We start from the raw sequence: 112,596 nt of genomic DNA on the forward strand, positions 1-112,596 counted from the left end.
GGGCGGGGCGGGCCCCCCCCCCGTGTGCGCCCCCGCCGCGCGGGGGGGGGGGGGGGGCCCGCGGGGGGGGGGGGGGGGCCCCCCCCCCCCCCCCCCCGCGGCGGCTCGGTGCGGTCGCCTCGGCGGTCAGCCGTGCCAGGACCGCCACAGCGCCGCGTACGCCCCGTCCGCCTCGACGAGTTCCGTGTGGCTGCCCAGCTCGCTGATCCGCCCCGACTCGACCACCGCGATCAGGTCGGCGTCATGCGCGGTGTGCAGCCGGTGCGCGATGGCCACGACCGTGCGCCCGTCCAGGACCCGGCCGAGCGAGCGCTCCAGGTGCCGGGCCGCGCGCGGGTCGAGCAGCGAGGTCGCCTCGTCGAGGACCAGGGTGTGCGGGTCCGCGAGCACCAGCCGGGCCAGCGCGATCTGCTGGGCCTGCGCCGGAGTGAGCGTCCGGCCGCCCGAGCCGACCTCGGTGTCCAGGCCCTCGTCGAGACCCCGGGCCCAGACCTCCGCGTCCACCGCCGTGAGCGCCGCCCACAGCTCCGTATCGGAGGCACCGGTCCGCGCCAGGAGCAGGTTGTCCCGGAGGGTGCCCACGAAGACGTGATGCTCCTGGTTGACCAGGGCCACGTGCTCACGGACCCGCTCGGCGGGCATCCGCGCCAGCTCGGCCGCGCCGAGGGTGACCGAACCGGTCCGGGGGGCGTACACGCCCGCCAGCAGCCGGCCGAGGGTGGACTTGCCCGCACCGGAAGGGCCCACGAGCGCGAGCCGGGTGCCGGGCGCCACCTTCAGGGTCACCTCGTGCAGCACGTCGACGCCCTCGCGGTAGCCGAACCTGACCTCGTCCGCACGGACGTCCCGGCCCTCCGGCCGTACCTCCGCGTCGCCCGCGTCCGGCTCGATGTCCCGGACGCCGACGAGCCGCGCCAGCGACACCTGGGCGACCTGGAGCTCGTCGTACCAGCGGAGCACGATCCCGATCGGGTCCACCAGCATCTGCGCGAGCAACGCGCCCGTCGTCAGCTGCCCCACGTCGATCCAGCCCTGGAGCACGAACACCCCGCCGAACAGCAGCACGGAACAGAGCACCGTCATATGGGTGATGTTGACGACGGGAAAGAGCACCGAGCGCAGGAAGAGCGTGTACCGCTCCCACGCCACCCACTCGGTGATGCGCCGGTCCGACAGGGCGATCCGGCGGGCGCCGAGGCGGTGCGCCTCGACCGTACGGCCCGCGTCGACCGTCTCCGCGAGGGCGGCGGCCACCGCCGCGTACCCCGCGGACTCCGAGCGGTACGCCGACGGCGCCCGCTTGAAGTACCAGCGGCAGCCCACGATCAGCAGCGGCGCCGCGAGCAGCGCGACGAGCGCGAGCGGCGGCGACGTCACCGCGAGGCCGCCGAGCAGCAGCGCCACCCACACGACACCGATGGCCAGCTGCGGCACGGCCTCGCGCATCGCGTTGGACAGCCGGTCGACGTCCGTGGTGATCCGGGAGAGGAGATCGCCGGTGCCGGCCCGTTCCAGCACGCCGGGCGGTAGACCGACCGCGCGGACGAGGAAGTCCTCCCGCAGATCCGCCAGCATCTCCTCGCCGAGCATCGCCCCGCGCAGCCGGACGAGCCGCACGAAGAACGTCTGCACGAGCAGGGCGACCGCGAACAGCGCGACCGTACGCTCCAGATGCAGCTCGCGCGCCCCCGAGGCCAGTTCGTCCACCACCGAACCGAGCAGGTACGGGCCGGTCATCGAGGCGATCACGGCGACCGTGTTCACCCCGATGAGCACGGCGAACGCCCGGCGGTGGCGGTGCAGCAGCTCGCGGACGTAGGCGTGGACGGTCGCGGTGGCGGCGACGGGCAGTGTCGTCGCCGTCGTCGGGGCCGCCGGGTCGTACGCGGGCGGCGCCAGGCCGATCATGCCGATTCCCCTTCCAGTGCTTCGATCTCGCCGAGGCGGGGGCCCGCCGTGTCGAGTTCCTCGTCGGTCTCGCGGGTCACGACCGCGCGGTAGCGGGGCTCCCGTGCGAGCAGCTCGCGATGGGTGCCGACGGCGACCGCCTGGCCCTCGTCGACCAGGACGACCCGGTCGGCGCGGTCCAGGAGCAGCGGTGAGGAGGCCAGGACCACGGTGGTCCGTGCCTCGCGCAGCTCGCTGATGCCGGCGGCGACCCGGGCCTCGGTGTGCGCGTCGACCGCCGAGGTGGGCTCGTCGAGGACGAGCACCTCCGGGTCGGCCATCAGGGACCGGGCGAGCGCGAGCCGCTGCCGCTGGCCGCCGGAGAGCGACCGGCCCCGCTCGGTGATGCGGGTACGCATCGGATCGCCGTCGCTGTCCACGGAGGCCTGCGCCAGCGCGTCGAGGACGTCCTCGCACCGGGCGGCGGCCAGGGCCTGCGCCGGAAGGACCTCGCCGGAGCGGGGCACATCGAGCAGTTCGTGGAGGGTGCCCGAGAGCAGGACGGGATCCTTGTCCTGGACGAGGACGGCCGTACGGGCGGCCCCGAGCGGCAGTTCGTCGAGCGGGACCCCGCCGAGCAGGACCGAGGTGTGGTCGGCGCCCGGCTCCGCCGGGTGGCCGCCGAGCCGGTCCGCGAGCCGCCCTGCCACGTCCGGGTCGCCGCAGACGACCGCGGTGAAGCGGCCGGCGGGCGCGAGCAGCCCGGTCAGCGGGTCGTACAGGTCCCCGTGCGCCGTGCGGTCCTCGCCCCCGGCGTCGGTCGCGTCGGTGGTGGTGGACGTACGGGTCAGGGCGAGCACCCGGGCGGCCCGCTTCGCGGACGGCCGGGAGAAGGAGAAGGCCATGGCGATCTCCTCGAAGTTCCGCAACGGGTAGAGGGTCAGGGCCACGGTGCTGTAGACGGTGACCAGCTCACCGACCGTGATCCGCCCGTCGAGCGCGAGCCGCGCCCCGTACGCCACCACGACGATGAGCAGGATGCCGGGCAGCACGACCTGGGTCGCGGAGATCAGCGCCCACATGCGCGCGCTGCGCACGGCCGCCCTGCGGACCTCCTGGGAGGCGGCGCGGTAGCGGCCGAGGAACAGCTCCTCGCCGCCGATGCCGCGCAGGACGCGGAGGCCGGCGACGGTGTCGGAGGCCAGCTCGGTGGCCTTGCCGGCCTTCTCGCGCTGGACGTCCGCCCGGCGGGTCGCGCGGGGGAGGAGCGGCAGCACGGACAGGGCGAGGAAGGGGATGCCGACGGCGACGACGACGCCGAGGGACGGCTCGTAGACGAAGAGGCCGACGCAGATGATCACAAGCACGACGGCGCCCGCGACGAACCGGGAGAGGGCCTCGACGAACCAGCCGATCTTCTCGACGTCGCCGGTGGAGACGGCGACGACCTCGCCCGCGGCGACCCGCCGGGTCAGGAGCGCGCCCAGCTCGGCGGTCTTGCGCGAGAGCAGCTGCTGGACCCGGGCGGACGCCGTGATCCAGTTGGTGACGGCCGTACGGTGCAGCATCACGTCACCGACGGCGATCGCGGCGCCCATGACCACGAGCAGCACTCCGGCGACCGCGAGCCGCCCCCCGTCGCGGTCCACGACGGCCTGCACGGCGATGCCGGTGCCGAGCGGCAGTCCGGCGATGCCCAGGTGGTGCAGGAGTCCCCAGAGCATGGACTTCACCTGCCCGGCGAGCTGTTGACGGCCGAGCCAGATCAGGAACCGGGTGCCCGAGCGGACATCGGGGACCCCTGGGTCGGCGTAGGGAAGATCTCGAATCTGCATGGCGTCCCAGGGTCTCCGGGTCTTGTCCGGTGATACGCGCGCCGGGGGTGTGCGACGGCGATGTGCGGATGGCGGTGTGCAGCATGGCGGTGTGCGGGATGGCGGGATGGAAACCGTGCAAGGTTCGCTTTTTCCCCGCCCGGCGGCAATCGATTTTCCCCATGACGGAACAGATCGCGCCATGTCCGCTCATCGCCCTCTGGACCGCACGACGCCGACCACGCTTCACTTCCGCCCCATGAGATCACTCAAGATCATGAGCATGCTCAGCGGTCTGGCCCTCGCCGCGAGCGCGCTCCTCACCGCCCACCCGGCCGCCGCCGACGGTCCGAACGGCCCGACGCCCCCGGCCGAGTTCACCAGCGACTGGCACGACCCGGTCACCGCCGGGCCGCCCGTCGACACCCCCGGCACCCGCAGCTGCGAGGTGACCCTCGCCGTCGCCCAGTTCCGTGACTTCACCCCCTACCAGGGGAGTTACGCCCCGCCGAAGGAGTGCGGCACCCGCTGGAACAAGGTCGTCCTGCGCCTCGAAGGCAGCGTGAAGGGCCGTCAGTACGACCGCCTCGGCCACCTCACCGTCGGCGGCGTGGAGATCTTCCGCACCTCCACACCCCAGCCCTCGCCCGACGGCATCACCTGGTCCGTCGAGAAGGACGTCACCCGCTACCGCGACACCCTCAGCCGCCCGCAGCCCGTCGAGATGCTCATCGGCAATGTCGTGAACGAGACGTACACCGGCGTCCTCGACGTCCGCGTCACCCTCACCTTCCACACCGCCGAGGGCCGCGTGAAGCCCGCAGCCGGTACGCCCGACCGGGTGATCCCGCTCACCGGCGCCACCCTCACCACCCCGCGCAACACCGAACGCGTCCTCGCCGAGGTGTACGCCACCGGCTCCGGCGGCGGCTGCGAGGAGTACTGGTACCTCTCCGTGCCCGACGCCGCCCCCTACTCCTGCCGCGCCGCCGAAGGCCCGCACCGGGAGGTCCGCGTCTCCGTCGACGGCCGCCTCGCCGGCATCGCCGCGCCCTTCCCCACGGTCTGGACCGGCGGCTGGTCCAACCCCTTCCTCTGGTACGTCACCCCCGGGCCGCGCGCCTTCGACGTCCAGCCGATCGTCTACGACCTGACGCCCTTCGCCGCCCTCCTCAACGACGGCCGCGCCCACCGCGTCGACGTCGCCGTCGCCGGAGTCCCCGCCGGTCAGGCGGGCTGGTCCACCCCCACCAACGTGCTGCTCTGGCAGGACGAGGGCAGCCGGGTCGTCACCGGTGGCCTCGACCGCCACGAGGAGACCACCCCGCACAACTCCTCCCGCTACACGGCGGGCTCGCCGCACCGTCTGGACACGGACGCGGACCACCGGCTCACCGTCGCCGGGCATCTGAACACCTCGCACGGCCGGATCGTCACCACCGTCGACCGGACCGTCGCCCACACCTCCGTCCACCGCTGGGGCGAGGGCGAGAACCCGGACGCGTTCACCGCGCGCTGGACCGACCGGGAGACCGTCACCGCCGGCCGGACCGTCACCCGCACCGACCGGACGTACACCATGGACGGAGAGACGACGATCGGCGCGGGCGACCGGCTCCGGACGGTTCTCACCCTCGGGGACCGCGCCGCCACGAGCGTCGTGCGCGACGGACGGCGACTCTCCTGGTCGTGGCTCGACGACACGTACACCGGGGACGCCACGTACACCACCGGCGTCCCGCGCGACCAGCGGCACGCGGTCGGCACCACGAACGAGCGGTACCGGCTGTACGGCTCCGACGGCTGCCACGACCGGAGCGTCACGACCGTCCAGGGCACCGTCACGCAGGACCTGCGGCGCTGCTGAGAACGGCGGTGCCCGGGCCCCGTACGCGGGACCGGGCACCGTACGCCAGAGCCCTGGCCCGTACGCCGGGCCGGGTAACCGCCCCCCTCAGGCAGGTTTCGCCGAGTCCAGGCCCGCGCGGGTCCTGGCCCACTCGCCGCGCGTGAAGTCGGGGATCTCCTGCGGGGCGCCCTTGGCCTTGATCGAGGCGTCGCTCAGCGGCAGCGGCGCCGTCCAGGTGGCGGCGTCGTACACGTCGAAGTCCGGCGTGAGCCCGAGCCGCATGCACTGCATCAGCCGGAACACCATCAGGTAGTCCATGCCGCCGTGGGCGCCCGGCGGGTTCGCGTGGTCCTTCCAGAGCCAGTGGTCGAACTCGGCCGCGTACGCCGAGAAGTCGCCCCACTCGTCGTCCTTGTGGTCCGGCTCGATGTACACCCGGGCGGGGAAGTCCTCGAAGACGCCCCGCGTACCGCCCAGGCTGTTGACCCGGCTGTACGGGTGCGGGGTGGACACGTCGTGCTCGAGGCGGATCACCCGCCCCTTGGCCGTCTGGACCAGGCTGATCGTCCGGTCGCTGCCGGTGTACGACTCCTTCCAGCTCGGGTCACCGGCCGGCATGTTCTCCTCGCGGTACTCGGCGAGGCTCAGCGCCGGCGTGCCGAAGCTGCTGATGCTCACCGCCCGGTCGCCCCGGTTGACGTCCATGTAGGCGGCGACGGGACCGAAGCCGTGGGTGGGGTACAGGTCGCCCCGCATCCGCGTGTGCCACAGCCGGCGCCAGGGACCCTCGTAGTACGTCGGGGAGAACAGCAGCGCACGCAGGTCGTGGTTGTACGCCCCCGCGCCGTGCAGGAGCCGGCCGAACTTGCCGGCGTGCGCCATCCGCAGCACCCGCAGCTCGTTCCGGCCGTAGCAGCAGTTCTCCAGCTGCATGCAGTGGCGGCGGGTCTGCTCCGACAGGTCGACCAGCTCCCACAGCTCGTCGAGCCGCATCGCGACCGGGCACTCCACGCCGGCGTGCTTGCCGTTCAGCATCGCCGCACGGGCGATCGCGAAGTGACTCTCCCAGGGGGTGGCCACGTACACGAGGTCGACGTCCGAGCGGGCGCAGAGCTTCTCGTAGTCGCTCTCGCCGTTCGTGTACAGGGCGGGGGCCGGGTGTCCGGCGGCCGTGACCTTGGCGGCCGCTCGTTGCGCCTTGTCGCGTACGGGGTCGCAGACGGCGGTCACACGGACCCCGGGGAGCGAGAGGAAGTGGCCGATCATGGCGGCGCTGCGGTTGCCGTACCCGACGATGCCGACCCGGACCGTGGAGCGCTTCTCGAAGGGGACTCCGGCCATGGTGGCCCCGCGGCGCTTCGGCGCGGCCACGACCCCTGAGGCCTCGGCGGCCCGGGCGGACGGGCCGCCGAAGGCGCCGGCACCGAGCCCCGCACCGGCCGCCGCGGCGGTCCCGAGGACCTGGCGGCGGCTCGGAGCCCCCGGCGTCTGCTCGTTCATGGAACCTCCCGGACCGAGTGCACGGCCGTCCCGTCGGATGGTCGGACTGTACGGTGCCGGACATCGCGCCGAGCGGTACGGATCACCCGGCGTCACCCGAATGTACGAAGGCCCCTCACCAGGTCGGGGTGAGGGGCCGTCAGGGACGCCGCCCGGGCTGAGGGCCGTCGATCAGCCGGCCCGGCGGGCCGTCAGGGGCGCGTCGCACGCTCCAGGGCGAGGAGCACCGACCCGTAGGTGTGGCCCGTCGCCCGGTCCATCCCGATCTCGCACATCCGGTTGGCCGAGAGATACGCGTCGAAGGACCGCGCCGTCACCTCGGCCGCCTCACGGGCGGTCGCCGAGGCCGTCAGCTCCGGACGCAGCATCCCCCGGTCGCCCGCGAAGGCGCAGCAGCCCGCGTCGGCGGGGACGACGACCTCCTCCGCGCAGGCCTCCGCGAGCACCGTCAGCTGCTCCTCGTCGCCCAGGTGCCGCATCGAACACGTCGGATGCACCACGGCGGAGGCGACACGGCGGCGGACGTCGAGCCGGGGGAGCAGCTCGTCCGCCGCCCACACCAGCGAGTCCACCACCGTCATCTCCGCGTGCAGCGCCCGGTTGTCCTCCGTCAGGTACGGCACCACCTCGTGCGCGATGCCGAGCGTGCACGAGGAGGCGTCCACCACCAGCGGGAGTGTCCCGCCCGCCGTCCACCCCCAGGCCGCCTCGACGACCCGGTTCGCCATCACCTCGTTGCCGCGCCGGTACCCCTTGGAGTGCCAGATGGTCGCGCAGCACGTACCGGCCACGTCGTCCGGGATCCACACCGGCTTCCCCGCCCGCGCCGACACCGCGACCACCGCCTCGGGGAGCGAGGGCCCCCGGTCGCCGTCCGGACCTCCGAAGATCCGGTTCACACAGGCCGGGTAGTAGACGGCGACCGCCGCCGGGCGGTGGGTGCGGGGCAGTCGCCGCGCCGCCGCGCCCGGGATCTGCGGCAGCCACTCGGGTACGAGGTCGCTGCTGACCGCCCGGCGGGCCAGGCCCGTCACCGACTCCAGGACCCGGTCCCCGATCCGGTCGGCCGCCGCGAGCGCGAGCCGCGCGGAGGCCTCCACGGCCCGGAAGTTCCTCGCCGCGAGGGCGGCGATCCGCTCCTCGCGCGGCGAGTGCCGCTCGTGCCGGAACTCCTTCATCAGGGCGCCCGTGTCGATCCCCACGGGGCAGGCCAGCTTGCAGGTCGAGTCACCGGCGCAGGTGTCGACGGCGTCGTAGCCGTACGCCTCCAGGAGCCGGGTCTCGACGGGCGAGCCGACGCGCTGCCGCATCATCTCCCGGCGCAGCACGATCCGCTGGCGCGGAGTGGTCGTCAGGTCCTTGCTGGGGCAGGTCGGCTCGCAGAAGCCGCACTCGATGCAGGGATCGGCGATCCGCTCCACGGACGGGATCGTCTTCAGACCGCGCAGATGGGCGTGCGGGTCGCGGTCCAGGACGATCCGCGGCGCCAGCACCCCGTCGGGGTCGACGGCCTCCTTGATGCGCCACATCAGGTCGGTCGCCTGCGTCCCCCACTCCAGTTCGAGGAAGGGCGTGATGTTGCGGCCGGTGGCGTGCTCCGCCTTCAGCGAGCCGTCGAAGCGCTCCACGGTCAGCTTGCAGAACTCGTCCATGAAGCGCGCGTACCGCTCGACGTCGGTGGGGTCGGCCGCGTCGAAGGCGAGGAGGAAGTGGAGGTTGCCGTGCGCGGCGTGACCGGCCACGGCCGCGTCGAAGCCGTGCCGGGACTGGAGGTCGAGCAGGGCCGCGCAGGCCTCAGCGAGCCGGGCCGGCGGCACGGCGAAGTCCTCGGTGATCAGGGTCGTACCGGAGGGGCGGGCGCCGCCGACCGCCGCCACGAAGGCCTTGCGGGCCTTCCAGTACCCGGCGATCCTCTGCGGGTCGCGGGTGAACGCGTTCTCCACGGAGGCCACCGGGGCCACCAGGTGGAGCCCGGCGAGGATCTCGTCCGCCGCCCGTTCGTACGCCTCGCGCGCCGCCGCGTCCGGCGCCCGGAACTCCACCAGGAGCGCCGCCGTCTCCCTCGGCAGCTCCGCCCAGTCCGCGGGCACGCCCGCCACGCTCACCGATGCCCGCAGCGTGTTGCCGTCCATCAGCTCGACGGCCAGCGCCCCGGCCTCGGTGAAGAGAGGCACGGCGGCCGCCGCCGCCGGCAGCGAGGGGAAGAAGAGCAGCGCCGTGGACACCTCGCGGTCCAGCGGCAGCGTGTCGAAGACGACCTCCGAGATGAAACCGAAGGTGCCCTCGGAGCCGACCATGAGACCGCGCAGGATCCGCACCGGCGTGTCGCCGTCGAGGAAGGCGTCGAGCCGGTAGCCGTTGGTGTTCTTGATGGCGTACTTGGCGCGGATCCGGGCGGTGAGCTCGGCGTCCGCCTCGATCTCCGCCTTGATCGCCGTCAGTTCCGCGCACAGCCTCGGCTCGGCGCGCGCCAGCTCCTCGTCGGCGGCCGGGTCGGCCGTGTCGACGACGGTCCCGCTCGGCAGGACGAAGGTGAGCGAGGAGACGGTCCGGTACGAGTTGCGCGTCGTCCCGGCCGTCATGCCCGAGGCGTTGTTGGCGACGACCCCGCCGATCGTGCAGGCGACGGCACTCGCCGGGTCGGGGCCCAGGACCCGCCCGTGCGGGGCGAGCGCGGCGTTGGCCCGTACGACGGTGGTGCCGGGGCGGATCCGGGCGCGCGCGCCGCCGTCCAGGACCTCGACGCCCACCCAGTGGCGGCGCACGTCGACCAGGATGTCCTCGCCCTGCGCCTGCCCGTTGAGGCTGGTCCCCGCGGCCCGGAAGACCACCGCGCGGCCCTTGCCGTGCGCGTACGACAGGATCGTGGAGATGTCGTCGATGTCCTCGGCGACCACGACGACCTGCGGCACGAAGCGGTACGGGCTGGCGTCCGAGGCGTACCGGACCAGGTCGGAGATCCCCGACAGGACCTTGTCCTCGCCGAGGAGTTCGGTCAGCTCCTCGCGCATCCGCCGTGGCGTGCCCCGGGCCTGGAGCTCCGGGACGCGGTCCGGGGCCGGACTCCGCTTCCTACCGGGGCGAAGGGCCTGCGGGTTCGGCTCGAACAGCGGCATGTCAACGGCTCCCCTTCGGCGCGTCCCCGCACCCGGGGGGTCAGCAGCAGCCCTCCGGGCCGGGGTCGACCAGGGCGGACAGCAGACCTCCGAGTACCTCGCGCTGTGCGGCGGTCAATGGAGCAAGGATGTCCTCTGCGGCCGCCCGGCGCGCGCTTCGCAGCTCCCGCAGCGTGGCGCGGCCCGCGTCGGTGAGCTCGATCCGCACGACCCGCCGGTTGCTCGGGTCGGGCACCCTGCGCACCCGGTCGACGGCCTCCAGGCCGTCGACGAGACTGGTCACCGCGCGCGGGACGACCTCGAGGCGGGCCGCGAGGTCGGCCATCCGGGGCGGCTCCCCGAAGTGCGCGACCGTCCGCAGCAGCCTGGACTGGGCGGGGGTGATGCCGACCGGCTCCAGGTGGCGCTTCTGGATGCGGTGCAGCCGCCGGGTGAGGCGGAGGAGCTGCTCGGCGAGGAGCCCGTCGGCGTCGGTCCTGGTCAGCGGGGCGGAGGTCGGCCGGTCGGAGGCGTCCAGCGGGTCGGAGGCGGTCATGCGGGAACAATATCAGGATGTAGTTCATTGTGAGTATAGGTAACAATGAGCTATGGTCTTCGTCGGCCCCGCGCCCGCGGCGGTCGACCCGAACCCCTCGAAGGAGCCCATGCGCCCCCACGACCAGCCCGACTGGACGCCCCCGCCCCGCGACTCCGCACGGCCGAAGGAGCCCGCGCAGCTGCGGCGCATCCTGGGACTCTTCCGCCCCTACCGCGCCCGCCTGGTCGTCGTCGGTCTCCTGGTCGGCGCCGCCTCGCTCGTCACGGTCGCCTCACCCTTCCTGCTCAAGGAGATCCTGGACACCGCGATCCCCCAGGGCCGCACCGGGCTGCTCAGCCTGCTCGCCCTCGGCATGATCGCCACCGCCGTCCTGACCAGCGTCTTCGGCGTGCTCCAGACCCTGATCTCCACCACCGTCGGCCAGCGGGTCATGCACGACCTGCGCACCGGGGTCTACGAGCAGCTCCAGCGGATGCCGCTCGCCTTCTTCACCCGCACCCGCACGGGCGAGGTCCAGTCCCGCATCGCCAACGACATCGGCGGCATGCAGGCGACCGTGACCTCGACGGCCACCTCCCTCGTCTCCAACCTCACCGCCGTCATCGCGACCGTCGTCGCCATGCTCGCCCTCGACTGGCGCCTCACGCTCGTCTCGCTCGCTCTGCTGCCGGCCTTCGTCTGGATCAGCCGCCGCGTCGGCCGTGAGCGCAAGCGGATCACCACCCAGCGCCAGAAGCAGATGGCCGCCATGGCCGCGACCGTCACCGAGTCCCTCTCCGTCAGCGGCATCCTGCTCGGCCGCACCATGGGCCGCGCCGACTCGCTGACGCAGTCCTTCGCCGCGGAGTCCGAGCGCCTGGTCGACCTCGAGGTGCGCTCCTCCATGGCCGGACGCTGGCGGATGTCCACCATCGGCATCGTCATGGCCGCCATGCCCGCCCTGATCTACTGGGCCGCCGGCATCGCGGTGAGTTCGGGCGGGACCCAGATCTCGCTGGGCACGCTCGTCGCCTTCGTCTCGCTCCAGCAGGGCCTCTTCCGGCCCGCCGTCAGCCTGCTCTCCACCGGCGTGCAGATGCAGACGTCCCTCGCGCTCTTCCAGCGCATCTTCGAGTACCTCGACCTGCCCGTCGACATCACCGAACCCGCCGAGCCGGTCCGGCTCGCCGAGGTCCGCGGCGAGGTCGCCTTCGAGAACGTCACGTTCCGCTACGACCCCGAGGGCGAGGGCCGCCCGACCCTCGACTCCCTCGACCTGACCGTCCCCGCCGGGGGCAGCCTGGCTGTCGTAGGCTCCACCGGCTCCGGCAAGTCGACCCTCAGCTATCTCGTGCCCCGCCTGTACGACGTCACCGGCGGCCGGGTCACCCTCGATGGCGTCGACGTGCGCGACCTGGACTTCGACACCCTCGCCCGCGCGGTCGGCGTCGTCTCCCAGGAGACGTACCTCTTCCACGCCTCCGTCGCCGACAACCTCCGCTTCGCCAAGCCGGACGCCACCGACGAGGAGATCGAGGCCGCCGCCCGCGCCGCCCAGATCCACGAGCACATCGCCTCGCTCCCCGAGGGGTACGACACCCTGGTCGGCGAGCGCGGCTACCGCTTCTCGGGCGGTGAGAAGCAGCGCCTGGCCATCGCCCGCACCATCCTGCGCGACCCGCCGGTGCTGATCCTCGACGAGGCGACCAGCGCGCTCGACACCCGTACGGAGCACGCGGTGCAGCAGGCCATCGACGCCCTCTCCGCGGGCCGCACCACGATCACCATCGCCCACCGGCTCTCCACCGTCCGGGACGCCGACCAGATCGTCGTCCTGGAGGCGGGGCGGATCGCGGAGCGCGGCACCCACGACGAACTGCTCGCGCGGGACGGGCGGTACGCGGCCCTGGTGCGCCGGGACGCGCGCGGCGCCTTGGCCGCCACGGGAGTGACGACCGAGGCCGAACAAACGAACGTGGGAGCGGTTGTTCCCCAGAACGTGTGATCGTTCCAGGAATCGTTGCCCCACTCCCGTACGGCGTCGGAAGATTGCGGTGCGCGATCGACGGGCTGCAGACCGTGACCGCGCAGTCCCGCTGAACGCAGCAGTCCCACTGCTGTACCTGTACGAGGAGAAGCACCACCATGAACGTCATCACCGATCTGCTCGCCGGCGTCCTCCACTTCCTGGGATGGCTCGTCTGACGCTCGCAGTGCCCGGCGCCGTCGGTTCCCCGTCCCAGGGGGCCGGCGGCGCCGCCGCGTGCGCGGGTTCCCCGGATTCCGGTACGGACCGGGTTAGCGTGCGGCCATGACGTACCGGCCGCCGTCACCGTACGCACCCTCGCGTCGCCGCCCTCGACTGACCAGGCGCGGCAAGGCAGCGCTCCTCGTCGGAGCGGCTCTCGCCGTGGCCGCCGCGGTCACCGTCCCGCTGCTCCTGACCCGTGACGATCCCGCCGTCGAGCAGCCCCGGGCGCTGCTCGTCCCCGAGGGCTGGCGGGCCGGCCAGGTGTACACGGCCGTCGACCGGGCGCTCGGCCTGCCCGAGGGGACCTCGCGGAAGACCGCGACCGCGCCGGGGACGGCCCTTCCGCTGCCCGCGGCCGCCGGCGGCAACCCCGAGGGCTATCTCTTCCCCGCCACCTATCCGGTGCTCAAGGCCACCACCCCGGAGGGCCTGCTGCGCTTCATGGTGGACACGGCGGGCAAGCGTTTCGGTGCCGCGCGGGTCGTCGAGGGGGCCAAGGCGCGGCGACTGAGCGTGTACGAGACGGTCGTCGCGGCCAGCATCGTGCAGGCCGAGGCGGACAACCCGGAGGACATGGCGAAGGTCGCCCGGGTCGTCCACAACCGGCTCGCCCGTGGCATGGCGCTCCAGATGGACTCGACCCTCAACTACGCGCTGGGCCGCAGCACTCTGGACACGACGCACGAGGACACGCGGACCGAGAGCCCGTACAACACCTACGAGCGGAAGGGCCTGCCGCCGACGCCCATCGGCAACCCGGGGGACATGGCCCTGGACGCGGTGATCCGGCCGGCGGACGGCGACTGGCTCTACTTCGTCACGGTGGCACCCGGAGACACCCGCTTCACGGCCGACTATGCGGCCCACCAGGCCAACGTGGCCGAGTTCAACGCGATCCGGGGCGCCACGAAGGGCTGAGCCCGGCCGTACGACCGGGCCGGTGCCATCGGTTCACCCGGCCGGGGCGGTGGCGGTGGCGGCGGCGGTGACCGGAGCGGTGGCCGTGGTGACGGCCGCCGAGGCCGTCACGGGGGCGCCGCGGAGGAGGCGGCGGATGTCGGAGACGGCCGCGCGGCCGGCCCGGTTGGCGCCGATCGTCGAGGCCGAGGGTCCGTAGCCGACGAGGTGGACGCGCTCGTCCCGTACCGCACGCGTCCCCTCGACCCGGATGCCGCCGCCCGGTTCGCGCAGCCGCAGCGGGGTCAGATGGTCGATCGCCGCCCGGAAACCGGTCGCCCAGAGGATCACGTCCACGTCGATGCTTCGGCCGTCGTCCCAGGCCGCGCCGGTCGGGGTGATCCGGTCGAACATCGGGAGACGGTCCAGGATCCCGCGCGCGCGTGCCGAGCGGATCGCGTCGTTGAGCGGGAGCCCGGTGACCGAGACGACGCTCTGCGGAGGCAGCCCGCGCCGCACCCGCTCCTCGACGAGCGCGACGGCCGCCCGGCCCTCCGCCTCCCCGAAGGGGCCCTCGCGGAAGACGGGTTCGCGCCGGGTCACCCAGAACGTCTCGGCGGCGACGTCCGCGATCTCCATGAGGTGCTGGGTGCCGGAGGCGCCACCGCCGACGACGAGGACCCGCTTGCCGGCGAACCCCGCCGGGCCCGGGTATCCGGCGGTGTGCGTCTGGAGCCCCCGGAAGGTCTCCTGGCCGGGGTAGCGCGGCCAGAAGGGACGGTCCCAGGTGCCGGTGGCGTTGATCAGGGCCCGGGTGGCGTACGCGCCCTCGGAGGTCTCGACGAGGAGCCGTCCGCCGTCCCCCTCGCGGACGGCCGTCACGTCGACGGGACGGTGGATCCGCAGGTCGAAGGTGCGCTCGTAGGTGTCGAAGTAGGCGCCGATCACCTCCGACGAGGGGCGCGCGGGATCGGCGCCGGTCAGCTCCATGCCGGGCAGCGCGTGCATCCCGTGGACCTTGCCGTACGTGAGGGAGGGCCAGCGGAACTGCCAGGCGCCGCCCGGCCGCGGGGCGTGGTCGAGGACGACGAAGTCCCGGTCCGGTTCGAGCCCGGCGCGGCGCAGATGGAAGGCGGCCGAGAGGCCCGCCTGTCCGGCCCCGATGACGGCGACGTCCACCGGCGCGGGCTGCCGCCGCGCGACCGCCCGGGCGGCTGCCTCTTCGACCACGAAATCGTTCACGGTTCTACCAACAGGGGTAGGGGTGCGGTTCTTCCCCGAGGTTCCGCCGTGACTGCGCGAAGGCGGTCGCGAGCTTGGCCGGATTCGGTCTTGCGGGCGGCCTCGCGGACCCCCCTTCCGGTGATCGGTAAGGTTAGGCTAACCTCTGCGACGTGCAAGCAGCTGAACAGACCGCCGCGACCCCGCGTCCCCACGGTCACGAACTCTCGGCCACGGGTGTCACCGTGGCGTACGAAGGCGTCGACGTCGTCCACGACGCCGCCATGACGCTGCGCCCCGGCGAAGTGACCGTCCTCGTCGGGCCGAACGGCAGCGGCAAGTCGACGCTGCTCCGCACGATCGCACGGCTCCAGCAGCCGCGGACCGCCACGCTCGTCCTCGACGGAGCCACCGACTGCCTCGCGATGAGCCCCCGTCAGTTCTCGCGCCATGTCGCCCTGCTCACCCAAGGGCGCCCCACACCCAGCGGACTGACCGTACGGGACCTGGTCGAATTCGGCCGCTACCCCTACCGCGGACGCTGGGGCAAGGCCGACCCGGACGGCCGGGCCGCGGTGGACCGCGCCCTCGCCATGACCGGCGTCGCCGAACTCGCCGGACGCGGAGCCGAACACCTCTCCGGCGGCCAGCTCCAGCGCGTCTGGCTCGCCGGCTGCCTCGCCCAGGAGACGGGCGTCCTGCTGCTCGACGAACCGACCACCTATCTCGACCTCCGCTACCAGGTCGAACTCCTCGACCTCATGCGTGACCTGGCGGACGACCACGGCATCGCCGTCGGCGCCGTCCTCCACGACCTCGACCAGGCCGCCGCCGTCGCCGACCGGATCGTCCTGCTCGACGCGGGACGGGTCGTCGCCGACGGCAGCCCCGTGGACGTCCTGACGCCGGAGCGCCTGACCGGCACGTACGGCATCCGCATCGAGGTCGACACCGATCCCCTCACCGGCCGGCTCCGCACCCGTGCGCTGGGCCGCCACCACTCGCGAAGCGAAAGGCTCAGCACCACCTCATGAGACGCCTCCTCCTCACCGCGGCGGCCGCCACCACCGCGGCCCTCACCCTGACCGCCTGCGGCACCACCGAGCCCGCCGCCGACGACGCGAAGAAGACCACCGAACGCATCACCCTCACCGACTCCACGGGCGCGAAGGTGGAGCTCGACGGCCCCGCCAAGAAGGTCGTCGGCACCGAGTGGAACGTCGTCGAGCACCTGATCACGCTGGGCGTCGACCCGGTGGGCGTCGCCGACGTCAAGGGCTACAAGACCTGGGACACCGCCGTCCCGCTCAAGAACGAGCCCAATGACATCGGCACCCGCGGCGAGCCGAGCGTGGAGACCGTCGCGGCCCTGAAGCCCGACCTCATCGTCGCCACCACGGACCTGCCGCCGGCCGCCGTGAAGCAGCTGCGCAAGGTCGCCCCGGTCCTCACCCTCAAGGCCGCCGACGCCGCCGACCCGATCGGCCGGATGACCGCGGACCTCGACGCCATCGCCGAGGCCACCGGCACCACGCAGAAGGCCGACGAGCTCAAGAAGCAGTTCCAGGCGAAGCTCGACGAAGGAAAGAAGAAGCTCGCCGACGCCGGCCTCGCCGGGAGCGCGTACGCCTTCGCCGACGGCTACGTCATGTCCAACCAGGTCTCGATCCGCCCCTACACCAGCGGTTCGCTGATCGGCGCCGTCAGCGAGAAGCTCGGTCTGAAGAACGCCTGGACCGTCAAGGGCGACCCGGCCTACGGCCTCGCCGCCACCGACGTCGAAGGCCTCACCAAGCTCGGTGACGTGCAGTTCGCGTACGTCGGCAACGACGGCGACGCCGCCAGCACGCCGTTCACCGGTGTCCTGGCCAAGGACAAGGTGTGGACGTCCCTGCCGTTCGTCAAGAAGGGCAACGTGCACCGGCTGCCCGACGGCATCTGGATGTTCGGCGGCCCCCGGTCGATGAGCACGTACGTCGACTCCGTCGTCGCCGCCCTGACGAAGTAACACCATGGCCGTCACCGCAACCACCCCCGCCACCCGTCCGCCGGCGGCCCCGTCCCGCACGGGCACGGCCCCGGTGACGGCCGCCCTGGTCCTTCTCGTCACCGCGCTCGCGCTCGTGGACATCACCCAGGGCACGGCCGCCGTCGGCGCCCCCGAGGTGTGGAAGGCGTTCACGGGCCAGGCCGATCCGGCCGACGCCTCCGTCGTCGTCGCCTCCCGTCTGCCGAGGATGACCGCCGGCCTGCTGGTCGGCGCCGTCCTCGGCATCGCGGGCGCCGCCCTCCAGGCCGTCAGCCGCAACGTCCTCGCCTCGCCCGACACCCTCGCCGTCAACGCCGGCTCCTACTTCGCGCTCGGCCTCACCGCCGCCTTCGGCCTCTCGCTCCCGCTGTTCGCGTCCTCGGCCTTCGCGTTCGCCGGCGGTCTCGCGGCGGCGGCCGTCGTCCTCGCCCTCTCGGGCCTCGGCGCCGGAACGGTCCGGCTCGTCCTCGCGGGCAGCGCCCTCACCCTCGGCCTCACCGCCGTCACCGAGGGCCTGCTCCTCCTGTTCCCCCGGCAGACCGAGGGGCTGTACGAGTGGAACCAGGGCAGCATCTCCCAGAACGGCTTCGGCGGCGTCCTGCAGATGGCCCCGATCGCCCTCGTCGGCCTCGTCGGACTGCTGCTCATCGCCCGCCGGGTCGACGCCCTCGCCCTCGGTGACGACGCCGCCCGGGGGCTCGGCGTCCCCGTCCGCGCCACCCGGGTCACGGCCGTCGTCCTCGCCGCCCTGCTCTCCACGGCCGCCGTCACCCTCGCCGGACCCGTCGGCTACGTCGGTCTGTGCGCCCCCGCGCTCGTCCGGCCCCTCGCCCGCAGGTTCCGCGGCTTCACCCGCTCCCGGGGCTTCCTGCCCGCCGCCGGTCTCGCCGGCGCCGCCCTCGTCCTCGGCTCCGACGTCCTGCTGCGGGCCGTCGTACCGGCGGACGTGGCGGTCGCCGTCCCCACCGGCGTCGTCACCAGCCTCGTCGGCGCCGTCTTCCTGATCGTCATGGCCACCCGCGTCCGGGACACGGCCGGAGCCACCGCCACCGAGCGGCTCCGCATCAGGAGCCGCGCCCGTTTCCTCACCGTCACCGCGGCCCTGGTGGCCGTCCTGGTCGGCATCGTCATCGCGGGCGTGCTCCTCGGTGACAGCAAGCTGCTCCTCGGCGACGTCGTCAACTGGGCCCAGGGGCAGGCCGGCCGGACCGTCACCTTCGTCCTCGACACCCGGGTGCCCCGCGTCCTCGCCGCCCTCCTGGCGGGCGCCGCGCTCGCCCTGGCCGGCACCCTCGTCCAGGCCGTCACCCGTAACGCGCTCGCCGAACCCGGCATCCTGGGCGTCTCAGGCGGCGCCGCGCTGGGGGCCGTACTCCTCGTGACGACCGTGCCCCTGGCCAGTTCGTGGGGCGTCGCGGCCGCCGCCTTCGCGGGCGCCGCCGCCAGCTCCGTGCTCGTCTTCGGACTGGCCGCACGGGGCGGCTTCCAGCAGAACAGGCTCGTCCTCGTCGGCTTCGGCGTCGCCATCGGCGCCGCCGCCCTGATCAGCCTCCTGATCATCCTCACCGACCCGTTCAACGCGACGAAGGCCCTCACCTGGCTCTCGGGCTCCACCTACGGGCGCTCCCTGCCCGACGTGGTGCCCCTCGCCGCGGTCCTCGCCGTCGGCGTGGCCGTCGCGGCCGCCCGGCGTACCGAACTCGACCTGGTGTCGCTCGACGAGGACACCCCACGGCTGCTCGGCCTGCGCCTCGGACGCGGCCGCCTAGGCTTCCTCGTCCTCGCCGTCCTGCTCACCGCCACCGCCGTCGCCGCCGCCGGCACGATCGGCTTCGTGGGGCTCGTCGCCCCGCACGCGGCCCGCGCCCTGGTGGGCCGCCGGCACGCCCGCGTGGTGCCCGTCGCGGTCCTCCTCGGCGCGGTCCTCGTCTGCACCGCCGACCTGGTGGGGCGGACCGTGATCGCACCGGCCCAGCTCGGGGCGGGCCTGATGACCGCCGCCATCGGCACCCCGTACTTCCTCTGTCTGCTGCTACGCAGCAGGGGTGGACGTGGCTGACCGCGCACACGGGTCCGTCCCGGCCTGCACAATACGAGGCGTGACCGATGACGATCCGTACCTGTGGCTGGAAGACATCTCGGGCGAGCCCGCCCTCGCGTGGGTGGCCGAGCGGAACGCCGAGACGGCGCGCACGGTGGCCGGGGACGCCGGGTTCGGCGCGTTGAAGACGCGCCTGCGGGAGGTGCTCGACGCCTCCGACCGGATCCCCTACACCGTGCGGCGCGGGGCGTACCTCTACAACTTCTGGCGCGACGCCGAGCATGTGCGCGGGGTCTGGCGGCGCACGACCCTGGAGCGGTACCGGGAGGAGGTGCCCGAGTGGGAGATCCTGCTCGACGTCGACGCGCTGGCCGCCGCCGAGGGCGAGAAGTGGGTGTGGGACGGGGCGCGGGTCCGGCGGCCGGAGTACGACCGGGCTCTCGTACGGCTCTCGCGGGACGGCGGCGACGCCGTCGTGGTCCGTGAATTCGACCTCGGGACCCGTGAGTTCGTCGACGGCGGCTTCCGGCTTCCGGAGGCCAAGACGCGCATCGGCTGGGTCGACGCCGACACAGTCCTCGTCGGTACGGACCTCGGGCCCGGCTCCCTGACCGACTCCGGCTATCCGCGCACCGTCCGCCGATGGCGGCGCGGTACCCCGGTGGAGGCCGCCGAACTCGTCTTCGAGGGCGAGCGGGGGGACGTGGCCGCCTGGGGCTACCGGGACACCACACCCGGGTTCGAGCGGGAGTTCGTCGGGCGTTCCCTCGACTTCTTCCGCAGCGAGACGTACCTCCTGCGGCCCGACGGCACGCGCCTCCGGATCGACGTGCCCGACGACGCCGTCGCCTACGCCCACCGGCGCCATCTGATCGTCACCCTCAAGTCCGCGTGGCTCGGGCAGCCGACCGGCTCGCTCCTCGCGTTCGACTTCGACGCCTTCCTGGCGGGCGACCGCACGCCCCAGGTGCTCTTCACGCCAGACCGGCGGACCGCGCTCGCCGGGCACAGCTGGACCCGTAACCACCTGATCCTGGAGACGATGCGGGACGTCAGCACCCGCATCGAGGTCCTCACCCCCGGCGCCGACGGGAGCTGGACGCGCGAGCCGCTCGTCGGGGTTCCGGAGCTGTCCGCCGTCAGCGTCGTCGACACCGACCCCGACGTGTCCGACGAGTACGTCCTCGACGTGTCCGGGTTCCTCCAGCCCTCCACCCTCCACCTGGGCCGGATCGGAGCCGGCTCGGAGGTGCTCAAGCAGGCCCCGCACCGCTTCGACTCCGCCGGGCTCACGGTCGCCCAGCACTTCGCGACCTCCCGCGACGGCACGCGCGTGCCGTACTTCGTCATCGGCCCCGACCGCGCCGCCACCGGCCCCGGCCCCACCCTGCTCTACGGCTACGGCGGCTTCGAGGTCTCCCTCACGCCGTACTACGGCGCCGTGACGGGCCGGGCGTGGCTGGAGCGCGGCGGCACCCACGTGATCGCGAACATCCGGGGCGGCGGCGAGTACGGCCCCGACTGGCACCAGGCCGCACTCGGCGCCGAACGGCCCCGGGCCTTCGAGGACTTCGCCGCCGTCGCCGAGGACCTCGTCGCGCGGGGCATCACCACCCCGGCCATGCTGGGCGCGTCGGGCGGCAGCAACGGCGGGCTTCTCATGGGCGCGATGCTCACCCGCCACCCCGAGCTGTTCGGCGCGATCGTCGCCCAGGTGCCGCTCCTCGACATGACCCGCTTCCACAAGCTCCTCGCGGGCGCGTCCTGGATCGCCGAGTACGGCGACCCCGACGACGAGGCCGACCGCCCCCACCTGCGCGCGATCTCCCCGTACCACCGGCTCGCCGCCGACCGCGACTACCCGCCGGTCCTCCTGATGACCTCGACCCGCGACGACCGCGTCCATCCCGGCCACGCCCGCAAGACCGCGGCGCGACTGAGGGAACTCGGCCACCGCGTCCTGTTCCACGAGAACACCGGCGGCGGCCACGCGGGCGCCGGCGACAACGAACAGGCCGCCCACAACAGCGCGCTCGTCTACACCTACCTGTGGCAGCAGCTCACCGGCGCGGGACAGCCGGCCACGGAGGCCCCGGTCGTCCCGGAGATCCCGGCCCCCGCCGTCCCGGAGGCCCCCGCCCCGGCCGCCCCCGTCGAGGCGGCGACCGTCACAGCCACCCCGAGCGCTGCGCCTGCAACGCCATCTGGAACCGGCTCGTAGCACCGAGCCGCGCCATCAGGACCTGCACCCGGCGGAAGAGGGTGCGGCGGCTGACCCCGATCTCCCGGGCGATGACGTCGTCGGCCGCCCCGGCCGCGAGCAGCCGGAGCAGCCGCCGGTCCGCCGGCGGCAGACCGGCGGGACGCGGCGAACGGCCGTGGAAGGGCAGCGCGTTCTGCCAGGCCTGCTCGAACAGCGCCACGAGCGCCGAGAGGAGCCCGCACGGCTGCACGACCAGCATCGTGTTGTACACGTCCGTCTCCCTGATCGACAGGGAGACGAGCGCGTACGCGTCGTCGATGATCACGAGCTTCACCGGCACCGACGGCAGGACCCTCGCCTGCTCGCCCGCCTCGATACAGGGCTCGATGGAGTTCTCCAGCTGCCCCGGATGCTCAAGGGACTCCCGTGAGTACACGACCCGCTGGGTCACCCCGCGGGCGAGGGTGGCGAGCGCGTCCTCGGTGGCGCCTTCCAGCGGGAAGTACGGCGGCGAGTCGAACTGCCGGATCTCCTCCCGGGCACTGGCCCAGGCCTGCCGCATCCGGAGACCGATCGCGTCCCCGGTGACGACCTCCACGAGCCGGTCGTCGTACGCGGCGAGCCGCTGCCGCCGGAACGACTCGAACGCGCCCCCGACGGTGATGCGGGACTCGTCGATCTCGGCCGCCCGGTGCCGGCCGAGGATCTCCAGACCGGCGGCCGGCGGAACCGGCGCCACCAGGTCCGCGTCGTCCTCGGCGGCGCTCGCCAGACCCGAGTCGATCAGTTCGCCGTACGCCGCCGAGAACGCCGCGCCCTCGAGACCCGCCCCGGAGCTGATCGCGCTCAGCGGCGCGGGGCCCCGTTCGATGAGCTCCAGATAGACCCGTACGGCCTCCTCACCGATCCCCAGAACCCGCAGGGCCTCGCTGAGCTTGTGGTTCGCCATGCCCCGCATTATCGCCCCGCCGCCCCAGGGCGGTGTCCGATCCGTGCCAGTGGCCGATCCGGGCACCCGGGGCGTGCCGGGCGGAGTACCTTCCGGGAACCGCCGGACCGCCGGCGGACGAGCAACTCACCGAACTCACCGGGAAGAAGGTTCAGGACGTGGCGAAGGGTCGCAAGAACGGCCTCTACGGAGGCGGCGTCAGCGAGGAACTCTCCGCGCTGATGAGGACGGGGTGGGCGGACACCGAGCGGCACGGACTCGAACCCGACGAGCAGGCCCCGTACGCGGCCCGCCGCCGCGCCGCGCTCTCCGCACGCTTCCCCGGCGAGCGTCTCGTGGTCCCCTCCGGCAACCTCAAGACCCGCTCCAACGACGACACCTACCCGTTCCGCCCGTACTCGGGCTACGTCCACATGACCGGGGACCAGGCACGCGACGGCGCCCTCGTCCTCGAACCCCGCGCCGACGGCGGCCACGACGCCTACTGCTACCAGCTGCCCCGCGACAGCCGGAACGACGACGAGTTCTGGACCGGCAACACGGCGGAGCTGTGGATGGGCAGGCGCCGGTCCCTCGCGGAGGCGGAGCGCGTCCTCGGACTGCCCTGCCGGGACGTCCGTACCGCCGCCGAGGACCTCGCCGCCGGGTCCGGTGTCCCGACCCGGATCGTCCGTGGCCACGACCCGGCCCTCGAAGCGGCCGTCACCACCGACGAGGGGCGCGACGACGAGCTGGAGGAGGCGCTCAGCGAACTCCGGCTCGTCAAGGACGCCTGGGAGCTCGGCGAGATGCGCAAGGCGGTCGACTCCACCGTGCGCGGCTTCACCGACTGCGTCGGCGAACTGTCCCGGGCGATCGCCTCCTCCGAGCGGTGGATCGAGGGCACCTTCTTCCGCCGGGCACGCCTGGAGGGCAACGCCGTCGGCTACGGCACCATCTGCGCCGCCGGCGAGCACGCCACGATCATGCACTGGACGGACAACGACGGCCCGGTCAGGCCCGGTGAACTGCTCCTGCTCGACGCCGGCGTGGAGACCCACTCCCTCTACACCGCCGATGTCACCCGCACCCTCCCCGTCAGCGGCACCTTCACCCCGGTCCAGCGCCAGGTGTACGACGCGGTGTACGAGGCCCAGGAGGCCGGCATGGCCGCGGTCAAGCCGGGCGCCCCGTTCCGCGACTTCCACGAGGCGTCCCAGCGTCATCTGACGGCGCGGCTCGTCGAGTGGGGCTTCGTCGAGGGCCCCGTCGACCGCGCGTACGAGCTCGGCCTCCAGCGCCGCTTCACCATGGCCGGCACCGGGCACATGCTCGGCCTGGACGTCCACGACTGCGCCCACGCGCGCACGGGGGAGCACGTCGACGGCGTCCTCGAAGCGGGCATGGTGCTCACCGTCGAGCCGGGTCTCTACTTCCAGCCCGACGACCTGACCGTGCCCGAGGAGTGGCGTGGCATCGGTGTCCGGATCGAGGACGACCTCGTCGTCACCGACGACGGCCACGAGAACCTGTCGGCGGGCCTGCCCCGTTCCTCGGCCGAGGTCGAGGCGTGGATGGCGCGCTTCGCGGGCTGATCCCGGAGCGCCGACGAAGCCCCCGGGGACCCCGCACGCGGCCCGCGTCTCACGCGTCGGCGCCGAGGTCCCCGTACAGGGCGAAGAGGCGGGGAAGCGGCGACCCGGACTCCGGTTCGGGGCGCCGCGCGAGCGCGGCCCAGGCGGTGGCGGTGAGTTCGCGCGCGCGTGCGCCGGGCCAGGGCCGGGGGAGCAGCTCGGGGGGCAGCAGGGGGTCGGGCCGCATGGCGTACGTGAACGCGGCGGCGAGCTGGACGGCGAGCGTCAGCCGCTCGGCGTCCGCCAGGGCCTCCGGGCGGGCGAGCCGGTCCAGGCAGGAGCGGGCGAAAGCCGCCAGCTCCTCGTGCCGGCCGGCGATCTCGTCCAGGGGCCAGAGCGCGGCGGCAAGCTCCCGTGGCGCGGCGGGCTCCCCGACCCGCAGGTCGGTGCTGGTGAGGTAGGTGACCTGGGCGGCGACGCCCAGGTGCTGGGCGTGGGCCTCGACGAGCGGTTCGATCGGGTTCGCGGCCACGTACAGGCCGCCCTGGACGGGGGCGGCGCCGAGCCCGACGAGGGTGTCGCGGAGCGCGTCGCGGGCGGCCCGCGCGGACTCCGGGACGGCGAAGGCGAAGAGGTGCCAGACGCCGTCCCAGGGGGCGAGCCCGTGGTCCTGGCGGTAGGCGTAGCGGACGTGGGCGGCGTCGGGGGCGAGGGCGCCGCTGGGATCGGCGACCGCGCGGAGGACGGCCTTGCGGCCCCTGCCCTCGTGGGTGAAACGCCCTTCGGCCATGAGCCGCTTGACGCAGAGCCGGACCTGCTGGTCGGTCATCGCGAGCAGCCCGGCGACGGCGTAGAGCTCCCCGGCGTCGACGGTGCCGTCCTCGCGGACGAGGGCGTGTACGAGGGTACGGGTGGGGATCGGGTTCCAGGGGGTCGCGGGCTTCACCGGCCCTCCCCACCGAGGCCGTCGCCGTCGTGGCGGGAGCCGAGGCCGGCGCCGGTCCGGGGGTCGGAGTCGGGCCGGGGGTCGGAGTCGGGCCGGGGGTCGGCGCCGGCGGCGGGCCGGGGGCCGGAGTCGGCCGCGGTGACGGGCCTGTGCATCGTCGTGACGGCGCCGAAGCCCATCAGGCCGCGCAGATAAGGGGTGTTCTCGGTGCGCACGGCGGTGAAGCCGTGCCGCTCGTACAGCGCGCCGGCCCGCGGGTTGACGTCGATGACGTCGAGCCGGATGCGATGGCAGCCGGCCTCGGCCGCGACGGCCGCGATCTCGCTCAGGAGCCGGGCGCCGATGCCCGCGCCCCGGTGCTCGGGGGCTACGGCGATGCCGTCCATCACGAGTTCGTGGGCCGCCGGGCGCCGCTCCAAAAGGGTGAGGAGGGCAAGCCGTGGCAGCCCGCGCAGCACCCCGTACGCCGCGAGGACGTCTCCCGCCCCGCCGCCGGTGAGCCCGCGGCCGTCGAGCTGGTAGCCCGCCACCCCCGCCACCTCGCCGTCGACGAGTGCGGTGACGCCCCGGTCGTGGTGGAGGTGGGCCGCGAGGAAGGCCCGGGCCTTGTCGGGCGGGTTCAGGGCGGCACCGAGCTTCCGTCCGAACGCCTCCCAGTACAGCGCGGCGACCCGCGCCTCGCTCCCTGCGGGTACGCCCCTGCGCACCACCGGCCGCGTGTCCATCGGCGCTCCTTCTCGTGGTCGGCCCGGCCGCCTGGCCGGGAATGACGCTTGCGCTATCGATGGTAGTACGTTCATTCTCGAAACGAGCGTTCCGTCCGCGATAGTTTTTGGGGGAAGATCATGAAGCAGTTGCCCACTCGGACCAAGGGGCAGGTCACCGAACCACGGGCGAGCCCGGAACGCCTGGCGCACGTCGACGCCCTGCGCGGGTTCGCCCTCCTGGGCATCCTCGTCGTCAACATCGGCTACATGGCGTCGACTTACCACGGCACGGGGCTTGAGGACCCCCGCTTCGCCTCGCCTCTCGACGACGCCGTCCGCTGGGTGGTCGCGGTGTTCTTCGAGGCCAAGTTCTTCCTGCTGTTCTCGTTCCTCTTCGGCTACAGCTTCACCCTCCAGCTCGCCTCCGCCGAGCGGAGCGGCGCCCGCTTCGTCCCGCGCTTCCTGCGGCGCCTGGCGGGCCTGTTCGTCCTCGGTGCCCTGCACGCGACCCTGCTGTTCACCGGCGACATCCTCACCGCGTACGCCGTCCTCGGCCTGGTCCTGCTCGCCGCCCGCCGGATCCGTCCCCGCACCGCCGTCCGTACGGCCGTGGTCCTCTTCGTCGTGACCGCCGCCGTGTACGTGCTCCTCGCGGCGGGCGTGCATCTGACGGGCGGTGAGGCGGGAGTGGCTCCCGGGGTGGCGGCCGAGGCCGAGCGGGTCGCGGCGGAGCTGCGCGGCGGCCCCGGCTCCGTGATCCGGGCGAACCTGGGGCAGCTGCCCGAGATGGCTTTCCTGCTCGCCTTCTTCCAGGCCCCGGCCGCCCTTGCCGCCTTCTTCCTGGGCTTCGCCGCCGGGCGGGTCCGGGCGCTCGCGGATCTCGCCCGCCACCGGGCACTGCTGGTCCGCCTGCAGTGGGCGGGCTTCACGGTCGGGCTCCTCGGCGCCGTCGTGTACGCCCACGCGAGCCTGGTGTGTCCGGGAGGCGCGTACCAGATCCTCGCGATGGGGATCGATGTCGTCACCGCGCCGCTGCTCGCCGCCGCGTACGCCGCCACCGTGCTCCGGCTCACCCAGGGGCGGCTCGGGAGGCGGACGGTGGCTGTGCTCGGCCCCGTGGGCAGCATGACCCTGACCGGCTACCTCACCCAGTCCCTCGTCTGCGCCCTGCTGTTCACCGGGTACGGGGCGGCTCTCGTGGGCCGGGTGTCGCCGCAGGTGGTCCTGGCCGTCGCCCTCGCGCTGTTCGCCGCGCAGGTGGTGATCGGCCGGTGGTGGCTCAGGCGTCACCGGTACGGGCCGGTCGAGTGGCTGCTGCGGGCGTGGACCACGCTGAGCCGGCCGCCCCTCCGGCGGGCCCCTCTGGCGACGCCCGAGGGCTGATCGGCGGCGGGCGCGGCCCGTCACTGGACGGGACGCGAGCGATGCGGTTAGCTGCCTCTGCACCTATTCAACAAGTTGCATATGGAGGCGTCTGATGCATCCGTTCCGCAAGGCCGTGGAGGCCCAGGACCACGCCGCCGTCGAGGCACTGCTCGCCGAGGACGTCGTCTTCACCAGCCCGGTCGCCTTCCGCCCGTACCCCGGCAAGGCCATCACCGCCGCGATCCTGCGCGGAGTCATGCGCGTCTTCACCGACTTCCGGTACGTCCGCGAGATCGCGAGCGCGGACGGCCGGGACCATGCCCTCGTCTTCGTCGCGAAGGTCGGCGACAAGGAGATCAACGGTTGCGACTTCCTCCACTTCGACGAGGAGGGCAGGATCGACGACTTCACCGTCATGGTCCGGCCCCTCTCGGCCGCACAGGCGCTCTCCGCCGCCATGGGTGCCCAGTTCGACCGCATCACGGCGGAGGCCTTGGCGGCGACGCCTGGGGGAGCCGACCAGTCGCACACGGCGGGCTAGCGGACTGGCGGGCAGACGGTCAGCGGTTCGGACTTCGACGGCGTCGTCAGGGAAGTGGGGCGTACGGGCGCCCCGCTCGTCCTCCTGTGTGGATCTCGGCCGTACGGACGGGACCTGGCGGCCCGCACATTCACCGATTCAGGTGACAGCTGCCGAGGCGAAACGTCCCTCCCCGGCGAGGGGCGGCCACGCTCGAAGCTACACATGGAGCCACCCTGTGGAGCGTCCGATGCAGCTGATCCCCCGTCATGACCCGTACCTCGTCGTCCACTCGACCGGCGATCTCACCGTCGCCGCCCTCCGGGGCGAGCTCGACCTCGTCCTCGTACGGCACCTGCGGCCCGAGCTCGACGCCCTCGTCCGGGAGTCCGACGCCCTGACCCTCGACATCCGGCGCCTCACCTTCTGCGACGCCACCGGGCTCGGCCTCCTCGCCCACTGCGCCGGGCGCACACGACAGCGCGGCGCGCGCTGGAGACTCGTCTGCGACCAGCCCCGGATCCTCCGGCTCATCCGCCTCACCGCGCTCGACGACCTCCTGCGCCCGGAGGCGCCGCTGCCGGACGACCTGCCCGACCCCTGGCCGGACGGGCCGTCGGACGACCTGCCGGATGCCCTGCCGGGCGGGCTTCCGGGCGTGCTGCCGGACGGCCCGTCGTTCGGCCTGGTCGCTCAGTCGGAGCCGGCCGGGCTCCGGCTGTCCGGGCCCGGCGTGACGAGACCCGTCTCGTAGGCGGCGATCACGGCCTGGGCCCGGTCGCGCAGCCGGAGCTTCGACAGGATGCGGGCGACATGCGTCTTCACCGTCGCCTCGCTCACCCGGAACCGCGCGGCCAGCTCGGCGTTGCTGAGGCCGCGCGCCAAAGCTTCGAGGACCTCCAGCTCGCGCGGCGTGAAGGCGGCCAGTTCACGGTGCGGGGCGCCCGGACGCCCACCGGAGACGGCGAAGCGCTCCACCAGTCTGCGGGTGATCGCCGGGGCGAGCAGCGCGTCACCGGAGCGGACGAGACGGACCGCCGCCGTCAGGTGCTCCGGCGCCACGTCCTTGAGCAGGAAGCCGCTCGCGCCCGCGTCGAGCGCCGCGTACACGTACCGGTCGAGGTCGTAGGTGGTGAGGACGACGATCCTGGGCGGTGCCGGCTCGTCCGCGACGATGCGGCGGGTGGCCTCCAGACCGTCGGTGCCCGGCATCCGGATGTCCATCAGGACGACGTCCGGCCGGGTCCGTCGCACGGCCCCCACCGCCGCCTCGCCGTCGGCGGCGAGGATCATCCTGAAACCGGTGCGGACCAGCGCCTGTTCGTCGACGATCACCACACGCGGAGCGTCGCTCACGGAGCCTCCCACGGAATCACCGCCCGGACCCGGAACCCGCCGTCCGGGTGCTCCACGGTGACCGAAACGCGTGCGCCCGCCGCGTGCTTCACCACGTTCACCGGCCTGGTGGCGGGCGCGCTCGGGGTGCCGCTCGGCGTGGCGCTCCACCACTGGGTGATGCCGGCGATGGGCCGCGCGGTCGGCGCCGGCCGACATCGACGTGTACACCACGCCCCTGCTCGCGCTCCTCGCGACCGCCGGCGTGGTGATCGCGACGGCCGGCGCCCTGCTGCCGGCCGGCTGGGCGGCCCGCACCGCCACGGCACGGGCCCTCCGGGCGGAGTAGGCGCGCCCACTCCGGGGCTCTCGGACTTCACGCGGAGCCCCTCATACACTGACAGGCATGGCATGCCGCATCAGTGAACTGGTCATCGACTGCGCCGACCCCGAACGGCTCGCCGCATTCTGGAGCGAGGTCCTCGGTTACGTCGAACTCGGCCGGGAGGACGACGGAAGCATCGAGATCGGGCCGCCCGACGCCGGTTTCGGCGGTCCGCAGCCCACGCTCATCCTCAGCCCCAGTGGCGACCCGCGGACCGGGAAGCTCCCCCTCCACATCGACGTCAACCCCACCGACCGCGACCAGGAAGCCGAGCTGGAGCGGCTGCTGGCGCTGGGCGCAAGGCCCGCCGACGTCGGTCAGGACGGCACCGAGAACTGGCACGTCCTGGCCGACCCGGAGGGCAACGAGTTCTGCCTCCTGCGCAAGCGGCTCCCGCCGCTCTGACGCGCCCCTCTCCGTCTCCGGTGCCCCCGGCGCCTCCCGCGCCGTCAGGCCGGGTCGCCGCGACGGAGCGAGAGCAGGATCAGCAGCGCGAAGGCGGCGAACGCGGCGGCTGTGCGGGCGTAGTTGAACACCTCCCAGCGGGCCAGGATCTCGGCGTGGTCGGCGGGGGCAGAGGTGACCGCCCACTCCTTGATGCGGCCGTTGATCGGGACGTTGCCGAGGCGGGTGATCAGGAAGGACGCGATGGCGAGGAGCCCGGCCCCGCCGGCCAGCCACCGGGCGGACCCGCGCGTCATGGCGGCGAGCGTGAGGGCGCTGAGCGCGGAGATGCCCATGGCGCCCTGCATGGTGATGCCGTTCATCTGCATCAACTGGGCGTGGAAGGACAGCCTCATGTCGAGCGGTACGGCGTTGAAGGTGGGAACGAGGTTGGCCGCTCCGTAGCCGAAGGCGCCGGCGAGGGCCCCGGTGGACAGCAGGGCGAGGCCCTGGACGACTCGGACGCGTGGGGCCATCACTTCTCGGTCTCCGATGCGACGGTGGTGACGGCGGCGGCGGCGGCGGTGGTGGCGGGGACGGGGATGGGTCGGGTGAGCTGTTCGGCTCGGCGCAGCAGGCCGTCGGGGGTGAATTCGGCGAACATGTGGACCCGGGTGGAGACCGGTCCGCCCTTGCGCATCCGGGCGTGGATCGTGAAGCGGGCCGCGATCCGGTCGCCGTCCGCGAACGCCTCGTGCACCTCGAACCGGAACGCCCGCAGGTTTCTGCGGACCGGGCGGAGGTGGGCGAGGAGGCGGTCCCAGTCCAGGGTCACGCCGTCGGCCACCTGGACGACATCGTGCGTGTAGTACCGGGACATCAGGTCGGCGGGGTCCTCCGCACCGTGCACCACGGCTTCGGTGAAGGTCGTGAGGAAGTCGGCGACGAACTGACCGGGGGGTGTGGTGCGAAGAGGGTTCACCGTGCTCCTGCCGTGCGTGGGGCCTGGGCTGAACTCTTACATGCCCGTAAGATATAGGGAGCCATGTATTTCTGACAAGGGTGTAAGAGTTGACTGCTGCCGAGCCCACCGACGAAGAGAGTCCCGGCGCGTCGCCCCGGGCGTCGCGGCCCCGCCGCCGCGCCGACGCCGAGCGCAGCCGGGCCGCGGTCCTGGACGCCGCGGTACGCCTGCTGGCCCGGCGGCCCGACGCCGGAATGGCCGCCATCGCCGCCGAGGCGGGGGTGACCCGCCAGACCGTCTACGCGCACTTCGGCACGCGGGACGCACTGGTCGACGCCGTCGCCGACCGGATCACCGACCAGGCCATGGCCGCGATGGACGAGGCCGAGGAGGAGGGCGGGCCCGCGCTGGACTCGCTGCTGCGGCTCCAGGACATCGGCTGGCGGCTGTTCGCACGCAACCCGGTGCTCCTCCAGGTCGGGGGCACCCGCGTCGGCGCCTCCGCCGACGAGACCCGGCACGAACCCGTCGCGGCCAGGCTCACCCGACTCGTCGAACAGGGCCAGGCGTCGGGGGAGTTCGACCCCGCACCCCCCGCCGGCTGGCTGGTGGCCGCGGTCACCGCCCTCGGCCACGCGGCGGGAGACGAGGTCGGGGCGGGCCGCATGCCGGTGGAAGAGGCGGCGACATGGCTCCGCGCCGCCACCCTCGCCCTCCTGGGAGTCGACCCCGGGGAAGAGGCGCGCCAGACCTCATGAGGCTCTGGATCTCATAAGGCTCCAGACCTCAACACGCTCCAGAGCTCCTCACGCTCCAGGCCTCGTCACGCCCAGGACCTCGTGGCGCTCCTGGGCGGCCATCACCTCGTCACCGTGCTCGAAGGCCCGTGCGCCGAACGCGTCGATCGGTCCGAGCAAGGTCCGCCCCAGGGGCGTGAGTACGTACGTGACGCGGGACGCCGCAGCCGTCCGGCGCTCCACGAGTCCGTTGTACTCCAGTCGCCGCAGCGTCTCGGTGAGGACCTTGGAGCTGATCCCGCCGATCCGGTCACGGAGTTCACCGTGGCGGCTGGGCCCGTCCCGAAGCGACCAGAGCACCACCGAGTTCCAGGTGTTCGAGAGCAGGTCGAAGGCGAGGCGAGCGCGGCAGTCGGCCAGGTATCCGTCGGAAGTCACGTACCAGATGGTGCCCGAACCGCTCCCTAGTGTCGTTCCGGATGCGCCGGCCGCCGTCAACGGGACGGCGGCGGGCGCGGCGAGAGGACGGAACCATGAGGATCGGCGTACTGGGGACGGGGAACATGGCCCAGGCGCTCGCCACCCACTGGGTGCGGGCGGGGCACGAGGTGCTCGTCGGCGGCCGTGACGAGCGGAGGGCTCGCCTTCTCGCGAGCCGGCTCGGCGGCGGTGCGCGGTACGGGGACCTGGGCGAGGCGGCCGGCTTCGGCGAGGTCGCCCTCGGCGCGCTGCCGTACGGCGCAGGGGCGGATGTCGTCGGGGGCGTACGGGACCGGCTGGACGGGCGGGTCCTGCTCGACTGCTCCAACCCGGTCGGCCCCGGCTTCCGGCTGCTGACGGACGGTGGGCCCTCGGCGGCCCTGCGGCTGGCCCGGGCGGCCCCCGGCGCGCGGGTCGTCAAGGCCTTCAACCTCTGCCACGAGGACGTCTGGCGGATGACTCCGCCGGTCTTCGACGGACGGCGCCTCACCGTCCCGCTCTGCGGCGACGACGCGTCGGCGCTCGCCCGCGCGGAGGAGCTGGTCCGGGACGCGGGCTGCACGCCGGTGGCCGGCGGCGGTCTCGACCGTGCGGGCCTCCTGGAGGCGACCGCCGCGCTCTTCATCGGCCTGTGGGTCGGCGAGGGCGCCGACGCCCAGGCCATCGCACCGCCCCTGGCGTTCGCCACGGGACCGGGAGGCGAGGGGGCAGGTGCCTAGGGACAGGCCGTAACGCCCGGCGGACCGAGGGCGGGACAGGGCTCCACGACAGCTCCAGCGGGCCCCTTGTGCCGCGCGGCGGCTAGGGCGTACGCGCGGCACCCGCAATGGTCAGGACCGCGACCGGCAGGAGGAGAATCCACTGCGGCAGCCGGAGCAGTGGCTTCGGCCAGTCGACCGACAGCGTGACGACCAGGAAGGCGACCGCGTACGCCACGAAGTGCGCAGCCACGAACCACGCCATCAGGCCGGTCGCTGACGTACCGTCCGCCAGCGCGAGGTGGACCAGGGCGGCTGCGGAGAGCACCAGGTCGATGCTCACCATGTGCCACACGGCATGAAGGACGCGCTTGGGTTCGTCTGCGAGTCCGCAGGACAGCAGCGGGCGCACGACATCCCGGTGCCCGCCGATGATGTGTGCCGCGGCCACACCGAACGTGGTGATGCCCGCTGCGAGAAGCCAGCCGTTCATGGGATCTTGATTCCTTCGGCTATGACAGCAGCCAGCCGGCCGGCCAGCTGACGGTCGGGTTGTTCCCCGACCAGACCGACGTGGAAGAACACGGCTCCTGCCAGTGTGTCCAGGACCAGATCCACGGGGGTGTCGGCCGCGATCTCCCCGCGTGCCACGGCACGTTCGAAGACGATCAGCAGTCGCTCCTTCGAGGGGGCCAGGAAGTCGCCGCGGATGCGAGCCTTCAGCACCGGATCGGCGGCGAAGTCGGCGAGCAGCCCGGGGAGCGCGGCTGCGGCGGCAGGTGCGTGGAACTCGTCGACCAGGCCGCGCAGCAGTGCGGTCAGGTCCCCGGTCAGCGTTCCGGTGTCCGGGGTCGGAGCATGGTCGGTGGTCGTGAACACGGCCTCGAAGACCAACTCCGGCTTGCCCCGCCACCGTCGGTAGACCGTGTCCTTGCCGACACCGGCACGGGCGGCCACCGCCCCGATCGACGTCGCGGCGTAGCCGACCTCGATCAACAGCTCTGTGGTCGCGCTGACGATCGCCTCGTGCGAACGGGGGTCCCTGGGGCGTCCTCTGAAGGAGGGAGAGCTCATAGAGATTTACGATACGGGTCGACCCGTTTGGTAAGCAACCCTAGCGCCGTACGAGAGAGGACTTCCCTATGCCGAGGGCGCAGCCTGCGGGCGGGCGGGCGAAATACCGTGGCCGTGGGGGCGCTTGGGCGTGATGATGGCCGGATGGACCAGCATGGTGACACCGCCCCGCCGCACGCGCGGCCCGTCGACGCGCTCATCGTCGTGGACGTGCAAACGGCCTTCGTCGTCGGTGACGGGGCCGTGCCCGGGGCCGTACGGCTCGTCGACCGTACGGCCGACCTCATCGCGCGGGCCCGGCAGGGCGGGGCGTTCGTCGTCCATCTCCAGAACGACGGGGACCCCGGCGCGGAGGACGAACCGCACACGCCGGGCTGGGAGCTCCACCACCCCGTCCGGCACGGGCCGGCTGAGGTGGTCGTCCGCAAGCCGTACGACGACGGCTTCCGCGAGACCCCACTCGGCGGCCTGCTCGCGGACGCCGGCGTGCGGGCGGTCGCCGTCTGCGGCGTGATGTCCGAGATGTGCGTCCAGGCGACGGCCCGTACGGCCCTGGAGCGCGGCTACCGTGTCGTCGTGCCGCACGACGCCCACGCGACCCAGGACGTCCCGGCCGCGCCCGGGATCAGCGGGGTCGTACCGGCCGCGACGGTCTCCCGGGTGGCGGCGTACGCCCTCGGGAGCGACGCGGAGGTGACCGTGCCGGCCGCCGCCGTCACGTTCACGGCGCCGGCCGGCGCGCTCTGAGGACGTCGGAGGGGCCCGGCGGCGGTCGGCGTCAGCCCCTGAACGCCTCCGAGCGCTCCGGGGAGGCCCCGGCCAGCGCCTGCGTCACCGCGTCCACGCCCTCCCGGAGGCCGTACACCGGGGTGTTCGGCTGCTGGCGCCAGGACTCGTCGATGCCGCCCGCGTCCACGGTGTCGAACCCCAGCTCGTCGATGAGGAGCCGCACCTTCTTCTTCGCGGTCTCGTCGTCCCCCGCCACGGGCAGGGCGAGCCGCTCGGGGTCACCTGCCGGGCGGGGGCGATCCAGGATGTCCTGCGCGTAGGTGCCGTTGAACGCCTTCACCACCGGGTGGCCGATCTGCCGCTCCGTCCACCGGCTCTCCGTGAGGCCCTCGTCCTCGATGGCGTCGATGCGGCCGTCGCGCTCCCGGGGGTAGTAGTTGCCGGTGTCGATGACGACGAAGTCTTCGGCCGCGCCGTCGAGGAGCCCGGCCGGGAGGTCCGGGACGTTCTTCAGCGGGACGGTGACGACGACGACCTCCGCGCCCCGCGCGGCCTCCGAGGCGTCGACCGCGGTGGCGCCCGTCTCCTCGACGAGCGCGGCGAGGGTCTCCGGGCCGCGGGAGTTGGCCACGGACACCTCGTGACCGAGGGCGGTGAGACGACGGGTCAGATTGCCGCCGATGTTGCCGGCGCCGATGATGCCGATCTTCATGGTGCTTCCTTCTGTTCCGGCTGTACGCGACCACGGACTGTCCTGGGCCGCCTCCGAACGGATACGTCGGCGGCGGCCACGCCACCACGTCAACGGATCACACCCGCGCCTCATTCCGTCAGCCGACGGCGCCGCCCAGGGGGCCGTCGAGTCCCTGCTCGTCCCGATCGACGACCGGTGCCCACCCCGGGGTGCGGAACGTTCCGCCGTACATCGGGAGGTGGATCTCCTCCCCGTAGCGGGCGAGCTGGGACCAGGGGCGGTTGAGTCCGCTGGAACCGTGCTGCCGGACCCGGGCCACCGTGTCGAGGTCCAGGACGTCGACGAGGATTTCTTCCCCGGGGCCCGCCTGCTGGCGGACGATCCCTTCCGGGTCGACGAGGGCGCTGGCGCCGACGCCCGCGGGATCGGCCGTGTTGACGTTGAGTACGTACACCTGGTTCGTCCACGCGTTGGCTCGGGCGCACACCAGCTCCATCTCCCGGTCGCGGGTCGTGGTGAGGGTCGGCTGCACCACGATCTCGGCGCCCAGCCAGGCCAGTTGGCGTGCGGTCTCCGGGAACGAGCCGTCGTAGCAGATCGCGAGGCCGACCCGGCCGGCGCCGGGGATGTCGAAGACGGTGAACTCGGTGCCGTGCGCGGTCCTTTCGTACGGCTGCCAGGGGAAGATCTTGCGGTAGCGGGCGACGATCTCGCCCTCGGGGGAGACGGCCACGGCGGTGTTGAAGATCCGGCCGTCCTCCGCTCGCTCGAAGAGGGTGCCCGGGATCAGCCAGAGGCCGGTCTCGCGCGCGAGCGCGCACACCCGGTCGGTGGCCGGGCCGGGAATCGGCTCGGCGATCTGTTCCATCCAGCCCTCGGGGGACGGCCCGAGCAGCGGGCCCTCGGCGGCGAGCAGCAGCTCGGGTACGACGACGAGCTGGATGTGCGGGAAGAGGGACCGGGTGGCGCGGACCTGGTCGGCGTACCGCTGCCAGGTCGCTTCGAGGTCGTACGGGACGGGGGCGGTCTGCAGGGCGGCGACGGCGAGAGTGCGCATGGGGCGGTGGGTCCTTGGTGAGAGTCGTGAGGGAGAGGGAGTGGGTGGGGGGGGGGAGGGCGCGCGGTGCGGTGGCCCGTGGTGGTCAGTCCTCGGTGGTGACGAGCCGGGCGGTCACGGTCGTACGACCCGTGCGGAAGAAGACCGGGAAGCGGGCCCTGGCGGTGAGGACGGCCAGCCCTCCGGCGGCGAGCGAGCCCGCGCCGAGCAGGAACACGCCGCCCACACCGTGGAACGAGGTGCTGCCGTAGGCGGGGTCGATCATGTCGTACGCGCTGCGGGCGAAGGCCGCGAACATGAGCAGGCCTCCGGTGAGCGGCAGCACCCCGCGCAGCAGCAGGGAGCGCGGTGAGTCGCGCAGGCGCTTGCGGAAGTACCAGACGCAGGCGAGCGCCGTGGTGCCGTAGTAGCAGGCGATGAGCAGCCCGACGCAGAGGATGGCGTCGCCGAGGAAGTCGCGGGAGATCAGGGAGAGCGCCACGAGCACGGTGGCTGTCGCCGAGCCGAAGAAGAGCGTGCCGAAGGCGGGCGTGCGGTGCCGGGGGTGGATGCGGGCGAACACGGCGGGCAGTGCGCCGTGCGTGGCCATGGAGAGGGTGCCGCGGGGGCTGCTCACGAGGCAGGTGAGCAGGGCGGAGGCGGCGGAGACGCAGACGGCGAGCTCCATCACCTTGGCGAGCGCCGGCCCGAGGACCGGTGGGGCGAGGGAGGCGAGGACGTCGGTGGCGTTGTCGGGGTTGCCGAGTCCGATCCCGGCGGTCCCCGTCCCGGCGAAGGACAGGGCGGCGAACGCGGTGAAGAGGTACGTGCCGAGCAGGACGAGGGTGGAGATGACGGCGGCCTGGCCGGGGACGCGGCCGCTGTCGCGGGTCTCCTCGTTGGTGGTGATCAGCGCGTCCCAGCCCCAGTAGATGAAGAGGCAGAGCAGTACCGCCTGCGCGAACGGGCCGAAGCCGTCGACGGCGAGGGGGTTGAGCCAGCTCGCGGAAGGGGCCGCGGCACCCTCGCGGACGAGCGCGGCGGTCCCGAAGCCGAGGAGGGTGAGCAGCTGGAGGCCGAGCAGGACGTACTGGACGCCGGCCGCGAGCCGCAGGCCCCGGCGGGCGACGGTGGTGAGGACGGCGATCAGCAGCACGGCGACGGCGGTCACGGCGATGCCGTCGCCGGCCACCCCGTCGAGCCCGAGGAAGCTGAGCAGATAGCCGGCGCTCACCTGGGCGAGAGCGGCCATGGCGATCAGGGTGGCGATCTGCGGGACCCAGCCGCCGGCGAGCCAGCCGGTCCCGGAGCCGAACGCCCGGGTGTTCCAGACGAAGGTCGTACCGCAGTCGGGCATCTCGCGGTTGAGCTCGCGGAAGGCGAAGGCGGTGAGCAGGATCGGCACGAAGCCGAGGAGGAGCGCGGCCGGGGCGAGGTCGCCGACGACCAGGGCGACGGCGCCGAGGGTGACGGTGATGCTGTAGGCCGGGGCGACGGAGGACAGGCCGAGCGCGACGGAGGAGAGGAGGCCGAGGGAGCCGCTGCGGAGTCCCTTGTCCGTCCTGCCGGGGGGCGTCGTCATTGACGTACTCCTGGGGAGGGGGAGTTTTGTTAAATGCAGATTTAAGAGATGGGGTCTGTGTACGTCAAGGTCTAGGGGATATTGTTTGAATCTGTATGTAGGAGACGGTGAGAGGTGAGGGCGCGGTGGCGGCGAAGTCCACGAGGGCGAAGAAGGCCGGCGGCGGGGGGAGGGAAGCCCGCAGGGCCGAGCTCGCGGAGGCGGTGCAGCGTGCCCTCCTCACCCGCGGGCTTGAAGGGCTGCGGCTGCGCGATGTCGCCGACGAGGCCGGGGTCACGCCGGCCGCGGTGCTCTACTACGGAGACCTCGACGCCCTCGTCCACGAGACCTACCAGCAGGCCATCGCCCGCTACAGCCGGGACCGCGAGGCCGCCGCGGACGGCTTCACCGACGCCCGGCTCAAGCTGAGGGCCTGCATCGACCAGGGCGTCGCCGCCGGACCGGACGACGCGCTCACCCGGCTGCTCTTCGAGTACTGGCCACGGTGTCTGCGTGACGCCAAGGCGGCGGCTCTCGACAGCGCCCTGACGGAACGACAGATCTCCGTCTACGCCGAGATCCTCGTCCTGGGCAGAGCGCAGGGGTACTTCGTCCTCCAGGACCCCCCGCGGCTGATCGCCGCCAACTTCGTTGCGATGGAGGACGGTTACCAGATGGAGGTCCTGGCGGGCCGCCGCACCCGCGGAGAGGTGATCGCCGCCCTCTCGTCGTACGCCCGCGCGGTCACGGGCCACGACCCGAGCGCTCCGGTCGACGGGGGCCCGGAGGGGGGACGTGCCGGCGGGGGGCTGGAGGGCGAGCGTGTCGACGGGGGGCCGGAGGGCGAGCGTGTCGACGGAGGGCCGGGCGGACGCCTCGACGCGGGCCCGCAGGATGGCGGCGGCGGCCCCGGGGGCCGCTGACCCCGCCCGTTCCGTGGCTCTCCGTCCCGTCAGTCCTCGGGCTTCGGCTGGATACCCGCGAGCAGGTTGAAGGCGCCCGTCAGGAGGTTGAGGGTGACCACGCCCACCACCTCCGCGATCACCCGGTCGCTCCAGCCGTGCCCCCGCACCTCGGCGACGTCGTCGTCCGACAGGGACCCCGGCTCGGCGAGGACCCGGAGCGCCAGGCCGATCAGGGCGGCCTCGCGCGGGTCGGTCGACGTGCCCTGGCGGGCCAGTTCGATGTCGGTCTCGCTCAGGCCCGCCGCGCGGCCGGCCTCCCGGTGCGCCTCGCGGCAGGTGCCGCAGCCGATCCACTCCTGGACCGCGAGCGACAGCTTCTCGCTCAGGGCGCGAGGGATCCTCACCCGTTTCATCGCCCGGGACAGGCTCAGATAGCCGTCGAGCAGCGCAGGTGAGTGCGCCATCGTCGACACCATCTCCCCGACGGAGCCGTGCCGTTCGACGATGTCCGTCAACAGCTCGCCCGCCCTGCCCGGTGCCTGCTCAGGGGTGAGCGCGGTCAGTCTTCTCGTGGTCATGGAGCCTCCTCGATATACCCGTAGGGGGTATAACGAGGAGGGGGTGGAGGAGGTTCCCGGGGCCCCGGTCCCCATACCGGTCCCGGCCCCGGCCTCGTCCGCCCGCTCAGCACCCCGAGCAGCCCCCCGACGACGAGCAGCGGGAACGGCGCGGCGAACCCCTCGACCAGCTCCACCACGGGCCGCCGGGCGAGCGGCCGTACGAGCTCCTCAGTCGGCAGCGGGATTCGGCCGTCTGTGCCACCCGGGGCGCCGCCGGGAGCAGGGCAGAGTCCGGCCTCGGAGCGCGCGGCGAGGCCGGACGGGCCCGTCCCGCACGGCAGACACCGCTGGCCGGACACGGCAGACACCGCTGGCCGGATCAGTACGCCGGGACGCGAGGTTGTCCCCAGGTACCGGGCCGTTCGGCGCTGGTCGCCCCTCCCGGAGAGGTGTCTCCGGCTCACCCGCCCGGCGGAACGTGGCCAGTTGTCGCCACGGGTACGCCCTTTCGGGCGAAGCGCCCGGGGGTCGTACCGACGAGCCGCTTGAAGGAGCGGCTCAGATGCGACTGGTCGTAGAAGCCCGTCGCCGCCGCCACCTCCCCGGGCGGCTGCCCGTCGAGCAGCAGCCGACGGGCCCGGTCGAGCCGGCGGGCCGTCAGGTACTGGTGCGGCGCGATCCCGAAGGTCCCGCTGAACGCCCGTACCAGGTGCGTGGGATGGGCGTGCAGGAGCCGCGCGGCCTCGTCAAGGGTCACCCCCTGGAGCAGCCGGGCGTCGAGGAGCTCACGCAGCCGGTGGGCCACCCGGGGATCGGCCGGACGCGCGCGCGTGGCCGGACGCGGCCTGAGGTGGGTGCGCAGCCGTTCGTGGATGAGGGCGAGGCGGCTCTGCGCCTCCAGATCCCCGCCCCGGTCCGCGAGTGCGGCGTGGAGTTGGCCCACGCGCCGGCGCAGCAGCGGATCGACGAGGTCGGGCCCGTCCGCCGCGGCGCCGATGAAGCTCTCGTCCAGCTGGCTGAGGTCCAGGTAGAGGACCCGCTTGCGAAATCCGTGGGGTGTGGCGGGCGATCCGTTGTGCGGCACCTGCGGCGGGAGCAGGGACACCGTGTCGGCCGGCGTGCCGCGCTCGCGCCGGTTCAGGTCGTAGCGGACGACGCCGTCGTCGACGATGAGAAGCGTCCACACGTCATGGACGTGCATCGGGTACGTGTGCGCGGTGAAATGGGCGTGGAAGACCTCCACGATCCCCGGAACGCGCGGGCGCCACGCCGTGACCTCCTGCCGTGCCGCCATGCAAGGAATGTACAAGACGGGCCGGGCGGGCGATCGGCAGTCTCGGAGCATGACGACCACGACCGACGCCCCCGTCCGCTTCGACACCAAGATCGCCGTCCTCCTGCGGGAGGACCTGGAGACCTGGCAGCGCCTGAACGTGACCGCGTTCCTGGTCAGCGGCCTCGGCCCCGAGCTGCCCGAGGTGATCGGCGAACCGTACGCCGACGCCGACGGCACCCCTTACCTGCCCATGTTCCGGCAGCCCGTCCTGGTCTTCGAGGGCACGAAGGAGACCCTGGCCGCCGCGCACGCGCGCGCACTCTCCCGCTCGCTCCCGCGGGCGCTCTTCACCGCGGACCTCTTCACCACCGGCAACGACCGGGACAACCGCGCCGCGGTACGGGCCGTGGGGAAGGACCGGCTGGACCTCGTGGGTCTGGCCGTGTACGGGCCGCGCAACGCGGTCGACAAGGTACTCAAGGGCGCCCGGATGCACCCCTGACACCCGCACAACCGGAGAACTCGAGGAAGACAACGCCCCCATCGATCGGCCGCACTGCGCAGCGCCCCCCTCGCGTACTCGGCTAGGGTGATTCGATAGGGAATCGCCCCCCCGGGGCCGGGCCGATGCGTAGGTCGATGCGTTGGAGACTCACCAGTCGTCGAGCAGGGTTCCGCAGCCGCCCCGGGCGGCCGTCGGGGACGCGGGCGTGCTCCGTGAGCTGCTGCCGATCGCCCTGTGGCGGGAGGACGCCGACGGCCACATCGTCGAGTGGTCGCTCGCCGCCCAGGACCTCCTCGGCCACCGCCCCGAGCACGTCCTCGGACGCCTCGCCACCCCGCTCCTCGTCCCCGACGCCAACCGTGAACTCGCCGAGCGGCTCACCCACCGCGTCCAGGCGGGCGAGACCATGGTCGGCACGCTCCCCGTCCGCCACCGCGACGGCCACACGGTCGCCATGGAGATGTGGATCGTGCCGGCCGCCGACCCGGCGGGCCGGCCGGGGGCGATGCTCATCGCGGTGGAGACCTCCGAGGTCCTGCGCATGCGGGAGAACCTGGCGGCGATGGAGAGCCTCTTCACGCAGTCCCCGATCGGTCTCGCCCTGCTCGGTCCCGACCTGCGGTTCCTGCGCGTCAACGACGCCCTGGCCCGGATGAACGGAGTCACGGCCGCCGAGCACGTGGGCCGCCGCCTCACCGAGGTCGTGCCCGGCGTCAACGCCGACTCGCTGGAGTCCCTGATGAGCCAGGTCCTCCACAGCGGTACCGCCGTCGTCGACGCCCGCCGGGTCGGCCGTACCCCCGCCGACCCCGACCGCGACCACATCTGGTCCTGCTCGTACGCCCCGCTGATCGACCGCACCGACCGCCGGTCCCTCGGCCTGATCGCCTCCCTCGTCGACATCACCGAGAGCCAGGAGGCGCACACCGAGGTCGAGCGGGCCCGGCACCGCTTCGCGCTGCTCGCGGAGGCCGGGGCCCGCATCGGCACCACCCTCGACCTGAAGCAGACGGCGGAGGAGGCGGTACGTTTCCTCGTGCCGCAGCTCGCCGACTCCGCGGACGTACAGATGCTGGAGTCCGTCCTCGAGCCGGACGACCCGGCGGCCTCCGCCCGCGGGGTGCTGCGACGGCTCGCGGCCCGCTTCCCCGACCCCACGGCCCCTACGTCGATGCTCGCCCCCGGTCAGACCTTCCAGCTCCCGCTGGACTCCGTGTACGAGCAGGTCGTCGCCCGCGGCCGGCCCACCAACCTCTACACGTCCGACATCCCGGCACTGTTCACCGACCCGCGCACCGAAGCCCTCCGCACCTACTTCGCCACCCGGATCGGTTCGGCGCGGCTCGTGCCCCTGGTGGCCAGGGGCCAGGTGCTCGGTGCGGTCACGGTGACCCGGCTGCGGACCCGCGAGCCCTTCGACGCGCAGGACTGCGTCCTCATCGACGAGGTCGTGGCCCGCGCCGCCCTCAACATCGACAACGCCCGTCTCTACACCACCCAGCGGGAAGCCGCCCTCACCCTCCAGCGGAGCCTCACCAACAGCGAGCTGCCCGCCGTCGCCGGGCTCGAACTCACCGGCCGCTACCTGCCCGCGAGCGCCCATGACGTCGGCGGCGACTGGTACGACGTGATCGCCCTGCCGGGCGGCAGGACGGGGCTCGTCATCGGCGACGTCATGGGGCACGGCATCCACGCGGCGGCCGTCATGGGCCAGTTGCGCACGGCGGTACGGACCCTGGCCCGCCACGACATCCCGCCGGCGCGGATGCTCAGCTCCCTCGACGCCGTCGTCGCCGACATCGGCGAGGACACCATGGCGACCTGCGTGTACGCCGTCCACGACCCGGCCACCGGCGGCTGGGTCATCGCCCGCGCCGGCCATCCGCCACCGGCCGTCGCGACCCCGGACGGCACCATCACCTTCCTCGACGGACCGCCGGGGACCCCGCTGGGCACCGGCGCCCACGACTTCGGTACGGAGGAGGTCTCCCTGCCGGCGGGCGGACTCCTCGTCCTCTACACGGACGGTCTCATCGAGGCGCGCGACCGTGACCTCGACGAGGGGATGCGGCAGCTCGCCCAGGCGCTCCGGCACCTCGACCAGCCCCTGGACACGCTGTGCGACGAGGTCCTGGACCAGCTCCTCGCGGGCCCCGCCCAGGACGACGTGGCGATGCTGCTCGCCCGTACGACCCGCTGAGACGCCACCCGTAGGGGAGTTCACAGGGGTACGACGGTCACCTCGGTCGCCTTGACGCCCGTCCAGACCGGCACCCCGTCCGCGAGGCCCAGTTCGGCGGCGGCCTGCGGGGTGATCTCGGCGACGAGCGCGGGCGCCCGGTCCGAGGTGACGAGGACCCGGAGCCGGCTGCCGCTCGCGGTGATCTCGCGTACGGTCCCGGGCCAGACGTTACGGGGGCTCCCGCCGGGCCTCTCGCGGTGCACGGCCACGGCCTCGGGCGCGATGATCGCGAGGGCGGGCGTTCCCGGCGGCGGCTGCTCGGCGGTGACGAGGGTCCCGCCCCCTTCGAGGTCCAGGCCCGTGGCGGTGGCGGTCCCGGGCCACGCGTTGCGGCCGAGCATGCGGGCCACCCACGGCGAACGGGGATGACGGGACACCTCGGCGGGCGAGGCGTCCTGGAGCGGCCGGCCGTCCTGGAGGACGAGGACGCGGTCGGCGAGGGACACGGCTTCGACCGGGTCGTGGGTGACGATCAGACAGACACCGCCGAAACCGGCGAGGTGGCTGCGCAAGGTGTGCCGGACGTGGGCGCGGGTGGTCTGGTCGAGGGCGGCGAGCGGCTCGTCGAGGAGCAGCAGCCGGGGCCGCGCGGCCAGCGCCCGCGCCAGGGCGACCCGCTGGGCCTGGCCGCCGGACAGCTCGGCGGGCCGGCGGTGGGCGAGATGGCCGACACCGAGGCGGTCGAGCCAGCGCTGTGCCTCCCGGCGGGCCTCGGCGCGCGGCACTCCGCGCGCGCGCAGCCCGTACGCGGTGTTGGCGAGCGCGGACAGGCGCGGGAAGAGCGCGCCGTCCTGCGGGACCCACGCCACCTGACGGCGGTGCGGCGGCAGCCCGGTCACGTCGGTGTCGCCGAGCCGCAGCACGGCATGGGCCCGGGGGGTGAGCCCGAGGAGGGCGCGGAGCAGGGTCGTCTTGCCGGCGCCGTTGGGGCCGACGACGGCGATGGTGGTACCGGGTTCGGCGTCCAGGACCAGCTCGGTGAAGCCGTCGACCTGGGCGTGCAGCGCCCATCGGTCGCCCGGCCCGGGAACCCTGTCCTGCGTCTCAGGGCCTTGCGCGGCGGGCACGGCTGCCGCCTGCCCGATGGCCTCGTCGACCGGAACCACCGGCGTGGGGGTACGGCGAGCGGACGGCCCGCCGGTCCAGTTGCCGCGCAGCGCGAGGAGCACGGCCATGGCGATGGCGAGCAGCAGCAGCGAGACGGAGGTGGCGGCCTCGGGCTCCTCCTGGAGCAGCAGGTAGACCTGGAGCGGGAGGGTCTGGGTGGTGCCGGGCAGGTTCCCGGCGAAGGTGATCGTGGCGCCGAACTCGCCCAGCGCCCGCGCCCAGGTCAGCGCGGCACCGGCGAGCAGCCCCGGAGCGACCATCGGCAGGGTGACGGTGAAGAAGACCCGGACCGGCGAGGCGCCGAGCGACGCCGCCGTCTCCTCGTACCGGGGGCGCAGACCGGCCAGCGCGCCCTCCAGGCTGATGACGAGGAACGGCATGGCGACGAACGTCGCGGCGACCACGGCCCCCGAGGTGTGGAAGGGCAGTGTCACCCCGAAGGTGCTCTCCAGCCAGGGGCCGACGAGTCCGCGGCGCCCGAAGGCGAGCAGCAGGGCCACGCCGCCGACCGTCGGCGGCAGCACCATGGGCAGCAGGACGAGGGACCGGACGATCGCCTTCCCGCGGAACGGCACCCGGGCGAGCAGCCAGGCCAGCGGCACCCCGAGCAGCAGCGAGAGACCGAGCGCCCAGAAGGAGACGACCAGGGACAGCGTGAGGGCCTCGACGGTGGCGGGACTCGTCAGATGCGCGCCGAACGCTCCCCATTCGGTGCGGGCCAGGACCCCGACGAGCGGCAGCAGCAGGAACGCGACGGCGAGCAGCGCGGGTACGGCGAGGAGGAGCGGGGCGCGGGCAGCGCGCCCGGGGGGCCGACCGTGGAGGCGTTTCATCGTTCGTTCCAGGCGTCGAAGGAGCGGGGGAAGGGCGGGAGAACGGGGGCGGGGGCTGTCCGTCCCCCCGGACGCGGACACCCCCCACACGCGCTTCCGGGACTACGGCTTCTGGAAGCCGGCGTCCTGGAGGATCTTCTGCGCCTCGGGCGAGGACAGCCAGGCGACGAAGGCCGCCGCGGCCGCCGCGTTCTCGGAGTCCTTGATCGTGGCGGCGGGGTAGGCGGCGATGGCGTTCTGCGCGTCCGGGATCTCGACGGCTTCGACCTTGTCCTTGGCGCCCTCGGCGTCGGTGCGGTAGACGAGCCCGGCGTCGGCCTCGCCCAGTTCGACCTTGCTCAAGACGGCGCGGACGTTCGGCTCCTGGGAGACCGGCCTCACCGTGATCTTCTGGGCGTCGAGGATCTTCGCGCTGTACTTGCCGGCCGGGACCTCGGGGGCGGCGAGGACGACCTTGAGCTTGGCGTCCGCGAGGTCCTTCAGCTCGTCGACCTTGAACGGGTTGCCCTCGGCGGTGGCGATGACGAGCCGGTTCCTGGCGATGACGGTCGGGGCGCCGGTGTCGGCCTTCACCTTGTCCATGCTCTTGGTGTCGGCGGTGACCAGGGCGTCGGCGGGGGAGCCCTGGGCGACCTGGGCCACGAGCTCCTGCGAGCCGGCGAAGGAGAAGGTGATGCTCGTGCCGGGGTGGGCCTTCTCGTACGCGGCCCCCGCGGTCTTGAACACATCGGTGAGGGAGGCGGCGGCGAGCACCGTCAGCTGGGCCGCGGGCGCTCCGGAGCCCGTGGAGCCGGAGGCCGGGGACCCGGTGCTGGGCTTCGACGTTCCGTCCTGGGGGCCGGTGTCGCTGCCGCAGGCAGCCAGCGGCAGCAGCAGTCCGGCCGTGGCGGCGACGGCGAGGGCCCGGCGGCCGGTGAGGGAGCGGATGTGGCGCATCAGGGTGGGACTCCTTGAACGCGGGGCGGCGCTGCCGCCCGGACAGGTGGGGGAGCCGGACAGGGGGCTCCGGACCGGGGGCTCTGGACCGGGGCGGGATCAGGTCCGGTCGATATGCACGCTGGTCGACTTCACGCGGGCGGTGGCCTGCATGCCGACCTCAAGGCCCAGCTCCTCCACGGCCTCGCGGGTGAGGAGCGACACGAGCCGGTGCGGCCCCGCCTGGATCTCCACCTGCGCGGCGATGTCGCCGAGCTTCACCGCCGTGACGATGCCGGGGAACGCGTTGCGCGCCGAGGTGTACGGCACGTCCTCGTCGCCCGGGCCGTTCTGCGCGACCTCGACGGAGAAGGCGGCCAGGTCGCGGCCGTCGATGAGACGCCGGCCGTTCTCGTCGCGATGGGTCGCGACCCGGCCGGCGTCGGCCCAGCGGCGTGCGGTGTCGGGGCTGACGCCGAGCAGACGCGCCGCCTGTCCGATGGTGTAGGACTGCATGTGCGACACGTTAGGCGGCATGAGCTCTCATCTGCAATGAACTGGGGATCATCTCATCGCATCTGCCAACCCGCCTGGAGGAATCACCAAGAGGGCGGTCAGGGGCGAGGTCTCAGCGAGGGCCGGAGCCCGCCCGCCGCCCCACCGCCTCGACCAGCGGCAGCAGCCGGTGCGCCACCCGCTCCCGCAGCGCGATCTCGGTGCGGGTGCGGACCACTCCCGGCAGCTGGATCAGACGCTGGATGACGTCCTCCAGGTGTCCCGCGTCCCGGGCCACCACCCGGGTGAGCAGATCCCCGCCGCCGGTGATGGAGAAGGCCTCCACGATCTCCGGCACGGTCGCGAGCGCGTCGCCGACCTCGTCCAGATGCCCCTGGGTCACCTCGATGTGCACGAACGCGAGCACCGGGTGTCCCAGGGCGGCGGGGGAGAGGACCGGGCCCGTCGCGGTGATCACGCCGTCCCGCTCCAGACGGTCCATCCTGGCCTGTACGGTGCCCCGCGCCACCCCCAGGATCCGCGCGTACTCCCGCACGCTCGTCCGCGGCTGCTCGATGAGCAGCCGCAGGATCCGGGTGTCGAGCTCGTCCACCGCCATGCTCAGCCGGCTTCCTCGGAAGGGGTCCGCAGCGCGCTCTCGCCCCGCGACCAGGCGCCCACCAGCCGACTGGTCAACCGCTCGTCCAGGAGGCAGGTCGCGGCGATGCCGAAGGTGACCTCGGGCGCGAGTTCCGGTTCGTCCTCGAGGAGGCCGCTCACGACCTCCCTGCGTACCACCTGCTCGTGGACGGCGTCCGCCTCCACGTGCTCGTCGTAGTACCGCTCCGCCGCCGGCCCCGCCCCGGACCGGCGCAGAGCGGCGGCGAGCCGCGAGGCGGCGGGCGACGAGGTGATCTCCAGGACGGCGAAGTGCCCCACGAGCGCCCCGCGCAGCCTCCGGTGCAGGCCGAACAGCGACATCAGGTTCGAGGCCGCGAGCGTCTCGGCGCCGGCCAGGTCCGCGTACCGCCCGTACGACGGGTCGAGACCCAGAGCCGTCATGAGGTCCGCGTAGAGCCCGGCGTGCATCCTTTCCGTCCGTCCGCTGCCGTACTCGTCGTACGCGATCGCCACCATGGCCGCCTTGGCGCGCCCCCGCAGCCGGGGGACGACCCAGAGCTGCGGATCGGTCTCCCGGAGCTGCGTCACGGAGCGCAGCACCGCGTGCTCGCGCAGCTGCCACGGCTCCCCCTCGGACATGAGGAAATAGGAGACGCCGGTGCCCTCGGCCGGTTCGACGAGCAGGGCGGCCAGCGCCTCGTCCACATCCGGCCGGTCGTGGCAGTCGTGCCGCAGCGCGCTCTCGAAGCGGTGCTCCAGAAGGGCCCGCGTCCCGAGCAGGCCGGCATCCCATTCGAGCGTGTCGGGAACACCCTCGAAGCCCTGGTAGTGCTGCTCGTAACAGAGGTGGAGGGCGAGCTGCAGATCCTCTCCGTACGGGGAGCAGCGCGCGATCCGTGCCTCGCTGGGCAGCTCCCCGGCGCCGCCCCCGAGCAGCCGTTTTCGAACGGCGTACGACACGTCGCCGCGCGCCTCGGGCACGGGGGGCGCCGCCCTCGCGAGCGGCGGGACGACAGTCATGGGGTACCGGCCTCCTCGGTCGGTTCGCCGGGCGCGCGCGTCGTCGTGGTGCGGGAGCCGCGCCTGAGGCGGGGGCGGTGGCTCGTGTCGCAGAACGGCGCCCGCAGGCTCCGGCGGCAGGTGCACAGGGCCATCATGGGGCGGTCGCAGTGGACCACCGACCCGTCCGGCATGACGATGTCCGCCGGCCCCTCCATCAGGAGCGGGCCCTCGGCGAGGGGCTGGACCCGGGGGGCCGGGGTGCGGGGACCGGCGGGCTCGGACGCGTCCCGCTCGTCCCGCCGGGGGGCGTTCCCGTCAGGGGAAGCAGACATCACACACCACCGATCGCGTGAACTTCACGGACGTCGCGCGACTGCCCGGGCCGCCGCGCCGCAACCACGGCCTCCGTACCCATCACGGCCTCCACGCGCGGATCACCACGAGCTCTTCCGTGCGCGCGCCCGCCGGGATCAGGCCCTGGTCCGCCAGCCAGTCCGAACGGGACGACAGCACCGGCCCGAAGGACTCCGTACGACGGTCCACGACACGGGCCTCCAGACCGCGCCGCACGAGCGCCTCCAGAGTGGCGTCGACGCCCGACAGCGACGACTGGACGAGCAGCAGGACGCCCGAGGGCGTCAGGAGCCGCGGTGCCCGCGCGCAGACCCGGTCGAGGAGCAGCCGGCCGTCGGTTCCGGCGTCCCAGGCCCTTCGCGCGCCCCGGGCGGGCACGTCCGGGTCCTCACTGGGCACGTACGGGGGGTTCACGGTGACCAGGTCGAAGCGTTCGCCGGGCACCGCCGCGTCCAGGTCGCCGCGCAGGACCCGGATCCGGCAGCGGTGCAGCAGGGCGTTGAGCCGCGCGGTGGTGATCGCGGAGCGTGAGATGTCGACGGCGGTGGCCCGGGCGCCGTGCCGGGCGGCGACGAGGGCGAGCGCGCCGGTGCCCGTGCACAGGTCGAGCGAGCGTGCGCCCGGCCGCAGCTCCTCGCGCCGTACGTGCGCCGCGAGCAGGCCGGTGTCCGTCTGGGGCGCGTACACGCCGGGGAGACGCCACACCCGCGGGATGGACGCCGACGGCGCGAGGCCGTCCACCGGCGCGAGCGCTTCCCCCGCACCCGTCGTCAGTATCTTCATCTCCGGTCTCCTTCTGTCGTGTCGTCCGCGAATACCCCTGAGCTGCTCCGCCATGCCAGGTCCCCCCGCCGAGGCCGACGCGTCGTCCTCGTACGCATGAGGTGCGCTTCGTCGGGTACGCGCGGGTTGATCGCGAAACAGACCGTGACGACTCGGAGGAGGAAGCACCATGAGCAAGGTCGAGCAGACGATCGATGTCGACGTACCGCTGCGGACCGCGTACAACCAGTGGACCCAGTTCGAGGAGTTCCCGAAGTTCATGGAGGGCGTCGAGGACGTCCGCCAGATCGACGACCGGCACAGCCACTGGCGGACCAAGGTGGCGGGCGTGCGGCGTGAGTTCGACACGGAGATCGTCGACCAGCTGCCCGACGAGCGGATCTCGTGGCGGACGGTCGCGGGGGACACCAAGCAGAAGGGCGTGGTGAGCTTCCAGCCGCTCGACGCCGAGCACACCCGCGTGCGCCTCGCCATGGACGTCGAGGCCGACGGCATGATGGAGAAGGTCGGGGAGGCGGTCGGTGTTCTCGACCGGCGCGTCAAGGGCGACCTGAAGCGGTTCAAGGGCTACGTCGAGGAGCACGGCCACGAGACCGGTGGCTGGCGCGGCCGGGTCCGTCCGGCGGACGCCGACACCGCCCAGGGCACCACGGGCGGCCTGATGGACGAAGGCCCCGGACCGGTACGACGGGACTCCGGCCCCGAGGACCCGGGCATGGGCCGGCTCTGACCGAACGGCCAGACACCTCTGGCCGTACGCCCACCCCGGGCGCCCACCCCGGGCGCACGCCCACCCCCGGGCGCACGCCCACCCCCGTCCGAACGACCATCCCCGACCCCACGACGGCCCCGGCCGCTCGAAGGGAGCCCCGGACATGGACCGCGTCGCGCTCTTCGACGTCGACGGAACCCTCGTCGACTCCAACGCCCTGCATGTCGTCGCCTGGTGGGAGGCCCTGCGCCAGGGTGGACACCACGTCCCCACGCACGCCGTCCACCGGGCGATCGGCCTGCCGGGAGAGGACCTCCTGGAGCACCTGCTCGGCCCCGGGAGGGACCGGTCGCAGGACGGGCGTCTCAGCGGCGCCCACGACGCCCTGTACGGGACGTACTTCGAGCGGCTCACCGCCTTCGACGGCGCCGCGGACCTGCTGCGGACCCTCGCGGGAAGCGGCTGGAAGGTCGTGCTCGTGACCTCGGCCAAGGACCGGGAACTCGACGCGCTGCGACGGGCCCTGGACGCGGACGACGCGATCACGGCCACGGCCACGGCCGACGACGTCGAAGAGGGCAAGCCCGCCCCGGACCCCGTCGAGCACGCGCTCTCCCTGGTGGGAGGGAGCGCGGACGGGGCCGTCTTCGTCGGCGACAGCGTCTGGGACATGAAGGCCGCCGGCCGCGCCGGCGTGGTCTGCGTCGGGCTGCTGTGCGGCGGCCTCCCACGGGAGGACCTGACGGAGGCGGGCGCCGCCGCCGTGTACGACGACGCGGCCGACCTCCTCTCCCATCTCGGCACCGGCCCGCTCGCGAGCGGCCACGCCGTCGCCGACTCCGCGTAGACGCCGGACCGGCCGACCGCCCCCGAGAGGAGCGCTCATGCGCGCAGACCGGAACTCGTACTGGATGGAGTCGGCGCCGCCCGGCGGCCTCCACCCACCGCTGGACCGCGACCTCAGCGCCGACGTGGTCGTGGTGGGCGCCGGGATCGCCGGACTGTCCACCGCGCGCGCACTGGCCCACGCCGGGCGCGACGTGGTGGTCCTCGAAGCCGGCCGGATCGCGGCCGGGGTGACCGGTCACACCACGGGCAAGCTGACGTCCCTGCACGGCATGTGTTACGAACGCCTGCGCCGCCGCCAGGGCGCCGAGGCGGCGGCCCTGTACGCCGACGCCCAGGAGAACGCCCTGCGCGAGGTGGTGCGGCTCAGCGAGGAGCTGGGCGTCGACGCGGAGATCGAGCACCGTCCCGCGTACACCTACACCCTCGACGAGGAGCGAGCGGGGGACGTCAGGGCCGAGGCGGCGGCAGCCTCGACGGCGGGCCTGCGGGCCACCACGGTCACCGAGACAGGGCTCCCGTATCCCGTCGCGGCGGCCGTCCGGGTGGAGGACCAACTCCAGTTCCACCCGCGCCGGTTCCTGCTCCGCCTCGCGGCCGACCTCGTCGCGCACGGCGGCCGTGTCCACGAGAACACCCGCGTCACCGGTCTGCACGACGGCGCCGAGTGCCGCCTCACCGTCGAGGGCGACCACACGGTCCACGCCCGCGACGTCGTCCTCGCCACCCACTTCCCCCTCCGCTGTCACACCACCCTCCTGATGCGGCTCTCGCTGCACCGCGAACTCGTCGTCGCCGCCGCCGTCGAGGAACGCCACGACCCGCACGGGATGTACCTGACGCCCGAACACGGCACCCGCTCCGTGCGCACCGCCCCCCTGGGCGACGGCAGACGGCTGCTGATCGTCGCGGGCGAGAGCTTCGAACCGGGCAGCGGAGGCGTACGCGCACGGTACGGGCGCCTGGAGGCCTGGGCGCGCGAGCGGTTGCCGGGCTTCGCCGAGGCGCAGACGGTCCATCGGTGGGCGGCCCAGGACATCCACACCGCCGACGGGTTGCCCTGCATCGGCCACGAACACCCCGACACGGAACACGTCTTCATCGCCACCGGCTTCGGCGGCTGGGGGCTCAGCAACGGGGTCGCCGCGGGCGAGCTGCTCACCGCGCATCTGACCGGCGCCCCCCGCCCGGCCTGGACCGAACTCGTCGACCCCCGCCGTCGGCTTCCCGCCCGCGAGGTTCCCGGGGTCGTACGCCATCAGGGCACCGTGGCACGCCACTTCGTGGGGGGCCTGCGAACCGGCCGGCGCTGCACGCACATGGGGTGCGAGCTGGGATTCAACGAGGCCGAGCAGACCTGGGAGTGCCCCTGCCACGGCTCCCGCTTCGCGGCGGACGGGCGGGTGCTCCAGGGCCCGGCGACCCGCCCCCTCAAGAAGTGATCGACGAGTCAAGAAGTGACGACGAGAAGTGATCGACGCGAAGTGACGACGAGAAGACGAGACGTGACGACGAGAAGACGACGCGCAGTGATCGATGCCCGGCGGGACCAGGACGGAGGGACGCCATGAGCACCGGAGAGAGCGAGTACCGGATCGCCCGGCTGAGGGACCGGCTCGCGCGCGAGGAGGTGGCCGAGCTCGGGGTGCGGATCGAGGTGCGCGGGGCGGTCGTCCTCCTGACGGGAACCGTCCCGACGGCCGACCGCCGTGACGAGATCCTCCGGATCGCCGAGGCGGAGCTGGCCGACCTCCCCGTCCGCGCGGACCTCCAGGTCGCCTGCGCGGACCCGCCCGACCGACCCGAGGAGCTGCTGTGACATCCCCTGGCGCGACTTCCGCCGGTGCGACTTTCCCCGGAGCGACGCCCCCCGGCGCGACTTCCCCCGGGGTGATCTCCCCCGGCGCGACCACCCCCGATGTGACGTCCCCGGGTATGACGGCCCCCGGCCTGGCCTCACCCGCGGCGGCTTCCCCCACCGCGCAGGACGGCGCCGTCGTCCGGGTGGCCGCGGTGGGCGACATCCACCTGGGCCCGGACTGCCGGGGCCTGCTGCGCCCCTCCTTCGAGACCCTCCACCACAGCGCGGACGTCCTCCTCCTCGCCGGCGACCTCACCCGCCACGGAACCGTCGCCGAGGCGGAGGTCGTCGCGGAGGAGGTACGCGACCTGGGCGTCCCCGTCGTCGCCGTGCTCGGCAACCACGACTACCACTCCGAGCAGGAGGCGGACGTCGCACGGGTCCTGACCGAGGCCGGGGTCACCGTCCTGGAGGGCGAGAGCGTCGTCCTGCCGGTCGCCGGGGGCAAGGTCGGTATCGCCGGCACGAAGGGATTCTGCGGCGGCTTCGCCGGCCGCAGCGCCGGAGAGTTCGGCGAGCGCGAGATGAAGGAGTTCGTCCGCACCAGCCGCCGGGGCGCCGACGGCCTGCGCCGGGCCCTCACCGCGCTGAACGCCGACGGCTGCGGCGCACGGATCGCCCTCACCCACTTCGCCCCCGTCCCCGACACCCTCGCCGGCGAACCGGTCGAGATCTACCCCTTCCTGGGCAGTTACCTCCTCGCGGAGGCCATCGACGAGTCCGGCGCGGACCTCGCGGTGCACGGCCACGCCCACCTGGGCACCGAACACGGCATGACGGCCGCCGGGGTACGCGTCAGGAACGTCGCCCAGCCCGTCATCCGCAGGGCCTTCGCCCTCTACCACCTGCCGCTCGCCCGGACGACGCCCGTGCCCGTGGTGACGCGTACGCCCGGCTGAGGCGGCGGTCCCGTACGCCTGTTCGGAGTGACCCCTGTCGGAGTCGGCTCCACGTTTCCGGTGGCGGCCACGGGCAAGACGCGTGGGGAACCCGAGTGGCCGCCCTCACCCCGAGGGCGGTCCCGAACTCGCGCCGTCCGGCCTTGGGAGGAACGATGGACCAGTCACGTGCTCCGGTACTGGAGGCCCTGCAGGAGTTCCGGCGAAGGAACGACGTCGTGTACGGGCCGCCCGGTCACAAGCAGGGGCGCGGGGCGGACCCCCGGGTCGCGGACGTCGTCGGGCTCGACGTGTTCCGCTCGGACGTCCTCCTGCTCAACGGGCTCGACGACCGCAGAGAGTCCCAGGGGGTCCTCAGCCACGCCCAGGAGCTGATGGCCGACGCGGTCGGCGCCGAGCGGACCTTCTTCTCGACCTCCGGCAGCTCCCTCTCCGTCAAGACGGCCATGCTGGCCGTGGCGGGCCCCGGAGAGAAGCTGCTGCTCTCGCGCAACGCGCACAAGTCCGTCATCTCGGCCGTCGTCATCAACGGCGTGGAGCCCGTCTGGGTCCACCCGAAGTTCGACGCGGAGCGCCACCTCGCGCACCCGCCGGAGCCGGACGACGTACGCCGCCGCCTCAAGGAGCATCCCGACGCCAAGGGGATGCTCCTCATCACCCCCACCGACTGGGGAACCTGCGCCGACATCCAGGGCGTGGCACGCGTCTGCCACGACTTCGACGTGCCCCTCATCGTCGACGAGGCGTGGGGCGCCCACCTGCCCTTTCACCCGGGCCTGCCGCCCTGGGGCATGTTCCACGAGGCGGACCTGGTCGTCACGAGCGTCCACAAGATGGGCGGGGCGATCGAACAGAGCTCGGTCTTCCACCTCCAGCACGACCGGGTGTCGCCCGAGGTGCTCATGCAGCGCGAGGACCTCCTCGGCACCACCAGCGCCTCCTCCCTCGTCTACGCCACGCTCGACGGCTGGCGCCGGCAGATGGCCGAACACGGCCACGAACTGCTCGACACGGCCCTGCGCCGCGCGGGAAGGATCCGCGCCGCGATCCAGGAGCTGCCCGGACTGCGGCTCATGGACCGCGAGGTCGTCCACGCGGGGCTCGCCGCCGACCTCGACCCGCTGAAGCTCGTCATCGACGTACGGGAACTGGGCGTGACCGGCATGCAGGCCGCCGAATGGCTGCGCACGCACCGCCACGTCGACGTCGGAAGCTCCGACACCTGCCGCATCAGCGCCTCCCTCACCCACGCCGACGACGACGAGACCGAGGCCACCCTGCTCGCCGCGCTGCGGGCGCTCGTCGAGGGCGCCGACTCCATGGAGCGGCAGCGGCCCGTCCACCTGCCGCGCCCCTCGGCACTGGAACTGGAGCAGGCGATGCGGCCGCGCGACGCGTTCTTCGCCGAGGCGGACCACGTACCGGCGGAGCACGCCGCGGGCCGGATCGCGGCCGAGCTGATCACCCCCTACCCGCCGGGCGTGCCCGCGATCGCGCCGGGCGAGGTCATCACCGACGAGGTCGTCGACTACCTGCGCAGCGGCGTCGGGCACGGCATGCTCATCCCGGACGCGGCCGACCCCTCCCTCCGTACGTTCCGTGTCGTGGCGACCCACGGATCGACCGGGTGAGCGCGCCGGGTACGACCCCGCGGGGCCTTCGTCTCCATCCGTGGCATGCTCGTTCCATGACGGCCGAAGGAGCGCGCACCACCGCCCCCACGGCGTCCGTCGTCCAGGAGCTGTTGGACGGCCTTCCCGGCTCGGTGACCTTCCTCGTACCGCTCTTCGGGGCGGACGGTGAGGTGGAGGACTTCCGGGTCGAGGCGGCCTCGCCCGACGCCGTGGACATCGGGGGCCGCAGAGGCAAGGAACTGGTGGGAGTCAGCGTCGTCGAGACGTATCCGACCGTGCGGGGCACGGCCCTGTGGCGCGGGTACCTCGGCGCGCTGGAGGGCGGCGCCCGCTACGACGCCGAGAGCTTCGAGTACGAGGAGCTGCTCGCCGGCGTCCCCCGCCGCTCCCGGTACAGCGTCCGCGCGGCCGCCTGCCAGGGAGGTCTGATCGTCTCCTGGGTACGCCTCGACAGCGGCGAGCGCGAGCAGCGCCGCCTGGAGGTGATGCAGCGCCTCGGGAACCTGGGCTGGGCGAACTGGGACCTCGTCCGCTCCACCCTCACCTGGTCGGAACAGGTCTACGACATCTTCGACCGGGACCCGTCCCGCGGCCCGATGACGCTGGAGGAGCTGCCCCGGCACGTCGTCGCCGAAGACCTGCCCGCCCTGGGCGACGACATCCGGCGCCTCCTCGGAGCCGGGCAAGCCGTCGACCACACCTTCCGCATCACCACGGACCGCGGGGAGGTCCGGCACGTCCGGCTCGTCGCCGAGGCCGAGACCGACGCCCTCGGCACGCCCGTCGAGATCCACGGCTTCTTCCAGGACCTCACCGCCAGGACACGGGCCGAGGAGCGACTTCTCGGGCACGAGCGGACCGCCCTGGCACAGCAGGGGAGACTGGCGGCCGAGCGCGGCCTGGCCGCCCGGCTCCAGCACGCCCTGCTGCCCCTTCCGCAGCAGTCGCTGCGCCTGGCCGGCCTCACCGTCGACGTCGCCTACCAGCCCCACCAGGAGGGCATCAACGTCGGAGGCGACTGGTACAGCGCCATCGAACTCCCCGACGGCAGCGCGCTGCTCGTGGTCGGAGACGTCGCAGGCCACGGGCTCGACGCCGTGGCCACGATGGCCCAGCTGCGCTTCACCGCCAAGGGCATGGCGATCACCGGGATGCCGCTCGCCACGATCCTCGCCCGGCTCAACACGCTCCTGTGGCACAGCGCGGAGCGCGCCTTCAACACCGCCACGGTGATCATGGCGCGGTACGAGCCCGCCACGGAACTCCTCACCTGGGTGCAGGCCGGCCACCTGCCGCCGCTCCTCCTGCGCCAGGGCGAGGCCCGCTACCTGCCGTCGCCCCACGGCGTCCTCCTCGGCGCCACGACCGCCACGCGCTACGACTCGTCCACCATCCGGCTGCTGCCCGGAGACCATCTGCTGTTCTTCACGGACGGCCTGGTCGAGGCACCCGGGCAGCTGCTCGACGACGGTCTGGCCCGCCTGGCCCGTACGGCGGTCGAGCACAGCGGCGGCGACCGTCTGCTCGACGACGTGATCGACTCCCTGGTCGACCCGGACACCCGTCGCGACGACATCTGCGTCATGCACATCAGCGTCTGACCGCGCCCCGCGCGCGCCTCCGCCCCGCACGCCGCCCTCACGCGAGAGGACCCCGCATGGACACGTCCGGCCTTCAGGTCCTCTACGCGAACCTCGTCTCCGATCTCGCGGTGGACCTCGAACAGCGCGAGGTGCTCGGCGCCTGGGCGGAGCAGGCGCCCCGTGAGGTGTGGCTGCTGCGCCCCGGAGACATCCTCGTGACCCCGGTGCCGGTCGGTGAGGCGTTCCTGGAGTACGCCTGTGCCCTGACCGGCGTTCCCCGCCGATCGGTGACGGTGATCACCCTGCCCGGCGGCTTCGTGTCGGCGGACGGTCGGGCGCCGCTCCGCGCGGCCGTCGACGCGGTGCGCGGGGCGTCCGCCGGCCGCCCCGTGGCCGCCGTCCTCCCCACGGCCCTGGACACCGCGGCCGTCGGCCTCGCCCGCGGCCTGGGAGCGACCGTGACGCCGTACACCTCCGCCGAAGCGGCCGAGGCCGCGCTCGACGTGACCAGGCTCCTCAACACGAAGGCCGGGTTCCGGCGTACGGCACGGGCCCTCGGCATGCGGCTGCCGGACGGCCGCGTCTGTCGCCGCGCCGAGGTGGCGGGCGTCGTCAAGGAGTTGCTGGGCTCGCACGAACGGGTCGTGGTCAAGCCCGACCGGTCCGCCGGGGGCCACGGTCTGCTGTTCCTCTCGTCGGCGGACGCCCCCTGGGCCGGGGACGAGCTCGCCCCGGTGGGCGGGACGGAGGGGCTGTGGGTCGTCGAGGAGGAGATCGACGTGGCGCGGTCGGTGAGCGTCCAGCTGGAGACGGGCCCCGAGGGGCCGAGGACGCTGTTCACCGGCGAGATGCGGACCGTGGAGGGCTGCTTCACGGGCTATCTGTCACCCCTGCCCGCCGCCGCGGCGGAGTGCGCGCCGACGCTGGAGTCGTGGGGGCGCGCGCTGGGCGGCTTCCTTGCGGAGCACGGCTACGCCGGGCCCTTCAGCATCGACGCGATGGTGTCGGCCGACGGCGGACTCCACGCGGGCGAGAGCAATGTGCGGCGTACGGCCACGACCACCCCGCAGGCCATGGTGACCCGCCTGGCCGCGAGAGCCGCAGTCGCAACAGGCGCCACATCCGGAGCCGTTGACCCCACCTGGGCGACGGGCCGGCTGCGGGCGCCGGAGCCGTACTCCTTCGAGGAGGCCGTGGACCGGCTGCGCACCGGCCGGATCGCCTTCGACCCCGCGCGCGGCGAGGGGATCGTCCTGTACGCCGGGACGCCGACCGACGGCCTGACCTGGCGTTACGCCGCGATCGCGGTCGACCGTGACGGCGTGGCGCGGTACGAGGAACAGCTGCGGTCCTCGTGGGCCCCGGAGCGCCCGACGGCCCGTTAGGCCTTCGGAGGCCTCGGCCGGGCGTGGAGTGGCGCGCGGCGGGCAGGCGGGTCGAAGGGCACGTTGCCCGGAGGCCGGGGAGGCGACGGTGGAGATCTCAGGCGTGATCAGCGCGCTGGTCATCGGAACGGCCGTCGGTGCGCTGGGGCGGCTCGTCGTCCCCGGGCGCCAGCACATCGGCGTGCTGTGGACCGTCGTCGTCGGCATCACGGCCGCACTGGTCGGTACGGCCATCGCCCGGGTGGCGGGGCTCTCCGACACCTCGGGGGCGGACTGGACCGAGTGGCTGGCGCAGGTGCTGCTCGCGGCCCTCGGCGTCGCGGCGCTGTCGCGGGTGAACGGCCTGCGCTGACCCCCACCCCACAAGTACGGGACGTTTCAACCGGTTTGGGGATGGAACACCCGGCAAGACGAGAGAGGAGAACGTCATGGCCCATTCATCGGAAAGCGGGACGGAGAGCAAGGCCGCGCAGACGGAGAAGGAACGGCATCCACCGGTGGCCGAGGTGATCCGGACGGTGATGGAGCAGCTCGCGCTCCTCCTGAACCAGCCGGCGGAGGCCGTCAGCTCCTGCGGACGCGGCGAGGACGGCGACTGGCACCTCACGGTCGAAGTCCTGGAACTGCAGCGCGTACCGGACACGATGAGCCTGCTCGCCTCGTACGAGGTCGAAGCCGACCACAGCGGGCACCTCATCGGCTACCGGCGCGCCCGCCGCTACGAGCGGGGACGTGCGGACCGCCGCTGAGCGACGCGGCCCCGCCCCTTCCCGTACCCGTCCGTCCCGAGACGAGAGGGAGACCGAGAACTATGACTGTCATGCCCACCCAGACCGCCGCTCCGGCCACCTCCGGGGGTGGCTCCAGCGGTCTGTACGACGTACTCGAACTGGTTCTTGACCGTGGCCTGGTGATCGACGCGTTCGTGCGCGTCTCCCTGGTCGGCATCGAGATCCTGAAGATCGACGTACGGGTCGTCGTGGCGAGCGTCGACACCTATCTGCGCTTCGCCGAGGCCTGTAACCGCCTTGACCTGGAAGCCGGTCCGCGGAAGAACCCCGGCCTGCCCGAACTGCTCGGCGACGCGACCGAGTCCGGCGCCCGCGCCAAGACCAAGGGCGCGCTGAGCGGCGCCGCGCAGAGCATCTCCGACGCCTTCCACCAGGCGAAGGACGACGCGACGGAGGAGAAGAGCAGCAGTAGCAGCAGCGGCGGATCGCGTCGTCGCACCTCGACCCGCCGGGAGGAGAAGGAATGAGCACGTACGTCTACGGCATCGCCCCCGCCGACCGGAAGCTGCCCGACCCGATCGAGGGCATCGGCGAACCCCCGCGGCCCGTCCGCACCGTCCGCAGCGGCGACCTGGTGGCCCTGTGCAGCGACGCGCCGCCCGAACTGAAGGCGAAGCGCCGCGACCTGCTCGCGCACCAGCACGTCGTGATCCTGGCCGGCAAGGACGGCCCGGTGCTGCCGCTGCGGTTCGGCGGGGTCTCGCCCGACGACGAGACCGTCGCCGCCATCCTCGAGGAGCACCACGACCGCTATCTGGAGCGGCTGGAGAAGCTCGACGGCAAGGAGGAGTTCAACGTCAAGGTCTACCACGACGAGGAGACCGTGCTGCATGTGGTGCTCGCCGGAGACCCCGGCCTGCTGGCCCGGCACGCCGCCCAACGCGCGGCGGGCGGTGCCAGTCACGAGGAGAAGCTCGCCTTCGGCGAACTGGTCGCGCGGGCCGTCGCCGAGCGGGAGAAGACCGACGCGGCGCTCGTCGAACAGACCCTCGCGCCGTACGCGGCTGCGGTCGTGCGCGGACCGGAGGGCAGCGGCTGGCTGGCGAACCTGTCGTTCCTCGTGGAACGCGAACGCCAGGAGGAGTTCCTCGGCGCCGTGCGCGCCCTCCACCAGGAGCACGAGCACCTCAAGGAACAGGTGACGGGACCGCTGCCCGTGTACAGCTTCGTCGAGACGGAGTGACCCCATGGGACTGCTCACGGAGGTCCTCCTGCTGCCGGCCGCGCCGGTGCGGGGCACCGCCTGGGTGCTGCGGCAGGTCGTCGAGGTGGCGGAGCGGGAGTACTACAACCCCGAGGTCGTCCACCGAGAACTGGCGGGTCTCGTCGCGGCGTTCGAGGCCGGTGAGATCGAGGAGGCGGAGTTCGACCGCCGCGAGGACGAGCTCCTGGCCCGCCTGGACGCGGCGCGGAGGGACGGCAGATGAGCCACACCGCGCGGCTGGTCATCGGCGCCGCCCGGGTCATGGGCCGGTCCTCCGCCCGGTTCCATGACGTCACCGGCCGCCTGCGCCACCTCAGGGGCACGCTCGGGGAACGGGCCGTGCCGCCCGCCTCGCTGGTGGCCACGGTGCAGGTGGCGGTGCCGGTGGCCGTCGCGTACGAAGGATGGGTCGACCACTGGTCGGGCCGGGGGCGCACGCCGAGTGGCCCCCGGCCCGGCCGTGGGCGGCCCGCCCGGGTGACCCGGCGGGACCGGGAGCGGACCATCGCCTGGACCCGCGACGGGGCGAAGGGCCCCACCCGTGGCGCCGTGAGCTTCCACGAGGCCGCCGAGAACCTCACCTCCGTCGTGCTCGCCGTGGAGTACCGGCCGCGATGGCCCGGCGGCCGTGCGGGCGGAACGGGGAGGATGCGCCGCCGGATCGAGGACGAACTGCGCCACTACGCCGGCTCGCTGATGCTCGACGAGGCCGCCGTGACGCCCACGGAGCCTGAAGAGGACCGGGAAGACGACCCGGAAGAAGAGCTGGAAGAAGACCCGGAAGACGACCCGGAAGACGACCCGGAAGAAGAGCTGGAAGACGAGGAGGACACCGTATGACGATGCCGTCGGGGCTTCCGCGTCCGTACGACGACCAGTCGGCCAACCTCGCCGACATCCTGGAACGCGTCCTCGACAAGGGCGTGGTGATCGCCGGGGACATCCGTATCAACCTGCTCGACATCGAACTCCTCACCATCAAGCTGCGCCTCGTCGTGGCGTCGGTCGACCGGGCCAAGGAGATGGGCATCGACTGGTGGGAGCAGGACCCCGCCCTGTCGTCCGGAGCCCGCCGCAACGAACTCGGCCAGGAGAACGAAGAGCTGCGCCGCCGGATCGCCGAACTGGAGGCGAGGCAGGAGTCATGAACGACGAACCGCTGCTCTACGTGTACGCCGTCGTCCGGTCCTCCACCACCACCGGGGCGCCTCCCGGCCCCCCGGCCGGCGAGACCCTGGGCGCGGGCCTCACGACCGTCGCGCACCGGGGCCTGACCGCCCTCGTCGAACCGGTCCCGGCGGCCGACTTCGACGAAGCGCCTCTGCGCCGACGCCTTGAAGACCTGGACTGGCTCGCGGAGGTCGCCAGGGCCCACCACCGCGTGGTCGCCGCAGCGGGCCGGCACGTCACCACCGTGCCGCTGCGGCTCGCGACCGTCTGCCGCGGGGAACCGGGAGTGCGCCGCCTCCTCGAAGACGGCGCACACCGCCTGTCGGAGACCATCGACCGGCTGACCGGCGCCCACGAGTGGGGAATCAAGCTGTACGTCGACGAGACACCCGCAGAACCCGCGTCCACGAGCGCGGACAGCACCGCCACCACCGCCGGCTCGGGCAGTACTGGCCCAGGCGCCGCGGCCCCGGGAGGCTCCGGGCGCGACTACCTGCGCCGCCGTCTCGGGGACCGGCGGGCCCGCCAGGACGTCGAGGACACGGCGGCCCTCACCGCGCGGCAGCTGCACGAGGTGCTCGCGCGCGTGGCGGCGGAGACGGTGCTGCACCCGCCCCAGCAGGCCCGGTTGTCCGAGGGGCCCGGCCGGAACGTCTTCAACGCCGCCTACCTCGTCCCCGACGAGAGGCGGCAGGAGTTCCTGGACGCGGTCCCCCCGCCCGAAGACGTCCACGTCGGCCTGCGCGTGGAGATCACCGGCCCCTGGGTGCCCTACTCGTTCACACGGACCGGGGCCGACGAGGGGCCGGACCGATGACCGACCAGCCGGCCCGACCGATGACCGACCAGCGGGAGATCGCGCTCGTCGACCTGCTCGACCGGCTGCTCGCCGGCGGTGTGGTCCTGGCCGGCGACATCACCCTCACGATCGCCGACGTCGACCTCGTCCGCGTCGACCTGAAGGCGCTCATCAGCTCCGTCGGCGACGCCGTGCCCTCCCCGTGGAAGCAGGTGACCCCATGACGACCCGGCCGCGACGGGTGGAACTCGACCCCGACACCGTCGAACGCGACCTCGCCTGTCTGGTCCTGACCGTCATCGAGCTGCTGCGCCAGCTGATGGAACGCCAGGCCCTGCGCCGGGTCGAAGTGGGCGATCTCACCGAGGAGCAGGAAGAACGGCTCGGTCTGACCCTCATGCTCCTGGAGGACCGGATGGGGCTGCTGCGCGACCGCTTCGGGCTCGAACCGGAGGACCTCAATATCGATCTCGGTCCGCTCGGCAAACTCCTGTGAAGAGGGGTTTGTTTCGGCCGGGTCCGGCTAGACGGTGTTTATGAGTGCATCGGAGAAAAGCAACGAGACCCCGTCCGGTCGGAACAATTCGCGTGCTGCTTCGGAAAGCACCGGAACGCGAAACCGAACGAGCCGAGCTTCGGACGAGGCGAAGAAGACCGTCCACGCGGTGGAGGAGAGTGGGGAAGCGGCCGCCGGGACCTTGACGGCGCTTCCCGCTCCTCTCGCCGAGAAGACCTTGGCGGCCGTCCATGCCGTCCGCGGCACCGGTGGCACGCTGCTGACCGCCGTACGGGCCCGCAAGGCTGTGTCCGGCAGCGCCGCCGTGAGCGCGGCGGCCGTGCTCACCGGCGCGTACGCGCTGGGGCGCCGGGCGGGGCTGCGGTCCCGCGGTCCGGTCTCCCGGCTCACGGGCGGCCGTCTCTGACACGCGGTGATCCGGGAAATGCCGATTGCATTTCCCTGCCACCGAAAAGGAAATCGGAATTCCGGAGGTTGTTGACACATGGTTCCCCTGCTGCTGGTTCTCCTGCTGGCGCTGATTCTGTTCGGTGCCGGATTCGCGGTGAAGGCCCTCTGGTGGATCGCCGTGATCGTGCTCGTCGTCTGGCTGCTGGGCTTCGTGGCCCGGCCGAAGGGCGGCACGGGGCGCTGGTACCGCTGGTAGGGCCACCCCCCGTTCGCATACACCCGACCGCGCCCGCTGCCGACTCCGGCGGCGGGCGCGGTCGCGTAGGTGTGCAGGTCGTGTAGGCGGGGAGCAGGCCGGGATCCCGCCCGGGAAAAGCCGAACCCGGCACGGTCCTCCTACCGAGGGCCGTGCCGGGTTCGGCTGTGCTGGTTTCAGGCCATCAGGACCGAGTCGTCCTCCGTGCGCGCGCCGGGCAGACGGTGGCGGGCGGCGATCAGAGCTGTGTCCACGTCACGCGTGCCCGTGGAGACGCACAGCGTGTACGCGATGTCGTCCATGCGCCGGCGTACCTCGATGCTGCCGTTCTCCGCGTGGAGCATCCTCAGCGTCTCGTACTGCTCGATCAGATTGCTCAACACCGCGGGATGGGCCATCAACACAGTGCTTCTCCCTTCGCCGTCAGGGCGCCGACCGCCCGGATCGAAGCGCCGCGTACCCCCCTTCCCCGCTTCCATGCGGGTTGAGCCGGGACGGCCTGGGCAAGTAGGCCTCCGGGGGGCGCGGGGCGGGCCGGGACGCTCCGGGCAGCGACTCGTTCCGGCCGCCTGATCCGCTACCGCTCTCCTCGTGTCGATCACAGCGGGGTAGTGTCGTCTTTATTGCCGTACGGCAACGGTCGAGGCCGGAGCCGTACGGGAGGGGCAGCGGCCCGGACCAGCGTCCGTGACGTACGACCCCTCAGTGGGTGCCTGGTGAGCGAACGAGGATGAGGCATGTCTGAGACGACGATCGAAGGCTCCTCGGCCGCGCGGCGGCCGGGGCCGGCCGCGGTGGGGGAGTCCGAGCTGCGGCAGCTCCTGGCGGGTCTCACCGCCGTGCGGGACGGGGACTTCGGCACCCGTCTGCCCGACGAGGCGAGCGGCCTGATGGGCGAGATCTCCAGTGTGTTCAACGGCATGGTCGACCAGCTCTCCCTCTTCACCTCCGAGGTGACCCGGGTCGCCCGCGAGGTGGGAACCGAGGGGACCCTGGGCGGCCAGGCCGACGTGCCCGGTGTCTCCGGCACCTGGGCGGATCTGACCGACTCCGTGAACGCGATGGCCGGGAACCTCACCACACAGGTCCGTGACATCGCCCAGGTCGCCACCGCCGTCGCCAAGGGCGACCTCTCGCAGAAGATCGACGTCGACGCCCGCGGCGAGATCCTGGAGCTCAAGAACACCATCAACACGATGGTCGACCAGCTCTCCTCCTTCGCCGACGAGGTCACGCGCATGGCCCGTGACGTCGGCACGGAGGGCATCCTCGGCGGTCAGGCCGACGTCAAGGGCGTCTCCGGCACCTGGCGCGATCTGACCGACTCCGTCAACTCCATGGCCGGGAACCTCACCGCGCAGGTCCGGGCCATCGCGCACGTCGCCACCGCCGTCGCCACCGGCGACCTGTCCAAGAAGGTCGACGTCGACGCCCGGGGCGAGATCCTGGAGCTGAAGACCACCATCAACACGATGGTCGACCAGCTGTCGGCGTTCGCCGACGAGGTCACCCGCGTCGCCAGGGAGGTCGGGACCGAGGGCAACCTGGGGGGCCAGGCCACCGTGCGGGGCGCCTCGGGCACCTGGAAGGACCTCACCGACAACGTCAACGTGATGGCGTCCAACCTGACCGGGCAGGTGCGCTCGATCGCCCAGGTCGCGACCGCCGTGGCCCGCGGTGACCTCTCCCGCAGGATCACGGTGGAGGCCAAGGGCGAGGTCGCCGCGCTCGCCGACACCATCAACACGATGGTGGACACCCTGTCGGCCTTCGCCGACGAGGTGACCCGGGTCGCACGCGAGGTGGGAACCGAGGGCCGCCTCGGCGGCCAGGCGAGGGTGCCGAACGTGGCCGGCACCTGGAAGGACCTCACCGACAACGTCAACTCCATGGCGAACAACCTGACCGGGCAGGTCCGCAACATCGCCCAGGTCACCACGGCGGTCGCCAACGGCGATCTGTCCAAGAAGATCGACGTCGACGCCCGGGGCGAGATCCTGGAGCTGAAGACCACCATCAACACGATGGTCGACCAGCTGTCGGCGTTCGCCGCCGAGGTCACCCGCGTCGCGAGGGAGGTCGGCAGCGAGGGCCGCCTGGGCGGTCAGGCCGAGGTCGAGGGCGTCTCCGGCACCTGGAAGCGGCTCACCGAGAACGTCAACGAACTCGCCGGGAACCTGACCCGTCAGGTCCGTGCCATCGCCGAGGTAGCGAGCGCGGTCGCCGAGGGCGACCTGACCCGCTCGATCACCGTCGACGCCTCCGGCGAGGTCGCCGAGCTCAAGGACAACATCAACTCCATGGTCGGCTCGCTGCGCGAGACGACCCGGGCCAACCAGGAACAGGACTGGCTCAAGTCCAGCCTCGCCCGGATCTCCGCCCTCATGCAGGGCCACCGAGACCTGTCCGTCGTCGCCGAGCTCGTCATGGACGAGCTGACCCCGCTCGTCTCCGCCCAGTACGGCGCCTTCTACCTCGCGGAGGACACCCCGGAAGGCATCGAGCTCGGCCTCGTCGGCTCCTACGGCCGCCCGGCGAGCAGCACGGGCCACGACCGGTTCCGCCTCGGCGAGTCCCTCGTCGGCCAGGCCGCGCGCAGCCGCCGTACCATCGCCGCCGAGAACGTACCCGAGGACTACGTGTCCATCTCCTCGGGGCTTGGCCGGACGGCGCGGGGCAGCCTGATCGTGGTGCCGATGGTGGTCGAGGACCAGGTCCTCGGCGTCATCGAGCTGATGTCCTTCACCCCCTTCACCTCCGTGCACCGGGACTTCCTGGAGCAGCTCATGGAGACGGTCGGCGTCAACGTCAGCACGATCGTCGCCAACGCCCGTACCGATGAACTCCTCGACGAGTCCCAGCGGCTGGCCGACGAGCTGCGGGCCCGCTCCGAGGAACTCCAGGTGCAGCAGGTCGAACTGCAGCGCTCCAACGCCGAACTCGAGGACAAGGCGGCCCTGCTCGCCTCGCAGAACCGCGACATCGAGGCCAAGAACCTGGAGATCGAGCAGGCCCGGCAGGAGCTGGAGGACCGGGCCCAGCAGCTCTCCCTCGCGTCGAAGTACAAGTCCGAGTTCCTGGCCAACATGAGCCACGAGCTGCGCACCCCGCTCAACAGCCTGCTGATCCTCGCCCAGCTGCTCGCCCAGAACCCGACCCGCAACCTCACGGCCAAGCAGGTCGAGTACGCCGGCATCATCCACTCCGCCGGATCCGACCTCCTCCAGCTGATCAACGACATCCTCGACCTGTCCAAGGTCGAGGCCGGGAAGATGGACCTCAACCCGGAACGGGTGCCGCTGCGCAGGCTCCTCGACTACGTGGAAGCGACGTTCCGCCCGCTCACCACGCAGAAGAGCCTCACCTTCACCGTCTCCACCGCCCCCGGCGCACCCGCCGACCTGGTCACCGACGACACCCGGCTGCGGCAGGTGCTGCGCAACCTGCTCTCCAACGCCGTCAAGTTCACCGAGCGCGGCAGCGTCGACCTGTGCATCGAGCCCGCGTCCGACGACGAGCTCCCCGCGACCGTCCACCGCGGCGGCGCCGTGGTCGCCTTCCGGGTCAAGGACACCGGCATCGGCATCCCCTCCCAGCACCTGGAGGCCATCTTCGGCGCCTTCCAGCAGGCGGACGGCACCACCAACCGCAAGTACGGCGGCACCGGCCTCGGCCTGTCCATCAGCCGGGAGATCGCCTACCTCCTCGGAGGCGCCCTCACGGCCGCGAGCGAGCCCGGTGAGGGCAGCACCTTCACCCTCTATCTGCCCGTGGCCCGGGCCGACTTCAAGGAACAGTCCATCCACGCCCCGGCGGCCGGGCTCGAACGGGAGCGGGGCTCCGCGGAGCACGCCGACGATGCCCCCACCACCCGCCCCGGCCTGCCGGCCGCCCCGCAGGCCCGGCAGACCAGGCGCCTCCTCGTCATCGAGGAGCGCCCGCGCGGACTGCTCTCGCTCGTCGCGGAGAATGCCGTCACCGAGCTGACCGCCGACCGCTCCCACGCGGACCGGGAGGACATCGAGCTGATCGCGGTCGTCGGACCCCAGGAGGCGGCGACCGCCCTCGCCACCCAGCCGTTCCACTGCGTCGTGCTCGACGTCGACATGGCCCACGGCGAGGCGCTGCGCTTCCTCGACGCCATGGACGGCGACGAGGCGCTGCGGACCGTCCCCGTCCTCGCCCACAACAACCGCAGGCTCGCCGACGAACAGGAACGGGCCCTCCAGACGCTGGCCCGCCAGCGGCCCCTCGAACTGCTCTCCAGCCTCGACGAACTGCGCGAGCGGATCGCCCTGCACCTCTCCGCGGACCAGCCGGGCGACGTCGTACCCCTGCTGCGCGGCGAGCACCGGCCGTGGGCGCCGCAGACCATCGACAACACCCTGCACGGCCGCACGGTGCTCGTCGTCGACGACGACGCCCGCAACCTCTACGCCCTCAGCGGCATCCTGGAACTGCACGGCATCAAGGTCCTGCACGCCGAGAACGGCCGCGAGGGGATCGAGGCGCTCACCGAGCACCCCGGCATCGACCTGGTCCTGATGGACGTCATGATGCCCGAGATGGACGGATACACGGCCACCTCCAGGATCAGGCAGATGCCCGCGCACGCCGGACTGCCCGTCATCGCGGTCACCGCCAAGGCCATGCCCGGGGACCGCGAGAAGAGCCTGGCCTCGGGCGCCAGCGACTACGTGACCAAACCGGTCGACGCCGACGAGCTCATCGCGTGCGTCCGCCGGTGGCTGATCGACGGATAGCGTCATGGGTGTCCCCACCGGCCCGCACCGCCCCACCCGGCAGGCCCCGCGCCCCGCGCGGCGCACCATGTCCCCGTCCGCCCCGCGGCCCACGGCCGCCGTTTCCGAGGAGTCCCCGTCATGAGTGCTCCCCACCCCCGCGGCGGAGACACCGCCGCCGGTCCCCACGGGGACGGTGCTCCGACGCAGGCCGCGCCCACGCTGCCCGCCGCCCCCTCACCGCGGCGCCCCGACGCCCTCACGGATAGCCGCCCGCCGGAGGACCACTCCACCGTCGGCCGGCTGGCCGCGACGGTGGAACGACTCCGCGAAGAGGTACGCGCCGCCCACGCCGCGGCCGAGGGGCGCGCCCTGATCGAACTCGCCAAGGGCGTCATCGTCGAGCGCCTCGGCTGCGGCCCCGCGCCCGCGGCACGGCAACTCGCCGAGCTCGCCGAGCAGGCCGGGCTCTCGCAACTGGAACTGGCCGCGGAGATCATCAACCAGGCCGCCCACGACCGGGTCGCCGAGGTCGCCGGTGACTTCGTCAGGCGGACCATCGGCGAGACGGACGAGCCCGGCGAGGGCGCAGGACCCGACGCCTCGGTCGCGGTGCGCCTGCGTACCGCCGAGAGCGCAGCGCTCAACGCGGGGGACAGCCAGGCCGTCGCGGAGTCCCTCCTGGCACACGCCCTCGCACCCCTGGGCGCCGTCGCCGTCGCCATCTGGATCACCGGCCCCGATGCCTCGCTGACCCTCCGCGGTCACGCGGGCTTCGGCGCCGACGAACCGGCCCGCTGGCGCTACGTACCGCCCGGTGTGGCCACCGCGGCCCGGCAGGCGCTCACCGGCCGCCGGACCGTATGGATCCCGTCGCTCGGAGCCGCCGGCATCCCCTCGATCGGCCACGCACGACACCCCGACGGCGGCCGGGTGGTGGTGCCCGCCGGCACCGGCGGCCGCATCCACGGCGTCCTGGAGATCTGCTGGTCCCGCCCTCTGGAACCCCAGCCCCAGGCCGTGGAGCGCCAGATCGAGGCCCTGGCGGAACTCTGCGCCCACACCCTGGAGACCCTCCCCGTACCGCCGGCGCCGGTACGGGCGTACGCGGCCGCGCCCGACCGGTCCTCGGAGCTGGTGGAGCTCGCCGAAGGGCTCTACGACCCCGCCCTCGTCCTGGTTCCGTACCTGGACGACGAAGGCCGCCTGCGGGACTTCCGCATCCGCCACGCCAACGCGCACTTCCAGGACCCGGCGGGCCGCTCCCGGAGCGTCGTCGACGGAACCCTGCTCCTGGAGGCGTACCCCGCGACGGCCGGCGAGAGCGAGCTCTTCGAACAGATCGAGCGCGTCTACGCCACCGGCGAGCCCTTCCGCGCCCGGCGGACCCGGATGACCGCCCTCGTGGACCAGGTGCCGCTGTCGTCCGTCGCCGACATCAGCATCAGCCGCCACGGGGACAGCGTCCTCCTCATCTGGCGCGTCGAGGACGAGTCCGCGCGGCTCGCGAGCCTGTTGCAGCACGCCCAGCGCCTCGGCCGTATCGGCGGTTTCGAGGAGGACGTCCTGACCGGGGAGATCACCTGGAACGGACAGCTCTTCGACCTCTTCGGCCGGGAGACCACCGAGCAGCCGGTCTCCCTGCGTGACCTCACGGCGTACGCCCACCCCGACGACGCGGTCGCCATCGGGCGCTTCCTGCGGGCCGTGCTGCACCAGCGGCGGGCGAGCTCCACGGCCTTCCGCATGCTGCGCCGCGACGGGGTCACCCGCCACATCCGGGTGATCGCCGAACCCGACCTCGACACCGACGAGCGGCTCCTCGCCGTGCGCGGCGCCTACCAGGACATCTCCGCGCAGCACTGGACGGAGGTCGCCCTGGCCGCCACCCGTGACCAACTCGCCGTCACGGAGCAGGAGTCGGCGGAACGCAGCCGTCTGGCCCTCCAGCTGCAGCACGCCATCATGCCGCCGACCAAGCCTCCGCTCGACGCCCCCGGCCTCGATGTCGCCGTACGCTACCGGCCGGCCGAGACCGAGTCCCTGGTCGGTGGCGACTGGTACGACGCGGTCGTGCTGCCGTCCAAGAAGATACTGCTGTGCGTCGGGGACATCGCGGGCCACGGGATCGAGGCCGCCACCGGGATGGTCGTCCTGCGCAACGCCATGCGCGGCCTCGCCGTGACCGGAGCGGGCCCCGCGCAGCTTCTCTCCTGGCTGAACAACGTGGCGCACCACCTCACCGCCCACGTCACGGCCACCGCCGTCTGCGGGATCTTCGACCCCGAGACCCGAACACTGCGCTGGGCGAGGGCGGGGCACCTCCCGCCGGTCCTCGTACGGGGCGCCGAGGCCAGCAACCTGCCGCTGCTCAGGGGGATGCTGCTCGGAGCCCTCGCCGAGGCCGAGTACGAGGAGGCGGAGATCCAGCTGGAGGCGGGGGACACGGTGCTGATGTACACCGACGGTCTCGTCGAGCGGCGGGACACCTCCGTACAGGACTCCGTGGCCCAGCTCCTCGCCACGGCCCAGGCCCCGGCCGGCAGCCTCGAACGACGCCTGGACCTGCTGCTCACGCACAGCAAGTCCGACACCGACGACGACACGTGCCTGATCGGTGTGCGGGTCAACTGACCGCATGCCCGACCCGACCGTATGCCCGACCGTTCCTCCACCGTGGAAAGCAGGGAGTATGCCCGAGAGAGAAGTGAACCTGGATGTCGAAGTGGACATCCGAGACGCCGGTACGGCGGTGCTGTCCGTGGGAGGCGAACTCGACATCGAGACGGCCACCCTGCTCCACCACCACCTGGCCAACCAGTTCCTGCACGGCCGCCGCCACCTCGTCCTGGACCTCTCCCCGCTGGACTTCATGGACTCGTCCGGTCTGAATGTCCTGATCAGGGCGGCGCGGGACGCACGGGAGGCCGGCGGCGACCTCCATCTCGCCGCGCCGACCCCTGCCGTGCGGCGCATTCTGGAGATCACCGGACTGACGATGACGACACCCCTGCACGCCGACGTGGCGGAAGCGCTGGCCGCGGCCGGCAGAGCGGCCTAGACGAAGGACGGTGCGGTCCCGCCGTGGGCGGGGCCGCACCCGGCACAAGGAGAAGCGGGAACACGTGGACGAGAGCACCGGAGTCGAGCAGGCACTGCGCCAGGCGGCTCCGCACCTCCTGGTGGGCGTCCTGGAGACCGCCCTGCTGGAGCACTACGGCGCGCTGCGGGTGGAACTCCGGCTGGCGGACTACGGGCTGCGCTCGCTCCAGCTCGTCGGAGGCGCGCCCGACGCGCCACGACAGGTCCCGATCCACGACAGCCCGCAGGGCCGTGCCTTCGGCGCCCAGGAGCCGCACGTCACCCAGGAGGCCGACTCCGTCTTCGTACACCTGCCGGTCACCGTCAGGGGAGACAGGATGGGCGTCCTCACGGTGGGCCTGCGGGCGGGGACCGACCTCGTGCCGCTCCTGCCCGAGCTGCGCCACCTCTGCGAGGCGCTCGGCCACGAGATCCTGGTGGCCGAGCGCGACACGGACGTGTACGTCCTGGCGCGGCGGGCCACGCGGCTGACGCTCGCGGCCGAGATGCAGTGGCAGCTCCTTCCCGGCCGCTCGTGCGCCCGCCCCGAGTTCGCCCTCGGCGCGCACCTGGAACCCGCCTACGCGATCTTCGGCGACAACTACGACTGGTCGGCCTCGGCCGACCATCTGACCCTGACGGTCACCAACGGGATGGGGGAGGGCATCGAGGCCGCTCTCCTGACCCACCTCGCCATCAACGCCCTCCGCAACGCCCGCCGGGCCGGTCTCGGCCTCGCGGACCAGGCGGCGCTCGCGGACCAGGCGGTGTACGCCCAGTACCGCGGCAGCGCCTTCGTCTCGGTGCTCCTGCTGCGCTTCGACCTCGCCACGGGCGAGGTGGAGGCCGTCGACGCCGGCTCGCCACGCCTGTGGCGCCTGCGCGGCCGGGCCGTCGAGCGGGTCTCCCTGGAGGCCCAGCTGCCCCTGGGGATGTTCGAGGAGACCGCCTACACCCCCGAGCGGTTCACGGTGAGCCCGGGGGACCGGCTGCTGTTCGGCAGCGACGGTGTGTACGACGCCGCCTCCCCCGAAGGCGAGAGTTACGGGGAGCGGGCGCTGGCCCGCGCGCTCACCGCGACGCGGCTGCTGCCGCCCACGCAGGTCCCGGGGGCGGTGCTGCGTGAACTCGCCACCTACCACGGCGGCACCCCGCTGGAGGACGACGCGCTCGTCGTCTGTCTCGACTGGAAGGGGCGATAGCGTCGGCCCGTGCCGACAAGTGGGGCATGGGGCACGTGGCCGGACGGAGCGCACGGCGCGCAGAGGTCAGGCGGACCGGACGCCCTTCAGCGGCGCGCCCCCGTGCGAGCCGTTCGACGCGGGGCCTTCGCCCAGCGCCTCCTGGAACCCCGTGAGCCCGCGCAGCAGCGCCTTGCGGCTCGTCGGCGACATCGCGGAGATCACGGCGAGCAGGGCCTCCTCCCGCTGGACGCGAAGGTCACGCAGGTACGTCTTTCCCCGGACGGTCAGGTGCAGTTCCAGCTGCCGGCGGCTGACGGGGCTGGGCAGCCGCTGGACGAAACCCAGCGCATCCAGGCGGTCGCACATGCGGCTCACCGAAGGAGGGGCGGAACCGAGCAGCTCCCCCAGGGCACGGAGGTTGATGCCCTCCTCGCGATCGAGGATGTACAGCACGCGCAGCTGAGACGCCGACACCGGCGTCGACGACACCATGTCCCGGCCGCGCTCCCACAGCACCTCGAGAAGCTCGATGAGCTCACGGGCGGCCTGCGTCGTCTCCTGCGGCTCCCGCTGGGATTCGGCGGGGTTGGTGTTCATGACTACCGACACTCCTCGGACGTCCGGGGCCGAGGGCGTCGGCCGTGCGACACACCGGTCATCTCCACATCTCTCCAGAGGGCGGTACGCGTTCGGGGCGCCGCCACACCGCCTTCTGGACTCCCTCCGTGTCAATCCGGCACAGCAACTCGCCGCGCTTGGGGTCAGGACCCGCCGGCCGCGCCTTCGCCTCACAACAACCATATCTTTCCGGTGATGACGGGCCCACGGCGACCGCGTACCTTCCTGTGACGGTTCGTGGCGCACGATGCGGCGTTCTCGTGGTCGTCGTGCTCTGTCCGGACCGGCGGGGGTCGGCATTCTCCGGTGCGAAGGGAATGGAAAGGGTAAAGGGGGGAAGGGCGGAGTACGAGGTGTGTGCGGAGCACGGCACGAAGCCGTGTGAGAAAGGGGGAAGCCGATGACGGACGCGATCGCCACCGAGCGTGCGACGCGAGAGCCCGTGCTGTCCGTGAGTGTCGACTACGACGTCGGGGACGCCGACGACGGCATGATCGCGTCCGCGCGTGCCTTCACCGCGGACTTCCTCGCCGCTTCGCCGGCCATGGGGCGTGAGCCGGTGGCCCGTGAGCGGATCGACCTGGCACGTCTGGTGGTCAGCGAGCTGGTGACCAACGCGGTACGGCACGCGCCCGGCCCCTGCCGGCTGCTGCTCGAACTGTTCGAGGACGCGCTGGACATCTCCGTGTTCGACCGGGTCGAGACGTCGCCCGTCCCGCGGGGCCACGACCCGGGCCGGATCGGCCAGCACGGGGTCGAGATCGTCGTCGCCGTCTGCGAGAGCGTGAGCGTGGAGCCGCAGCACCCGACGGGGAAGCGGGTCAAGGCGCGGCTGGCCCTCGCCGGGACCGGCTGAGCCGGGAACGACAGGACGGAAGTCCCGTTTCAAAACTCCTGTGCATGATCCGGGAGAGCCGGGGTAGGCGAGCCGCCCGGGGGAGATACGGGTTGCCTACGAACGAAGGGGACAGCAGAGTGTCGACTGCAGTGCAGACGGAGACGAAGGACCGCACCGAAGCGACTGTGGGGGGCCTGCCCGTCGTAGAAGCTCCCCGTGCGATAGCACCGAAGGACGCGCGTGAACTGTCGAAGCTGTTCTTCGGCAGGATGGCCGTACTGGAGGAGGGCACCCCCGAGTACCAGTACGCGCGCAACACGCTGATCGAGATGAACATGTCGCTCGTGCGCTACGCGGCCGGCCGCTTCCGGGCCCGCGGGGACGACATGGAGGACATCGTCCAGGTCGGCATCATCGGGCTGATCAAGGCCATCGACCGGTTCGACATCTCCCGCGAGGTGGAGTTCACCACCTTCGCCGTCCCCTGCATCGTGGGCGAGATCAAGCGCTTCTTCCGCGACACCTCCTGGGCCGTCCACGTACCGCGCCGGCTCCAGGAAGCGCGGGTCGAACTGGCCAAGGCCACGGAGGAACTCAGCTCCCGCCTCGGGCGGGCGCCGACCGTGGCGGAGCTGTCGGCCCTGATGGACCTCTCGGAGGACGAGGTCATCGAGGCGCGGATCGCCTCCAACGCGTACCGGTCCACCTCGCTCGACGCGGCCATCGGCGGCGACGAGGAGGACGGCGGCGCCATGCTCTCCGACCTCATGGGCGAAGAGGACCCGGCACTCGAACTCTTCGAGGACTTCCACGCCCTCGCACCGCTCCTGGAGGAACTCGGCGAGCGGGACCGTCTGCTGCTCCACCTCCGGTTCGTCGAGGAAATGACGCAGTCGGAGATCGGGAAGAAGCTCGGCGTCTCCCAGATGCAGGTGTCACGACTGCTCTCGCGCAACCTGGCCCGCCTGCGCAAGGGGATGCTGGCCCCCCTGGAGGCCTGAGCCCTCCAGGAGAACCGAACGAACGGCCTCACCGGATCCCCCCCTACCGGTGAGGCCGTTCCCCTGCGTGCACCGCACGGCGCAACCGCCGCTTCAGAGACCGGCGTTCGTCGTCGTCGAGCCCGCCCCAGACCCCCGTGACCTGGCGGGAGTCGTCCATGGCCCAGCGGAGGCACTCCTCACGCACGGGGCAGTGCCGGCAGACCTCCTTGGCCTCCTCGGCCTGGACCAGGGCGGGGGCGCCGGTCCCCACCGGGAAGAAGAGATCGGGGTCGACGTTCTGGCAGGCCGCGGCTGCGCGCCAGCTTTCCATGGGTCCTCCTGACGTGTGGGTGGACAAGTCGTTACTTCTCGGCTGACCGGTCGGCGGCACTTGAAACGCCGCTTTCGGCGGATTCAGCGGATTCAGCGCGGATCCGGCCGATTCGGCGGCTGCGGCGCCTCCGGCGGATTCGGTGGGGAAGGGCGGGGAACCCGAAGGTTCTGACCCAAGGGGAGGACCGGACATGACCACAACGGGTTCGTCGGCGGCCGTGGCGAGAAGGGCCGCACGTGGGGAGTTCGTACGAGCGGGCGCCCGGGCCGGCTTCGCGGCGCGCGGTGTGCTGTACCTGCTCATCGGGGCACTGGCCGTACGGATCGGCGTGACGGGTTCGGACGAACAGGCCGACCGGGGCGGGGCACTCGGGGACGTCGCCGCGACGCCCTTCGGTGCCGTACTCCTCTGGGCCCTCGGCATCGGTCTCGCGGGCATGGCCTTGTGGCGCCTTTCCGAGGCCCTCTTCGGTGCCGCGGGGCCGAAGGGCGACCGGGCGGGCAAACGCGCCCTGTCCGGCTGCCGCTTCGTCTTCTACGCCGTCACCTCCTTCCTCGTCCTGTCCTTCGCGGCGGGGGACCGGGGCAGCGGCGCGGGCTCGACCGACCGGCAGAGCCAGGACGTCACCGGACGCCTTCTCGCTCTCCCGGGCGGCCAGTGGTGGGTCGGCGCGGTCGCGGCCGGCTTCCTGGGGGCCGGGCTGTGGATCGCCGGTCGGGCCGTGGCGCGGAAGTACCGGAAGCATCTGGCGTGGGGTCGGATGCCGTCGTACCAGCGCCGCTTGATGGACGTGACGGGCGTGGCGGGCGGGGTCGGCCGCGGGCTCGTCTTCGCCGCCCTCGGCTTCTCCGGCCTGAAGGCGTCGTTCGCGTTCGACGCGGGCGAGGCCAAGGGCATGGACGACGCGATCCGTTCGTTCGCGCAGACCCCGGCGGGCCCGTGGCTGCTGATAGCCGTGGCCGTCGGGCTCGTGCTCTTCGGCGTCTTCTCCTTCGGCCAGGCGAAGTGGCGCGAGGTCTGATCCCTCCCGCTGAGCTCAAAGAGACTCGACTTTGTCGAGCAATTACGAAATGAGCGCGATATCTTGCGTTCACTTGTTGGGGGTGGTTGAGTGTGCCGCGCCCCACAACGCACCGGCGGTGGGGCCACCTCCACGTTCATGGCCCAAAGGGGACCACTCATGAGAAGTGCCCGGCTCCGCCGTACGCGCCGCGCCAGCGCGGTCACCCTCGTCTCCGCGCTCACGCTGACCGCACTCGCCGCCTGCGGCACGAGCAGCAGCGACGACGGCAGCGGCGGTTCCGAGGGCGGTGGGTCCTCCGACCCCACCGCTCCGCTGGACCCGAAGACCAAGGTGACGCTCACGATCGACTGCATGCCTCCGGCGGCGAAGGCGGCCGAGCTCAAGGAGTGGAAGGAGGACGTCGCGGCGTTCAACAAGACGTACCCGAACGTCACCATCGAGGGCCGCTCCACTCCCGGCCAGTGCCTGGAGCCGCCGCGCTTCACCGCGATGCTCAAGGCCAAGTCCCAGCCGGACGTCTTCTACACCTACTTCACCGACCTGCCGCAGGTGCTCTCCGAGGACGGCGCCGCGGACATCACCGCGTACGTCAACGACAAGACCGTGCCGCTCCTGGGCGACATCGACCCGAACGTCCTCGGCTCCCTCAAGCAGGACGGCAAGCTCTACGGCCTGCCCACCAGCAACTACACCATGGGCCTGCTGGTCAACCGCAAGCTCTTCAAGGACGCCGGTCTCGACCCCGACGCCCCGCCGCGCACCTGGGCCGAGGTCCGTACCGCCGCCAAGAAGATCGCCGGCCTCGGCGAGGGCATCGCCGGCTTCGGCGAGTACAGCGCGGGCAACACCGGCGGCTGGCACTTCACCGCGCAGATGTACAGCGTCGGCGGCGAGGTCGTCGACGCGACCGGCAAGAAGGCCGCGTTCAACAACGAGATCGGCAAGCAGGTCGCGCGGAACCTCCACGCCATGCGCTGGGAGGACGACAGCATGGGCAAGACCCAGCTGCTCAAGTGGGGCGACCTCCAGAAGCAGATCGCCACCGACAAGCTCGGCATGTTCCTCGCCGCCCCCGACGACATCGCGTACATGGTCCAGCAACTGGGCGCGAAGTACGAGAACTTCGGCATGGGCCCGATCCCCGGCGAGAAGAACACCCTCGCCGGCGGCAACAGCTACATGATCAAGAAGGGCATCTCCGGCGACAAGATCAAGGCCGCCGTCGCCTGGCTCAACTTCAAGAACCTCTCCGTCGGCAAGGGCCAGTTCGACTGGGCCCGTACCAAGGCCGACCAGCTGCCTGTCGGCATTCCGCAGCCCAACTTCTGGCTGAACGAGTCGAAGTCCAAGGACGACGCCGACCGCGTCACGCACGCCACCATGCCGGTCGCGAACTTCAAGTCCTTCATGGACAGCCCCGTCGCGGGCAAGGCCGAGCCGCCGAAGGCGCAGGAGGTCTACAAGGTCCTCGACAACGTGATGTCCGGACTCCTCACCAACAAGGACGCCGACATCGACAAGCTCCTCTCCACCGCTGAGGCACAGGTCAACCAGGTGCTGGCCAACCAATGACCCCACCGGGGCGGGGCGGGCTCTCGTGCCCGGCCCGCCCCGACCCGCCGGCAGACATGGCAGACCAGTACCAAGGAGCGACGATGCAGGCCCCCAGCCTGACCCCGAGCAAGGCGAGACCTCCCCGCCCCGCCGAGCCGCGAGAGGCGGCCCCCTCGGCACCCCGCGCGCCGTTCGGCAAGAGCCTGCGGCGCAACCTGACGGCCCATGGATTCCTCATCGGCGCGGTCCTCTGCTTCGCCGTGTTCTCCTGGTATCCGATGATCAGGGAGTTCTTCCTGGCCTTCCAGAAGACCGAGAGCGGACAGACGACCTGGGTCGGCCTGGACAACCTCGTCACGGTCTTCAACGACCCGGCCTTCTGGCAGGCCTGGCGCAACACGCTGCTGTTCACCCTGCTCGCCCTGGTCTTCGGCTTCGCGGTGCCGTTCGTCGTGGCGGTCGTCATCAACGAGTTCCACCACGGCCAGGGCTACCTCCGGCTCCTCGTCTACCTCCCGGTGATGCTGCCGCCGGTCGCCTCCGTCCTCCTCTTCAAGTACCTCTACGACCCGGGCTACGGGCTCCTCAACGAGCTGTTCGCCTTCCTGCACCTGCCCGAACAGCAGTGGCTCCAGGACCCGGACCTGTCGATGCTCTCCGTCGTCATCGCCTCCACCTGGATGAACATGGGCGGCGCCACCCTCATCTACCTCGCGGCCCTGCAGGGCATACCCGGGGAGCTGTACGAGGCGGCCGACCTGGACGGGGCCGGCCTGCTGCGGAAGATCTGGCACGTCACCATCCCGCAGACCCGCCTGATCCTGTCGCTGATGCTCCTCATGCAGGTCATCGCCACCATGCAGGTCTTCGTCGAGCCGTTCCTGCTCACCGGCGGCGCAGGCCCCGAGGGTTCGACCACGACCGTCGTCTACCTCATCTACCAGTACGCCTTCAACTTCAACAACTACGGTGCCGCGGCGGCGCTCGGCCTGCTCCTGCTCGTACTCCTGGCCGGATTCTCGGCTGCGTACGTGAAGCTCAGCCGCGCCGAGGACGAGTAGGACCGGGGAGACCAGCATGTCGACACGCACACTCATCTCACCGGCCACCCTCGCCAGGCCACGGGGCAAGGCCGTCTACTGGGCCGTCTTCGCCCTGGTGGTCGGCGGCTTCACCCTGGCGTTCCTCGGCCCGATGTACTGGCTGGTGTCCAGCGGGTTCAAGGACGCCCAGGAAGTCATCCAGACACCGCCGACCCTGGTGCCCGGAACCTTCACCCCGGAGAACTACACCCGGGCCTGGGAGGTCATGGACCTCGCCTCCCTCCTCTTCAACACCCTCTACTACGCGTTCGGCGCGCTCGCCTTCCAACTGGTCTTCGACGTGGCGGCCGCGTACTCGCTGTCCAAGCTGCGGCCGGTCCTCGGCAAGGTGATCCTCGGCATGATGCTGGCGACCCTGATGATCCCCGCCACGGTCCTCGTCGTACCCCAGTACCTCACGGTCCTGGACGTCCCGATCGTCGAGCGGAACCTGCTCAACACCCCGTGGGCGATCTGGCTCCCCGCGGTCACCAACGCCTTCAACATCTTCCTGCTCAAGCGCTTCTTCGACTCGATCCCGAAGGAGATCCTGGACGCCGCCTCCATGGACGGCGCGTCCCCCGTCCGGATCCTGTGGTCGATCGTGCTGCCCGTCTCGCGGCCGATCCTCGGTGTGGTGTCCATCTTCGCCGTCGTCGGCGTCTGGAAGGACTTCCTCTGGCCGATGCTCACCCTGCCCGACCCGTCGAAGCAGACCCTCAACGTCGGCATCTACTCCCTGTCCAACGGCGTGCCCGTCAACGTGCTGATCGCCGCGCTGACCATCGCCTCCGTGCCGACCCTGCTCATCTTCCTGATCTTCCAGCGCAACATCATGAGCGGCCTCACCGCCGGCGGGCTCAAGGGCTGACGCCCGCGCCGCCTCGATCCACCGCTCCACCACCAAGCCTTCGCCGCCGGCCCGTCCGAACGCCCCGCAGCTTCCGGGCCGGCGGCGAAGTACTCCTCCCTGCCCGAAAGGACCGTCACGTGGCAGCCCCTGACACCCCCCGCACCGACGACTGGTGGCGCGACGCCGTCATCTACCAGGTGTACCCGCGCAGCTTCGCCGACGGTGACGGCGACGGCACCGGGGACCTCATGGGCGTCAGAGCGAGACTGCCGTACCTCGCCGAACTCGGCGTCGACGCCCTCTGGTTCACGCCCTGGTACCTGTCGCCGATGGTCGACGGCGGCTACGACGTCGCCGACTACCGCACCGTCGACCCCGCCTTCGGCAATCTCGCCGACGCCGAGAAACTCATCGCCGAGGCCCGCGAGGCGGGCATCAGGGTCATCGTCGACATCGTCCCCAACCACGTCTCCGACCAGCACGTATGGTTCCGCGAGGCCCTGAGGGCAGGCCCCGGCAGCCCGGAGCGGGCCCGCTTCCACTTCCGGCCCGGCCGGGGGGAGAACGGCGAACTCCCGCCCAACGACTGGCCGTCGCAGTTCTCCGGGAACACCTGGACCCGCGTCCCGGACGGCGAGTGGTACCTCCACCTCTTCACCCCCGAGCAGCCCGACCTCGACTGGTCCCACCCCGACGTCCGCCGTGAACACGAGGACGTGCTCCGCTTCTGGTTCGAGCGTGGAGTCGCCGGCGTACGGATCGACTCGGCGGCCCTGCTCACCAAGGACCCCGGCCTCCGCGACTTCGTCGAGGGCGTCGACCCCCACCCGTACATCGACCAGGACGAGATCCACGACATCTACCGCTCCTGGCGCGCGATAGCCGACGAGTACGACGGCGTCTTCGTCGGAGAGGTCTGGCTCCCTGACTCCGAGCGCTTCGCCCGCTACCTCCGCCCCGACGAACTCCACACCGCCTTCAACTTCAACTTCCTCTCCTGCCCCTGGGACCCCGACCGCCTCCGCCGCACCATCGACGACACCCTCGCCGAACACGCCCCCGTCGGCGCCCCCGCCACCTGGGTCCTCTGCAACCACGACGTGACGCGCACCGCCACGCGCTACGGCCGCGCCGACACCGGCTTCGACTTCGCCACGAAGCGGTTCGGCACCCCCACCGACCTGGCGCTCGGCACCCGCCGCGCCCGCGCCGCCGCGCTCCTGACCCTGGCCCTGCCCGGCTCCGTCTACCTCTACCAGGGCGAGGAACTCGGCCTCCCCGAGGCGGACGTACCGCTCGACCGCATCCAGGACCCCATGCACTTCCGCTCCGGCGGCACCGATCCCGGCCGCGACGGCTGCCGTGTCCCGCTGCCCTGGGAGGCGGAGGCCGGGTCGTACGGCTTCGGCGCGGGCGACGAACCCTGGCTGCCGCAGCCCGAGGACTGGTCGTCGTACGCCGTCGACCGCCAGACCACCGACCCCGGCTCGATGCTCGCGCTCTACCGGGAAGCGCTGCTCCTGCGCAGGTCGGAGCCCGGTTTCGGCGACGGACCGATGGCCTGGCTTTCCGTGCCGGAGGGCGTCCTCGCCTTCGACCGCGGCCACGGCCTCCTCTGCGTCGTCAACCTCTCCGACGTGCCCGCCGTCCTCCCGCCGCACGAACGGCTGCTCCTGTCCAGCGGCCCGCTGGACTCCGAGGGCCTGCTGCCTCAGGACACGGCGGTGTGGCTCCGCGCCTGAGCACCCCACCGAACGGCCTCCGCGACGCGCTTTCGCCGGAATGTTGGCCGAAAGAGAGAACGGACGCAATCCGCTTGCGACGCTTGCGATAGTCTTGCGTTCATGACGCGACGACTTGCTCAAGTGGCGAAGAAGGTGGGGGTCAGCGAGGCAACGGTCAGCCGTGTCCTCAACGGCAAGCCCGGGGTGTCCGAGACGACCCGCCAGTCCGTACTCACGGCCCTCGACGTCCTGGGATACGAGCGGCCCACGCAGCTGCGAGGAGAGCGCGCCCGGCTCGTGGGCCTCGTGCTGCCGGAGTTGCAGAACCCCATCTTCCCGGCGTTCGCCGAGGTCATCGGCGGTGCGCTGGCGCAGCAGGGGCTGACCCCCGTGCTGTGCACCCAGACCAGGGGAGGTGTCTCCGAGGCGGACTACGTGGAGCTGCTGCTCCAGCAGCACGTCTCCGGTGTGATCTTCGCAGGCGGTCTCTTCGCGCAGGCCGACGCGCCGCACGACCACTACCACCTGTTGGCCGAGCGGAACATCCCGGTCGTCCTCGTGAACGCCTCGATCGAGGGACTCGACTTTCCTTGCGTCGCCTGCGACGACGCCGTCGCCGTCGAGCAGGCGTGGCGGCACCTCGCGTCCCTGGGCCACGAGCGGATCGGTCTGGTGCTCGGTCCCGGCGACCACATCCCGTCGCGTCGCAAGCTCGAGGCCGCGCAGGCGGCTGCGAAGGCCGCCGGCATGGAGTGGGACGAGGAGCTCGTGGAGCGCTCGATCTTCTCTCTGGAAGGAGGCCAGGCCGCGACCACGCGCCTCCTGGGGCGGGGTGTCACCGGCATCGTGTGCGGCAGCGACCCGCTCGCGCTCGGAGCGGTGCGGGCCGCCCGCCGTCGCGGACTCGTCGTCCCCACGGACGTGTCGGTCGTCGGATTCGACGACTCGGCCTTCATGACCTGCACGGAGCCGCCCCTGTCGACGGTGCGTCAGCCCATCGAGGCGATGGGCCGCGCGGCGGTCGATCTGTTGTGCGCCCAGATCCAGGGCGCGCAGTCGCACCCCGGCGAGCTGCTCTTCGAGCCGGAACTCGTCGTCCGCGGCTCCACGGCTCCGCCGCCGGCCCGCTGATCGGTCCCACGACCCTGGCTCGCGACCGACCGCCCCTCTCCCTGGCCTGACCCCGCGTCACCTCCACGGCACCGGTATCACCGCCGCCCCAGCGGCTCCGATACCGGTGCCGTCGGCGTTTCCCTCCGCCCTCTGCCGCGAACGTGACCGAACCGTTGACAAACTCGTCACGTGGTAGAAACCTGTCTGCCTGGCGACGCAAATGAGTCACAGATTCACTCAAGAATTTAGCTTAGCGCCGCCATTTCTCATTCAGAGCCTTCGTGGGCTCCGGCGCGTGTCCCCGTCCGCTCTGCCCCAGGTTCCCGCGTGCGCACGGCCCGCGGCCGGATCCGGGAGACGAGCACAGAGCATGCGCCGTGCCCCGTATCGCGGAAAGGTCACCATGAGAGGCACACATCCGAGCAGGCGGCTGGGGGCCGGTCTGCTGACAGCGGGCCTGCTGTCGGTCGGCCTGCTCCCCGTCCCCGCCCAGGCGGCGGGGGAGACGAATCTCGCGCTCGGCCGAGCGGCGACGGCCGGCGGGAGCCTCGGCGGCTACCCGGCGGCCCATGTCACCGACGGAAGCCAGCAGACCTACTGGGAGGGCCCGTTGGGGTCCTCCGGGTGGGTGCAGGTCGACCTCGGAGCCCGGGTCGCCCTGGACCGCGTCGCACTGAAGCTGCCCACGGGCTGGGAGGCGCGCTCCCAGTCCCTCACCGTCCTCGGCAGCGCGGACGGCAGCTCCTTCACCCCTCTCGCCGCCGCGCAGGCCCGTGCGTTCGACCCGTCAGCGGCGAACACGGTGAACATCGACCTTCCCACCGCCGAGGCCCGGTTCGTGCGGGTCCAGGTCGCCTCCAACACCGGCTGGAACGCTGCCCAGTTGTCGGAGCTGGAGATCTACGGGGACGAGGACGGGCCGGGGCCCGTCGACCCGCCCGTCGGGGGGACCAACCTGGCACGCGGCAAGCCCGTCGAGGCGACGTCCACGGCGCAGAACTACGTCGCGGCGAACGCCAACGACGACAACACCGGGACGTACTGGGAGTCGGCGGGCTTCCCGTCGAGCCTGACGGTGAAGCTCGGTGCCGACGCGGACGTCGAGGCCGTGGTCGTCAAGCTGAACCCCGACCAGGTCTGGGGACCGAGGACCCAGTCGCTCGAGGTCCAGGGGCGGCAGGGAGCGGCTTCCCAGTTCACCTCCCTCAAGGCTCGCGCCGACTACGCCTTCAGCCCGTCGTCCGGCCAGAACTCCGTCGTCATCCCGGTGACCGGCCGCTTCGCGGACCTGCGCCTGAACTTCTTCTCCAACTCCGGGGCCCCCGGCGCCCAGATCGCCGAGATCCAGGTCCTCGGCAAGGCCGCACCAGCCGCGGACTTCGTCGTCACGGACCTGACCTGGTCCCCCTCGACGCCGTCCGAATCGGACGCGGTGACGGTCAAGGCCACGGTCCGCAACGCCGGCACCGTCCCCGCCCCCGCGACGACGGTGAACGTGAGCGTCGAGGGCACGGTCGCCGGTTCCGCTCCGGTCGCCTCCCTCGCCGTCGGCGCGTCCGCGACGGTCGACGTGCCCATAGGGCGTCGCCCGATGGGCTCGTACACCCTCTCCGCCGTCGCCGACCCGACCGACACCGTCCCCGAACTGGACAACACCAACAACAGCCGGACCGCCGCGTCCAAGCTGACCGTCTCCCAGAGCCCCGGCGCGGACCTGCGCGTCACCGGCATCACCGCCAACCCGTCGGCGCCCGCCGTGGGCGCGCCCGTCTCCTTCACGGTCGCGGTGCACAACCGCGGCACCACCGGCGTCCCGGCCGGCACCATCACGCGCATGACCGTCGGCGGCACCACCCTCCAGGGCACGACCGGAGCCGTCGCCGCGGGCCAGACGGCCGACGTCGCGCTCACCGGCACCTGGACGGCCACGAGCGGCGGCGCCACCCTGACCGCCACGGCCGACGCCACCGGCACGGTCGCCGAGACCGACGAGAGCAACAACATCTTCGCCCGCTCCCTCGTCGTGGGCCGCGGCGCGGCCGTCCCGTACACCGAGTACGAGGCGGAGGACGCCCGCTACCAGGGGACCCTGCTCACCTCCGACGCCAAGCGGACCTTCGGCCACACCAACTTCGCGACCGAGTCCTCCGGCCGTAAGTCCGTGCGCCTCAACTCCACCGGTGAGTACGTGGAGTTCACCTCCACCAACGCCGCGAACTCGATCGTCGTACGCAACTCGATCCCCGACGCTCCGGCCGGCGGCGGAGCCGAGGCGACGATCAGCCTGTACGCGGACGACGTCTTCGTCCGGAAGCTGACCCTGTCCTCCAAGCACAGCTGGCTCTACGGCACCACCGACGACCCCGAAGGGCTCGTCAACCGGCCCGGCGGCGACGCCCGGCGCCTGTTCGACGAATCCAACGCCCTGCTGTCGAAGTCGTACCCGGCCGGCACGAAGTTCCGCCTCCAGCGCGACGCCGGTGACACGGCCGCCTACTACATCCTCGACCTGATCGACCTGGAGCAGGTCGCGCCTCCGGTGCCCCAGCCGGCCGGCTGCGTGTCGATCATCCAGTACGGCGCCGTGCCCAACGACGGCATCGACGACACCGACGCCATCCAGCGCGCGGTGACCGCCGACCAGAAGGGCGAGATCTCCTGCGTGTGGATCCCGGCGGGCCAGTGGCGCCAGGAGCAGAAGATCCTCACCGACGACCCGCTGAACCGGGGCATCTACAACACGGTCGGCATCCGTGACGTCACCATCCGCGGCGCCGGCATGTGGCACTCCCAGCTGTACACCCTCACCCCGCCGCACCAGGCGGGCGGCATCAACCACCCGCACGAGGGCAACTTCGGCTTCGACATCGACCACAACACCCAGATCTCCGACATCGCCATCTTCGGCTCGGGCACGATCCGCGGCAACAACGCCGACGAAGAGGGAGGCGTCGGCCTCAACGGGCGCTTCGGCAAGGGCACGAAGATCAGCAACGTCTGGATCGAGCACGCCAACGTCGGCGTCTGGGCCGGCCGCGACTACACCAACATCCCCGAGCTGTGGGGCCCCGGTGACGGGGTCGAGTTCAGCGGGATGCGGATCCGCAACACGTACGCCGACGGCATCAACTTCGCCAACGGCACCCGCAACTCCACCGTCTTCAACTCGTCCTTCCGCAACAACGGCGACGACGCGCTGGCCGTCTGGGCGAGCAAGTACGTCAAGGACACCTCGGTGGACATCGGCTCCAACAACCACTTCCGCAACAACACGATCCAGCTTCCGTGGCGTGCCAACGGCATCGCGATCTACGGCGGCTTCGGCAACACCATCGAGAACAACATCATCTCCGACACCATGAACTACCCGGGGATCATGCTGGCGACCGACCACGACCCGCTGCCCTTCTCCGGGCAGACCCTCATCACCAACAACGCCCTGCACCGCACCGGCGGCGCGTTCTGGAACGAGGACCAGGAGTTCGGTGCCATCACCCTGTTCGCACAGGGCCAGCCGATCCCCGGCGTCACGATCCGCGACACCGAGATCCTCGACTCGACGTACGACGGCATCCAGTTCAAGACGGGTGGCGGCGAGATGCCGAACGTGAAGATCACCAACGTGCGCATCGACAAGTCGGTCAACGGCTGCGGCATCCTCGCCATGGGCGGCGCCCGCGGCAGCGCGACCCTGTCCGGCGTGACCATCACCAACTCGGCGAAGGGCGACACCTGCGTCGAGCCGGGCTCGCAGTTCGTCCTCAACACGACCGGCTGACACCGGCGACACCGGTGCGGCGGCCCGGCGCCCGGGCCGCCGCACCGGTTGTGCCACTCCCACGGAATTCCTTCACCTGAGTCGCGGCGTGTCCCCGAACGCGCGACCGAAATGCGAGGACTGATGAGAACCCCCACCTGGAAGTCACGGTGCCTGAGCGCCGCGATAGCGACGAGCCTGCTGGCGCTGGGCGGTCCGATGATGACCGCCGACGCGGCGGGCGGCCCCAACATCGCCCTGGGCGACAGCGCGGCGGCGAGCACCTCCCACGCCGAGTACGGCGCGGCGAACGTCACCGACGGGAACCAGGGCACCTACTGGCAGAGCGCGGGCAGCGGCCTGCCGCAGTGGGTACAGGCCGACCTCGGGACGGCCGCCCGCGTGGACGAGGTCGTCCTGAAGCTGCCCGCCGGATGGGAGAGCCGGAACCAGACGCTGTCCGTCCAGGGCAGCGCCGACGGGACCAGCTTCACCACGCTGAAGAGCTCCGCGTCGTACGCCTTCGCCCCCGGCGCGGCCAACACCGTCACGGTCTCCTTCCCGGCGACCCGAGCCCGGTTCGTACGGATCGACATCACCGCGAACAGCGGCTGGCAGGCCGCCCAGCTCTCCGAGCTGGAGGTGCACTCGGCGGACGAGTCCTCCGTCAACCTCGCGGCCGGGAAGACCCTGACCGCGAGCAGCCACACCCAGGTCTACACGGCGGGCAACGCCAACGACGGCAACCGGGCCACCTACTGGGAGAGCACCAACAACGCCCTCCCGCAGTGGATCCAGGCCGACCTCGGTGCCTCCCGCGCCGTCAACCGCGTGGTCCTGAAGCTCCCCGCCGGCTGGGGCAGCCGCAGCCAGACCCTGAAACTCCAGGGCAGCACCAACGGCACCGACTTCACCGACCTGTCGGCCTCCCAGGCGTACGGCTTCACCGCCGCGAACGACAACACGGCGACGATCACCCTCGACGCGGCCACCACCCGCCACGTCCGGGTACTCGTCACCGCGAACACCTCCCAGCCCGCCGCCCAGCTCTCCGAACTGGAGATCTACGGGCCGCAGTCGGGCGACACCCAGGCACCGACCGCCCCGGCGAACCTCGCGTTCACCCAGCCGGCCACCGACCAGGTGCGACTCACCTGGACCGCCGCCACCGACAACACGGGCGTCACCGGCTACGACATCTACGCCAACGGCACCCTGCTGACCAGCGTCGCCGGAAACGTCACCACCTTCACCGACACCCGACCGGCGAACCAGACGGTGACCTACCGCGTCCGCGCCAAGGACGCGGCGGGCAACCAGTCGGCCGACAGCAACCCCGTCACCCGCGTCGGCGACGCCGGTGACACCCAGGCCCCGACCGTCCCGGCGAACCTCGCACTCACCGAGCCCGCCCCCGGCCAGATCAAGCTGACCTGGGCCGCCTCCTCGGACAACACCGGCGTGACCGGCTACGACGTGTACGCCGACAACACCCTCCGCGGCAGCGTCACGGGCGACGTCACCACCTACACCGACACGCAGCCCGCCTCCGCGACGGTCACCTACCGCGTCCGCGCCAAGGACGCCGCCGGCAACCAGTCGGCCGACAGCAACGCGGTGACCCGTAACGGCAGCGGCGGGACAGGATCCAACCTCGCCGTGGGCAAGCCGATCGACGCCTCCTCCACCGTGCACAGCTTCGTGGCGGCGAACGCCAACGACAACAGCACGAGCACCTACTGGGAGGGCGCGGGCGGCAGCTACCCGAACACCCTGACCGTCAGGCTGGGCTCCAACGCCGACGTCAACAGCCTCGCCCTCAAGCTCAACCCGGACTCGGCCTGGTCGACCCGCTCCCAGACCGTGGAGGTCCTCGGCCGGGAACAGAGCGGCACCGGCTTCACGAGCCTGGTCGCCGCGAAGAGCTACACCTTCGACCCGGCGGCCGGCAACACCGTCACCATCCCGGTCTCCGGCCGCGTGGCCGACGTGCGGCTGAAGTTCACCGCGAACTCCGGCTCCTCGGCGGGCCAGCTCGCCGAGTTCCAGGTCGTCGGAGTCCCGGCCCCCAACCCGGACCTCGTCGTCACCGGCCTGACCACCACGCCCGCGGCCCCCGTGGAGTCGGACGTCGTCACCGTCGCGGCGACCGTCCGCAACGACGGCCCGGCACCCGCACCCGCGCACACGGTCGCCCTGCGCCTGGGCGGCACCGAGGTCGCCACCGCGCAGGTCGGCGCCCTCGCGGCAGGTGCCCAGGCCACCGTCACCGCCTCCCTCGGAGCCCGCGACGCCGGCTCGTACGAACTGAGCGCGGTCGCCGACAAGGCGAACACGGTCGTCGAGCAGAACGAGACCAACAACACCTACACCCGCCCCACCCCCCTCGTCGTCAAGCCCGTCGCAAGCTCGGACCTGACCATCGGCTCGGTCACCACCACCCCGTCCAGCCCCAGCGCCGGTGACACCGTCGCCTTCAAGGTGCCGGTGAGGAACGAGGGAACCGAGGCGAGCGCCGCGGGCAGCCACGGTGTGACGCTTCACGTCATCGACGGCACCGGCACCACGGTCAAGACGTTGACGGGTGCTCACAACGGTGTCATCGCCCCCGGTGCCACGGCCGAGGTGACCGTCGGTCCCTGGACCGCGGCCAACGGCTCGTACACGGTGCGGACCGTGATCGCCGACGACGCGAACGAGCTGCCGGTCAAGCGCGCGAACAACACCTCCACCCAGCCGCTGTTCGTCGGGCGCGGCGCGAACATGCCGTACGACATGTACGAGGCGGAGGACGGCACGGCCGGCGGCGGAGCCACCGTCGCCGGGCCCAACCGCACGGTCGGCGACATCGCGGGCGAGGCGTCGGGCCGCAAGGCCGTGAACCTGGACGCGACGGGGGAGTACGTCGAGTTCACCACCCGCGCCGCGACCAACACCCTGGTCACCCGCTTCTCGATCCCGGACGCCCCCGGCGGCGGAGGCATCGACTCCACGATCAACGTCTACGTCGACGGTGTCCTGAAGAAGGCGATGCCGCTGACGTCGAAGTACGCGTGGCTGTACGGCTCGGAGACCGCACCCGGCAACTCCCCGGGCTCGGGAGCCCCCCGGCACATCTACGACGAGGCACACCTCCTCCTCGCCGAGACCGTCCCGGCGGGCAGCAGGATCCGCCTCCAGAAGGACGCCGCGAACACCTCCACGTACGCGATCGACTTCGTCAACCTGGAGCGCGTCGCGCCGGTCGCGAACCCCGACCCTGCCACGTACACCGTCCCGGCCGGCTTCACCCACCAGGACGTGCAGAACGCCCTGGACAGGGTCCGCATGGACACCACCGGCAAGCTCACCGGTGTCTACCTGCCGCCGGGCGACTACCAGACGTCGAGCAAGTTCCAGGTGTACGGCAAGCCCGTCAAGGTCGTCGGCGCGGGCCCCTGGTACACCACGTTCCACGCGCCTTCCACACAGGACAACACCGACGTCGGGTTCCGTGCCGAGGCGGCCGCCAAGGGCTCGCTCTTCAAGGGCTTCGCCTACTTCGGCAACTACACCTCGCGCATCGACGGACCGGGCAAGGTGTTCGACTTCGCCAACGTGTCGGACATCGTGATCGACGACATCTGGAACGAACACATGGTGTGCCTCTACTGGGGCGCCAACACCGACCGGATCACGATCAAGAACTCCCGCATCCGCAACATGTTCGCCGACGGCATCAACATGACGAACGGCTCGACGGACAACCACGTCACCAACAACGACGCCCGCGCCACGGGCGACGACAGCTTCGCCCTGTTCTCCGCGATCGACGCCGGCGGCGCCGACATGAAGAACAACGTCTACGAGAACCTCACCAGCACGCTGACCTGGCGGGCGGCGGGCGTGGCCGTCTACGGCGGCTACAGCAACACCTTCCGCAACATCCACATCGCCGACACCCTCGTCTACTCCGGCATCACCATCTCCTCCCTGGACTTCGGCTACCCGATGAACGGCTTCGGGACCGAACCCACGACCTTCGAGAACATCTCCGTCGTGCGGGCCGGCGGCCACTTCTGGGGCTCCCAGACCTTCCCCGGCATCTGGGTGTTCTCCGCCTCCAAGGTCTTCCAGGGCATCAGGGTCAACCACGTCGACATCGTCGACCCCACCTACAGCGGAATCATGTTCCAGACCAACTACGTCGGCGGCCAGCCCCAGTTCCCCATCAAGGACACCGTCTTCACGGACGTCTCGATCACGGGGGCCCGCAAGAGCGGAGACGCCTACGACGCGAAGTCCGGCTACGGCCTCTGGGCCAACGAGATGCCCGAGTCGGGGCAGGGCCCCGCGCTCGGCGAGGTCACCTTCAACTGCCTCCGCCTGAACGGCAACGCCGTCGACGTCCGCAACACCACCCCTCTCAAGATCAACATCAACCCCTGCTGACCCAGGGAACAGCCACCCCCTGAGCAAGACCGACGCCCGCCGTGGCTCCACGGCGGGCGCCGGTCACCAGCAACCACGACCGGCCGCCGGGACGACTCCACAGGTAGATCTTCTAGAAGCAGGCGTTTCCACTGGTGACGGGGTGTGCGGACGTGTAACGTCTGGGTTAGCTGTCGTGGTTCGGAAGTTCCCTGCACCCATGCCTTCGGCGTGGGTCTTTTGCTGTGCTGTGCCGCAGGAACCAGGGCGATCACCTCCGCCTTTCACATCGTGTGGAAGGCGTTCATCGACTGGAAGGCATGAGACATGGCTACGGGAACTGTGAAGTGGTTCAACGCGGAAAAGGGCTTCGGCTTCATCGCTCAGGACGGTGGCGGCCCGGACGTCTTCGCCCACTACTCGGCGATCAACTCCTCGGGCTTCCGTGAGCTCCAGGAGGGCCAGGCCGTGACGTTCGACGTCACCCAGGGCCAGAAGGGCCCCCAGGCGGAGAACATCAACCTCGCCTGACCCACTCCGCCCCGACGGGAGGAACCGCGCGTAAGGCGTTCGACTGCCTCGCGCGGTTCCGGCTGAGAGCCCGTCAGGCCGACTCGCCGCCCGCGCCTGGACGAGGCGGGCGGCGAGCGGCGCGGCGAGCGGCGCGGCCACGATTGGGGCCGGGCAGCCCGCCGCTCCAGGCCCGCGCACCGCGGCCCCAGCAGGCGGGACGCGGGCGGCGGCGCCTCGTCCGCTTGTGCGGATGCTGTCTCCTTCACGGATGATGAACCTGTAGGTCTGGGGCCCCGGCCGTGGCTCGGGCCGCTACAGAAGCGATCACGGTGCCGAGTGAAGGCGCCGATCGCCGGGCTCACCCAGTGAACGAAGCGTGATCAGCATGAGCAGTCCGCGCGAGAACCCACCGCAGTGGCAGCCCCCGCAGCCCCCCGCATCACCGGCAACGGGGACACCCCCACGTAAGAGGGCTCGCGTCTTCCTCTGGGTCTTCCTCGCCGTTCAGGTGCTCTTCCTGCTCTGGGTGATCCTGGGCGCCAGGTCCGGCGCGGGTATGCCGGACGACTGCGGGACGCTCGACCAGAAGATCTGCAACGACGCCGAGAGCGCCGGCACCGCGATCGGGGTGGGCCTGCTGATCTTCCTCTGGGCCGCTGTGGACGTCATCCTGGGTGTCTCGTACGCGATCTACCGCGTCGCGAAGCGGCCCTAGCCCACGCGAACAGCGGCAACTACTCCTGACCACCGCCTCTGGGTCCTTCGCGGCCTGATGCGGACCTCTGTCGGAGCCACCTCCCGCCTTCGACTTCTGAACACACCTGCCCTCGATAGGTAACGAAACCATCGCGTGGAGCGCGACACCTTCCGCTACTTACACGTGTCATCTACGCTCCTGCCGAACGCGTGCCCCAGCCGCGTCCCGCTTCTTCGGCACCGCCTTTCGAGGGGCCCCTCATGAGTCATTCACTTCCTGAAAACATGCCCAGCACCGTCACGGCCGATCAAGGGGGCGAGAACGCCGAGACGCCCGCCGTCTCCTCGGGCCTCGGTCGGCTCCACGTCATGCTGCCGGTCGCCAACGTCGCGCTGTATCTGCTCTGGTTCGGCGTGGGCAGCTTTCTGCTTCCCCTCCAGGTCGCGCAGATCACCGGCACCAACGACACCGCCGCCCTGTCCACCGCCAGCACCATCGGCGCCGTCCTCGCGACCGTCGGCAACCCCGTCTTCGGTCAGCTCTCGGACCGCACCCGCTCCAGGTTCGGCCGCCGTGCCCCGTGGATCCTGCTGTGTGCCCTGCTCGGAGCCCTCGCCCTGGTCGCACAGGCGCACGCGGCGAGCATCGCCCTGCTCGGACTGAGCTGGGGCGTGGTGCAGTTCATCATGAACGGCTATCAGGCTGCCCTGACCGCCACGATGCCCGACCGGGTACCGGCCGCCAGGTACGGCACCTTCTCCGCGCTGGTCGGGCTGGGCGTTCCGCTCGGCACGATCGTCGCCGCGCTGGTCATCGGCGGTGTACCCGGCGAGAGGTTCGGGTTCGAGGGCGTGATCGGCGGCTTCGACGGCCGGTTCGCCGGGGAGAACGGCTACTACCTGATCGCGGCGGTCGTCGTCGTCGCCGCCGTCGTGTTCGTGATCGTCTCCCCGGACCAGGACGCGCGTGCCCTGCCCCGGAAACGATTCTCCCTCAAGGAGTTCCTCGGCAACTTCTGGGTCAGTCCCAGGAGTTACCCCGACTTCGGCTGGGCGTTCCTGTCCCGGCTCGGGGTCATGCTCGGCTACTTCATCGTCCTCACGTACAACATGTTCCTGCTCGCCGAGTACATCGAGGTCCCGCCGCAGGACCTGTTGCCCACGGTGGGCTTCCTGATGATCGTCAACGCCGTGTGCACGGTGATCGCCTCCGTCCTGGTGGGGCCGATCGCCGACCGTGTCGGCCGGGTCAAGCCCTTCGTGCTCACGTCCGGCATCGCCGCCGCGCTCGCGCTTACCCTGCCGATGCTGTGGCCCACCGAGGGCGGCATGCTCGCGTACAACGTCGCCGCCGGCCTGGCCTTCGGGGTGTACATGGCCGTCGACATGGCCCTGATCACCAAGGTGCTGCCGCGCACCGAGGACGCCGGCAAGGACATGGGCGTCATCAACATCGCCAACGCCGGCCCGCAGATCCTGGCCCCCTCCATCGCCGGCTGGATCGTCGCCGCGGGCGGATACCAGGCCCTCTTCCCGGTCGCCGCCGTCGTCTCGCTCATCGGCGCGCTGGGCGTCCTGCGCGTCCGCGGCGTCCGGTGATCACCACCACGCAGCCAGGCCCGGCCGTACCGGCCACCGAGCAGGCCGCCGTCCGTCACTCTCGTACCGCCCCCCAGGGAGAAACACTGTGAACCGACGCAGAACACTCGCCGTCCTCGCCGCGACAAGCACCGTGCTGCTCGTCTGCACACAGGCGCAGGCCGCCCAGGGCGGGTCCGCGCCCGCGGACGCCCGGCCTTCGCTCGCGGGCATGCGCATCCTGCTCAGCAACGACGACTCCATGCAGATGGCCCGCCCCAACGCCTCCGACGGCAAGGGCCTGTACGAGGCCCGCCGTGCCCTGTGCGCGGCCGGCGCGGACGTCGTCGTCATGGCCCCGTGGGCGAACCAGAGCGGCGCCGGTACCAGCGCCACGAGCGGCGGCCAACTGACCGTCCAGCGCCGGGCCGCGCTGCCCGCCGGGTACGGGAACGACTGTTCCGGAGCGCCGAGCGGCGGCGCGGTGTACGGGGTCTGCAAGGGGGCGGGGCCCTGCGGCCCGTCCACGCCGAGCGCGACACCCGCGGACACCGTACGCCTCGGGGTCGGCGGCGGACTGGCCGCCAAGGCCGGCTGGAAGGACGGCCCGGACCTGGTCGTCACCGGCAGCAACTACGGCCCGAACGTCGCCTCCGTCGTCAACGAGTCGGGCACCGTGGGAGCCGCGCTCGCCGCCATCGACGAGGGCGTGCCGGCGGTCGCCCTCAACAGCTCGTACGACCCCGCCGTCACCGACTCCCTGGAGGTCGCGGACCACACCTACCGCAAGACCGCCGAGTACGGGGCGGAGTTCATCGCCGGTCTGCGTGCACGCGACCTGTTCACGACGGAGTACGTCGTCAATGTGAACTACCCGCACCACGCGGAAGGGCAGCGCCCCCGTGGGACGGCGTGGACGTCCGTGGGCACCCAGAAGCTGGTCAAGCTGCGTTACACGGCGCAGGGCGACACCTTCGCCGTCGGCGGCGAGCTCTGCGCTCCGGACGCACCGGACTGCCGCCCCGAGACCAAGCGTCATCCGGACTTCGCCCTGCTTCAGCGGGGCTACGTGACGGTGACACCGATCAGCCCGGACCGTACGCACGACGGCCGGGAGACCGTCGGCCTTGAGCGTTTCGTGCGCGGCGGGCGCTGAGGACCGGGGTGGGGGCGGCGGCGGCACGACGCCCGCCGCCGCTCCCACGCCACCACGAGGGCCGCGGCGCCAGGACGAAGGCGAAGGGCGGCATGGGCCGGCGGGACGACCGCGCCGGGGCCAGGTGCGCCGGCTGGTCCATCGGCCACCTTTTGGCTGTGGGATCGGCCGTGGAGGTGGGCCGATGGCCCAGTGCGCCGCGCCTCGGTTGAGCCGTCGTACCCCTTTGCCTCTATCCTGGGAGCCATCACACACCTTCGGCGCCGCGCAGCGCCGCCCGGCGACGAGGCCGGGCCGGCCCGCGGTGCCTTCGTCGTGTCCGAGTCCCCACCACCCCCGGGGAACCTCGTACGCGGCGAGGAGACAGAACAAGGGGGGCGGGATTGGCCGCCGTGCGGAAGTACTTCATGGCCCCGGACCCGGGGCGGGTCAGGCTCAGGGTCTCGCTCCGCGCCGTCCTCGGCGTCGCGCTCGCGGTCGCCCTGGCCGAGCTGCTCGGCCTGTCCCTCGTCGCCTCGATCACCGCCGGCCTCGCCGCACTGCTCGCCCTCTTCACGGTCGGCGACCCCACGGTGCGCCGGCAGGCCGTCACCACCGCGCTGCTGCCGGCGGTCGGCTTCCCCGTGCTCGCCGTCGCGACCCTGCTGCACGACGCGCCGCTGCTCCGCGACGCGACCTGGCTGCTCGTCGTCTTCGCCGGCGTCTACGCCCGCCGCTGGGGCCCGCGCGGCCACGCCCTCGGCATCTTCGCCTTCATGCAGTTCTTCGTGACCCAGTTCCTGCACGCCCTCCCCGCCCAGCTCCCCGAGCTGTACGCGGCGGTCGCCCTCGCGCTGCTCGCCGTCGGCGCGGTCCGCTTCGGAGCCTGGTGCATCGAGCGGCGCGTCCCCCCGCCCGCCGCGCCCGCCCCGTTGCCCGGCACCGGCCTGGCCCGCCCCACCACCCGCCAGGCCTACCAGGCCACGGCGGCCTGCGCCGTGGCCCTCGCCGCCGGTCAGCTGATCTCGCACGAGCGCTGGTACTGGGCCGTCGGCACCGCCTGGTGGATCTTCGTCAACACCGCCTCGCGCGGCGAGACCCTCGTCCGGGGCTTCCGCCGGGTCCTCGGCACCGTCGCCGGCATCGCCGCCGGCCTCCTGATCGCCGTCCCGCTGGGCGGCGCGACCGCCCCCACCGCACTGCTCGTCGCCGTCTGTGTCTTCGGGATCTTCTACACCGCCCCGCTCTCGTACAGCTGGATGATGTTCTTCGTGACCGTCATGGCGGGGCTGCTGTACGGACTCCTCGGCGTCCTGCATCCGGGGCTGCTGCTCCTCCGCTTCCAGGAGACCGCCGTCGGCGCGATCGGTGCGGCGATCGGCGTGGCCCTGCTGCCGGTGACCACCCACGCCGCCACCAACGCCTGGATCGAGCGGGCCGTGACCTGTGTGCACACCTGCACGACCGCCGCCGCCCGGCGCCTCGCGGGCGATCCCGGCGTCGACCCGGCGCCGCACGCCGCCGAGCTGGAGCTCCTGCTCGGCCGGGTCCGGCTCTCCGTCGCCCCCCTCGTGCACCCGCTGAGCCCGCTGCGGGCCCGCAAGGCACGCGCGCGCAGGGTGCTCGCGCTCCTGGACGACTGCGCCCGGGAGATCCGTGGTCTCGCCGCCGTCGCGGCCGACCCGGACGCCTCGCACGACGCCCGGCTCGTGGCCGCCGCCTGGCGGGTCGAGGCCGCTGTCCACGCCCTCGTCCCCCCGGAGGGGCCGGTGCGGGCCTCGGTGGCCGAAGCCGCCGGCGTACCGCGCCACCACCCCGGCGCGGAGGCGGCCCTCGGCCATCTGCACGGCCTGGAACAGGCCCTCGTCGATCTCGCGGCGCCGCTCCGGACCTCCCACCGGGCCCCGCTGGTCCCGGCCGCCTGACCCGGCGCCGCCCGGCTTTGGTCTAGACCGCCTGCTACCGTCGGCCGGACGCAGGCCGGTCGACCGCGACCGGCCCCGGGGACAGGGGAGGCGCCGTGAGCGGCACAGGGACGGTTCAGGGGCGGGCGGTACGGGCGTACATCGGCTCGTTCACCTCGGCCGGCGGGCGGGGCGTCCTCGCCGCAGAGCTGGACGCGGAGACCGGCGCACTGACCGTCACCGGCGGCAGTGACGCCCTCGCCGACCCCTCCTTCCTCGCCCTCGCGGGCCCCGTGCTCCACGCCGTCTCCGAGACCGAGGCCGGGGCCGTGGCCGCCTTCGACGTCACCGGGCCCGTACCGCGGCCGCTCGGCACCCCCGTACCCGTCGACGGCGCGGCCCCCACCCACCTCGCCCTCGCCGCGGGACACCTCCTCACCGCCAACTACACCTCCGGCAGCGTCACCGCCCTGCCCCTGGCCGAGGACGGCACCGCCCGGCCCGCCACGTCCGTCCTGCGCCACGAAGGCAGCGGACCCGTCACCGACCGCCAGGCCGGCCCGCACGCCCACCAGGTGCTCCCCGACCCCGGCGGCCGGTGGGTCCTCAGCGTGGACCTCGGCACCGACTCCGTACGGATCTGCGCCCTCGACCCCGCGACCGGGACGCTCACCCTCCACGGCGAGACCGCGCTGCGCCCCGGCACCGGCCCGCGCCACCTCGCCTTCCACCCGGCCGGCACGCACGCGTACGTCCTGAACGAGCTGGAGCCCACCCTCACGGTCTGCCGCTGGGACGCGGCGGCGGGCGTGCTCGAACCGCTCGGCGAGACCCCCGTCGTCCCAGAGGGCACCACCGGCCCCAGCTACCCCTCCGAGGTCGTCGTCGCCCCCGACGGGCGCTTCCTCTGGGCCGCCGTCCGCGGCGACGACACCCTCGCCGTGCTCGCCCTGGGCGCCGACGGCGCCGAGGCCGCGCTGGTCGCCACCGTGCCCTGCGGCGGCAGCTGGCCGCGCGACCTGACCCTCGCGCCGTCGGGCCGGCACCTGTACGCGGCCAACGAGCGCTCCGGCGACGTCACCTGGTTCACCGTCGACCCGGAGACCGGGATCCCCGCGCGCGTGGGCGCGATCGAGGCCCCGGCGGCCTCCTGCGTCGTCTTCGGCTGAGCCGGCGGACCCCCAGGACGCGGGGGTACGCCGAAGGGCCCGCACCGGTGGTCGGTGCGGGCCCTTCGACGTACGGGCGGGGTGGCGCGGCCCTCGGAGGCTCGGGCCTCTCGGAGGCGCGGGGGCCTCAAGGGCTCGGAGTCTCGAAGGCTCGGAGTCCTCGAAGGCTCGACGGCCTCAGAGCGAGGGAACGCCCTGCGGCTGCTGCGGCGGGATGCCCAGAGCGGCCGAGTACTGCGAGAGCACCAGCTTGCCGATCGCCGGGTAGGCCCCCAGCGGCTCGGCCGCGGCGCACCCGGCCTCCTTCGATGCCTCGTCGAGCAGGCCGTCGGCCAGCTCGGGGCCGATCAGGTACGGGGCGAGGGCCAGCTGCTCCGAGCCGGCGGCGCGCAGCTGCTCGGCGATGGAGGCGATCGAGCCCTCCTGGTCGAGCGCGGCCGCCATCACGGGGACGGCGAGGCGCGCGGCGAGCAGCATGCCGGTGATCCCCGCGGCCTGCACGGCCTCCTCGCCGCCGACCGTGGCCAGGATGATGCCGTCGGCGGCCGTGGTGACCGTGAAGAGCCGGGCGCGGTCGGCACGGGCCAGGCCCGCCTCGGAGAGACGCACGTGCAGCGCCTCGGCGAGCAGCGGGTGCGGGCCGAGGACGTCGGTCAGCTCGGCGGTGTTCCCGGCGTCCATCACGGCCTGGCGCACCTGACGCGTCTGGGCGCTGTCGGGGCCGGCGAGCAGGGGCACGACGACCGAGGCGGGGCCCGTCGGGGCGCTGACCTCACGGCCGGCGGCCACGGCCAGCTCGTACCGCTGGACGCGCACCGAGGCGGCGGCCGTGAGCACGCTCGTGAGCGAGGGGTACTCGATGTCGTCGCCCTCCAGGAAGCCGATCAGGGCCTCCAGACCGGGGAGCTCGGAGCGGGCGATGCTCACGACCTCTTCGGCCAGCGATCGTATGGCGGCCGACGGCATGCCGGGCACAGCGAGAACCAGTGCGGGAGCGCCCTCGGGCGCCGCCGCGGGTTCGGGGCGACGGTGCCGCCCGGACTGACGGGGTCGAGGCATTCGTACAGGCAGGCCGGAAGCAGGCCCAGTGGGGGAGCTCATGGCGCCGCATGCTACTGGTTTCGCCCGGAGCGCCGTCGGCTGAGGTGCACTCACGCGCCTTCTGCCCCTCTATGTCCCCCCTTGGCGGCGGCTCCCACCCCCGCCGACGCCGCGACACCGCCTCCCACCTGGGCGGATGCCCCGCGCCTACGACGCCACGGCGCCGAACAGCCGCAGCAGCGAGGGGTCCTCCGGCAGCCGCAGCGTGCCGGTGGCGAGCGCCGCCGCGAGCGCCACCGCCCCGGCCTCCGGATCCCCGGCCGGGTCCACGGTCCGGGCGTGCGGGATCCGCTCCCCGAGCGCGGCACGCAGCGGTACGAGCAGCGCGTCGCCCATCTTGAACAGGCCCCCGGTCAGTGCCACGAGCGCCCCGGGCCCGGCCGGGCACGCCGCCTCGGCGGCGTCGGCGATGTGCCCGGCCGCCCGCGCCAGGATGCCGGCGGCCACCGGGTCCTCCACGGCACACCGCCCCACCTCCGGGGCGAACGAGGCAAGGACCGCGGGCCGGTCCGTACGCGGATAGAGCGCGCCCGGCAGCCCGGCCGCAGGCCCGAACAGCTTCTCGGCACGGGCCAGGAGGACCGCGGAGCCGCCGCGTCGCCCGTCGTACGCGCGCATCGCCGCCTCCAGGCCGGCCCGGCCGATCCAGGCGCCGCTGCCGCAGTCGCCGAGGAGGTGCCCCCAGCCGTCGGCCCGCCGCCAGGACGTCAGGTCCGTGCCGAGCGCGATCATGCCCGTCCCGCCCGCCACGACCGCGCCCGGCCGCTGCCCGAGCGCCCCGGTGTACGCGGTGACGGCGTCGGCCGCGAGCGCGAGCCGCCGCGCCCCCCAGGCCTCGGCGAACGCGTCCGGCAGCTCGGCCCGCAGCTCGTCCCCGAGGGTGGCCATTCCCGCGGCGCCGACGGCCACGGCGACGACCGGCCGCGCGCCGTGGGGTGCCGTCAGGGTGCGGACGGCGGGCAGGACCTGCGCGAGGAAGTGCCGGGCGGAGATCCCGCCGGGACCGGTCCGCACCGGTTCACGGGAGACGTGACTGCCGAGGACGACACCGCTCGCCGCCTCGGCGAGCGCGATCCTGAGCCCCGAACCACCGGAGTCGACGCCCACGACCAGCTCGTTCACGGAAACCACGGTGCACCGTCCTCGTCGGGTGGAGCGGAGAGTGGGCGGAGTCTAGAAGGTCGGTCCGGCGGAGGCCGGACCGGGGGAGGTCGGCCGGGGCAGGCCGGACCGCGGTGTCACTGTAGGCCGGTAGAGTGACGGACCGTGACAGCGCGACCGTTGAAGGAACTGGTGGAGCCCGGCTGGGCGGAGGCCCTGAGCCCCGTCGCGGGGCGGGTGGCGGAGATGGGCGACTTCCTGCGTGCGGAGATCGCCGCCGGCAGGACGTACCTGCCGGCCGGACAGCACGTGCTGCGCGCCTTCCAGCAACCCTTCGACGAGGTGCGGGTCCTGATCGTGGGTCAGGACCCCTATCCCACGCCGGGGATGGCGATCGGGCTGAGCTTCGCGGTGGCGCCGGAGGTCCGTTCGCTGCCGGGGAGCCTGGAGAACATCTTCCGGGAGCTTCACACCGATCTCGGGATGCCGAGGCCCTCCAACGGCGATCTGACCCCCTGGACCCGCCAGGGCGTCCTGCTGCTCAACAGGGCGCTGACCACCGCCCCGCGCAAGCCGGCCGCCCACCGCGGCAAGGGCTGGGAAGAGGTGACCGAGCAGGCCATCCGCGCCCTGGCCGCCCGGGGCAAGCCGCTGGTGTCGATCCTGTGGGGCCGCGACGCCCGCAACGCGCGCCCGCTCCTCGGCAACCTGCCGGCCATCGAGTCCGCGCACCCGTCCCCGATGTCGGCGGACCGCGGCTTCTTCGGCTCCCGGCCCTTCAGCCGCGCCAACGAACTCCTCCTGGAGCAGGGCGCACAGCCCGTGGACTGGCGCCTGCCCTGATCCCCGGCGTCCGGCTTCCGGCCGCCAGCCTCCGCGGGGTCAGATCACCGCCGCCCGGACGCACAGCACGTCCGGCAGGTGCCCGGCGAGGAGCTGCCAGCTGTCGCCGTCGTCCGCGCTCGCGTACACCTCGCCGTTGCGGTTGCCGAAGTACACGCCCGCCGGGTCCGCGTCGTCCGTGCACAGCGCGTCCCGGAGCACCGTGCCGTAGTGGTCGCCCTCGGGCAGCCCCTTGGCCAGCGGCTCCCAGGTGACTCCCGCGTCGGTCGTGCGGTAGACCCGACACCGGCGGCCGGCCGGGACCCGGTCGGAGTCCGCGGTGATGGGGAAGACATAGGCGGTGTCCGGTCGGTGGGGGTGCGCGGCGACCGCGAAGCCGAAGTCGGAGGGCAGCCCGGAGCCGATGTCGGACCAGCTGCCGCCCGCGTCGTCGCTGCGGAACACGCCCCAGTGGTTCTGGAGGTAGAGCCGGTCCAGGTTGCCCGCGTCCTGGGCGATCTTGTGGACGCACTGCCCGAACTCGGGGTCGGGGTCCGGCAGGAACACCGCCGACACCCCGTGGTTGGAGGGCTCCCAGGCGGCCCCGCCGTCCCGTGAGCGGAACACACCGGCGGTGGACACCGCGACCGTCAGCGCCTCCGGATCGCGCCGGTCGGTCACCACGGTGTGCACGGCCTCGCCGCCCCCGCCGGGCACCCACTGGGAGCGGGTCGGGTGCTCCCAGAGCGGGCGGACGAGCTCGAAGGACTCCCCGCCGTCCGCCGACCTGAAGAGCGCGGCCGGTTCCGTCCCCGCGTACACGACGCCGGGGGAGTGCGCGGGCGCCGGGTGCAGCTGCCAGACGCGCTCGAGCGAGGCCCCGGTGTCCTCGGGGAACTTCACGGCGGGCCGCGCCGGTTCGGTCCAGGTCCTGCCGAGGTCGTCGGAGTGGAAGACCGACGGCCCCCAGTGGGCGCTGTCCCCGCCCACGAGCAGCCGGGGGCTCGCCCCCCGCTTGTCGATGGCCACGGAGTAGACCGCCTGCGCGGGGAAGGCCGGATCGTCGAACTCCCATCGGCCGTCGTGCCTGCGGCCGATGAAGAGTCCCTTGCGGGTGCCTACGGTGAGGAGTACGTCGGGCATGGCTGCCACCTCCAGGACGCCGTTGTCGCGGATACGGGCCAGTCTGCACCCGGCCACTGACAACGGCCCCCGGACACTCCCGCACCCGGCCACTGACAACGGCCCCCGGACACTCCCGCGCCCGGCGGTCGGACCGCCACAGGCGTCTCGCCGCGAGCGGCCGGACCGCGTCCCGCCCACGGGGATCGCCCCGGCCGCCCGGACCGCCGCGGTCAGATCGCCCAGGCGTACTGCGGGGGAGCCGCGTGCGTCGACGCGCCGAGGTCGCGGGCGGCGCGGCGGGCCCAGGAGGCGTCGCGCAGCAGCTCGCGGCCGAGGAGGACCGCGTCGGCCTCGCCGTTGGCGACGATCTTCTCGGCCTGCTCGCTCTCGGTGATCAGGCCGACGGCGGCCACCGGCAGTCCGGTCTCCGCCTTGACGCGGGCCGCGAAGGGCACCTGGTAGCCGGGGCCCACCGGGATCTCGGCCGGTCCGCCGTTGCCGCCGCTGGAGACGTCGAGGAGGTCGACGCCGTGGTCGCGGAGGAGAGCGGCGAACCGTACGGTCTCGTCGATGGTCCAGCCCTGCTCCTCCAGCCAGTCGGTGGCCGAGATGCGGAAGAAGACGGGGAGCTCCTCGGGCCACACGGACCGGACGGCGTCGACGACCTCAAGGGCCAGGCGGGTCCGGTTCTCGAAGGAGCCGCCGTACGCGTCCGTGCGGTGGTTGCTGTGCGGGGAGAGGAACTCGCCGATCAGGTAGCCGTGGGCGCCGTGCACCTCGACGACCTCGAAGCCGGCGTCGAGCGCCCGGCGGGCCGCGTCGGCGAACTGCCCGGTGATCTCCTGGATCCGTTCCACGGTCAGCTCGGTCGGCACCGGGTAGCCCTCGGCGAACTCGACGGGGCTGGGGGCGACGGGCTGCCAGCGGGGGCCGCCCTCGGGGACGGGCCCGCGGCCCTCCCACGGGCGCTTGGTCGAGGCCTTGCGTCCGGCGTGCCCGATCTGGATGCCGGGCACGGTGCCGTGCTCCTTGAGGAAGGCGGCGATCCGGCGCAGGCTCTCGGTCTGGGTGTCGTTCCAGAGGCCGAGGTCCGCCGGGCTGATCCGGCCCTCGGGGGCGACGGCGCTCGCCTCGACGAGGATGAGCCCGGTGCCGCCGGTGGCCCGGGAGGCGTAGTGGGCGAAGTGCCAGTCGGTGGCCACACCCGCGTTCGGGCCGGTCATCTCCGCCGAGTACTGGCACATGGGTGCCATCCAGACCCGGTTGGGCACGGTGAGGGACCGCAGGGCGTAGGGCTCGAACAGGGCAGCGCTCATGACGGACTCCGTTTCGGGGTGCCTCGAAGGACGCTAGTACGGTAACCCTCGTAGTACGGCATCTGTCAAACTACGAGGGTTCTCGTACAACTCGTACAATGAGCGGTACCCCGGAAGAAGTGGAGCCGCCGTCATGACGACCGCCCCCAGCCCTCGCGCCCTCGAACACCCCACGCGCGACCAGATCCGTCTGGAGGCGGTGCTGCACGCGCTCTCGGACCCGGTGCGCCTGCGCATCGTGCGGGACATGGCACGTGAGGGCACCGAGCTGAGCTGCTCGTACTTCGACCTCCCGGTGACCAAGTCCACGACGACTCACCACTTCCGGGTACTGCGCGAGAGCGGCGTCATCCAGCAGGTGTACCGAGGTACGGCCAAGCTCAACGCCCTGCGCGGGGACGACCTCGACGCCCTCTTCCCCGGACTCCTCGACACCGTCCTCGCGGCCGCGGCCGCCCAGGCCACCCGCGACGGCGGGACGGCCTGAAAGAGGCCGGGACGGGCGGGACGGCCTGAAGCGGTGTCCGGCACGGCCTCGGGGGACTACAGAGACCGCATCCTGTTGATCTCCGAGGTCTGCTGGGCGATCACGTCGTTCGCCATCTCCTCCACGAGGACGTTGTTGCCCTCGCTCAGCACCTCCGTGGCCATCGTCACCGCCCCCTCGTGGTGCGTGATCATCAACTTCAGGAACAGCGCGTCAAAAGCCGCCCCCTTCGCGTTCCTCAGCTCCTCGAGCTGCGCCTCGGTCGCCATTCCCGGCATCGAGTGATGGTCGTGGCCGGTCTGCTCGCGCGGTCCACCGTTGTTTTTCAGCCAACCTTCCATCGCGCCGATCTCCGGCTGCTGCGCGGCCGCGATCCGCTCGGCCACCTTCCTGACCGGCGTCGAGCCCGCCCGCTGCGGGGCCAGCGCCGTCATGGTCAGGGCCTGCCGGTGGTGCACGATCATCATCTGCGCGTAGCGGAAGTCCGCGCTGTTCGGGCTCTCGTCCGGGAGGAGCCGGGCGGCCTCCTCCGGGGATATCCGCCGGGCCGGTTCGCCGGGCTTGCCCGGCGCCACCACCGCCCCGGTCGACGCCCTGGCCTCCGGCGCGGCCTTGTCCTGCCCCGATTCGCAGGCGGTCAGGGCGAGTACGGCGACGGCGGACAGGGCCACGGCGACGACGGCACGCTGACGGCGGATCAACAACGCGACCTCCAGTTGTTCTTGCGGGGACAGTGACCGTTCCTAGCACTTTTCTCGGGGCCACCGATCAAAAACCTGCATTACATCTGCGTTGCCATCTGTTGAGATGTGCACGGCAAGGAAGATACTGCCGAGGTCCAACACCCGTTCAACGCTGAACGGAAACCAGGGAGGACGGAGTGACTTCGTTGCGTACCCCGCGTACCACGTCCATCACGCGCGACCCGCGTGCACGGCGCAGACGCCTTGGCGTGGCATCCGCCGCGGCCGGACTGCTCGCCACACTGCTCGCGGCCGGCCCCGCGGCCGCCACCCCCGACCCCGGAGACGCCCCCGTACAGGGCCAGGTCTCCGCGGAGCAGGTGGCGGACGCGCGCTCCGCCATCCAGAGCGGTGAGATACCCGGCGTGGACGAGATCGTCCACAGCTCGAACATCGAGCACCTCGCGAACATCCCCAAGGACGCCCTCAAGGGCACCAACTCGGACCTGGCCTTCCAGGGCAAGTACGCCTTCGCCGGCAACTACGACGGCTTCCGGATCTTCGACATCAGCAACCCGAAGGCCCCGAAGACCGTCGCCCAGGTCCTCTGCCCGGGCTCCCAGAACGACATCTCCGTCTCCGGGGACCTGCTGTTCCTCTCGACGGACTCCTCCCGGAGCGACAACTCCTGCGCCAGCACCTCGCAGCCCGCCTCGGTCAAGGAATCCTGGGAGGGCATGAAGATCTTCGACATCAGCGACGTCGCCAACCCGAAGTACGTCGCCGCCGTCGAGACCGCCTGTGGCTCGCACACCCACACGCTGGTGCCCAAGGGCAAGAACGTGTACGTGTACGTCTCCTCGTACTCGCCCAGCGACGCGTTCCCGGACTGCCAGCGCCCGCACGACGGCATCTCGGTCATCAAGGTGCCCCGCAAGGCTCCCGAGAAGGCCGCGGTCGTCAGCTTCCCCGTCCTCTTCCCGGGCGAGGGCCCGGACGGCGGCGGCAACCCGGGCGGTCCCACCAACCCGGGTGTCTCCAAGACCACCGGCTGCCACGACATCACCGTGCTGCCGGAGAAGGACCTCGCGGCCGGCGCCTGCATGGGTGACGGCATCCTCTTCGACATCGAGGACCCCGAGCGTCCCCGGGTGATCGACCAGGTCCAGGACAACGTGAACTTCGCCTTCTGGCACTCCGCGACCTTCAACCTGAAGAGCAACAAGGTCGTCTTCACCGACGAGCTCGGCGGCGGCGGCGCGGCCACCTGCAACGCCCAGGTCGGCCCGAACCGCGGTGCCAACGGCATCTACGACATCGTCGGCAAGGGCAAGAAGCTCGACCTCGTCTTCCGCAGCTACTACAAGATCCCGCGCCACCAGGCCGACACCGAGAACTGCGTCGCCCACAACGGCTCGCTGATCCCGGTCAAGGGCAAGGACCTCATGGTCCAGGCCTGGTACCAGGGCGGTGTCTCCGTCTGGGAGTTCACCGACTCGGCCAAGCCGAAGGAGATCGCCTACTTCGAGCGCGGTCCGCTGTCCGCCACCACCATCTCGTCCGGCGGCTCGTGGTCCGCGTACTACTACAACGGCTACATCTACTCGAACGACATGGCCAAGGGCTTCGACGTCCTGAAGCTCTCCGACCGTCGGACCGACCCCGCGAAGCGGATCCGGATGGACGAGCTCAACGTCCAGACGCAGCCGGACTACTTCGACTTCGACGACTGACCGGCACCCTGAGGGCCGGCTGACGGCCCGAGCACCGGCGCGCCGCCGGGCGGACCCCCGTCCGGCGGCGCGCCCGCCTCCCAGTCGAGCCCGTACCGGTGGAACAGCTCCGACCGCAGCCGCGCCAGCGGCATCCTGGCACCCGGCAGCAGCACCGCCACCACGGCGCCCATCAGCAGGGCGCGCAGCAGCGGATAGTCCTCGTCCACGTCCTCGGAGCCGTACCGGGTGACCGTGTCCCGCAGCAGGAACGCCAGGCGCTGCTGCTCCTCGCACTGCACGAACCCCTCGGCCTGAAGGATCCCCGCCATGTGGGTCCGCATCAGGGTGGGCCGCTCCGCCGCGAGCCCCAGGACCGCGTCGATCGCGCGGGCCAGCCGCTCGCGGCCGTCCTCCGTGCGCGGCTCGCGCTCCAGCGCCTCCTCCAGGGTGAGGTGCATCAGCCGGTGCACCGCCGCCTGCAGCAGCTGCCGCTTGCCGGGGAAGTAGTACGAGATCAGACCGCGTGCCGTACCCGCCCGCTCCGCGATGTCGCCGAGCGTGGTCGCCTCGTAGCCGCGCGTGTCGACCAGGTCTACCGTGGCCTGCAGAATGCGCTCGCGTGACCTGCGTCGAAGCTCTTCATTGACCGATGGGCTACGCGGGGACATGCTGGACTCCTGCGTTGACTGGCTGCCGGCCAATATACTCGGCGCATCCCGTCGGCATGCCTGCGTGGCATACCGCCGGGGCTGCCGTCTGTTCTGGGCGACACGGGGGATCGTCCAGAACAGGCGGCTTCATCGTGTGTCTCCCATTCTGCTCCCGCCGCTCTCCCCGGCACAGGGGTCGGCCGGGGCCCCGCGCCGCCCGCTCCGGCGGTACGTCAGGACCGCGACGGCCACACAGCACCAGCCGAGGAGCCAGCCCCCGAGCACGTCCGAGGGCCAGTGCACGCCCAGGTAGACCCGCGTCCAGCCCACGCCGAGCACCGAGACGAGCGCGGCCCACGCGAGCGTGCCCCAGCCGCGCCGGCCGGGCTTCCAGTGCAGCGCGAGCACCCAGAGCAGCAGCCCGCAGGTGACCGTGGCCGCCATGGCGTGCCCGGACGGGAAGGCGGCGAACCGCGCCGAGTCGACCGGATCGACCCACTGCGGCCGCTCCCGCCCCACCAGCGCCTTCACGCCCTGCTGGAGTGCCGCGGCGAGCAGGGTGGTCGCGGCCACCCACAGGGCCGTGCGCCGCTCGCCCCACCACCACAGGAGTACGACGGTGGCGGCGGCCAGGGCGCGCATCGTCACCGGGTCCCAGACCCAGTCGCTCAGGACGCGGTGGACCCGGGTGAGTCCGGGTTGGGTGACGGCTTCGCGGTGCAGCGCCTCGGCGACGGACCGGTCGAAGGAGAGCAGCGGCGTCCATCCCACGGCGACGAGGACGAGCAGGACGAGGCCCAGGACACCGGAGATCATGGCGGAGGAGCGCATGTGCCGATCCTGCCCGACGAACGGCTCATCATGATCCCTCGCGCGCCACGCGTCCCGCAGGCATGCTCGGCGAGGTGCCTGCGCGGCTTCCTATCCCAGCGCGCTGAGCGCCGGGAGGAAGGCCACGAGCACCGGGACCACCGGCACAAGCGCCGCGGCGGCGGTGAGCCGGAGGCGGCGCCCCGCCGTGAGCCGGGGCGCCGCGGTCAGCAGACGGTTCACCCGCCGGGGGAGGTCCGCGTACGAGTCGGAGCCGGGGCCGAACACGCCCCGGTCCTCGTTCAGTTCGACCAGGGCGAGCGCGATCGTCAGACGCCCGAACCGACGCGAGGCCACGTCGTCGGCGGCCAGCTCCACCAGCCGGTGCATCTCCTCGCGGAAGGCCGCGAAGACCGGGATCCCCGGGAATCCGGCGGCCAGCGCCCCCGAGCAGTGCCGCAGCCAGTCGTGCCGGGCGCGCGCGTGGCCCTGCTCGTGTGCCAGGACCGCGTCCAGCTGACGCCCCTTCAACCGCCGCAGCGCCGCCGTGGTGATGACCAGCTGGGGCGTGGGCCCCGCGAGCCACCAGGCGTCCGCCCGCTCGCCCTCCAGGACCACGAGCCGCTCACCGTCGGACGGCTCCTCACCCGGCAGCAGGGGGGAGCGGACGAGCAGGTCGCAGCGGCGCTGTCTGCGCCGGGCGCGGGCCTGGCCGATCTCCCGGCCGAGCATCGCGCCGGTCCAGACCCCGCCGGCCGCGAGCACCACCGCGAGGACCGCGGACCAGGGCCCGGTCGTCCCGAGCTCGTACGCGTCGACCACCGCGCGCGGCGCGGGTGCGAAGACCTGCCCCCGTACGGCCTGCCAGGCGGTGGACGCGCTGAAGGTCATGGACAGGGCGAAGCTCAGGAGCACGGCGGCGACCGCGCACTGCCACACCCAGAGGGCCACCACGGGTTCTCGCTCCACCCAGTCGGCCCGCGACAGCAGCCGGGGGGCCGCGAGGGCGGTCAGGACGCCGAGCAGGAACAGCGCGAGGGAGACCCACATGGGCGTCAGCCTATGAGTGCGGTACGGGTCGGGGGTACGGCCCCGGACGGCAAGTGACGTACGCCACGGTTTTGTTGTGCGCCCTCCTCACAGGGCCACGAGCATGGCCAGGGTGGCGAGCGCCATCGAGAGCCGGCAGACGAGCGTCAGCTCCGGCCGGGTCGCCCAGGTGCGCCCCGGGCCGTCCACTGTCGCGGTCGCCGTCGCCGCCGTCACAGTCGCCGCCCCCGTCACCGGCACGAGTCTCGCGCCCGCGTGCAGCACGTACGCCATGTAGTAGAGGAGCAGCCCGCCCGTGAGGACGGGTATGCCACCCGAGGTGCCGACCGTGTGCCCCGCGTGCGCCCCCGTCGCGGGCGTCGCCATCGCCAGGGCCATGTAGACCATGGCGAGCGAGCCGACCAGGTGGTGCAGATGGTGACCGCCGTGCCGGACGGTGAACAGGCCGTGCAGGGTGGCGCCGCCGAACACCGCGGCGTACACCGCCCAGCTCCACCCCGGGGGCGTGAGCACCGCGGCGGGAAGCGCCATGGACGCCATCCCGAATCCCATCACCGCCTCGCCGCCCGCCGCCCGCCGCTCCTCCCCGGCGCACACCCGCATCCGCAGCAGGCAGTACACGCCCGCCGCCGCGCACAGCGCGACCATCAGCCATCCGGACAGGGCCGGTCCGTGCACGGCACACCTCCCCCTCGACGCCGTCCCGCCCCCGGAGGCTTCCCCTCGCCTCCCGAGCACACGCGGGCGCACGGGCGCGTACAGGCGTACGAAGGGGAGTGAACGGCGCGCGCGTTAGGCTCGGGGCGGTCGCGTACGGCGATCGTCAGCGCCCGAGGGGAGCCCCGTTCACATGGACACCGCCACGTCGCACGAGACCGGCCGGATCAGCTACCGCGAGGCGGTCCTGGACGACGTCCCGGCCCTCGTACCGCTCGTCGAGTCGGCCTACCGCGGCGACTCCAGCCGGGGCGGCTGGACCACCGAGGCGGACATCCTCCAGGGGCAGCGCACCGACCCCGACGGCGTGGCGGCGGTGATCACCGCCCCCGACAGCCGGCTCCTGGTCGTCGAGCGCGACGGCGAGATCGTCGCCTGCTGCCAGCTGGAGCACCGGGGGGAGGCCGCGTACTTCGGAATGTTCGCGGTCCGCCCCGAGCTGCAGGGCGCCGGCCTCGGCAAGCAGATCATCGCGGAGGCCGAGCGCCGGGTGCGCGAGTTCTGGGACGCGCGCGAGATGCACATGACGGTGATCTCCGTACGGGAGGAGCTCATCGCCTGGTACGAGCGGCGCGGGTACCGGCGTACCGGCCGGATGTCGCCCTTCCCGTACGGCGACGAGCGCTTCGGGGTGCCTCAGCGTGACGACCTGGAGTTCGAGCTCCTCGTGAAGCCACTGACCTGATCGGGCGGCGGAAGGGTGGTTTAAGACCTCCCGGACGGGAAAAACTGTCGTGGACAGGGGGGTCGCACAGGATAATTTCTCTTCCTCCCCTTGTGGTGGAGATCCGTCAATGGTTACGGTGTCTTGACGCGAGGTTCTCCTGTGGAGGAAGAGGAATGACGGAAATTCTTGTGCAGGACGTGATCGGTGGGGGGATATCCCTCGACGCCCGGGTGATCGACCACCCCGCCTGGCCCGAGCTCAAGGATGCCGTGGAGGAGATCCGCGCCTGGCAGAGCACGGACGGCTCCATCGACTTCGAGGCCGAGGGCGCACCCGCCCGCTCCCTCGTCGAGCTGACCCTCGACCGCGTCACCGCCGCGGTCGAGCAGCTCTCCCCGCTCGTCCCGCACGACGGCGCCTACCACCGCGCCCTCGTCTCCGACCTGCGCAAGTGGGCCGAGAGCGGCTTCACCGTCCCGGACTTCCTGGACTCGCTGCTCGCCTTCCAGCCGGCCGCCGACCGTGTCGACGGGCTCCAGCACCTCGTGCTCTTCCCGATGTACACGCAGAACGGCAACCCGGACCGCAACCTCGAAGCCGTCGTGCTCCGCATGGTGTGGCCGGAGTGGCTCGCCGAGCTCGAAGCGACCCGCTACGACAACCCGCTCTTCTGCGGCATCACCTTCGAGGACTTCACCGCCGGGTACGACACCCACTCGGCCGTCCTCTTCCCGGAGACCATCGCCGTCCGCGAGGCCCCCGAGCGCTTCACCTGGGGCGGCATCTTCTGCGACCGCGAGGCCGCGCGCTTCCGCAAGGTCACCGAGGCCGCCGTCGAGACCCTGGGCCTCCGGCTGCCCGCCGACATCGCCGCGATGATCGACGACCAGGAGCGCTGCGAGAAGGCCTTCGTGCTCTGGGACATGGTCCACGACCGCACCCACAGCCACGGCGACCTGCCCTTCGACCCCTTCATGATCAAGCAGCGCCAGCCCTTCTGGATGTACGGCCTGGAAGAGCTCCGCTGCGACCTCACCGCCTTCAAGGAGGCCGTGAAGCTGGAGGCCGAGGGCAACGCGCACGGCCGTGACGTGCAGTACGCCGTCCTCTTCGACCGGATGTTCCGCTTCCCGCTCTCCGGCGACCGCAACCGCAACTACGACGGTCTCGGCGGCCAGCTCCTCTTCGCGTACCTCCACAAGCACGACGTGGTGCGCTGGACGGACAACACCCTGAAGATCGACTGGCAGCGGGCCCCCGAGGTCACCAACCAGCTCTGCGCCGAGATCGAGAGCCTCTACCGCGACGGTATCGACCGCCCCAAGCTCGTCCACTGGTTCAAGGCGTACGAGCTCGTCTCCACCTACCTCGCCCCGCACCCGGGATCGAAGTGGGCCAAGGGCCCCGACGCCCTCGACCTGTCGCTCCCGCCGCGCAAGCTCGTCGACGACGTGCTTCCGGACGAGTTTCCGCTCAGCATGTTCTTTGAGGCACTCGCCAAGAAGCTGAAGGGCGTGATCGCCGACACCAAGGGCATCACGGCCGCCGACGTCTCGCCAACCGAGCGGGTCGCCGCGTGAGCGCTCGTACGGAGGACAGGGAGGAGGCGTCGCCCATGAACGCCAACGGAAACGGCGGGCCGCTCGAAGGTGCCGTCATCGCGGTCGCGGGCGCTGCCGGCCCCGCGGGCCGCGCGACCCTGCTGCGCCTCGCCGAGGCCGGTGCGACGGTCGTCGGCTCCGACGCCGACCCGACCCGCCTCGCGGAGGCCGTCGACGCCGCCCGGTACGCCCACGGCGGCGCCACCGTCATCGGCGACACGGTCGATCTGCTCGACCTGGACGCCACGCGCGACTGGGCCGCGAAGACCGAGAAGGAGTTCGGCCGCATCGACGGCCTGGTCCACCTGGTCGGCGGCTGGCGCGGCAGCGGCTCCTTCATGGAGACCGACCTCAAGGACTGGGACTTCCTGGAGAAGCTCCTCGTCCGTACGGTCCAGCACACCTCGCTCGCCTTCCACGACGGCCTCCTCCGCAGCGGCGGACGCGGCCGGTACGCCCTGATCAGCCAGGTCGGCGCGCACAAGCCGCTGGCCAACAACGCCGCGTACAACGCCGGCAAGGCCGCCGCGGAGGCGTGGACCCTCGCCATGGCGGACTCGTTCCGCAAGCTGGGGGGCGACGACGGCCCCCAGGCGGCGGCTGCGATCCTGGTGATCAAGGCATTGGTGCACGACGCCATGCGCGCCGAACGCCCCAACGCGAAGTTCGCGGGCTTCACCGACGTCGGCGATCTCGCCGACGAGATCGCCGGTCTGTGGGACAGGCCCGCCCCCGAAGTGAATGGACAGCGTCTGTGGCTGACCCCCAAGCCGTGACCGCGGCCCTCGGCCCCAGGACCGACGCGCGCCGGCACCACGACCCGTCGGTCCGGGGCTTCGCCAGCGACAACTATGCCGGCGCCCACCCCGAGGTGCTCGCCGCCCTCGCCCTCGCCAACGAAGGCCACCAGGTCGCCTACGGCGAGGACCAGTACACCGAGCACCTCCAGCGCATCATGCACAGCCACTTCGGCCCCAGCGCCGAGGCCTTCCCCGTCTTCAACGGCACCGGGGCGAACGTGACCGCGCTCCAGGCGCTCACCGACCGCTGGGGCGCCGTCATCTGCGCCGAGTCCGCGCACATCAACGTGGACGAGGGCGGGGCGCCGGAGCGGATGGGCGGCCTCAAGCTGCTCACCGTGCCGACCCCGGACGGCAAGCTCACCCCCGAGCTGATCGACCGGCAGGCCTGGGGCTGGGAGGACGAGCACCGGGCGATGCCCCAGGTCGTCTCGATCACCCAGAACACGGAACTCGGTACCGTCTACACGGTCGACGAGATCCGCGCGATCGTCGAGCACGCCCACTCCAAGGGCATGAAGGTCCACCTCGACGGAGCCCGGATAGCCAACGCCGCCGCCTCGCTGGACGTG

Annotated in this window: 105 protein-coding genes (1 of these 105 only partly in view); 66 read left to right on the plus strand and 39 right to left on the minus strand. The window is 72.3% G+C overall.

Going from position 1 to position 112,596, the window contains the following annotated elements; translation table 11 throughout:
* Positions 1-126: 126 nt before the first annotated feature.
* Positions 127-1,908, minus strand: a complete 1,782-nt coding sequence (locus tag ACIRB7_RS09715; RefSeq protein WP_403594885.1) for an ABC transporter ATP-binding protein — start codon at positions 1,906-1,908, stop codon at positions 127-129.
* Positions 1,905-3,722 (minus strand): ABC transporter transmembrane domain-containing protein, encoded by a 1,818-nt coding sequence (locus ACIRB7_RS09720; RefSeq protein ID WP_403594888.1) that lies wholly within the window; start codon positions 3,720-3,722, stop codon positions 1,905-1,907. Before ACIRB7_RS09720 ends, ACIRB7_RS09715 begins: the two co-directional genes overlap by 4 nt.
* Before the next feature lie 238 nt (positions 3,723-3,960).
* On the opposite strand from ACIRB7_RS09720, the gene ACIRB7_RS09725 reads away from it, so the two are divergent.
* Positions 3,961-5,568: a peptide-N4-asparagine amidase gene (locus tag ACIRB7_RS09725; RefSeq protein WP_403594891.1), complete on the plus strand. Its 1,608-nt coding sequence runs from the start codon at positions 3,961-3,963 to the stop codon at positions 5,566-5,568.
* Positions 5,569-5,655: 87 nt separating this feature from the next.
* On the opposite strand, the gene ACIRB7_RS09730 is transcribed toward ACIRB7_RS09725, so the two are convergent.
* From ACIRB7_RS09730 to ACIRB7_RS09740, 3 genes are all read right to left on the minus strand, one after another.
* Complete coding sequence (locus ACIRB7_RS09730; protein WP_403594894.1) at positions 5,656-7,050, minus strand: Gfo/Idh/MocA family protein; 1,395 nt, start codon at positions 7,048-7,050, stop codon at positions 5,656-5,658.
* A gap of 191 nt (positions 7,051-7,241) precedes the next feature.
* Complete coding sequence (locus ACIRB7_RS09735; protein WP_403594897.1) at positions 7,242-10,166, minus strand: FAD-binding and (Fe-S)-binding domain-containing protein; 2,925 nt, start codon at positions 10,164-10,166, stop codon at positions 7,242-7,244.
* A 40-nt stretch (positions 10,167-10,206) separates the two neighbouring features.
* Positions 10,207-10,701, minus strand: coding sequence for a MarR family winged helix-turn-helix transcriptional regulator (locus ACIRB7_RS09740; protein WP_403594900.1), 495 nt, complete (start codon positions 10,699-10,701; stop codon positions 10,207-10,209).
* A 109-nt stretch (positions 10,702-10,810) separates the two neighbouring features.
* Between ACIRB7_RS09740 and ACIRB7_RS09745 the strand changes: the two genes are divergently transcribed.
* Complete coding sequence (locus ACIRB7_RS09745; RefSeq protein ID WP_403596147.1) at positions 10,811-12,688, plus strand: ABC transporter ATP-binding protein; 1,878 nt, start codon at positions 10,811-10,813, stop codon at positions 12,686-12,688.
* Between the two features lie 306 nt (positions 12,689-12,994).
* Positions 12,995-13,852: an endolytic transglycosylase MltG gene (gene mltG / locus ACIRB7_RS09750; protein ID WP_403594903.1), complete on the plus strand. Its 858-nt coding sequence runs from the start codon at positions 12,995-12,997 to the stop codon at positions 13,850-13,852.
* 33 nt (positions 13,853-13,885) lie between these two features.
* Here mltG and ACIRB7_RS09755 read toward each other — a convergent pair whose 3' ends face one another.
* A complete protein-coding gene (locus tag ACIRB7_RS09755; protein ID WP_403596150.1) occupies positions 13,886-15,010 on the minus strand; it encodes an NAD(P)-binding domain-containing protein in 1,125 nt (374 codons plus the stop codon).
* 215 nt (positions 15,011-15,225) lie between these two features.
* Here ACIRB7_RS09755 and ACIRB7_RS09760 point away from each other — a divergent pair, with 215 nt between their 5' ends.
* The 4 genes from ACIRB7_RS09760 to ACIRB7_RS09775 are packed head-to-tail and all read left to right on the plus strand — an operon-like array spanning position 15,226 to position 21,343.
* Positions 15,226-16,086: an ABC transporter ATP-binding protein gene (locus ACIRB7_RS09760; protein ID WP_403594906.1), complete on the plus strand. Its 861-nt coding sequence runs from the start codon at positions 15,226-15,228 to the stop codon at positions 16,084-16,086.
* A complete protein-coding gene (locus ACIRB7_RS09765) occupies positions 16,083-17,060 on the plus strand; it encodes an ABC transporter substrate-binding protein (protein ID WP_403594909.1) in 978 nt (325 codons plus the stop codon). The genes ACIRB7_RS09760 and ACIRB7_RS09765 overlap by 4 nt, the downstream gene beginning before the upstream one ends.
* A gap of 4 nt (positions 17,061-17,064) precedes the next feature.
* Positions 17,065-19,140: an iron ABC transporter permease gene (locus tag ACIRB7_RS09770; protein ID WP_403594912.1), complete on the plus strand. Its 2,076-nt coding sequence runs from the start codon at positions 17,065-17,067 to the stop codon at positions 19,138-19,140.
* A gap of 31 nt (positions 19,141-19,171) precedes the next feature.
* Entirely contained in the window at positions 19,172-21,343 is a 2,172-nt protein-coding gene (locus ACIRB7_RS09775) for a prolyl oligopeptidase family protein (protein ID WP_403596153.1), read from the plus strand.
* Here the strand turns inward: ACIRB7_RS09775 and ACIRB7_RS09780 are convergent.
* Positions 21,291-22,274: a LuxR family transcriptional regulator gene (locus tag ACIRB7_RS09780; RefSeq protein ID WP_403594915.1), complete on the minus strand. Its 984-nt coding sequence runs from the start codon at positions 22,272-22,274 to the stop codon at positions 21,291-21,293. The two genes, ACIRB7_RS09775 and ACIRB7_RS09780, sit on opposite strands and share 53 nt — an antisense overlap.
* 158 nt (positions 22,275-22,432) lie before the next feature.
* Here ACIRB7_RS09780 and ACIRB7_RS09785 point away from each other — a divergent pair, with 158 nt between their 5' ends.
* Positions 22,433-23,848 carry an aminopeptidase P family protein gene (locus tag ACIRB7_RS09785; protein ID WP_403594918.1) on the plus strand — a complete coding sequence of 472 codons (1,416 nt, stop codon included), beginning with the start codon at positions 22,433-22,435 and terminating at the stop codon, positions 23,846-23,848.
* A gap of 49 nt (positions 23,849-23,897) precedes the next feature.
* On the opposite strand, the gene ACIRB7_RS09790 is transcribed toward ACIRB7_RS09785, so the two are convergent.
* Both ACIRB7_RS09790 and ACIRB7_RS09795 read right to left on the minus strand, forming a co-directional pair.
* Positions 23,898-24,773, minus strand: coding sequence for a PaaX family transcriptional regulator C-terminal domain-containing protein (locus ACIRB7_RS09790; protein WP_403594921.1), 876 nt, complete (start codon positions 24,771-24,773; stop codon positions 23,898-23,900).
* Entirely contained in the window at positions 24,770-25,498 is a 729-nt protein-coding gene (locus ACIRB7_RS09795) for a GNAT family N-acetyltransferase (RefSeq protein ID WP_403594924.1), read from the minus strand. The genes ACIRB7_RS09790 and ACIRB7_RS09795 overlap by 4 nt, the downstream gene beginning before the upstream one ends.
* Positions 25,499-25,618: 120 nt before the next feature.
* Between ACIRB7_RS09795 and ACIRB7_RS09800 the strand changes: the two genes are divergently transcribed.
* From ACIRB7_RS09800 to ACIRB7_RS09810, 3 genes are all read left to right on the plus strand, one after another.
* Complete coding sequence (locus ACIRB7_RS09800; protein WP_403594927.1) at positions 25,619-26,863, plus strand: DUF418 domain-containing protein; 1,245 nt, start codon at positions 25,619-25,621, stop codon at positions 26,861-26,863.
* Positions 26,864-26,957: 94 nt separating this feature from the next.
* On the plus strand, positions 26,958-27,386 hold the full coding sequence (locus ACIRB7_RS09805) for a nuclear transport factor 2 family protein (RefSeq protein WP_403594930.1): 429 nt from the start codon (positions 26,958-26,960) through the stop codon (positions 27,384-27,386).
* A 229-nt stretch (positions 27,387-27,615) separates the two neighbouring features.
* Positions 27,616-28,119, plus strand: a complete 504-nt coding sequence (locus ACIRB7_RS09810; protein WP_403594933.1) for an STAS domain-containing protein — start codon at positions 27,616-27,618, stop codon at positions 28,117-28,119.
* Here ACIRB7_RS09810 and ACIRB7_RS09815 read toward each other — a convergent pair.
* On the minus strand, positions 28,059-28,721 hold the full coding sequence (locus ACIRB7_RS09815) for a response regulator (RefSeq protein ID WP_403594936.1): 663 nt from the start codon (positions 28,719-28,721) through the stop codon (positions 28,059-28,061). The genes ACIRB7_RS09810 and ACIRB7_RS09815 overlap by 61 nt on opposite strands.
* 202 nt (positions 28,722-28,923) lie before the next feature.
* Here ACIRB7_RS09815 and ACIRB7_RS09820 point away from each other — a divergent pair, with 202 nt between their 5' ends.
* Both ACIRB7_RS09820 and ACIRB7_RS09825 read left to right on the plus strand, forming a co-directional pair.
* Positions 28,924-29,049, plus strand: coding sequence for a hypothetical protein (locus ACIRB7_RS09820; RefSeq protein WP_403594939.1), 126 nt, complete (start codon positions 28,924-28,926; stop codon positions 29,047-29,049).
* Positions 29,050-29,106: 57 nt separating this feature from the next.
* Entirely contained in the window at positions 29,107-29,490 is a 384-nt protein-coding gene (locus ACIRB7_RS09825) for a VOC family protein (protein WP_403594942.1), read from the plus strand.
* 44 nt (positions 29,491-29,534) lie between these two features.
* Here ACIRB7_RS09825 and ACIRB7_RS09830 read toward each other — a convergent pair whose 3' ends face one another.
* Positions 29,535-30,005, minus strand: a complete 471-nt coding sequence (locus ACIRB7_RS09830) for an anthrone oxygenase family protein (RefSeq protein WP_403594945.1) — start codon at positions 30,003-30,005, stop codon at positions 29,535-29,537.
* Positions 30,005-30,451, minus strand: a complete 447-nt coding sequence (locus tag ACIRB7_RS09835) for a nuclear transport factor 2 family protein (RefSeq protein WP_403594948.1) — start codon at positions 30,449-30,451, stop codon at positions 30,005-30,007. The genes ACIRB7_RS09830 and ACIRB7_RS09835 overlap by 1 nt, the downstream gene beginning before the upstream one ends.
* A gap of 89 nt (positions 30,452-30,540) precedes the next feature.
* On the opposite strand from ACIRB7_RS09835, the gene ACIRB7_RS09840 reads away from it, so the two are divergent.
* On the plus strand, positions 30,541-31,191 hold the full coding sequence (locus tag ACIRB7_RS09840) for a TetR/AcrR family transcriptional regulator (protein ID WP_403594951.1): 651 nt from the start codon (positions 30,541-30,543) through the stop codon (positions 31,189-31,191).
* Between the two features lie 48 nt (positions 31,192-31,239).
* Here the strand turns inward: ACIRB7_RS09840 and ACIRB7_RS09845 are convergent, their stop codons facing one another.
* On the minus strand, positions 31,240-31,608 hold the full coding sequence (locus tag ACIRB7_RS09845) for a winged helix-turn-helix transcriptional regulator (protein ID WP_403594954.1): 369 nt from the start codon (positions 31,606-31,608) through the stop codon (positions 31,240-31,242).
* 95 nt (positions 31,609-31,703) lie between these two features.
* Between ACIRB7_RS09845 and ACIRB7_RS09850 the strand changes: the two genes are divergently transcribed.
* Positions 31,704-32,369, plus strand: coding sequence for an NADPH-dependent F420 reductase (locus ACIRB7_RS09850; RefSeq protein ID WP_403594957.1), 666 nt, complete (start codon positions 31,704-31,706; stop codon positions 32,367-32,369).
* A gap of 82 nt (positions 32,370-32,451) precedes the next feature.
* Here the strand turns inward: ACIRB7_RS09850 and ACIRB7_RS09855 are convergent, their stop codons facing one another.
* Positions 32,452-32,841: a hypothetical protein gene (locus tag ACIRB7_RS09855; protein ID WP_403594960.1), complete on the minus strand. Its 390-nt coding sequence runs from the start codon at positions 32,839-32,841 to the stop codon at positions 32,452-32,454.
* The gene (locus tag ACIRB7_RS09860) at positions 32,838-33,422 is read right to left on the minus strand and encodes a TetR/AcrR family transcriptional regulator (RefSeq protein ID WP_403594963.1); all 585 of its coding nucleotides are present in this window, start codon (positions 33,420-33,422) and stop codon (positions 32,838-32,840) included. Before ACIRB7_RS09860 ends, ACIRB7_RS09855 begins: the two co-directional genes overlap by 4 nt.
* Positions 33,423-33,566: 144 nt before the next feature.
* Here ACIRB7_RS09860 and ACIRB7_RS09865 point away from each other — a divergent pair, with 144 nt between their 5' ends.
* Entirely contained in the window at positions 33,567-34,169 is a 603-nt protein-coding gene (locus ACIRB7_RS09865; protein WP_403594966.1) for an isochorismatase family protein, read from the plus strand.
* A gap of 31 nt (positions 34,170-34,200) precedes the next feature.
* Here ACIRB7_RS09865 and ACIRB7_RS09870 read toward each other — a convergent pair whose 3' ends face one another.
* From ACIRB7_RS09870 to ACIRB7_RS09880, 3 genes are all read right to left on the minus strand, one after another.
* A complete protein-coding gene (locus ACIRB7_RS09870) occupies positions 34,201-34,977 on the minus strand; it encodes an NADPH-dependent F420 reductase (protein ID WP_403594969.1) in 777 nt (258 codons plus the stop codon).
* Between the two features lie 4 nt (positions 34,978-34,981).
* Positions 34,982-35,902 carry a carbon-nitrogen hydrolase family protein gene (locus tag ACIRB7_RS09875; protein WP_403594972.1) on the minus strand — a complete coding sequence of 307 codons (921 nt, stop codon included), beginning with the start codon at positions 35,900-35,902 and terminating at the stop codon, positions 34,982-34,984.
* Positions 35,903-35,987: 85 nt separating this feature from the next.
* Positions 35,988-37,463, minus strand: coding sequence for an APC family permease (locus ACIRB7_RS09880; protein ID WP_403594975.1), 1,476 nt, complete (start codon positions 37,461-37,463; stop codon positions 35,988-35,990).
* Between the two features lie 125 nt (positions 37,464-37,588).
* On the opposite strand from ACIRB7_RS09880, the gene ACIRB7_RS09885 reads away from it, so the two are divergent.
* A complete protein-coding gene (locus ACIRB7_RS09885; protein ID WP_403594978.1) occupies positions 37,589-38,365 on the plus strand; it encodes a TetR/AcrR family transcriptional regulator in 777 nt (258 codons plus the stop codon).
* A gap of 29 nt (positions 38,366-38,394) precedes the next feature.
* Here ACIRB7_RS09885 and ACIRB7_RS09890 read toward each other — a convergent pair whose 3' ends face one another.
* Both ACIRB7_RS09890 and ACIRB7_RS09895 read right to left on the minus strand, forming a co-directional pair.
* On the minus strand, positions 38,395-38,925 hold the full coding sequence (locus tag ACIRB7_RS09890; RefSeq protein WP_403594981.1) for a carboxymuconolactone decarboxylase family protein: 531 nt from the start codon (positions 38,923-38,925) through the stop codon (positions 38,395-38,397).
* 442 nt (positions 38,926-39,367) lie between these two features.
* A complete protein-coding gene (locus tag ACIRB7_RS09895) occupies positions 39,368-40,201 on the minus strand; it encodes an AraC family transcriptional regulator (RefSeq protein ID WP_403594984.1) in 834 nt (277 codons plus the stop codon).
* Here ACIRB7_RS09895 and ACIRB7_RS09900 point away from each other — a divergent pair.
* Both ACIRB7_RS09900 and ACIRB7_RS09905 read left to right on the plus strand, forming a co-directional pair.
* Positions 40,200-40,685: a DUF2000 family protein gene (locus ACIRB7_RS09900; protein WP_403594987.1), complete on the plus strand. Its 486-nt coding sequence runs from the start codon at positions 40,200-40,202 to the stop codon at positions 40,683-40,685. The two genes, ACIRB7_RS09895 and ACIRB7_RS09900, sit on opposite strands and share 2 nt — an antisense overlap.
* A 142-nt stretch (positions 40,686-40,827) precedes the next feature.
* Entirely contained in the window at positions 40,828-42,888 is a 2,061-nt protein-coding gene (locus ACIRB7_RS09905; protein ID WP_403594990.1) for a SpoIIE family protein phosphatase, read from the plus strand.
* A 20-nt stretch (positions 42,889-42,908) separates the two neighbouring features.
* On the opposite strand, the gene ACIRB7_RS09910 is transcribed toward ACIRB7_RS09905, so the two are convergent.
* The 7 genes from ACIRB7_RS09910 to ACIRB7_RS09940 all read right to left on the minus strand — a co-directional run bounded on the left by ACIRB7_RS09910 (position 42,909) and on the right by ACIRB7_RS09940 (position 49,040).
* The gene (locus ACIRB7_RS09910; protein WP_403594993.1) at positions 42,909-44,870 is read right to left on the minus strand and encodes an ABC transporter permease; all 1,962 of its coding nucleotides are present in this window, start codon (positions 44,868-44,870) and stop codon (positions 42,909-42,911) included.
* Positions 44,871-44,972: 102 nt separating this feature from the next.
* Complete coding sequence (gene modA, locus ACIRB7_RS09915; RefSeq protein ID WP_403594996.1) at positions 44,973-45,806, minus strand: molybdate ABC transporter substrate-binding protein; 834 nt, start codon at positions 45,804-45,806, stop codon at positions 44,973-44,975.
* A 99-nt stretch (positions 45,807-45,905) separates the two neighbouring features.
* The gene (locus tag ACIRB7_RS09920; protein WP_403594999.1) at positions 45,906-46,301 is read right to left on the minus strand and encodes a molybdopterin-binding protein; all 396 of its coding nucleotides are present in this window, start codon (positions 46,299-46,301) and stop codon (positions 45,906-45,908) included.
* A gap of 112 nt (positions 46,302-46,413) precedes the next feature.
* The gene (locus ACIRB7_RS09925; protein WP_403595002.1) at positions 46,414-46,899 is read right to left on the minus strand and encodes an Lrp/AsnC family transcriptional regulator; all 486 of its coding nucleotides are present in this window, start codon (positions 46,897-46,899) and stop codon (positions 46,414-46,416) included.
* Between the two features lie 2 nt (positions 46,900-46,901).
* Complete coding sequence (locus tag ACIRB7_RS09930) at positions 46,902-47,921, minus strand: iron-containing redox enzyme family protein (protein WP_403595004.1); 1,020 nt, start codon at positions 47,919-47,921, stop codon at positions 46,902-46,904.
* Positions 47,918-48,235, minus strand: coding sequence for a CDGSH iron-sulfur domain-containing protein (locus ACIRB7_RS09935; RefSeq protein WP_403595006.1), 318 nt, complete (start codon positions 48,233-48,235; stop codon positions 47,918-47,920). Before ACIRB7_RS09935 ends, ACIRB7_RS09930 begins: the two co-directional genes overlap by 4 nt.
* Before the next feature lie 82 nt (positions 48,236-48,317).
* Positions 48,318-49,040, minus strand: a complete 723-nt coding sequence (locus ACIRB7_RS09940; RefSeq protein WP_403595009.1) for a HemK2/MTQ2 family protein methyltransferase — start codon at positions 49,038-49,040, stop codon at positions 48,318-48,320.
* A 169-nt stretch (positions 49,041-49,209) separates the two neighbouring features.
* Between ACIRB7_RS09940 and ACIRB7_RS09945 the strand changes: the two genes are divergently transcribed.
* The 20 genes from ACIRB7_RS09945 to ACIRB7_RS10040 all read left to right on the plus strand — a co-directional run bounded on the left by ACIRB7_RS09945 (position 49,210) and on the right by ACIRB7_RS10040 (position 63,087).
* Complete coding sequence (locus ACIRB7_RS09945) at positions 49,210-49,770, plus strand: SRPBCC family protein (protein ID WP_403595012.1); 561 nt, start codon at positions 49,210-49,212, stop codon at positions 49,768-49,770.
* Between the two features lie 145 nt (positions 49,771-49,915).
* Complete coding sequence (locus ACIRB7_RS09950) at positions 49,916-50,599, plus strand: HAD family hydrolase (RefSeq protein ID WP_403595015.1); 684 nt, start codon at positions 49,916-49,918, stop codon at positions 50,597-50,599.
* Positions 50,600-50,636: 37 nt separating this feature from the next.
* Entirely contained in the window at positions 50,637-52,040 is a 1,404-nt protein-coding gene (locus ACIRB7_RS09955; protein WP_403595017.1) for an FAD-dependent oxidoreductase, read from the plus strand.
* A 125-nt stretch (positions 52,041-52,165) separates the two neighbouring features.
* The gene (locus tag ACIRB7_RS09960; protein WP_351212113.1) at positions 52,166-52,417 is read left to right on the plus strand and encodes a BON domain-containing protein; all 252 of its coding nucleotides are present in this window, start codon (positions 52,166-52,168) and stop codon (positions 52,415-52,417) included.
* 116 nt (positions 52,418-52,533) lie between these two features.
* Positions 52,534-53,358 carry a metallophosphoesterase gene (locus ACIRB7_RS09965; RefSeq protein WP_403595021.1) on the plus strand — a complete coding sequence of 275 codons (825 nt, stop codon included), beginning with the start codon at positions 52,534-52,536 and terminating at the stop codon, positions 53,356-53,358.
* Between the two features lie 155 nt (positions 53,359-53,513).
* Positions 53,514-54,989, plus strand: a complete 1,476-nt coding sequence (locus ACIRB7_RS09970) for an aminotransferase class I/II-fold pyridoxal phosphate-dependent enzyme (RefSeq protein WP_403595024.1) — start codon at positions 53,514-53,516, stop codon at positions 54,987-54,989.
* Between the two features lie 56 nt (positions 54,990-55,045).
* Positions 55,046-56,593, plus strand: coding sequence for a PP2C family protein-serine/threonine phosphatase (locus ACIRB7_RS09975; RefSeq protein WP_403595027.1), 1,548 nt, complete (start codon positions 55,046-55,048; stop codon positions 56,591-56,593).
* A 56-nt stretch (positions 56,594-56,649) separates the two neighbouring features.
* Positions 56,650-57,960, plus strand: a complete 1,311-nt coding sequence (locus ACIRB7_RS09980) for a peptide ligase PGM1-related protein (RefSeq protein ID WP_403595030.1) — start codon at positions 56,650-56,652, stop codon at positions 57,958-57,960.
* A gap of 88 nt (positions 57,961-58,048) precedes the next feature.
* Complete coding sequence (locus ACIRB7_RS09985) at positions 58,049-58,312, plus strand: GlsB/YeaQ/YmgE family stress response membrane protein (protein WP_403595033.1); 264 nt, start codon at positions 58,049-58,051, stop codon at positions 58,310-58,312.
* 76 nt (positions 58,313-58,388) lie between these two features.
* Positions 58,389-58,709, plus strand: a complete 321-nt coding sequence (gene gvpO / locus ACIRB7_RS09990) for a gas vesicle protein GvpO (protein WP_403595036.1) — start codon at positions 58,389-58,391, stop codon at positions 58,707-58,709.
* A 62-nt stretch (positions 58,710-58,771) separates the two neighbouring features.
* On the plus strand, positions 58,772-59,218 hold the full coding sequence (locus ACIRB7_RS09995; RefSeq protein ID WP_403595038.1) for a gas vesicle structural protein GvpA: 447 nt from the start codon (positions 58,772-58,774) through the stop codon (positions 59,216-59,218).
* A complete protein-coding gene (locus ACIRB7_RS10000; RefSeq protein ID WP_403595041.1) occupies positions 59,215-59,934 on the plus strand; it encodes a GvpL/GvpF family gas vesicle protein in 720 nt (239 codons plus the stop codon). Before ACIRB7_RS09995 ends, ACIRB7_RS10000 begins: the two co-directional genes overlap by 4 nt.
* A 4-nt stretch (positions 59,935-59,938) precedes the next feature.
* Complete coding sequence (locus ACIRB7_RS10005) at positions 59,939-60,178, plus strand: gas vesicle protein GvpG (protein ID WP_403595044.1); 240 nt, start codon at positions 59,939-59,941, stop codon at positions 60,176-60,178.
* Positions 60,175-60,795: a hypothetical protein gene (locus ACIRB7_RS10010; RefSeq protein WP_403595047.1), complete on the plus strand. Its 621-nt coding sequence runs from the start codon at positions 60,175-60,177 to the stop codon at positions 60,793-60,795. Before ACIRB7_RS10005 ends, ACIRB7_RS10010 begins: the two co-directional genes overlap by 4 nt.
* On the plus strand, positions 60,792-61,103 hold the full coding sequence (locus ACIRB7_RS10015) for a gas vesicle protein (RefSeq protein ID WP_403595050.1): 312 nt from the start codon (positions 60,792-60,794) through the stop codon (positions 61,101-61,103). Before ACIRB7_RS10010 ends, ACIRB7_RS10015 begins: the two co-directional genes overlap by 4 nt.
* Complete coding sequence (locus ACIRB7_RS10020; protein WP_403595053.1) at positions 61,100-61,942, plus strand: GvpL/GvpF family gas vesicle protein; 843 nt, start codon at positions 61,100-61,102, stop codon at positions 61,940-61,942. The genes ACIRB7_RS10015 and ACIRB7_RS10020 overlap by 4 nt, the downstream gene beginning before the upstream one ends.
* Complete coding sequence (locus ACIRB7_RS10025; RefSeq protein WP_403595056.1) at positions 61,939-62,148, plus strand: gas vesicle protein; 210 nt, start codon at positions 61,939-61,941, stop codon at positions 62,146-62,148. Before ACIRB7_RS10020 ends, ACIRB7_RS10025 begins: the two co-directional genes overlap by 4 nt.
* Complete coding sequence (locus tag ACIRB7_RS10030) at positions 62,145-62,420, plus strand: gas vesicle protein K (RefSeq protein WP_351212141.1); 276 nt, start codon at positions 62,145-62,147, stop codon at positions 62,418-62,420. Before ACIRB7_RS10025 ends, ACIRB7_RS10030 begins: the two co-directional genes overlap by 4 nt.
* A gap of 169 nt (positions 62,421-62,589) precedes the next feature.
* Positions 62,590-62,847 carry a hypothetical protein gene (locus tag ACIRB7_RS10035; protein WP_403595059.1) on the plus strand — a complete coding sequence of 86 codons (258 nt, stop codon included), beginning with the start codon at positions 62,590-62,592 and terminating at the stop codon, positions 62,845-62,847.
* Between the two features lie 78 nt (positions 62,848-62,925).
* Entirely contained in the window at positions 62,926-63,087 is a 162-nt protein-coding gene (locus tag ACIRB7_RS10040) for a hydrophobic protein (RefSeq protein WP_355114277.1), read from the plus strand.
* Between the two features lie 176 nt (positions 63,088-63,263).
* Here the strand turns inward: ACIRB7_RS10040 and ACIRB7_RS10045 are convergent, their stop codons facing one another.
* Positions 63,264-63,491 carry a DUF5133 domain-containing protein gene (locus ACIRB7_RS10045; protein ID WP_403595062.1) on the minus strand — a complete coding sequence of 76 codons (228 nt, stop codon included), beginning with the start codon at positions 63,489-63,491 and terminating at the stop codon, positions 63,264-63,266.
* 333 nt (positions 63,492-63,824) lie between these two features.
* Between ACIRB7_RS10045 and ACIRB7_RS10050 the strand changes: the two genes are divergently transcribed.
* From ACIRB7_RS10050 to ACIRB7_RS10065, 4 genes are all read left to right on the plus strand, one after another.
* Complete coding sequence (locus tag ACIRB7_RS10050) at positions 63,825-67,850, plus strand: HAMP domain-containing protein (RefSeq protein WP_403595065.1); 4,026 nt, start codon at positions 63,825-63,827, stop codon at positions 67,848-67,850.
* Positions 67,851-67,970: 120 nt separating this feature from the next.
* Positions 67,971-70,463, plus strand: coding sequence for a SpoIIE family protein phosphatase (locus ACIRB7_RS10055; RefSeq protein ID WP_403595068.1), 2,493 nt, complete (start codon positions 67,971-67,973; stop codon positions 70,461-70,463).
* A gap of 58 nt (positions 70,464-70,521) precedes the next feature.
* Positions 70,522-70,890, plus strand: coding sequence for an STAS domain-containing protein (locus tag ACIRB7_RS10060; RefSeq protein WP_403595071.1), 369 nt, complete (start codon positions 70,522-70,524; stop codon positions 70,888-70,890).
* Positions 70,891-70,954: 64 nt separating this feature from the next.
* On the plus strand, positions 70,955-72,112 hold the full coding sequence (locus ACIRB7_RS10065) for a PP2C family protein-serine/threonine phosphatase (protein ID WP_403595074.1): 1,158 nt from the start codon (positions 70,955-70,957) through the stop codon (positions 72,110-72,112).
* 66 nt (positions 72,113-72,178) lie between these two features.
* Here ACIRB7_RS10065 and ACIRB7_RS10070 read toward each other — a convergent pair whose 3' ends face one another.
* Entirely contained in the window at positions 72,179-72,691 is a 513-nt protein-coding gene (locus tag ACIRB7_RS10070) for a MarR family winged helix-turn-helix transcriptional regulator (protein WP_403595077.1), read from the minus strand.
* Positions 72,692-73,112: 421 nt separating this feature from the next.
* Between ACIRB7_RS10070 and ACIRB7_RS10075 the strand changes: the two genes are divergently transcribed.
* Together ACIRB7_RS10075 and ACIRB7_RS10080 are read left to right on the plus strand one after the other, a co-directional pair.
* Complete coding sequence (locus ACIRB7_RS10075; protein WP_403595080.1) at positions 73,113-73,568, plus strand: ATP-binding protein; 456 nt, start codon at positions 73,113-73,115, stop codon at positions 73,566-73,568.
* Between the two features lie 119 nt (positions 73,569-73,687).
* Positions 73,688-74,551, plus strand: a complete 864-nt coding sequence (locus tag ACIRB7_RS10080; RefSeq protein WP_403595083.1) for an RNA polymerase sigma factor SigF — start codon at positions 73,688-73,690, stop codon at positions 74,549-74,551.
* A gap of 43 nt (positions 74,552-74,594) precedes the next feature.
* On the opposite strand, the gene ACIRB7_RS10085 is transcribed toward ACIRB7_RS10080, so the two are convergent.
* The gene (locus tag ACIRB7_RS10085; protein WP_403595086.1) at positions 74,595-74,864 is read right to left on the minus strand and encodes a WhiB family transcriptional regulator; all 270 of its coding nucleotides are present in this window, start codon (positions 74,862-74,864) and stop codon (positions 74,595-74,597) included.
* A gap of 193 nt (positions 74,865-75,057) precedes the next feature.
* Here ACIRB7_RS10085 and ACIRB7_RS10090 point away from each other — a divergent pair, with 193 nt between their 5' ends.
* From ACIRB7_RS10090 to ACIRB7_RS10155, 14 genes are all read left to right on the plus strand, one after another.
* Entirely contained in the window at positions 75,058-75,888 is an 831-nt protein-coding gene (locus ACIRB7_RS10090; RefSeq protein WP_403595089.1) for a DUF1206 domain-containing protein, read from the plus strand.
* A 159-nt stretch (positions 75,889-76,047) separates the two neighbouring features.
* Positions 76,048-77,463 (plus strand): extracellular solute-binding protein, encoded by a 1,416-nt coding sequence (locus tag ACIRB7_RS10095; protein WP_403595091.1) that lies wholly within the window; start codon positions 76,048-76,050, stop codon positions 77,461-77,463.
* An 83-nt stretch (positions 77,464-77,546) separates the two neighbouring features.
* On the plus strand, positions 77,547-78,506 hold the full coding sequence (locus ACIRB7_RS10100; protein WP_403595094.1) for a carbohydrate ABC transporter permease: 960 nt from the start codon (positions 77,547-77,549) through the stop codon (positions 78,504-78,506).
* A 16-nt stretch (positions 78,507-78,522) separates the two neighbouring features.
* Positions 78,523-79,398: a carbohydrate ABC transporter permease gene (locus ACIRB7_RS10105; RefSeq protein WP_403595097.1), complete on the plus strand. Its 876-nt coding sequence runs from the start codon at positions 78,523-78,525 to the stop codon at positions 79,396-79,398.
* Between the two features lie 119 nt (positions 79,399-79,517).
* Positions 79,518-81,122 (plus strand): glycoside hydrolase family 13 protein, encoded by a 1,605-nt coding sequence (locus ACIRB7_RS10110; protein WP_403595100.1) that lies wholly within the window; start codon positions 79,518-79,520, stop codon positions 81,120-81,122.
* Positions 81,123-81,224: 102 nt separating this feature from the next.
* Positions 81,225-82,235 (plus strand): LacI family DNA-binding transcriptional regulator, encoded by a 1,011-nt coding sequence (locus ACIRB7_RS10115; RefSeq protein WP_403595103.1) that lies wholly within the window; start codon positions 81,225-81,227, stop codon positions 82,233-82,235.
* 385 nt (positions 82,236-82,620) lie between these two features.
* The gene (locus ACIRB7_RS10120; RefSeq protein ID WP_403595105.1) at positions 82,621-85,995 is read left to right on the plus strand and encodes a CARDB domain-containing protein; all 3,375 of its coding nucleotides are present in this window, start codon (positions 82,621-82,623) and stop codon (positions 85,993-85,995) included.
* 123 nt (positions 85,996-86,118) lie between these two features.
* Positions 86,119-90,405 (plus strand): discoidin domain-containing protein, encoded by a 4,287-nt coding sequence (locus ACIRB7_RS10125; protein WP_403595108.1) that lies wholly within the window; start codon positions 86,119-86,121, stop codon positions 90,403-90,405.
* 306 nt (positions 90,406-90,711) lie between these two features.
* Positions 90,712-90,915, plus strand: a complete 204-nt coding sequence (locus ACIRB7_RS10130; protein ID WP_065965692.1) for a cold-shock protein — start codon at positions 90,712-90,714, stop codon at positions 90,913-90,915.
* A 367-nt stretch (positions 90,916-91,282) separates the two neighbouring features.
* Positions 91,283-91,612 (plus strand): hypothetical protein, encoded by a 330-nt coding sequence (locus tag ACIRB7_RS10135; protein WP_403595112.1) that lies wholly within the window; start codon positions 91,283-91,285, stop codon positions 91,610-91,612.
* A gap of 266 nt (positions 91,613-91,878) precedes the next feature.
* The gene (locus tag ACIRB7_RS10140) at positions 91,879-93,192 is read left to right on the plus strand and encodes an MFS transporter (RefSeq protein WP_403595115.1); all 1,314 of its coding nucleotides are present in this window, start codon (positions 91,879-91,881) and stop codon (positions 93,190-93,192) included.
* A gap of 88 nt (positions 93,193-93,280) precedes the next feature.
* Positions 93,281-94,327, plus strand: coding sequence for a 5'/3'-nucleotidase SurE (gene surE / locus ACIRB7_RS10145; RefSeq protein WP_403595118.1), 1,047 nt, complete (start codon positions 93,281-93,283; stop codon positions 94,325-94,327).
* Positions 94,328-94,734: 407 nt separating this feature from the next.
* Complete coding sequence (locus ACIRB7_RS10150; protein ID WP_403596156.1) at positions 94,735-96,231, plus strand: FUSC family protein; 1,497 nt, start codon at positions 94,735-94,737, stop codon at positions 96,229-96,231.
* Positions 96,232-96,326: 95 nt separating this feature from the next.
* A complete protein-coding gene (locus ACIRB7_RS10155) occupies positions 96,327-97,379 on the plus strand; it encodes a lactonase family protein (protein WP_403595121.1) in 1,053 nt (350 codons plus the stop codon).
* A 177-nt stretch (positions 97,380-97,556) separates the two neighbouring features.
* Here the strand turns inward: ACIRB7_RS10155 and ACIRB7_RS10160 are convergent, their stop codons facing one another.
* A complete protein-coding gene (locus ACIRB7_RS10160; protein ID WP_403595123.1) occupies positions 97,557-98,480 on the minus strand; it encodes a sirohydrochlorin chelatase in 924 nt (307 codons plus the stop codon).
* Between the two features lie 147 nt (positions 98,481-98,627).
* The gene (locus ACIRB7_RS10165) at positions 98,628-99,611 is read right to left on the minus strand and encodes an N-acetylglucosamine kinase (protein ID WP_403595125.1); all 984 of its coding nucleotides are present in this window, start codon (positions 99,609-99,611) and stop codon (positions 98,628-98,630) included.
* A 135-nt stretch (positions 99,612-99,746) separates the two neighbouring features.
* On the opposite strand from ACIRB7_RS10165, the gene ACIRB7_RS10170 reads away from it, so the two are divergent.
* Positions 99,747-100,424: a uracil-DNA glycosylase gene (locus ACIRB7_RS10170; RefSeq protein WP_073816319.1), complete on the plus strand. Its 678-nt coding sequence runs from the start codon at positions 99,747-99,749 to the stop codon at positions 100,422-100,424.
* A 39-nt stretch (positions 100,425-100,463) separates the two neighbouring features.
* Here ACIRB7_RS10170 and ACIRB7_RS10175 read toward each other — a convergent pair whose 3' ends face one another.
* Both ACIRB7_RS10175 and ACIRB7_RS10180 read right to left on the minus strand, forming a co-directional pair.
* On the minus strand, positions 100,464-101,546 hold the full coding sequence (locus tag ACIRB7_RS10175; protein ID WP_403595129.1) for a WD40/YVTN/BNR-like repeat-containing protein: 1,083 nt from the start codon (positions 101,544-101,546) through the stop codon (positions 100,464-100,466).
* Between the two features lie 212 nt (positions 101,547-101,758).
* A complete protein-coding gene (locus ACIRB7_RS10180; protein ID WP_403595131.1) occupies positions 101,759-102,844 on the minus strand; it encodes an NADH:flavin oxidoreductase/NADH oxidase in 1,086 nt (361 codons plus the stop codon).
* A 133-nt stretch (positions 102,845-102,977) separates the two neighbouring features.
* Between ACIRB7_RS10180 and ACIRB7_RS10185 the strand changes: the two genes are divergently transcribed.
* On the plus strand, positions 102,978-103,331 hold the full coding sequence (locus tag ACIRB7_RS10185; RefSeq protein WP_403595134.1) for an ArsR/SmtB family transcription factor: 354 nt from the start codon (positions 102,978-102,980) through the stop codon (positions 103,329-103,331).
* 56 nt (positions 103,332-103,387) lie between these two features.
* On the opposite strand, the gene ACIRB7_RS10190 is transcribed toward ACIRB7_RS10185, so the two are convergent.
* A complete protein-coding gene (locus tag ACIRB7_RS10190) occupies positions 103,388-104,035 on the minus strand; it encodes a DUF305 domain-containing protein (RefSeq protein ID WP_403595137.1) in 648 nt (215 codons plus the stop codon).
* Positions 104,036-104,211: 176 nt separating this feature from the next.
* Between ACIRB7_RS10190 and ACIRB7_RS10195 the strand changes: the two genes are divergently transcribed.
* Positions 104,212-105,747 (plus strand): LVIVD repeat-containing protein, encoded by a 1,536-nt coding sequence (locus tag ACIRB7_RS10195; protein WP_403595139.1) that lies wholly within the window; start codon positions 104,212-104,214, stop codon positions 105,745-105,747.
* Here the strand turns inward: ACIRB7_RS10195 and ACIRB7_RS10200 are convergent.
* From ACIRB7_RS10200 to ACIRB7_RS10215, 4 genes are all read right to left on the minus strand, one after another.
* Positions 105,726-106,397 carry a TetR/AcrR family transcriptional regulator gene (locus tag ACIRB7_RS10200; protein ID WP_403595142.1) on the minus strand — a complete coding sequence of 224 codons (672 nt, stop codon included), beginning with the start codon at positions 106,395-106,397 and terminating at the stop codon, positions 105,726-105,728. The two genes, ACIRB7_RS10195 and ACIRB7_RS10200, sit on opposite strands and share 22 nt — an antisense overlap.
* A 129-nt stretch (positions 106,398-106,526) precedes the next feature.
* Complete coding sequence (locus ACIRB7_RS10205) at positions 106,527-107,210, minus strand: phosphatase PAP2 family protein (RefSeq protein ID WP_403595144.1); 684 nt, start codon at positions 107,208-107,210, stop codon at positions 106,527-106,529.
* Between the two features lie 90 nt (positions 107,211-107,300).
* Entirely contained in the window at positions 107,301-108,239 is a 939-nt protein-coding gene (locus ACIRB7_RS10210; RefSeq protein ID WP_403595147.1) for a M56 family metallopeptidase, read from the minus strand.
* Between the two features lie 87 nt (positions 108,240-108,326).
* Positions 108,327-108,917, minus strand: a complete 591-nt coding sequence (locus ACIRB7_RS10215; RefSeq protein ID WP_403595150.1) for a DUF5134 domain-containing protein — start codon at positions 108,915-108,917, stop codon at positions 108,327-108,329.
* A gap of 172 nt (positions 108,918-109,089) precedes the next feature.
* Between ACIRB7_RS10215 and ACIRB7_RS10220 the strand changes: the two genes are divergently transcribed.
* From ACIRB7_RS10220 to ACIRB7_RS10235, 4 genes are all read left to right on the plus strand, one after another.
* Entirely contained in the window at positions 109,090-109,641 is a 552-nt protein-coding gene (locus tag ACIRB7_RS10220) for a GNAT family N-acetyltransferase (protein WP_403595153.1), read from the plus strand.
* A 155-nt stretch (positions 109,642-109,796) separates the two neighbouring features.
* Positions 109,797-111,203: a DUF6421 family protein gene (locus tag ACIRB7_RS10225; protein ID WP_403595156.1), complete on the plus strand. Its 1,407-nt coding sequence runs from the start codon at positions 109,797-109,799 to the stop codon at positions 111,201-111,203.
* A 35-nt stretch (positions 111,204-111,238) separates the two neighbouring features.
* Positions 111,239-112,000 (plus strand): SDR family NAD(P)-dependent oxidoreductase, encoded by a 762-nt coding sequence (locus ACIRB7_RS10230; RefSeq protein WP_403595158.1) that lies wholly within the window; start codon positions 111,239-111,241, stop codon positions 111,998-112,000.
* On the plus strand, positions 111,997-112,596 hold the 5' portion of the coding sequence (locus ACIRB7_RS10235; protein ID WP_403596158.1) for a threonine aldolase family protein. It continues 486 nt past the right edge of the window; the window shows 600 of its 1,086 coding nt (coding positions 1-600); it begins with the start codon at positions 111,997-111,999; its stop codon lies off the right edge, out of view. The genes ACIRB7_RS10230 and ACIRB7_RS10235 overlap by 4 nt, the downstream gene beginning before the upstream one ends.

The organism is Streptomyces sp. NPDC093795, from assembly GCF_044764665.1.
Taxonomy (GTDB): domain Bacteria; phylum Actinomycetota; class Actinomycetes; order Streptomycetales; family Streptomycetaceae; genus Streptomyces.

Coding starts and splice junctions, on each gene's coding strand:
- ACIRB7_RS09715 (WP_403594885.1), bottom strand. CDS start 1,908: ATGATCGGCCTGGCGCCGCCCGCGTACGACCCGGCGGCCCCGACGACG.
- ACIRB7_RS09720 (WP_403594888.1), bottom strand. CDS start 3,722: ATGCAGATTCGAGATCTTCCCTACGCCGACCCAGGGGTCCCCGATGTC.
- ACIRB7_RS09725 (WP_403594891.1), top strand. CDS start 3,961: ATGAGATCACTCAAGATCATGAGCATGCTCAGCGGTCTGGCCCTCGCC.
- ACIRB7_RS09730 (WP_403594894.1), bottom strand. CDS start 7,050: ATGAACGAGCAGACGCCGGGGGCTCCGAGCCGCCGCCAGGTCCTCGGG.
- ACIRB7_RS09735 (WP_403594897.1), bottom strand. CDS start 10,166: ATGCCGCTGTTCGAGCCGAACCCGCAGGCCCTTCGCCCCGGTAGGAAG.
- ACIRB7_RS09740 (WP_403594900.1), bottom strand. CDS start 10,701: ATGACCGCCTCCGACCCGCTGGACGCCTCCGACCGGCCGACCTCCGCC.
- ACIRB7_RS09745 (WP_403596147.1), top strand. CDS start 10,811: ATGCGCCCCCACGACCAGCCCGACTGGACGCCCCCGCCCCGCGACTCC.
- mltG (WP_403594903.1), top strand. CDS start 12,995: ATGACGTACCGGCCGCCGTCACCGTACGCACCCTCGCGTCGCCGCCCT.
- ACIRB7_RS09765 (WP_403594909.1), top strand. CDS start 16,083: ATGAGACGCCTCCTCCTCACCGCGGCGGCCGCCACCACCGCGGCCCTC.
- ACIRB7_RS09770 (WP_403594912.1), top strand. CDS start 17,065: ATGGCCGTCACCGCAACCACCCCCGCCACCCGTCCGCCGGCGGCCCCG.
- ACIRB7_RS09780 (WP_403594915.1), bottom strand. CDS start 22,274: ATGGCGAACCACAAGCTCAGCGAGGCCCTGCGGGTTCTGGGGATCGGT.
- ACIRB7_RS09795 (WP_403594924.1), bottom strand. CDS start 25,498: ATGGACACGCGGCCGGTGGTGCGCAGGGGCGTACCCGCAGGGAGCGAG.
- ACIRB7_RS09800 (WP_403594927.1), top strand. CDS start 25,619: ATGAAGCAGTTGCCCACTCGGACCAAGGGGCAGGTCACCGAACCACGG.
- ACIRB7_RS09805 (WP_403594930.1), top strand. CDS start 26,958: ATGCATCCGTTCCGCAAGGCCGTGGAGGCCCAGGACCACGCCGCCGTC.
- ACIRB7_RS09810 (WP_403594933.1), top strand. CDS start 27,616: ATGCAGCTGATCCCCCGTCATGACCCGTACCTCGTCGTCCACTCGACC.
- ACIRB7_RS09825 (WP_403594942.1), top strand. CDS start 29,107: ATGGCATGCCGCATCAGTGAACTGGTCATCGACTGCGCCGACCCCGAA.
- ACIRB7_RS09830 (WP_403594945.1), bottom strand. CDS start 30,005: ATGGCCCCACGCGTCCGAGTCGTCCAGGGCCTCGCCCTGCTGTCCACC.
- ACIRB7_RS09850 (WP_403594957.1), top strand. CDS start 31,704: ATGAGGATCGGCGTACTGGGGACGGGGAACATGGCCCAGGCGCTCGCC.
- ACIRB7_RS09855 (WP_403594960.1), bottom strand. CDS start 32,841: ATGAACGGCTGGCTTCTCGCAGCGGGCATCACCACGTTCGGTGTGGCC.
- ACIRB7_RS09860 (WP_403594963.1), bottom strand. CDS start 33,422: ATGAGCTCTCCCTCCTTCAGAGGACGCCCCAGGGACCCCCGTTCGCAC.
- ACIRB7_RS09865 (WP_403594966.1), top strand. CDS start 33,567: ATGGACCAGCATGGTGACACCGCCCCGCCGCACGCGCGGCCCGTCGAC.
- ACIRB7_RS09870 (WP_403594969.1), bottom strand. CDS start 34,977: ATGAGGCGCGGGTGTGATCCGTTGACGTGGTGGCGTGGCCGCCGCCGA.
- ACIRB7_RS09875 (WP_403594972.1), bottom strand. CDS start 35,902: ATGCGCACTCTCGCCGTCGCCGCCCTGCAGACCGCCCCCGTCCCGTAC.
- ACIRB7_RS09880 (WP_403594975.1), bottom strand. CDS start 37,463: ATGACGACGCCCCCCGGCAGGACGGACAAGGGACTCCGCAGCGGCTCC.
- ACIRB7_RS09890 (WP_403594981.1), bottom strand. CDS start 38,925: ATGACCACGAGAAGACTGACCGCGCTCACCCCTGAGCAGGCACCGGGC.
- ACIRB7_RS09900 (WP_403594987.1), top strand. CDS start 40,200: ATGCAAGGAATGTACAAGACGGGCCGGGCGGGCGATCGGCAGTCTCGG.
- ACIRB7_RS09895 (WP_403594984.1), bottom strand. CDS start 40,201: ATGGCGGCACGGCAGGAGGTCACGGCGTGGCGCCCGCGCGTTCCGGGG.
- ACIRB7_RS09910 (WP_403594993.1), bottom strand. CDS start 44,870: ATGAAACGCCTCCACGGTCGGCCCCCCGGGCGCGCTGCCCGCGCCCCG.
- modA (WP_403594996.1), bottom strand. CDS start 45,806: ATGCGCCACATCCGCTCCCTCACCGGCCGCCGGGCCCTCGCCGTCGCC.
- ACIRB7_RS09920 (WP_403594999.1), bottom strand. CDS start 46,301: ATGCAGTCCTACACCATCGGACAGGCGGCGCGTCTGCTCGGCGTCAGC.
- ACIRB7_RS09925 (WP_403595002.1), bottom strand. CDS start 46,899: ATGGCGGTGGACGAGCTCGACACCCGGATCCTGCGGCTGCTCATCGAG.
- ACIRB7_RS09930 (WP_403595004.1), bottom strand. CDS start 47,921: ATGACTGTCGTCCCGCCGCTCGCGAGGGCGGCGCCCCCCGTGCCCGAG.
- ACIRB7_RS09935 (WP_403595006.1), bottom strand. CDS start 48,235: ATGTCTGCTTCCCCTGACGGGAACGCCCCCCGGCGGGACGAGCGGGAC.
- ACIRB7_RS09940 (WP_403595009.1), bottom strand. CDS start 49,040: ATGAAGATACTGACGACGGGTGCGGGGGAAGCGCTCGCGCCGGTGGAC.
- ACIRB7_RS09945 (WP_403595012.1), top strand. CDS start 49,210: ATGAGCAAGGTCGAGCAGACGATCGATGTCGACGTACCGCTGCGGACC.
- ACIRB7_RS09950 (WP_403595015.1), top strand. CDS start 49,916: ATGGACCGCGTCGCGCTCTTCGACGTCGACGGAACCCTCGTCGACTCC.
- ACIRB7_RS09955 (WP_403595017.1), top strand. CDS start 50,637: ATGCGCGCAGACCGGAACTCGTACTGGATGGAGTCGGCGCCGCCCGGC.
- ACIRB7_RS09960 (WP_351212113.1), top strand. CDS start 52,166: ATGAGCACCGGAGAGAGCGAGTACCGGATCGCCCGGCTGAGGGACCGG.
- ACIRB7_RS09965 (WP_403595021.1), top strand. CDS start 52,534: ATGACGGCCCCCGGCCTGGCCTCACCCGCGGCGGCTTCCCCCACCGCG.
- ACIRB7_RS09970 (WP_403595024.1), top strand. CDS start 53,514: ATGGACCAGTCACGTGCTCCGGTACTGGAGGCCCTGCAGGAGTTCCGG.
- ACIRB7_RS09975 (WP_403595027.1), top strand. CDS start 55,046: ATGACGGCCGAAGGAGCGCGCACCACCGCCCCCACGGCGTCCGTCGTC.
- ACIRB7_RS09980 (WP_403595030.1), top strand. CDS start 56,650: ATGGACACGTCCGGCCTTCAGGTCCTCTACGCGAACCTCGTCTCCGAT.
- gvpO (WP_403595036.1), top strand. CDS start 58,389: ATGGCCCATTCATCGGAAAGCGGGACGGAGAGCAAGGCCGCGCAGACG.
- ACIRB7_RS09995 (WP_403595038.1), top strand. CDS start 58,772: ATGACTGTCATGCCCACCCAGACCGCCGCTCCGGCCACCTCCGGGGGT.
- ACIRB7_RS10000 (WP_403595041.1), top strand. CDS start 59,215: ATGAGCACGTACGTCTACGGCATCGCCCCCGCCGACCGGAAGCTGCCC.
- ACIRB7_RS10005 (WP_403595044.1), top strand. CDS start 59,939: ATGGGACTGCTCACGGAGGTCCTCCTGCTGCCGGCCGCGCCGGTGCGG.
- ACIRB7_RS10010 (WP_403595047.1), top strand. CDS start 60,175: ATGAGCCACACCGCGCGGCTGGTCATCGGCGCCGCCCGGGTCATGGGC.
- ACIRB7_RS10015 (WP_403595050.1), top strand. CDS start 60,792: ATGACGATGCCGTCGGGGCTTCCGCGTCCGTACGACGACCAGTCGGCC.
- ACIRB7_RS10020 (WP_403595053.1), top strand. CDS start 61,100: ATGAACGACGAACCGCTGCTCTACGTGTACGCCGTCGTCCGGTCCTCC.
- ACIRB7_RS10025 (WP_403595056.1), top strand. CDS start 61,939: ATGACCGACCAGCCGGCCCGACCGATGACCGACCAGCGGGAGATCGCG.
- ACIRB7_RS10030 (WP_351212141.1), top strand. CDS start 62,145: ATGACGACCCGGCCGCGACGGGTGGAACTCGACCCCGACACCGTCGAA.
- ACIRB7_RS10040 (WP_355114277.1), top strand. CDS start 62,926: ATGGTTCCCCTGCTGCTGGTTCTCCTGCTGGCGCTGATTCTGTTCGGT.
- ACIRB7_RS10050 (WP_403595065.1), top strand. CDS start 63,825: ATGTCTGAGACGACGATCGAAGGCTCCTCGGCCGCGCGGCGGCCGGGG.
- ACIRB7_RS10055 (WP_403595068.1), top strand. CDS start 67,971: ATGAGTGCTCCCCACCCCCGCGGCGGAGACACCGCCGCCGGTCCCCAC.
- ACIRB7_RS10060 (WP_403595071.1), top strand. CDS start 70,522: ATGCCCGAGAGAGAAGTGAACCTGGATGTCGAAGTGGACATCCGAGAC.
- ACIRB7_RS10070 (WP_403595077.1), bottom strand. CDS start 72,691: ATGAACACCAACCCCGCCGAATCCCAGCGGGAGCCGCAGGAGACGACG.
- ACIRB7_RS10075 (WP_403595080.1), top strand. CDS start 73,113: ATGACGGACGCGATCGCCACCGAGCGTGCGACGCGAGAGCCCGTGCTG.
- ACIRB7_RS10085 (WP_403595086.1), bottom strand. CDS start 74,864: ATGGAAAGCTGGCGCGCAGCCGCGGCCTGCCAGAACGTCGACCCCGAT.
- ACIRB7_RS10090 (WP_403595089.1), top strand. CDS start 75,058: ATGACCACAACGGGTTCGTCGGCGGCCGTGGCGAGAAGGGCCGCACGT.
- ACIRB7_RS10095 (WP_403595091.1), top strand. CDS start 76,048: ATGAGAAGTGCCCGGCTCCGCCGTACGCGCCGCGCCAGCGCGGTCACC.
- ACIRB7_RS10100 (WP_403595094.1), top strand. CDS start 77,547: ATGCAGGCCCCCAGCCTGACCCCGAGCAAGGCGAGACCTCCCCGCCCC.
- ACIRB7_RS10105 (WP_403595097.1), top strand. CDS start 78,523: ATGTCGACACGCACACTCATCTCACCGGCCACCCTCGCCAGGCCACGG.
- ACIRB7_RS10115 (WP_403595103.1), top strand. CDS start 81,225: ATGACGCGACGACTTGCTCAAGTGGCGAAGAAGGTGGGGGTCAGCGAG.
- ACIRB7_RS10120 (WP_403595105.1), top strand. CDS start 82,621: ATGAGAGGCACACATCCGAGCAGGCGGCTGGGGGCCGGTCTGCTGACA.
- ACIRB7_RS10125 (WP_403595108.1), top strand. CDS start 86,119: ATGAGAACCCCCACCTGGAAGTCACGGTGCCTGAGCGCCGCGATAGCG.
- ACIRB7_RS10130 (WP_065965692.1), top strand. CDS start 90,712: ATGGCTACGGGAACTGTGAAGTGGTTCAACGCGGAAAAGGGCTTCGGC.
- ACIRB7_RS10135 (WP_403595112.1), top strand. CDS start 91,283: ATGAGCAGTCCGCGCGAGAACCCACCGCAGTGGCAGCCCCCGCAGCCC.
- ACIRB7_RS10140 (WP_403595115.1), top strand. CDS start 91,879: ATGCCCAGCACCGTCACGGCCGATCAAGGGGGCGAGAACGCCGAGACG.
- ACIRB7_RS10150 (WP_403596156.1), top strand. CDS start 94,735: ATGGCCCCGGACCCGGGGCGGGTCAGGCTCAGGGTCTCGCTCCGCGCC.
- ACIRB7_RS10160 (WP_403595123.1), bottom strand. CDS start 98,480: ATGAGCTCCCCCACTGGGCCTGCTTCCGGCCTGCCTGTACGAATGCCT.
- ACIRB7_RS10175 (WP_403595129.1), bottom strand. CDS start 101,546: ATGCCCGACGTACTCCTCACCGTAGGCACCCGCAAGGGACTCTTCATC.
- ACIRB7_RS10180 (WP_403595131.1), bottom strand. CDS start 102,844: ATGAGCGCTGCCCTGTTCGAGCCCTACGCCCTGCGGTCCCTCACCGTG.
- ACIRB7_RS10185 (WP_403595134.1), top strand. CDS start 102,978: ATGACGACCGCCCCCAGCCCTCGCGCCCTCGAACACCCCACGCGCGAC.
- ACIRB7_RS10200 (WP_403595142.1), bottom strand. CDS start 106,397: ATGTCCCCGCGTAGCCCATCGGTCAATGAAGAGCTTCGACGCAGGTCA.
- ACIRB7_RS10205 (WP_403595144.1), bottom strand. CDS start 107,210: ATGCGCTCCTCCGCCATGATCTCCGGTGTCCTGGGCCTCGTCCTGCTC.
- ACIRB7_RS10210 (WP_403595147.1), bottom strand. CDS start 108,239: ATGTGGGTCTCCCTCGCGCTGTTCCTGCTCGGCGTCCTGACCGCCCTC.
- ACIRB7_RS10220 (WP_403595153.1), top strand. CDS start 109,090: ATGGACACCGCCACGTCGCACGAGACCGGCCGGATCAGCTACCGCGAG.
- ACIRB7_RS10225 (WP_403595156.1), top strand. CDS start 109,797: ATGACGGAAATTCTTGTGCAGGACGTGATCGGTGGGGGGATATCCCTC.
- ACIRB7_RS10230 (WP_403595158.1), top strand. CDS start 111,239: ATGAACGCCAACGGAAACGGCGGGCCGCTCGAAGGTGCCGTCATCGCG.